This window comes from Actinophytocola sediminis, assembly GCF_054779715.1.
Window position 1 is genome coordinate 111765 of the sequence record NZ_BAAGXS010000018.1, and the last position, 113254, is coordinate 225018.

General features: G+C 71.0%; 101 protein-coding genes (2 of these 101 only partly in view). 52 read left to right on the plus strand and 49 right to left on the minus strand.

What is annotated here, in order from left to right; translation table 11 throughout:
* From ACYVIP_RS10845 to ACYVIP_RS10890, 10 genes are all read left to right on the plus strand, one after another.
* Nucleotides 1-585, plus strand: partial view of a phosphorylase family protein gene (locus tag ACYVIP_RS10845; protein WP_460394771.1) — the 3' portion only. The gene continues 147 nt to the left of window position 1, outside the view; the window shows 585 of its 732 coding nt (coding positions 148-732); the start codon falls outside the window, past its left edge; its stop codon occupies nucleotides 583-585.
* Nucleotides 582-1742 (plus strand): acyl-CoA dehydrogenase family protein, encoded by a 1161-nt coding sequence (locus ACYVIP_RS10850; protein WP_460394773.1) that lies wholly within the window; start codon nucleotides 582-584, stop codon nucleotides 1740-1742. Before ACYVIP_RS10845 ends, ACYVIP_RS10850 begins: the two co-directional genes overlap by 4 nt.
* Nucleotides 1742-2734, plus strand: coding sequence for a translation initiation factor eIF-2B alpha/beta/delta subunit family protein (locus ACYVIP_RS10855; protein ID WP_460394775.1), 993 nt, complete (start codon nucleotides 1742-1744; stop codon nucleotides 2732-2734). Before ACYVIP_RS10850 ends, ACYVIP_RS10855 begins: the two co-directional genes overlap by 1 nt.
* Nucleotides 2731-3441 carry an acireductone synthase gene (gene mtnC / locus ACYVIP_RS10860; RefSeq protein WP_460394778.1) on the plus strand — a complete coding sequence of 237 codons (711 nt, stop codon included), beginning with the start codon at nucleotides 2731-2733 and terminating at the stop codon, nucleotides 3439-3441. The genes ACYVIP_RS10855 and mtnC overlap by 4 nt, the downstream gene beginning before the upstream one ends.
* A complete protein-coding gene (gene mtnB / locus ACYVIP_RS10865) occupies nucleotides 3438-4049 on the plus strand; it encodes a methylthioribulose 1-phosphate dehydratase (protein WP_460394780.1) in 612 nt (203 codons plus the stop codon). The genes mtnC and mtnB overlap by 4 nt, the downstream gene beginning before the upstream one ends.
* 1 nt (nucleotide 4050) lies before the next feature.
* A complete protein-coding gene (locus tag ACYVIP_RS10870) occupies nucleotides 4051-4626 on the plus strand; it encodes a 1,2-dihydroxy-3-keto-5-methylthiopentene dioxygenase (protein ID WP_460394783.1) in 576 nt (191 codons plus the stop codon).
* A gap of 294 nt (nucleotides 4627-4920) precedes the next feature.
* Entirely contained in the window at nucleotides 4921-5610 is a 690-nt protein-coding gene (locus tag ACYVIP_RS10875; protein WP_460394786.1) for a lytic polysaccharide monooxygenase auxiliary activity family 9 protein, read from the plus strand.
* A 98-nt stretch (nucleotides 5611-5708) separates the two neighbouring features.
* On the plus strand, nucleotides 5709-6446 hold the full coding sequence (locus tag ACYVIP_RS10880; protein ID WP_460394789.1) for a haloacid dehalogenase-like hydrolase: 738 nt from the start codon (nucleotides 5709-5711) through the stop codon (nucleotides 6444-6446).
* A gap of 103 nt (nucleotides 6447-6549) precedes the next feature.
* Nucleotides 6550-7452, plus strand: a complete 903-nt coding sequence (locus ACYVIP_RS10885) for an ABC transporter ATP-binding protein (RefSeq protein WP_460394792.1) — start codon at nucleotides 6550-6552, stop codon at nucleotides 7450-7452.
* A complete protein-coding gene (locus ACYVIP_RS10890) occupies nucleotides 7449-8210 on the plus strand; it encodes a hypothetical protein (RefSeq protein ID WP_460394794.1) in 762 nt (253 codons plus the stop codon). The genes ACYVIP_RS10885 and ACYVIP_RS10890 overlap by 4 nt, the downstream gene beginning before the upstream one ends.
* Before the next feature lie 224 nt (nucleotides 8211-8434).
* On the opposite strand, the gene ACYVIP_RS10895 is transcribed toward ACYVIP_RS10890, so the two are convergent.
* From ACYVIP_RS10895 to ACYVIP_RS10910, 4 genes are all read right to left on the minus strand, one after another.
* Nucleotides 8435-9997: a glucuronyl esterase domain-containing protein gene (locus tag ACYVIP_RS10895; protein WP_460394796.1), complete on the minus strand. Its 1563-nt coding sequence runs from the start codon at nucleotides 9995-9997 to the stop codon at nucleotides 8435-8437.
* 180 nt (nucleotides 9998-10177) lie between these two features.
* Nucleotides 10178-11767 carry a pectate lyase family protein gene (locus tag ACYVIP_RS10900; RefSeq protein ID WP_460394799.1) on the minus strand — a complete coding sequence of 530 codons (1590 nt, stop codon included), beginning with the start codon at nucleotides 11765-11767 and terminating at the stop codon, nucleotides 10178-10180.
* Nucleotides 11768-11884: 117 nt separating this feature from the next.
* Nucleotides 11885-12199, minus strand: a complete 315-nt coding sequence (locus tag ACYVIP_RS10905; RefSeq protein ID WP_460394802.1) for a hypothetical protein — start codon at nucleotides 12197-12199, stop codon at nucleotides 11885-11887.
* 36 nt (nucleotides 12200-12235) lie between these two features.
* Entirely contained in the window at nucleotides 12236-13048 is an 813-nt protein-coding gene (locus tag ACYVIP_RS10910) for a bestrophin-like domain (RefSeq protein ID WP_460394805.1), read from the minus strand.
* A gap of 275 nt (nucleotides 13049-13323) precedes the next feature.
* Between ACYVIP_RS10910 and ACYVIP_RS10915 the strand changes: the two genes are divergently transcribed.
* From ACYVIP_RS10915 to ACYVIP_RS10925, 3 genes are read left to right on the plus strand one after another with little or no spacing between them, the layout of a single operon-like run.
* Complete coding sequence (locus ACYVIP_RS10915) at nucleotides 13324-13644, plus strand: hypothetical protein (RefSeq protein ID WP_460394808.1); 321 nt, start codon at nucleotides 13324-13326, stop codon at nucleotides 13642-13644.
* A gap of 25 nt (nucleotides 13645-13669) precedes the next feature.
* On the plus strand, nucleotides 13670-14950 hold the full coding sequence (locus ACYVIP_RS10920) for a nucleotide sugar dehydrogenase (RefSeq protein ID WP_460394811.1): 1281 nt from the start codon (nucleotides 13670-13672) through the stop codon (nucleotides 14948-14950).
* A 59-nt stretch (nucleotides 14951-15009) separates the two neighbouring features.
* Nucleotides 15010-15543 (plus strand): EF-hand domain-containing protein, encoded by a 534-nt coding sequence (locus ACYVIP_RS10925; RefSeq protein ID WP_460394814.1) that lies wholly within the window; start codon nucleotides 15010-15012, stop codon nucleotides 15541-15543.
* Between the two features lie 52 nt (nucleotides 15544-15595).
* Here the strand turns inward: ACYVIP_RS10925 and ACYVIP_RS10930 are convergent, their stop codons facing one another.
* Genes ACYVIP_RS10930 through ACYVIP_RS10955 form a run of 6 tightly spaced genes read right to left on the minus strand, consistent with a single transcriptional unit; the run spans nucleotide 15596 to nucleotide 21213 of the window.
* Nucleotides 15596-16000: a DUF6917 domain-containing protein gene (locus ACYVIP_RS10930; protein ID WP_460394817.1), complete on the minus strand. Its 405-nt coding sequence runs from the start codon at nucleotides 15998-16000 to the stop codon at nucleotides 15596-15598.
* Nucleotides 15993-16919 carry a Gfo/Idh/MocA family protein gene (locus ACYVIP_RS10935; RefSeq protein WP_460394819.1) on the minus strand — a complete coding sequence of 309 codons (927 nt, stop codon included), beginning with the start codon at nucleotides 16917-16919 and terminating at the stop codon, nucleotides 15993-15995. The genes ACYVIP_RS10930 and ACYVIP_RS10935 overlap by 8 nt, the downstream gene beginning before the upstream one ends.
* Nucleotides 16919-18040, minus strand: coding sequence for an Ldh family oxidoreductase (locus tag ACYVIP_RS10940; RefSeq protein ID WP_460394822.1), 1122 nt, complete (start codon nucleotides 18038-18040; stop codon nucleotides 16919-16921). The genes ACYVIP_RS10935 and ACYVIP_RS10940 overlap by 1 nt, the downstream gene beginning before the upstream one ends.
* Nucleotides 18037-19335: a M20/M25/M40 family metallo-hydrolase gene (locus ACYVIP_RS10945; RefSeq protein WP_460394824.1), complete on the minus strand. Its 1299-nt coding sequence runs from the start codon at nucleotides 19333-19335 to the stop codon at nucleotides 18037-18039. The genes ACYVIP_RS10940 and ACYVIP_RS10945 overlap by 4 nt, the downstream gene beginning before the upstream one ends.
* On the minus strand, nucleotides 19332-20201 hold the full coding sequence (locus ACYVIP_RS10950) for a sugar phosphate isomerase/epimerase family protein (protein WP_460394827.1): 870 nt from the start codon (nucleotides 20199-20201) through the stop codon (nucleotides 19332-19334). The genes ACYVIP_RS10945 and ACYVIP_RS10950 overlap by 4 nt, the downstream gene beginning before the upstream one ends.
* Nucleotides 20191-21213: a Gfo/Idh/MocA family oxidoreductase gene (locus tag ACYVIP_RS10955; protein ID WP_460394829.1), complete on the minus strand. Its 1023-nt coding sequence runs from the start codon at nucleotides 21211-21213 to the stop codon at nucleotides 20191-20193. The genes ACYVIP_RS10950 and ACYVIP_RS10955 overlap by 11 nt, the downstream gene beginning before the upstream one ends.
* 215 nt (nucleotides 21214-21428) lie before the next feature.
* Here ACYVIP_RS10955 and ACYVIP_RS10960 point away from each other — a divergent pair, with 215 nt between their 5' ends.
* From ACYVIP_RS10960 to ACYVIP_RS11000, 9 genes are all read left to right on the plus strand, one after another.
* Nucleotides 21429-22595 (plus strand): DegT/DnrJ/EryC1/StrS family aminotransferase, encoded by a 1167-nt coding sequence (locus tag ACYVIP_RS10960; RefSeq protein ID WP_460394831.1) that lies wholly within the window; start codon nucleotides 21429-21431, stop codon nucleotides 22593-22595.
* Nucleotides 22592-23764: a DegT/DnrJ/EryC1/StrS family aminotransferase gene (locus tag ACYVIP_RS10965; protein ID WP_460394833.1), complete on the plus strand. Its 1173-nt coding sequence runs from the start codon at nucleotides 22592-22594 to the stop codon at nucleotides 23762-23764. Before ACYVIP_RS10960 ends, ACYVIP_RS10965 begins: the two co-directional genes overlap by 4 nt.
* Before the next feature lie 31 nt (nucleotides 23765-23795).
* Complete coding sequence (locus tag ACYVIP_RS10970; protein WP_460394835.1) at nucleotides 23796-24494, plus strand: class I SAM-dependent methyltransferase; 699 nt, start codon at nucleotides 23796-23798, stop codon at nucleotides 24492-24494.
* A 106-nt stretch (nucleotides 24495-24600) separates the two neighbouring features.
* Nucleotides 24601-25536, plus strand: coding sequence for a UbiA family prenyltransferase (locus ACYVIP_RS10975; RefSeq protein ID WP_460394837.1), 936 nt, complete (start codon nucleotides 24601-24603; stop codon nucleotides 25534-25536).
* Complete coding sequence (locus ACYVIP_RS10980) at nucleotides 25536-26894, plus strand: protoporphyrinogen/coproporphyrinogen oxidase (RefSeq protein WP_460394839.1); 1359 nt, start codon at nucleotides 25536-25538, stop codon at nucleotides 26892-26894. The genes ACYVIP_RS10975 and ACYVIP_RS10980 overlap by 1 nt, the downstream gene beginning before the upstream one ends.
* Nucleotides 26891-28498 (plus strand): class I adenylate-forming enzyme family protein, encoded by a 1608-nt coding sequence (locus ACYVIP_RS10985; protein WP_460394841.1) that lies wholly within the window; start codon nucleotides 26891-26893, stop codon nucleotides 28496-28498. Before ACYVIP_RS10980 ends, ACYVIP_RS10985 begins: the two co-directional genes overlap by 4 nt.
* Nucleotides 28495-29277: a class I SAM-dependent methyltransferase gene (locus tag ACYVIP_RS10990; RefSeq protein ID WP_460394843.1), complete on the plus strand. Its 783-nt coding sequence runs from the start codon at nucleotides 28495-28497 to the stop codon at nucleotides 29275-29277. The genes ACYVIP_RS10985 and ACYVIP_RS10990 overlap by 4 nt, the downstream gene beginning before the upstream one ends.
* Nucleotides 29274-30740 carry a CoA transferase gene (locus tag ACYVIP_RS10995; RefSeq protein WP_460394845.1) on the plus strand — a complete coding sequence of 489 codons (1467 nt, stop codon included), beginning with the start codon at nucleotides 29274-29276 and terminating at the stop codon, nucleotides 30738-30740. The genes ACYVIP_RS10990 and ACYVIP_RS10995 overlap by 4 nt, the downstream gene beginning before the upstream one ends.
* Before the next feature lie 85 nt (nucleotides 30741-30825).
* Complete coding sequence (locus tag ACYVIP_RS11000) at nucleotides 30826-32409, plus strand: class I adenylate-forming enzyme family protein (protein ID WP_460394847.1); 1584 nt, start codon at nucleotides 30826-30828, stop codon at nucleotides 32407-32409.
* 39 nt (nucleotides 32410-32448) lie between these two features.
* Here ACYVIP_RS11000 and ACYVIP_RS11005 read toward each other — a convergent pair whose 3' ends face one another.
* Nucleotides 32449-33039 carry a DinB family protein gene (locus ACYVIP_RS11005; RefSeq protein WP_460394849.1) on the minus strand — a complete coding sequence of 197 codons (591 nt, stop codon included), beginning with the start codon at nucleotides 33037-33039 and terminating at the stop codon, nucleotides 32449-32451.
* Nucleotides 33040-33082: 43 nt separating this feature from the next.
* Entirely contained in the window at nucleotides 33083-33538 is a 456-nt protein-coding gene (locus tag ACYVIP_RS11010) for a class I SAM-dependent methyltransferase (RefSeq protein ID WP_460394852.1), read from the minus strand.
* Between ACYVIP_RS11010 and ACYVIP_RS11015 the strand changes: the two genes are divergently transcribed.
* On the plus strand, nucleotides 33482-34105 hold the full coding sequence (locus ACYVIP_RS11015) for a response regulator transcription factor (protein WP_460395213.1): 624 nt from the start codon (nucleotides 33482-33484) through the stop codon (nucleotides 34103-34105). The genes ACYVIP_RS11010 and ACYVIP_RS11015 overlap by 57 nt on opposite strands.
* Nucleotides 34106-34129: 24 nt before the next feature.
* Here ACYVIP_RS11015 and ACYVIP_RS11020 read toward each other — a convergent pair whose 3' ends face one another.
* Complete coding sequence (locus ACYVIP_RS11020) at nucleotides 34130-35209, minus strand: sensor histidine kinase (RefSeq protein WP_460394855.1); 1080 nt, start codon at nucleotides 35207-35209, stop codon at nucleotides 34130-34132.
* On the opposite strand from ACYVIP_RS11020, the gene ACYVIP_RS11025 reads away from it, so the two are divergent.
* Nucleotides 35193-35456, plus strand: coding sequence for a hypothetical protein (locus ACYVIP_RS11025; RefSeq protein WP_460394859.1), 264 nt, complete (start codon nucleotides 35193-35195; stop codon nucleotides 35454-35456). The two genes, ACYVIP_RS11020 and ACYVIP_RS11025, sit on opposite strands and share 17 nt — an antisense overlap.
* Here ACYVIP_RS11025 and ACYVIP_RS11030 read toward each other — a convergent pair.
* Together ACYVIP_RS11030 and ACYVIP_RS11035 are read right to left on the minus strand one after the other, a co-directional pair.
* Nucleotides 35453-36907 carry a SagB family peptide dehydrogenase gene (locus ACYVIP_RS11030; RefSeq protein ID WP_460394862.1) on the minus strand — a complete coding sequence of 485 codons (1455 nt, stop codon included), beginning with the start codon at nucleotides 36905-36907 and terminating at the stop codon, nucleotides 35453-35455. The genes ACYVIP_RS11025 and ACYVIP_RS11030 overlap by 4 nt on opposite strands.
* Before the next feature lie 102 nt (nucleotides 36908-37009).
* Nucleotides 37010-39304, minus strand: coding sequence for a TOMM precursor leader peptide-binding protein (locus ACYVIP_RS11035; RefSeq protein ID WP_460394864.1), 2295 nt, complete (start codon nucleotides 39302-39304; stop codon nucleotides 37010-37012).
* A 320-nt stretch (nucleotides 39305-39624) separates the two neighbouring features.
* Between ACYVIP_RS11035 and ACYVIP_RS11040 the strand changes: the two genes are divergently transcribed.
* Nucleotides 39625-40437 carry an AfsR/SARP family transcriptional regulator gene (locus tag ACYVIP_RS11040; RefSeq protein WP_460394866.1) on the plus strand — a complete coding sequence of 271 codons (813 nt, stop codon included), beginning with the start codon at nucleotides 39625-39627 and terminating at the stop codon, nucleotides 40435-40437.
* Between the two features lie 9 nt (nucleotides 40438-40446).
* Here the strand turns inward: ACYVIP_RS11040 and ACYVIP_RS11045 are convergent, their stop codons facing one another.
* Genes ACYVIP_RS11045 through ACYVIP_RS11100 form a run of 12 tightly spaced genes read right to left on the minus strand, consistent with a single transcriptional unit; the run spans nucleotide 40447 to nucleotide 51160 of the window.
* Nucleotides 40447-41190 carry a thioesterase II family protein gene (locus tag ACYVIP_RS11045; RefSeq protein WP_460394868.1) on the minus strand — a complete coding sequence of 248 codons (744 nt, stop codon included), beginning with the start codon at nucleotides 41188-41190 and terminating at the stop codon, nucleotides 40447-40449.
* Complete coding sequence (locus tag ACYVIP_RS11050; protein ID WP_460394870.1) at nucleotides 41187-41942, minus strand: beta/alpha barrel domain-containing protein; 756 nt, start codon at nucleotides 41940-41942, stop codon at nucleotides 41187-41189. The genes ACYVIP_RS11045 and ACYVIP_RS11050 overlap by 4 nt, the downstream gene beginning before the upstream one ends.
* The gene (gene trpF / locus ACYVIP_RS11055) at nucleotides 41939-42700 is read right to left on the minus strand and encodes a phosphoribosylanthranilate isomerase (RefSeq protein ID WP_460394872.1); all 762 of its coding nucleotides are present in this window, start codon (nucleotides 42698-42700) and stop codon (nucleotides 41939-41941) included. The genes ACYVIP_RS11050 and trpF overlap by 4 nt, the downstream gene beginning before the upstream one ends.
* Nucleotides 42697-43842, minus strand: a complete 1146-nt coding sequence (locus tag ACYVIP_RS11060) for an acyl-CoA dehydrogenase family protein (RefSeq protein ID WP_460394873.1) — start codon at nucleotides 43840-43842, stop codon at nucleotides 42697-42699. Before ACYVIP_RS11060 ends, trpF begins: the two co-directional genes overlap by 4 nt.
* Nucleotides 43843-43854: 12 nt before the next feature.
* Nucleotides 43855-44229 (minus strand): ectoine synthase, encoded by a 375-nt coding sequence (locus ACYVIP_RS11065; protein WP_460394875.1) that lies wholly within the window; start codon nucleotides 44227-44229, stop codon nucleotides 43855-43857.
* 2 nt (nucleotides 44230-44231) lie between these two features.
* Nucleotides 44232-45062, minus strand: a complete 831-nt coding sequence (gene trpA, locus ACYVIP_RS11070) for a tryptophan synthase subunit alpha (RefSeq protein ID WP_460394877.1) — start codon at nucleotides 45060-45062, stop codon at nucleotides 44232-44234.
* Nucleotides 45055-46086 (minus strand): anthranilate phosphoribosyltransferase, encoded by a 1032-nt coding sequence (locus tag ACYVIP_RS11075; RefSeq protein WP_460394879.1) that lies wholly within the window; start codon nucleotides 46084-46086, stop codon nucleotides 45055-45057. The genes trpA and ACYVIP_RS11075 overlap by 8 nt, the downstream gene beginning before the upstream one ends.
* Nucleotides 46087-46089: 3 nt before the next feature.
* On the minus strand, nucleotides 46090-46353 hold the full coding sequence (locus ACYVIP_RS11080) for an acyl carrier protein (RefSeq protein WP_460394881.1): 264 nt from the start codon (nucleotides 46351-46353) through the stop codon (nucleotides 46090-46092).
* On the minus strand, nucleotides 46350-47855 hold the full coding sequence (locus tag ACYVIP_RS11085) for an AMP-binding protein (RefSeq protein WP_460394883.1): 1506 nt from the start codon (nucleotides 47853-47855) through the stop codon (nucleotides 46350-46352). The genes ACYVIP_RS11080 and ACYVIP_RS11085 overlap by 4 nt, the downstream gene beginning before the upstream one ends.
* Complete coding sequence (locus tag ACYVIP_RS11090) at nucleotides 47855-48712, minus strand: MaoC/PaaZ C-terminal domain-containing protein (protein WP_460394885.1); 858 nt, start codon at nucleotides 48710-48712, stop codon at nucleotides 47855-47857. Before ACYVIP_RS11090 ends, ACYVIP_RS11085 begins: the two co-directional genes overlap by 1 nt.
* A complete protein-coding gene (locus tag ACYVIP_RS11095) occupies nucleotides 48709-49938 on the minus strand; it encodes a beta-ketoacyl-[acyl-carrier-protein] synthase family protein (RefSeq protein WP_460394887.1) in 1230 nt (409 codons plus the stop codon). Before ACYVIP_RS11095 ends, ACYVIP_RS11090 begins: the two co-directional genes overlap by 4 nt.
* A 4-nt stretch (nucleotides 49939-49942) precedes the next feature.
* The gene (locus tag ACYVIP_RS11100; RefSeq protein WP_460394889.1) at nucleotides 49943-51160 is read right to left on the minus strand and encodes an aminotransferase class I/II-fold pyridoxal phosphate-dependent enzyme; all 1218 of its coding nucleotides are present in this window, start codon (nucleotides 51158-51160) and stop codon (nucleotides 49943-49945) included.
* A gap of 221 nt (nucleotides 51161-51381) precedes the next feature.
* Between ACYVIP_RS11100 and ACYVIP_RS11105 the strand changes: the two genes are divergently transcribed.
* The 3 genes from ACYVIP_RS11105 to ACYVIP_RS11115 are packed head-to-tail and all read left to right on the plus strand — an operon-like array spanning nucleotide 51382 to nucleotide 57538.
* A complete protein-coding gene (locus tag ACYVIP_RS11105) occupies nucleotides 51382-54780 on the plus strand; it encodes an ATP-binding protein (protein ID WP_460394891.1) in 3399 nt (1132 codons plus the stop codon).
* A gap of 44 nt (nucleotides 54781-54824) precedes the next feature.
* Entirely contained in the window at nucleotides 54825-56873 is a 2049-nt protein-coding gene (locus ACYVIP_RS11110) for an aminotransferase class V-fold PLP-dependent enzyme (RefSeq protein WP_460394893.1), read from the plus strand.
* Nucleotides 56870-57538, plus strand: a complete 669-nt coding sequence (locus tag ACYVIP_RS11115; RefSeq protein ID WP_460394895.1) for a DUF6875 domain-containing protein — start codon at nucleotides 56870-56872, stop codon at nucleotides 57536-57538. Before ACYVIP_RS11110 ends, ACYVIP_RS11115 begins: the two co-directional genes overlap by 4 nt.
* A gap of 61 nt (nucleotides 57539-57599) precedes the next feature.
* On the opposite strand, the gene ACYVIP_RS11120 is transcribed toward ACYVIP_RS11115, so the two are convergent.
* From ACYVIP_RS11120 to ACYVIP_RS11130, 3 genes are read right to left on the minus strand one after another with little or no spacing between them, the layout of a single operon-like run.
* Nucleotides 57600-58424 carry an NAD(P)H-binding protein gene (locus tag ACYVIP_RS11120; RefSeq protein WP_460394897.1) on the minus strand — a complete coding sequence of 275 codons (825 nt, stop codon included), beginning with the start codon at nucleotides 58422-58424 and terminating at the stop codon, nucleotides 57600-57602.
* Nucleotides 58425-58436: 12 nt separating this feature from the next.
* Entirely contained in the window at nucleotides 58437-59537 is a 1101-nt protein-coding gene (locus tag ACYVIP_RS11125) for a ScyD/ScyE family protein (protein WP_460394900.1), read from the minus strand.
* Between the two features lie 54 nt (nucleotides 59538-59591).
* On the minus strand, nucleotides 59592-60296 hold the full coding sequence (locus ACYVIP_RS11130; protein WP_460394902.1) for a DUF2306 domain-containing protein: 705 nt from the start codon (nucleotides 60294-60296) through the stop codon (nucleotides 59592-59594).
* A 288-nt stretch (nucleotides 60297-60584) separates the two neighbouring features.
* Between ACYVIP_RS11130 and ACYVIP_RS11135 the strand changes: the two genes are divergently transcribed.
* Entirely contained in the window at nucleotides 60585-63827 is a 3243-nt protein-coding gene (locus ACYVIP_RS11135) for a S8 family peptidase (protein WP_460394904.1), read from the plus strand.
* 10 nt (nucleotides 63828-63837) lie between these two features.
* On the opposite strand, the gene ACYVIP_RS11140 is transcribed toward ACYVIP_RS11135, so the two are convergent.
* The 4 genes from ACYVIP_RS11140 to ACYVIP_RS11155 form a co-directional block, all read right to left on the minus strand.
* Entirely contained in the window at nucleotides 63838-64023 is a 186-nt protein-coding gene (locus ACYVIP_RS11140) for a hypothetical protein (protein ID WP_460394906.1), read from the minus strand.
* A gap of 199 nt (nucleotides 64024-64222) precedes the next feature.
* A complete protein-coding gene (locus ACYVIP_RS11145; protein WP_460394908.1) occupies nucleotides 64223-64978 on the minus strand; it encodes a 3-oxoacyl-ACP reductase family protein in 756 nt (251 codons plus the stop codon).
* Entirely contained in the window at nucleotides 64975-65955 is a 981-nt protein-coding gene (locus ACYVIP_RS11150; RefSeq protein WP_460394910.1) for a 3-oxoacyl-ACP synthase III family protein, read from the minus strand. The genes ACYVIP_RS11145 and ACYVIP_RS11150 overlap by 4 nt, the downstream gene beginning before the upstream one ends.
* A gap of 9 nt (nucleotides 65956-65964) precedes the next feature.
* Nucleotides 65965-66228, minus strand: a complete 264-nt coding sequence (locus tag ACYVIP_RS11155) for a hypothetical protein (protein WP_460394912.1) — start codon at nucleotides 66226-66228, stop codon at nucleotides 65965-65967.
* A gap of 182 nt (nucleotides 66229-66410) precedes the next feature.
* On the opposite strand from ACYVIP_RS11155, the gene ACYVIP_RS11160 reads away from it, so the two are divergent.
* The 10 genes from ACYVIP_RS11160 to ACYVIP_RS11205 all read left to right on the plus strand — a co-directional run bounded on the left by ACYVIP_RS11160 (nucleotide 66411) and on the right by ACYVIP_RS11205 (nucleotide 75314).
* Nucleotides 66411-67295, plus strand: coding sequence for a class I SAM-dependent methyltransferase (locus ACYVIP_RS11160; protein WP_460394914.1), 885 nt, complete (start codon nucleotides 66411-66413; stop codon nucleotides 67293-67295).
* Between the two features lie 11 nt (nucleotides 67296-67306).
* On the plus strand, nucleotides 67307-68857 hold the full coding sequence (locus tag ACYVIP_RS11165; protein WP_460394916.1) for a flavin-containing monooxygenase: 1551 nt from the start codon (nucleotides 67307-67309) through the stop codon (nucleotides 68855-68857).
* A gap of 13 nt (nucleotides 68858-68870) precedes the next feature.
* Complete coding sequence (locus ACYVIP_RS11170; RefSeq protein WP_460394918.1) at nucleotides 68871-70367, plus strand: FAD-binding protein; 1497 nt, start codon at nucleotides 68871-68873, stop codon at nucleotides 70365-70367.
* Nucleotides 70368-70390: 23 nt separating this feature from the next.
* A complete protein-coding gene (locus ACYVIP_RS11175; protein ID WP_460394920.1) occupies nucleotides 70391-71692 on the plus strand; it encodes an alpha/beta fold hydrolase in 1302 nt (433 codons plus the stop codon).
* A 174-nt stretch (nucleotides 71693-71866) separates the two neighbouring features.
* Nucleotides 71867-72505 carry a 4'-phosphopantetheinyl transferase family protein gene (locus ACYVIP_RS11180; protein WP_460394922.1) on the plus strand — a complete coding sequence of 213 codons (639 nt, stop codon included), beginning with the start codon at nucleotides 71867-71869 and terminating at the stop codon, nucleotides 72503-72505.
* Nucleotides 72506-72612: 107 nt separating this feature from the next.
* Nucleotides 72613-73335 (plus strand): ATP-binding cassette domain-containing protein, encoded by a 723-nt coding sequence (locus ACYVIP_RS11185; protein WP_460394924.1) that lies wholly within the window; start codon nucleotides 72613-72615, stop codon nucleotides 73333-73335.
* Between the two features lie 87 nt (nucleotides 73336-73422).
* Nucleotides 73423-74313, plus strand: coding sequence for an NAD-dependent epimerase/dehydratase family protein (locus ACYVIP_RS11190; protein ID WP_460394926.1), 891 nt, complete (start codon nucleotides 73423-73425; stop codon nucleotides 74311-74313).
* Nucleotides 74314-74334: 21 nt separating this feature from the next.
* Nucleotides 74335-74511 (plus strand): hypothetical protein, encoded by a 177-nt coding sequence (locus ACYVIP_RS11195; protein ID WP_460394928.1) that lies wholly within the window; start codon nucleotides 74335-74337, stop codon nucleotides 74509-74511.
* Nucleotides 74512-74617: 106 nt separating this feature from the next.
* Entirely contained in the window at nucleotides 74618-75082 is a 465-nt protein-coding gene (locus tag ACYVIP_RS11200; RefSeq protein ID WP_460394930.1) for a DUF5994 family protein, read from the plus strand.
* Between the two features lie 46 nt (nucleotides 75083-75128).
* A complete protein-coding gene (locus ACYVIP_RS11205; RefSeq protein ID WP_460394932.1) occupies nucleotides 75129-75314 on the plus strand; it encodes an RGCVC family protein in 186 nt (61 codons plus the stop codon).
* Here the strand turns inward: ACYVIP_RS11205 and ACYVIP_RS11210 are convergent.
* The 3 genes from ACYVIP_RS11210 to ACYVIP_RS11220 all read right to left on the minus strand — a co-directional run bounded on the left by ACYVIP_RS11210 (nucleotide 75311) and on the right by ACYVIP_RS11220 (nucleotide 78650).
* Entirely contained in the window at nucleotides 75311-76213 is a 903-nt protein-coding gene (locus ACYVIP_RS11210) for an acyl-CoA desaturase (RefSeq protein WP_460395215.1), read from the minus strand. The two genes, ACYVIP_RS11205 and ACYVIP_RS11210, sit on opposite strands and share 4 nt — an antisense overlap.
* Before the next feature lie 155 nt (nucleotides 76214-76368).
* Nucleotides 76369-77397: a fatty acid desaturase family protein gene (locus tag ACYVIP_RS11215; protein WP_460394934.1), complete on the minus strand. Its 1029-nt coding sequence runs from the start codon at nucleotides 77395-77397 to the stop codon at nucleotides 76369-76371.
* A gap of 143 nt (nucleotides 77398-77540) precedes the next feature.
* Complete coding sequence (locus tag ACYVIP_RS11220; protein ID WP_460394936.1) at nucleotides 77541-78650, minus strand: glycosyltransferase family 4 protein; 1110 nt, start codon at nucleotides 78648-78650, stop codon at nucleotides 77541-77543.
* A 325-nt stretch (nucleotides 78651-78975) separates the two neighbouring features.
* Here ACYVIP_RS11220 and ACYVIP_RS11225 point away from each other — a divergent pair, with 325 nt between their 5' ends.
* A complete protein-coding gene (locus ACYVIP_RS11225) occupies nucleotides 78976-79722 on the plus strand; it encodes an ANTAR domain-containing protein (RefSeq protein WP_460394938.1) in 747 nt (248 codons plus the stop codon).
* A 387-nt stretch (nucleotides 79723-80109) separates the two neighbouring features.
* Here the strand turns inward: ACYVIP_RS11225 and ACYVIP_RS11230 are convergent, their stop codons facing one another.
* From ACYVIP_RS11230 to ACYVIP_RS11245, 4 genes are all read right to left on the minus strand, one after another.
* Complete coding sequence (locus ACYVIP_RS11230; RefSeq protein ID WP_460394940.1) at nucleotides 80110-81303, minus strand: S8 family peptidase; 1194 nt, start codon at nucleotides 81301-81303, stop codon at nucleotides 80110-80112.
* A 97-nt stretch (nucleotides 81304-81400) separates the two neighbouring features.
* A complete protein-coding gene (locus tag ACYVIP_RS11235; protein ID WP_460394942.1) occupies nucleotides 81401-81790 on the minus strand; it encodes a nitroreductase/quinone reductase family protein in 390 nt (129 codons plus the stop codon).
* A 134-nt stretch (nucleotides 81791-81924) separates the two neighbouring features.
* Nucleotides 81925-82458: a winged helix-turn-helix domain-containing protein gene (locus tag ACYVIP_RS11240; protein WP_460394944.1), complete on the minus strand. Its 534-nt coding sequence runs from the start codon at nucleotides 82456-82458 to the stop codon at nucleotides 81925-81927.
* Nucleotides 82455-83255 (minus strand): TrmB family transcriptional regulator, encoded by an 801-nt coding sequence (locus ACYVIP_RS11245; RefSeq protein WP_460394946.1) that lies wholly within the window; start codon nucleotides 83253-83255, stop codon nucleotides 82455-82457. Before ACYVIP_RS11245 ends, ACYVIP_RS11240 begins: the two co-directional genes overlap by 4 nt.
* Before the next feature lie 223 nt (nucleotides 83256-83478).
* On the opposite strand from ACYVIP_RS11245, the gene ACYVIP_RS11250 reads away from it, so the two are divergent.
* Entirely contained in the window at nucleotides 83479-87570 is a 4092-nt protein-coding gene (locus tag ACYVIP_RS11250; RefSeq protein ID WP_460394948.1) for a S8 family serine peptidase, read from the plus strand.
* Between the two features lies 1 nt (nucleotide 87571).
* Here ACYVIP_RS11250 and ACYVIP_RS11255 read toward each other — a convergent pair whose 3' ends face one another.
* Together ACYVIP_RS11255 and ACYVIP_RS11260 are read right to left on the minus strand one after the other, a co-directional pair.
* Nucleotides 87572-89044 (minus strand): sensor histidine kinase, encoded by a 1473-nt coding sequence (locus tag ACYVIP_RS11255; protein WP_460394950.1) that lies wholly within the window; start codon nucleotides 89042-89044, stop codon nucleotides 87572-87574.
* Complete coding sequence (locus ACYVIP_RS11260; RefSeq protein ID WP_460395217.1) at nucleotides 89041-89727, minus strand: response regulator; 687 nt, start codon at nucleotides 89725-89727, stop codon at nucleotides 89041-89043. The genes ACYVIP_RS11255 and ACYVIP_RS11260 overlap by 4 nt, the downstream gene beginning before the upstream one ends.
* A gap of 203 nt (nucleotides 89728-89930) precedes the next feature.
* On the opposite strand from ACYVIP_RS11260, the gene alr reads away from it, so the two are divergent.
* Both alr and ACYVIP_RS11270 read left to right on the plus strand, forming a co-directional pair.
* Nucleotides 89931-91091: an alanine racemase gene (gene alr / locus ACYVIP_RS11265; protein ID WP_460394952.1), complete on the plus strand. Its 1161-nt coding sequence runs from the start codon at nucleotides 89931-89933 to the stop codon at nucleotides 91089-91091.
* Nucleotides 91084-92109 (plus strand): D-alanine--D-alanine ligase family protein, encoded by a 1026-nt coding sequence (locus ACYVIP_RS11270; RefSeq protein ID WP_460394954.1) that lies wholly within the window; start codon nucleotides 91084-91086, stop codon nucleotides 92107-92109. Before alr ends, ACYVIP_RS11270 begins: the two co-directional genes overlap by 8 nt.
* On the opposite strand, the gene ACYVIP_RS11275 is transcribed toward ACYVIP_RS11270, so the two are convergent.
* Entirely contained in the window at nucleotides 92106-93275 is a 1170-nt protein-coding gene (locus ACYVIP_RS11275) for a PQQ-dependent sugar dehydrogenase (protein WP_460394956.1), read from the minus strand. The two genes, ACYVIP_RS11270 and ACYVIP_RS11275, sit on opposite strands and share 4 nt — an antisense overlap.
* An 82-nt stretch (nucleotides 93276-93357) precedes the next feature.
* Complete coding sequence (locus ACYVIP_RS11280; protein WP_460394958.1) at nucleotides 93358-94995, minus strand: helix-turn-helix domain-containing protein; 1638 nt, start codon at nucleotides 94993-94995, stop codon at nucleotides 93358-93360.
* 285 nt (nucleotides 94996-95280) lie between these two features.
* On the opposite strand from ACYVIP_RS11280, the gene ACYVIP_RS11285 reads away from it, so the two are divergent.
* From ACYVIP_RS11285 to ACYVIP_RS11295, 3 genes are all read left to right on the plus strand, one after another.
* On the plus strand, nucleotides 95281-95958 hold the full coding sequence (locus ACYVIP_RS11285) for a vWA domain-containing protein (protein WP_460394960.1): 678 nt from the start codon (nucleotides 95281-95283) through the stop codon (nucleotides 95956-95958).
* Nucleotide 95959: 1 nt separating this feature from the next.
* Nucleotides 95960-96862, plus strand: a complete 903-nt coding sequence (locus ACYVIP_RS11290; protein WP_460394962.1) for a protein phosphatase 2C domain-containing protein — start codon at nucleotides 95960-95962, stop codon at nucleotides 96860-96862.
* Nucleotides 96863-96992: 130 nt separating this feature from the next.
* Nucleotides 96993-98468, plus strand: coding sequence for a protein kinase family protein (locus tag ACYVIP_RS11295; protein ID WP_460394964.1), 1476 nt, complete (start codon nucleotides 96993-96995; stop codon nucleotides 98466-98468).
* On the opposite strand, the gene ACYVIP_RS11300 is transcribed toward ACYVIP_RS11295, so the two are convergent.
* Nucleotides 98426-99301, minus strand: coding sequence for a hypothetical protein (locus ACYVIP_RS11300; protein ID WP_460394966.1), 876 nt, complete (start codon nucleotides 99299-99301; stop codon nucleotides 98426-98428). The genes ACYVIP_RS11295 and ACYVIP_RS11300 overlap by 43 nt on opposite strands.
* A 9-nt stretch (nucleotides 99302-99310) precedes the next feature.
* Nucleotides 99311-99700: a hypothetical protein gene (locus tag ACYVIP_RS11305; RefSeq protein WP_460394968.1), complete on the minus strand. Its 390-nt coding sequence runs from the start codon at nucleotides 99698-99700 to the stop codon at nucleotides 99311-99313.
* 44 nt (nucleotides 99701-99744) lie between these two features.
* Here ACYVIP_RS11305 and ACYVIP_RS11310 point away from each other — a divergent pair, with 44 nt between their 5' ends.
* Nucleotides 99745-102843 (plus strand): CHAT domain-containing protein, encoded by a 3099-nt coding sequence (locus ACYVIP_RS11310; protein WP_460394970.1) that lies wholly within the window; start codon nucleotides 99745-99747, stop codon nucleotides 102841-102843.
* Here ACYVIP_RS11310 and ACYVIP_RS11315 read toward each other — a convergent pair.
* Nucleotides 102812-103720: an ornithine cyclodeaminase family protein gene (locus ACYVIP_RS11315; protein ID WP_460394972.1), complete on the minus strand. Its 909-nt coding sequence runs from the start codon at nucleotides 103718-103720 to the stop codon at nucleotides 102812-102814. The two genes, ACYVIP_RS11310 and ACYVIP_RS11315, sit on opposite strands and share 32 nt — an antisense overlap.
* A gap of 1189 nt (nucleotides 103721-104909) precedes the next feature.
* Here ACYVIP_RS11315 and ACYVIP_RS11320 point away from each other — a divergent pair.
* The 4 genes from ACYVIP_RS11320 (at nucleotide 104910) to ACYVIP_RS11335 (ending at nucleotide 108820) form a co-directional block, all read left to right on the plus strand.
* Nucleotides 104910-105536, plus strand: coding sequence for an LUD domain-containing protein (locus ACYVIP_RS11320; RefSeq protein ID WP_460394974.1), 627 nt, complete (start codon nucleotides 104910-104912; stop codon nucleotides 105534-105536).
* A 67-nt stretch (nucleotides 105537-105603) separates the two neighbouring features.
* Nucleotides 105604-106851 carry an APC family permease gene (locus ACYVIP_RS11325; protein WP_460394976.1) on the plus strand — a complete coding sequence of 416 codons (1248 nt, stop codon included), beginning with the start codon at nucleotides 105604-105606 and terminating at the stop codon, nucleotides 106849-106851.
* 42 nt (nucleotides 106852-106893) lie between these two features.
* Nucleotides 106894-107844 (plus strand): VWA domain-containing protein, encoded by a 951-nt coding sequence (locus ACYVIP_RS11330; protein ID WP_460394978.1) that lies wholly within the window; start codon nucleotides 106894-106896, stop codon nucleotides 107842-107844.
* A gap of 16 nt (nucleotides 107845-107860) precedes the next feature.
* Nucleotides 107861-108820 carry a VWA domain-containing protein gene (locus ACYVIP_RS11335; RefSeq protein WP_460394980.1) on the plus strand — a complete coding sequence of 320 codons (960 nt, stop codon included), beginning with the start codon at nucleotides 107861-107863 and terminating at the stop codon, nucleotides 108818-108820.
* A 160-nt stretch (nucleotides 108821-108980) separates the two neighbouring features.
* Here the strand turns inward: ACYVIP_RS11335 and ACYVIP_RS11340 are convergent, their stop codons facing one another.
* Nucleotides 108981-110141 (minus strand): alpha/beta hydrolase family protein, encoded by a 1161-nt coding sequence (locus ACYVIP_RS11340; RefSeq protein WP_460394982.1) that lies wholly within the window; start codon nucleotides 110139-110141, stop codon nucleotides 108981-108983.
* Nucleotides 110142-110510: 369 nt separating this feature from the next.
* On the opposite strand from ACYVIP_RS11340, the gene ACYVIP_RS11345 reads away from it, so the two are divergent.
* Nucleotides 110511-113254 carry the 5' portion of an AfsR/SARP family transcriptional regulator gene (locus tag ACYVIP_RS11345; RefSeq protein ID WP_460394984.1) on the plus strand. The gene runs 400 nt beyond the window's last position, so the window shows 2744 of its 3144 coding nt (coding positions 1-2744); it begins with the start codon at nucleotides 110511-110513; the stop codon falls past the right edge of the window.

Sequence of the window (113254 nt, forward strand, 5' to 3'; positions counted from 1 at the left end):
TTCACCGGGTCCTGGCGCGGGGTGCCGGTCGTGGTGTCCTCACACGGGGTCGGCGGGCCGGGCGCGCTCTGCCAGTTCGGCGAGCTGGCCGAGGCCGGGGTGCGCACGTTCCTGCGGTTCGGCACGGCGGGTGCGCTGCGGGCGGATATCGCCGACGGCGACCTGGTGATCGCCGAGGCCGCAGTGCGCGACGACGGCGTCACTCACCAGCTCATCCACCCCGAGTACCCGGCGTTCACCACCCCGGAGGCGGTGCTCGCGCTCGACCGGGCGGCGGCGGCCAACGCGGTACGGGCACACCGGGGCGTGGTGTGGACCAGGGCGGCGTTCAGCCCGATGGTGCTCGAGCTGCCGATGCGCGACTACCTGGCCGCGCGGGTGATCGCCATCGAGATGGAGCTGGCGACGCTGCTGGTGTTCGCCGGGCTGCGCGGGCTGACCGCGGGTGGTGTGCTGGTGATCGACGGCAACGCCACAGTGGACAACGACGACCCGACCAGCTACGACCCGCACCGCCAGGTGGTGACCGACGCGGTCGCGGCCGGCAGCCGAGTGGCCCTGGACGCATTGGTGGTACTCACATGACCAACGACTGGCTCGCCGTCGCCCGCGAGCTCGCCGCGACGCTGCGCGCGGACGCGGCGCAGCGGGAGCGGGACGCCGCCGAACCACACGCCGAGGTCGCGCTGCTGCGCGCCTCCGGCCTGCTGACCCTGCTGGTCCCGTTGGCCGGTGGCGGGCGCGGGGCCGGCTGGCGAACGGCCAACGAGGTCACCAGGATCGTGGCCGCGGCCGACGCCTCGGTCGGGCACCTGCTCGGCTACCACTACCTGCAGCTGTGGCGCACCGAGCTGTTCGAGCGCCCCGACCTGGTCGACCGGCTGCACCGGGAGACCTCGGCCGGCGACTGGTTCTGGGCCGGGGTGAGCAATCCGCTGGACGCCGCGCTGCGGTTCACACCGGTCGACGGCGGCTTCCTGGTCGACGGGCGCAAGACCTTCGCCACCGGCGCCAGCGTGGCGGATCGGCTCGTGGTCAGCGCCACCCACACCGACACCGGGGAGAAGATCACGTTCGTCGTGGACGCCGGCGCCGATGGCGTGCGCTACCTGCGGGACTGGGACAACCTCGGCCAGCGGCTGACGGCCAGCGGCGGCGTGGTGTTCGAGAACGTCCACGTGCCGGCGGCCGACGTGCTCGGCGTGCACGACGAGTCCGCGGTCCGCGCCTCGCTGGCCGCGCTCGGCTTCCAGCTGATGCTCACCCAGATCTACGTCGGGATCGCCGACGGCGCGCTGACCGAGGCCGCCGAGTACACCAGGACCAGCTCCCGGGCGTGGACGCTGTCCGATGTGGACGAAGCGGTCGCCGACCCGTACATCCTCGCCGGCTACGGCGAACTGGCCGCCAGGACCAGGGCCGCCGCCGCGCTCACCGACCTCGCGGCGGCCGCCATCGGCGAGGCGTTCGACCGGGGCGACGCGTTGACCGCCAGGGAACGCGGCGAGGCCGCGGTCGCGATCTCGGCGGCCAAGGTGGTGGCCACCGGCGTCGCCAACGACGCGAGCTCGAAGGTGTTCGAGTTCACCGGCGCCAGGGCGAGCGCGAACAAGTACGGCCTCGACCGGTTCTGGCGCAACGCCCGCACGCTGACCCTGCACGATCCGGTGGCCTACAAGGCCCGAGAGGTCGGCGCGCACCTGCTCACCGGTGAGCTGCCGCGACCGTCCGGGTACAGCTGATGACCATCCAGCCGATCCTGGCCGACAGCGTCCGGCTGGCCGACGACGGCGTGTACATTCTGGACCGCCGGGTCTTCCCCGCCCGCCGGGAGTGGGTGCGCTGCGCCACCGTCGAGGACGTGGCGGTGGCCATCGAGGACATGGTCACCCAGTCCTCCGGCCCCTACTTCGCCGCGCTGTGGGCGATGGTGCTCGCCGCTCGCGAGGCAGCGGACCTGCCCGACCCGGTGGCCCACCTGGAGGCCGCCGGAGCGCGGCTGGTGGCCACCCGGCGCACGAACAACCACCTGCGCAAGGCGGTCCACGCCGTGCTGTCCGCTGTGGACACCACCGACATCGTCGGGTCGGCAACCGAGGGCGCGCTGGCGGGCGACCAGCGGTACCGCGCGCGCAGCCGCGCGCTCGGCGAGCACACCGCGAAGCTGTTGCCGGACAACGCGTCCCTGCTCACCCACTGCTGGGCCGACCTCTATCTCGTCGAGCTGGTGCACGCCGCGCGCGCGGCCGGCAAGTCGTTCTCCTTCCACTGCACCGAAACCCGCCCCTATCTCCAGGGCGCCCGGCTGACCGCGACCACCCTGGCGGAAATGGGCGTGCCCACCACGCTGATCACCGACGGTATGGGCGCGGCCGTGCTCGCCGACGGCCGGATCGACGCCCTGGTGACCGCCGCCGACCGGGTCACCATGGACGGCCACGTGGTGAACAAGATCGGCACCCTCGGGCTGGCGGTCGCCGCACACGCCTACGAGGTGCCGTTCCTGGCGATGGTCCAGGCGCCCGACCAGCACGCCCCGACCGCCGCGGACGTGCCGATCGAGTACCGCGACGGTGCCGAGGTGCTCGCCTCGGCCGGCGTCACCGAGCCGGGAATCCAGGGCCTGTACCCGGCCTTCGACATCACCCCACCCCGGTTCGTGTCCACTGTGGTCACCGACCGGGGAGCATTCGACCCCGCCGAACTCGCCGGCTATCACCAGGAGGAACCGTGACGCTCGCGCTCGACTGGGTGGTCCTCGACATCGAGGGCACGCTCACCGCGACCAGCCAGGTGCACGTGGTGCTCTACGACTACGCGCGGCCACGGCTTGGCCCGTGGATCGACGAGCACGACGACGACCCGGTGGTCGCCGACGCGGTCGCGCGGACCCGCGACCTTGGCGGACTGCCGGCCACCGCCACCACCGCCGAGGTGGTGGCGGTGCTGCACGAGTGGATGTCCGCTGACCAGAAGATCGCGCCGCTGAAGACGTTGCAGGGACTCATCTGGCAGCGCGGCTACGCCGACGGCGACCTGACCACCGAGTTCTTCCCGGACGTGGCGCCCGCGCTGCGGCTCTGGCACGGCGCCGGGCTGCGGCTCGCGGTGTTCTCCTCCGGCTCGATCGCCGGCCAGGTGGCCTCCTTCTCGCGCACCACCGACGGCGACGTGACCGGCCTGTTCGACCAGCACTTCGACACGGTCAACGCCGGCCCGAAACGCGAAGCGCCCTCCTACCACGCGATCGCCACGGCCCTCGGCGCCGAACCCCAGCGGATCGTGTTCCTGTCCGACGTGCCGGCCGAGCTGCACGCCGCCGCGGCGGCCGGCTGGCAGGCCATCGGTGTCGCCCGCCCCGGCGAGCCCTTCGGCGACGCCGACTTCGGTCCACACCGGACAACCGCGTCCTTCTCCGGCCTGCTCCTGGACCAACCATGACGGCGGCCGCCGGCCGCGCCCTGGCCGAGGAAGCCGCGCGGTACGCCGCGATGGGCTGGATGCGGGGCACCGCAGGCAACCTGTCGGTGGTGCTGTCCCGCGACCCGCTGCGCCTAGCGGTCACCGCGAGCGGGCTGGACAAGGGCGAGCTGACCGAGCACGACGTGGTGGAGGTGGACGCGCGGGGTGTGGCCGTCGCCGGTGGCGTGCCGTCCGCGGAGGCCGGTCTGCACGCGCGGATCGCCAGGGTGGCCGGCGCGGACGCGGTGGTGCACGTGCACGCGCTCGCCCCGGTGCTGGCCGCGCAGCGCTGGCCGGGCGGGGTGGCGCTGCGGGACCTGGAGATGCTCAAGGGCTTCGGCCGGGAGGCCGAGGACGACCTGGTCACCGTGCCGGTAGTGGCCAACAGCCAGGACATGCGCGTGCTCGGCGACGGCTTCGAACGCGGATACCGGTCCGACACCCCGGCGCTGATCGTCGCCCGGCACGGGATCTACGTGTGGGGCGCGGACCTGCGCCAGGCGCGCTACCGGCTGGAATGCCTCGAGTGGTTGCTCAGGTTCGTTCTCGAGGCGACCCTGGACGACAGTGGAGAGAGAGGGATCTGACATGACGCTGCTCACCGTGTGGGACGACACCGACCCGGGCACGACCTTGCTGCGTACCGAGGACGGCGAGGAGATCGCCACCGAGCTCAAGCAGCTCGGCGTCCGGTTCGAGCGCTGGCCGCTGGTGGCCGGCCTGTCGCCGGAGCCGACCTCCGAGGAGGTGCTCGCCGCCTACGCCGACCAGATCGCCCGAGTGGTGGACACCGAGGGCTACATCATGGTCGACGCACTGCACATGACGCCGAGGGACACCGAGGAGTGGGCCGAGCACGCGCGCACCGCGCGGCAGAAGTTCCTCGCCGAGCACACCCACGACGACGACGAGGACCGCTTCTTCGCCCGTGGCGCCGGGGTGTTCTACCTGCACACGCATGGCCGGGTCTACGGCGTGCTGTGCGAGGCCGGCGACCTGCTCAGCGTGCCGGCGAACACCACCCACTGGTTCGACATGGGCACCCGGCCCGACTACGTGTCGGTCAGGTTCTTCCACGACGACGACGGGTGGGTCGGCAACTTCACCGGCAACCGGCTGGCCGAGGACTTCCCCGACTTCGACACGCTCATCGCGGCACGCTGACCAGGAACAGCGACAGCCCCTGATCGGTCAACGAGGCGTCCACCCCGCCGCCGCCGGCTGTGCCAACGGCACCCCAGCGGTCTCCGCGGGCTCCGCCGAACACAGCTCCGTAGCGCCGCGGTAGCGCCGCCTCGGTGGGGTCCGGATAAACCGTTCCGTTCGACTGTCGCTTCGACACATTTCGTCGGCAATTCGAAGCGCTTCGACGATATTCACCGGGTCGCTTGCATACGTTCCGATTATCCGGTATCACTGTGCGTAAAGACTATTTCCACAGAGTCGTGGAGGCCTGAAATGCGTTCCCTGCGCACAGTTTTTCGAGTATTCATCGTTGGCATTGCCGCGGTGCTCATACTTCCCCTGCTACCGGCCGGCGTCGCGTTCGGCCACGGGTCGGCGATCGGCCCGGCGTCGCGCCACTACGGATGTTGGGACCGGTGGGGAAGCGACTTCCAGAACCCGCAGATGGCCACCGAGGACCCGATGTGCTGGCAGGCATGGCAGCACGACTCCAACGCGATGTGGAACTGGAACGGCCTGTACCGCGAGCAGGTCGGCGGCAACCACCAGGCGGCCATCCCGGATGGTCAACTGTGCAGTGCCGGGCGGACCGGCGGCACTCGCTATGCCGCACTCGACACGCGCGGGGCCTGGCAGACGACGCAGGTGAGCAACCGGTTCACCTTCCGCACACATGACCAGGCACGCCACGGCGCGGACTACTACCGCATCTATGTCACCAAGCAGGGATTCAATCCGCTGACCGAGGAATTGGGCTGGAGTGATCTGGAACTGGTGGCCGACACCGGGGTCATCGCGCCGGGCGTCGGCACCCCGGAAAACGATCCCGTGCTGAACGGCGTCACCGTGTCAATCGACGTCAACGCGCCCGGGCGGTCCGGCCGACACATTGTCTACATGATCTGGCAGGCGAGCCATTTCGACCAGACCTTCTACTCGTGCAGCGACGTGATCTTCGGCTGACCGACAACCGCGTCCGGTAGCCGGGCGGCCAGGTGTGTACTGGCCGCCCGGCGTACGCGTCTATAGAGTGAGTCCGCTCGTCCGCATCCGCCGAAGGGATGTGTCGGAACCATCAACGAAAGCGCGCTGACCTCGCCGGCACGGCCGATGGCGTTGGTGGACTGGGACAACACGCTGCGGCCAGGGTTCACCATTCTGGACTGGTCCCGACATCTCGCTGCCGAGAACCTGTTCGACGCGAGCACGCTGCGGGAGTTGATCGAGGTGGTGGACGACTACCTGGTCGGCGCGGTGGCCTATCAGGATCTCGCCGCACGTGCGCCAGAACTGTACGCCGCCGGTCTGCGCGGGTCCCGGTCGGCGCGGTGACCGAGTGCGCGGCGGATTTCGTCGCGCGGGACCGGGTTTCGCTGTTCGGCTTCGTCGACGGCCTCCACCGGTTCCTGCGACAGCACGACGTCGAGATCGTGGTGATATCGGGCGCGCCGGCCGAGGTGCTGGCCGCCTATCGCGAGATATTCGGCTGGCGCGCGGCCTTCGGCGTGGTCATCGGCGAGCGCGGGGGCGCCTACACCGGGAAACTGGCCAGAAATCCCGCTGGCGCGGGGGAGAAGAAGCGGTTGGTGCGACAGGTGTCGGCCGCCAACGCGCTGCTCGCGATCGGCGACTCGGAGTCCGACGTACCCCTGTTCGACGCGGCGACCTGCAAGATCGTCGTGGACAGTGCCGGGGTGATCGCCGACGCCCCGAACGTCGTGCGCGTCAGGTCCGACATGTCCACGGCGGAGTTCCTGACGTCGTTGACCGCGGTCATCTCGGTCGAGAGGGCTCGATGACCGGTCTGGACCTGCCCAGCGCGCCCGGTACCCGCCCGTGTGGCAGAAGGAGCCGCCGCCGCGATCTCCTGACTAGGATGTGGCGTGCTCACAATCCCAGGGGGTGCCCGTGTCGGCCGAGGCGATCGAGGTCCGTGACCTGCGCAAGACGTTCGGCCCGGTGAAGGCGGTCGACAACCTCACCTTCACCGTGCCCGCCGGCACGATCACCGGGTTCCTCGGACCCAACGGCGCCGGCAAGACCACCACCCTGCGCTGCCTGCTCGGCCTCGTCGGCCCGACGAGTGGCACCGCGACCATCGGCGGCCTGGCCTACGCCGACCTGCCCCAACCGGCGGCCACCGTCGGCGCGATGCTCGAGGCGTCGAGCTTCCACCCGGCCCGCAGCGGCCGCAACCACCTGCTGGTCTACTGCACGGTCAACGGCTTTCCGGACCAGCGGGCGGACGAGGTGCTCGAGCAGGTCGGGCTCACCAAGGCGGGCGGGCAGAAGGTCCGCGGGTACTCCATGGGCATGCGCCAGCGGCTCGGCCTGGCCGCCGCGCTGCTCGGCGACCCCAAGGTGCTGATCCTGGACGAGCCGGCCAACGGGCTCGACCCGGAGGGCATCGCGTGGCTGCGGGCGTTCCTGCGCCGCATGGCCGACGACGGCCGCACGATCCTGGTCTCCAGCCACGTACTGAGCGAGGTCGAGCAGACCGTCGACAACGTGGTGATCATCAACCGGGGCACCCTGGTCCGCCAGGGCACGATCGCCGAGCTGGCCGAGCACGCCGGCCAGACCGTACTGGTCCGCGGGCCCGATCTGGACCGGCTCATCTCCGCGTTGCCCGAGCAGGCGAGCGCCACCCGCCAGGACGGCGCCCTGCGGGTCACCGGCCTGACCACCGACGAGGTCGGCCACCTCGCCTTCACCGAGCGCGTCGAGCTGCACGAGTTGACCGCCGAGCGCAGCGACCTCGAGCAGATCTTCTTCGCGCTGACCAGCGAGGGAGACCCGCGATGATCCGGCTGATCCGCGGCGAGGCCCGCAAGCTGTTCACCACCAAGCTGTGGCTGTGGATGACGCTCGGCGCGCTCGCGATGACCGCGATGTTCTTCGGCTTCACGATCGCGTTCGACGGCGCGGAAGGCAACCCGCAGCCCCCACTGTCCACACCGGAGGGACAGCGCAACCTGTTCGGCTCGGCCTCCGGGGCGGGCGTGCTCGCGCTGATCCTCGGCATCATCGCGGTCACCGGCGAGTTCCGCCACCAGACGGTGACGCCGACCTTCCTCGCCACCCCCCACCGCGGCCGGGTGGTGATCGCGAAGCTGCTCACCTACGCGCTCGCCGGCATCGCCTACGGCGCGGTGGTGCTGCTGTTCGCGATCGCGCTGGCGCTGCCGTGGCTGGCCGCCAAGGACATCGACGTCTCCTTGTCCGCCAACGGGATCCCGGGCGCGCTGGCCGGCACCGTCGCCGGTATCGCGGTCTACGCGGTGCTCGGTGTCGGCATCGGCGCCCTGGTACGCAACCAGATCGCCGCGATCGTCGGCTCGCTGGTCTACCTGTTCGTTCTCGAGTCGTTCGTGGCCGCGCTGCCCACGATCCGCGACTACTACAAGTTCTTCCCCGGCGGCGCGAACGCGGCGCTGACCGGCACCTCCCAACCGGGCGTCGACCTGCTCGCGCCCTGGCAGGGCGGCGTGCTGCTGGTGGCCTACGGCCTGGTGTTCGCGATCGCCGGCACCAGGCTCGCGGTTCGGCGCGACGTGTCCTGATCGGACACTGATGTGTCTACAGTGGACGAATTGGCCGCCCCCGCCTGAACAGCATGTCGGCGAGGTCGACCGGTCGTCGGTCGGCAGGAACTCACCGTCGGTGTTGCGATAGCCCCTGGTGCGGCACCGCCGTTCTCGCAGGCGCATTCGCGTGGCCGATGGGGCGGCCCGATGCGCGCGGATCGGGGTCGCGCGCGCACCGGGCCGAGAGGGTGGGGCAACTGCTACCCGGCAGCACAGGTCGGGGTCGGCCCGGCGCCGGTACCGGTGCCCTGGAAGCCGAACTCGGTCCACTGCCCGGCGGCGAGCGCGCCGTTGTCGGCGGTGTTGGTGAACTGGATCGCGCCGCTGCTCGCACTGCGGTTGGTGTTCCAGGCGTTGACCACCGTCGCGCCGGAGGGCAGCGTCAGGTCCACCCGCCAGGAGCCGATCGCCGTGTCGCCAGCGGTGACCCGGACCGTGGAGACGAACCCGCCCGGCCACTGGTTGGTCGAGACCGTCGCCGCGCAGCCATCGGCGGGCGGATCGGTCGGCGGCGGCTCCTGCGGTTCGCCATCCGACAGCGTCGGCGTGGTCCAGGTCCGCCATTCGGCCAGGTTGGCCGGTTTCCTGCTGGAGATCCGGATCACCCCGGGAGCGCTGCCCGAGTTCTGCAGGAACCGTTGGATGCTCTGCTGGATGGGCGTACGCCAGTCGGCCCGGACCGCGCAGTGGTTGCCGTCCTGGACATCGGACCAGTAGCTGATGTTGCCGCCGGCGCCGAGTGCCTTGTAGACCTCGGCGCCGCCGAGCGCGGACACCGCGCCCGAGCGCGCGCCAAGCCAGTCGATGTGCGGGTTCTCCATGATGAACAGCCCTCGGGGCGCGATCATCCCGACCACTTCGTGCATGTCGACCGGCAGGTTGGCCGGGTTGCCGGTGAACGAGCTGAACGCGTCGCCAAGCCACGGCTGCTCACCGTAGGCGCTGCTCAACGGTTGGGCGCCGGACTCGGTGGCGACCCCGCGCAGGATCGGCGCGCCGGCGCTGCCGGACTCGATCGGCATGGTCAACCCGATGCGCTGGTCGAACGCGCCGACCGCGAAGGCGCCCTTGCCGTACCGCGAACAGCCGGTGACGCCGATGTCCGCGCGCAGCACGGTGCCGCCGGACTGTTCGATGACGTCGATGATCCGGCTGGCGCCCCAGGCCCAGGCGGCCAACAGCCCGGTACTGCTGGTGTTGCCGTAGATGCTGTAAAACGCGCCCTGCTTGTTGTTGCGGGGCGTGCCTTCCCGGCCGACCGCGAGCGGGTCGTAGTTGATGACCGCGGCGCCCGCGTTGCGGATGGTGGTCGTGTCCGCGCCGAATCCGCCGAGCACGATGACCGCCGGGAACGGGCCGGTGCCGCTCGGCAGCTGCACGCTCGCGGAGAAGCTGGCACTACGGCCGTTGTGCGACACGTTCACCGTGATGTTGCTGCTGGACACCGTTCCGGTGACGCTGGTCGGCTTGGCCGGCTTCTCGCCGAAGACCGTGCGCTCGGCCAGTCGCTTGATCTCCGCGCGCCGGCATCGCCAGTCGGACTTGGCGGTGATGCGTTCGCCGTTCAGTTTCGTGAAGGGGTCGGGTAGCCGGGAGTTCGCCGGGAACGATCCTGGCAGGGTCACCTGGCAGTCCGCGCCGTCGTCCTCGACCCCGGCGGCGAGCGGGGCGGGTGCGACGGTTTCCGCGGCCACCGTGACGTTTCCGACCAGGGCGAGTGCCGCGGCCAGCACGGCGACCACACATCTGCTACCGATCGACATTTCGCTGCCTCCATCTCCGATGATGGGACCGAAATTCTCGGAAATATACCGGAAATAGCATATGGCGGAAAACCACTTCTGGTCAACAGTCCTACCAGTGTGCGGTTAATTACCGAAAATGAACCGAAAGCCAGTGCGGCCGCGACCCGTGGTCGCGGCCGCGCCGGCCTGTTCCCCCGGTCAGCCGGAGATCCGGCCGACTCCCGCGCCCGCGGTCACGGACGACTTGACCGCGCTCGCGCTCTGCGGGGTGTACGGGTAGGGCACCCCGCCGACCGAGCCGCCGGTCTGGCACGACCCGGAGCTGACGAACTGGTTGTTGAGCGACCGCAGCGATCCCTCCGACGAGTCGCCCTGGCCGAGCTCGCACGGGGAGTCGGTGTTCTCGAAGGAGTTGCCCTCCACCAGCACCGCGGCGTCCTCTGTGGACGCGACACCGTAGTCGTCGACCGAGGAGTAGTAGTTGTTCAGCACGTGCACCACGTTGCCGAACCGCACACGCGGGTTGCGCTGGCCCGTGTTGTCGAACCAGTTGTTGTGGTAGGTCACCCGAAGCCGGCCGACGTCCTGCGCGCTGTTGTCGTCGTCGTGACCGAGCAGCATCGTCTTGTCGGTGCTGGCGAACCGGTTCCAGGACACCGTCACGTAGTCCGAGCCGCGCTTGATGTCCAGCGACCCGTCGTAGGCCGGCCGGAACTCGTTGTGGTCAAGCCAGATGTGGTGGCTGAACATCTGCACGTTGACCGAGTCGTCGTCGGCGTTCTGGAAGATCAGGTTCCGCACGATGACGTTGTGCACCGCGTTGGCCGGCGGCGAGGTGATGCTGTCGGACAACGGCAGCCCGATGTTCAGCCCACCGCCGCTGATGCCGGAGTTCGAGCCGACACCCACGATCGTCTTGTCCGAGGACACGTCGTGCATGCCGTCTGGCACCGTGATCATGCCCTGCACCTGGATGATCCGCGCGCCGGACGCGGCGATCTCACTGAGCAGCGCCGAGGAGCTGGTCACGGTGACCGTCTGGCCGCCGGCGCCGCCGGTGGTGCCGCTCTGACCGAGCCCGTCGAGTGTGGCGTAGCCAAGCTGGCCGGCGGGCGGGTCGGTCGGGTCGTCCGGCGGGTCGCCGCCGTCGACGGACTCGACGCTCACGTCGTCGAAGGACGCGGTGGCGTTGAAGGTGGCCAGGCCGGTCTGCCCGGAGGAGAACTGGCTGTCGGTCGCGGTGGCGACCAGGTTCCCGTCCACGTAACCGCGCAGCGTGCTGCCGGACACCTCGATCCGCAACGTGTACCAGCTGTTCGTGCTCACCGTGAGCGCGGCGCTGGCCAGTGTGCTTCCCCTGCCGTCGACCAGTTTCTTGAGCTGGACGGTGTTTCCGCTGCGCACCGAGAGGTAGTAGTAGCTGGTCGCGCTCTGTGCCCTGGCGAGCAACGCGACGAACCGGTCGGAACCGTTGAAGGACAACGCCTTCACCCGGGCCTGGACGGCGTAGTCGGTCCAGCTCGACGACCCGGCCAGCGCTCTGGCGTCGCCGCTGTTCCCGCTCTGTCGCGCCGACGGGGTGCCGTCGGTGGCCACCGACCAGCTGCCGCCGGAGGTGGTCCAGCCGGCCAGGTCACCGTCCTCGAAGGTGTCGGTGAACAGCGTCTCGGCTTGCGCGCTCGGCGCGGGTGCGACGAGTGCGAGCACGACCGCGCCGAGTGCGCCGAGCACAGTGAGAATCGTGCTGGTGCGCCTGGTAGTTCGTCGTGGATGGGCTGTCTCCAACATGGCGAGTCTCCGTGTCGTTCCGTCCTCTGTGGACCTGGTAGTCCGCTCAACCACAGGCTATGGACGGCCGAATGGAGAATCGCGGCCAATACGTGGACTTTGCCGCGACCGGTGTGGTCAGGCGCGGAACGCGCCGACCGAGGAGACGTGCATGGAGGTCCCCGGCGCCAGCTGGGCCAGCGGCTCGAGCGGGATGAGGCACCACGGGTCGGCGAACGCCTCGATCACCCGGTCGGTCTCGTTGAACAGGACGTGCGTGCCGAGCGGAAGCCTGTTGCAGCCGCTCGGGTTCTCCCACACCCGTACCGGGAGCAGGTCGCCGACGAAGGCCACGACCCGGCCGGTGGCCTGCGCGGTGGCCGACGGCGCGGCGAGGGTGGTCAACAGGACGGCGGCGGTGACGGCGAGGGTGACGCTGCGGCGGATCGACATCGGTGCTCCTTGGGTGATAACGGTTTCCGGTCAGGCTCAGATACGGTTGCCGTGCTCGTCGCATGGCAGGCGGTCCGATCCGTACTCCTCGGCGAAGTCCTCGCTGATGTCCGCCTCGGTGAAGGTCATCTCGGTCGGGCCGATGCTGATGGGTCCGGCGAAGGGGGTGTCGACGTCGCGGATCAGCAGCATCGAGGCGACGAACAGCGCCGTGAGCACGGCGACGGCGAAGATGTGTACCTGGCTCTCGCGCAGCCGGATCGAGTAGGCGTAGCCGGCCACGGTGAGTGCGAGCGTGAGCGCCATGAACCAGTACACGATCTCGGGAATGGCGGGGGTGGACTCGCTCACCCTGGACTGTCTGGCCTCCGACCGGTCCCGGTCGGTGTTGACCAGGATCTCGAACACCGAGCCCTGGTCGGTCGCGGCCATCTGCTTGAGGTAGGTGCGCAGCTGGGTCGTCCAGACGCTCGGCGCGGACGACTCGCCACCGCCGGCCATCGCGGGCCACGAATGGTGCCGGACCGCTTTGGCGTAGCAGACGGTGACCGCCTGCAGGGGTTCTCGGTACTCGGCGGGGGCGTAGTCGGCGGTCTCGAACATGTGGTCGATGGTGGACGCCTCGCGCGCGGCCGCGTCCTCGGCGCCGCTGTAGGACTCGGCCGCACCGACGAGGACGAAGGCGAGCACGAGCACCGCGAGGGTCTCCAACGGGCTGACGAGGTCGGTGACCGATGGGCAGTCGTCGTTGTCGCGCCTGCGCAGGAGCCGGTTGCCGAGCAGGCCGGCGACGAGCGCGAGCACGATGATTATCGAGGCGACCACCACGGGACGGAAGTATTCAGACATTGCCGATAGGCTTCCAAACGTTCGCCAGTCGGGTTACCCGCCGAGGTGACCGAGCGTGCGTGCTGACCGCGATTTCTCACTCCAACGCGTAGCGAAACTCCCGTCCGGCGCACGATTCCACGAGCCCTCCGGTGGTCGGATTTACCGACCGAACGACGAAGCGCTCCGATAGTGCACACCATTAGGTGTTGTGCTGGTCGGGGTAAACCCGGTACCGGCCCCGCGCTGGTAATTTCGTAACCGCCATGAGGACAAACCGAAATCGGGAGACCTGCATGAGGCACGTTCGATCGATCCTCGGGGCGGCGGCGGTCGCCGCTCTCCTCACCGGCGGCGCCGGGATGGCGCGGGCCGAGTCGGACGACGCCAGGGCGACCGGCTCGGTGCTGGTCTTCGAACACGAGCTCGCCTCGACGACCCGGTTCGACGACCCGACGGGCTGTGTCAAGCTGCCCCCGACGGCCCACCTGCTCACCAACCTGACCGACGCCGACATCCGGGTCTACGCCGACCCGTTCTGCCTGACCCCGAGCCTGGTCGTGCCGCCGGGCACCGGCGCGCACCTGGCCCCGCTGTCCGCGAGCTTCTCCGCTTGATCGCGCTCGTCGCGAGGAGCCGTCGATGACGAGCCCATCCCTCGAGTCGTCGTTCGACGTGGTCGTCGTCGGGTTGGGCTACGTCGGGCTGCCACTGGCCAGCCACGCGAGCCAGGCCGGGCTCACGGTCGCCGGGCTAGACGTCCGCGCCGAGGTGGTCGCGGGCCTGGCCGCCGGCCGCTCGCACATCGCCGACGTGCCGGCCGCCGACGTGCTGCTGATGGCCGACAACGGCTTCGTGGCGACCACCGACCCCGCCGTCATCGCCGGCGCGGACGTCGTGGTGATCTGCGTGCCGACCGGGCTGGACCAGGCCGGCCGGCCCGATCTGGGCGCCGTGCGCGCCGCCACCGCGACGGTCGCCGCGCACCTGCGGGTCGGCGCGCTGGTGGTGCTCGAGTCGACCAGCTACCCCGGGACCACCGACGAGGTGGTCCGCCCGATCCTGGAGCGGCACACCGGCTGGACCGCCGGCGAGGAGTTCCACCTCGCGTTCTCCCCGGAGCGCATCGACCCCGGCAACGCGCGCTTCGGCGTGCGGAACACACCGAAGATCGTCAGCGGGCACACGCCCCTGTGCGCCAAGCACTGCGCGACCTTCTACGGCCAGTTCGTGGACACGCTGGTGATCGCGCGCGGCACCCGCGAGGCCGAGCTGGCCAAGCTGCTGGAGAACGCCTACCGGTATGTGAACATCGCGCTGGTCAACGAGCTGGCCATGTTCTGCCACCGGCTCGACATCGACGTGTGGGACGTCCTGCACTGCGCCGGCACCAAGCCCTTCGGGTTCGCCCCGTTCTCGCCGGGACCCGGCGTCGGCGGGCACTGCATCCCGGTCGACCCGAGGTACCTGGCCGCCAAGGCGGCCGCCGAGGGCTTCTCGTTCGGCCTGCTGGACGCCGCGAGCAGGGTCAACACCGGCATGCCCGCCTACGTCGCCGGGCGGGCGGCCGGGCTGCTCGCCGCGCACGGCCGGCCGGTCGGCCAGGCGCGGGTGCTGCTGCTCGGTCTGACCTACAAGCCCGACGTCGCCGACCCGCGCGAGTCGCCGGCCGTCGGCGTGGCCGAGGAGCTGACCCGGCTCGGCGCACGAGTGCTCGGCCACGATCCGCACGACGCGGCGCCCGTCGGCTTACCGGCGGGCGCGGAACGGATCGATGATCTGTGGCCAGCGGTCCGCGCGGCCGATCTGACAATTCTGTTGCAGGATCACCAGACCTATGACCTCGGTCGTTTGGCCGTGGAGGCGACACTGCTGCTCGATACTCGTGGAAAAGCATTCGGCGAGCGGGTGTGGCGTCTTTGATTCACAATTGAACAGTCCACACGTGGGTCCTTGTTTCGAAACCATCCAGGAGGATATTCATGTCTACGGCCGTGCGGAACGAGCGCCTCAGGCAGCGCTTCCAGAAATGGGACGTCAACAACAACGGCTACATCGAGCGCTCGGACTACGAGGCGGAGGCACAGCGCATCATCAAGGCTTTCGGTGAGGCGCCGTCCTCGCCGAAGGCCAGGGCGCTGCTGGATGCCTACCTCGGAATGTACGACCAGCTGGCGCGCAAGGTCGGCGCGCGCCAGGGCGTCACCGAGGACCAGTTCATCCAGTACGTGGAAAGCCAGATGTTCGAGCAGGGCGACGCCGGCTTCAACCGGGTGCTCCGGCCGACCATCACCGCGATCGTGAACCTGTGCGACACCGACGGCGACGGCAAGGTCAGCCCGGCGGAGTTCAAGCGCTGGCTCGGCGCGGTCGGCGTGCCGCCCACCGAGGCGGACACCGCGTTCCGCAAGCTCGACAAGGACAGCGACGGCCAGCTGAGCGTGGACGAGCTCACCCAGGCCGTGCGCGACTTCCACGCGGGCACCAGTGATGTCTCGCTGCTCGGCGGTCGTTGAGTACCACCGCGCGAAGAAGGGCCGGTCGCCGCGTGGCGGCCGGCCCTTCTCGCTACCCGGTCGCCTGCCGGAACGCGATCCGCTGCTCGGGCACCAGGCCCAGCTCGGGGCCGGTGCGTGGCACGGGAGTGCGGACCAGGATGTTGTAGTGGTTGGGCAGGTGGCAGGCGTCGAAGCCGAGCACGGTGCCGACCGGCTCGCCCTCGATGTACAGCTCGTCGCCGCGGTCGATCACCCCGGCGGCGGTCACCTCGAGGAAGCCGAGGAAGCCCACGCGGTCGATCCGGGCGCCGGGCGAGGTCTCGTCGTGGTCGGTGGTGACCAGTTCGTGCACCTCGCCTCGGCGGACACAGCGGCTGGCGAACGGCTCCAGGCGCATGCCCCGGTCGTCGCGCCGGTGGACCAACACCTTCACCAGCAGCCCGGTGACCGTTCGCTTCTGGCCGTTCTCACGCATCGAGCGCGACCTCCTCGGCCGCCATCCGGTAGCAGCTGTCCACAAGCGACAGTTCGGCGAGACCGGTCGGCTGACACGGCCGTCGCCCGGCGACGATGGCCAGGAAGTCGTCGAGCACCCCGGCGTACTCGTGCCACAGTGAGCCCTTGAACCGTTGGTGTCCGGCCAGCATGTCCGCGCCGAGCACCGTGCCGTCGGCCAGCCGCACCTCGAGATCCTTCACCTCGCCCGGATACGACCAGTCCAGCTCGACGGTGACCGGGACGCCCGCTGTCGACTGGAGCCCGATCCGCGCCTGCCGGTCGACGCCATGGTCGTCCCTGGTGATCTCGGCGGAGACGGGCGTCAGCGGACCGAGCAGGTGCCTGGCCAGGTCGAAGGCGTTCGGCCCGTTGTCGGCCAGACAGCCGCCGCCGCACCGGGCGGGGTCCAGGTACCAGCGGTCGTCCCCGGTGTGCTCCTCGATGAGCTCCAGGTAGCGGATCCGCACCGACTCGACCGGCGCGCGGCCGGCCAGCCCGCGCACCAGGTCGGCCACGTTGTCGTTGTACCGCCGGTGGAACGCGCAGAACAGCGGCAACTCCCGCGCACCGGCGAACCGGACCAGGTGCTCGCCCTGCTCGACGGTCAGCGCCAGCGGCTTCTCCACACACACCGGCAGACCGGCGTTCAGCGCGTCGTGGCAGACCACGAGGTGCGCGTCGTTGGGCACCGCGACGATCACCGCGTCCAGCGCGGTGCCGGCGAGCATCGACCGGTGGTCGCGGTAGCAGGCGACGTTGCCGCGATGGGGCGACAGCGCGGCCTCGTTCTGGTCACACACCGACGTCAGCCGCACCGAGGACTGTCCCTGGATCGCGGACAGGTAGAACCGGGAGATCACCCCGAGGCCGATCAGCCCCAACCTCAGCGGGCGCATCAGGCCACCTCCACGGGTGCCGGTACGCCGGTGTCGGCGGCCACCGCGCACAGCTCGTCGAACAGCTCAACAGCCAGCGGAACGCCCTGTCGCCGGTACTGTTCGGCGCGTTCGGCCTCCGGCCAGCCGGGGTAGCTCACCGGCCTGTTGTCCTCAGTGGAGGGACAGTCGGCCAGCGTGCCGAACAGCACGGCGGCATCCCTGGCGAACCCGCCGTCCGGCCGGAGCAGGTCGGGGGCGATCGCCAGCAGGAACAGCCCGATGTCGTCGTCGCGGCCGGTCGGCCCGCCGTCGCCGAGCAGCGCGTCCCGGCTGGGGCCGAACGCCGCGCCCGACAGCAGCGCGGCGAGCACCTCGACCACCACACCGAGCCCGAAACCCTTGTACACCCCGGTTTCCGGGGATCCGCCGAGCCAGCGCAGGTGGGCATCGCCCCGGTCGAACGCGCTCGGATCGGTCACCGGGCGCCCGCTGTCGTCGGCCAGCCAGCCGGGCGGGATGTCCTGTCCGGCGCGGGCGGCCTCGCGGACCCGGCCGGTCGGCACCACGGTGGTGCTCATGTCCAACACGAACGGTGGGCCCGCGGTTACCGGCACCGCGACGCTCAGCGGGTTCGTGCCGAGCATCGCCAGCCGCCCGCCGGGTGGCCTGGCGATCCGCTGCCCGCCGCAGTTGGCCGCCACCACGCCGACCATGCCCCGCTCGACCGCGCGGGCGGCGTGGTGGCCAGCACACCCGATGTGGGTGAGGTCGCGGACGCTGACCAGCCCGATGCCGTACGCGCTCGCCCGGTCGACCGCGAGGTCCATGGCCGCACCGGCGGCCCACAGCCCGAGCGCGCGGTTGGCGTCGACCATCACGCACGCCCCGAGATCGCGGGTGACCGCCAACTCCGCCCGGGGGTCCACTCTGGACTCGGCGAACAGCGGCAGGTACAGCCGGGTGAGGTTGGCCAGGCCGTGTGAGCGCACGCCGGTGAGGTCGCCGTGGCACAGGGCGGCCGCGGCGGCGGCCGCCCTCGGTCCCGGCAGGCCGTGGCTGGCGAACACCGCCGTGGTGAAGTCGACCAGGTCCGGGTACCCGACCCGGATCGTGGTGGCGCGTGTTGTTGACCGCGTCATCGTGCTCCTCTTCCCTGTACGTTTCGGTCGTTGGCGAAGCAGCGCAGAATGTTGGCCACCGCGGCGGCGAACCGCTCGAGGTCGGCGAGGTCGGCGTACTCGCCGCTCGCGTGCGCGTTGTTGGTGGTCAGTGAGCCGGGTCCGAGGACCACTGTGGACACTCCGGGCAGCCCGTGCAGCCAGATGGCGTCACAGGTGAACGCCGGTTCGGCCGCCGGCCACGGCGCCACCCCGGCGCGGTCGAGCAGCCCGGCGCACCACGGGTCGGCGCCGTCGAGCGCGGGCAGCCCGCGCTTGTGCCATTCCAGGGTGGTGACCTCGGCCGCGTCCGCCGCGGTGCGCGCGAACGCCTCGAGCCCGCCGAACCTGGCGGTGAAGCTCGCCAGCCCGTCGCGCAGCGCGGTGTGCACCGCGGACTCCAGCCGCGCGCCCGCGGCGGTGGTGGCGTAGGCGAGGTTGAGCAGCAGTTGGCCACTGCCGTAGACCCGGTTGTGCATCAGTCCGGTGTGCAGGCCGGCGACGCACACCTGGTCCTCGCCGAGCGCGAGGGCGAGGTGTTGGGCGAGGAATCCGAGCAGCACGGTGGCGTTGTGGCCGGCGCCGGGGCGGTCGTCGACGGCGTCCGCGCCGCTGGTGCGCACGCAGGCGGTCATCGCCGAGGTGGCGCGGGTGAGGTAGCGCAGGCCGGTCGGTTCGCAGAACACGTTGAGCCGCCCGTAGTGACCGGCCTCGACCAGCGGCCGGGTGCCGATGGTGCCCATCGCGCCGCCCTCCTCGCCGGATACCACCTGGACGAGCACGCCGATCTCCCGGCCGAGTGCCGGCTCGGTGGCCACCGCGGCGCGGATGCCGGCCAGCAGGGCGACGGCGGGGCCCTTCGCGTCGATGGCGCCCCGGCCGGTGAACCGCACGCCGTCGAACCCGACCGGTTCGAGGCCGGCCACGGTGTCGAGGTGGACGTTGAACATCACCGTCGACGCGACCGGGGTCCGCCCGAGCGCCAGCACCAGGTTCGGCTGGGTGTCCAGGAAGTCGGCGGTCTCGGCGGCCGCGCGGCGCACCGCGAGCGGCACGTCCTCACCGGTGGCGCACGCCGGCCTTGCCGGGGCGTGGTGCACCGGGACCAGCCCGGTCGCCGCCGCGGCCGCCGCGTAGGCGCGTTGGGCCTGCCACATGCGTGCCGGTGGCCCGTCCTGGCCGTGCTCCAGCGGGTTGACGGTGGGTAGCGTCAGCAGACGCAGCAGCAGGTCCCGTTCGTGGTCGAGCAGCGGGACACTCGCGGCCGCACCGGTCATCTGCCGCGCTCCACGAGCTCACTCGGCCGGACCTCGGCGCGGACCAGCGCCTCCAGCGCCCAGCCGGCCGCGACGAACCGGGCGGGTGCGTCGGGCGTGGTCCGCGAGCCGTCGTGCGGCACGGTCGCCAGGTGCGGCTCGATGGACACCGCGCCGTGGTAGCCGTGGTCGAGCAGCAGGCGAAGGCAGTCGGCCACCCGCGCGTCGCCGGCGCCGGGCAGCGTGTAGCTGGTGTGCGCGCCGCCGCCGGTCGCGTCCTTCACGTGCACGTGGGCGACGTGTTCGACCACCTCGGCGAGCAGGTCGAGCGCCGAGTAGCCGTGCGCGATCCCGTTGCCGGTGTCGAACAGCAGCGCGAGCGCCGGGTTGTCGACCGCGTCGAGCAGGTCGAGCACGCGCTCGGCGTCCTTGGCCGCCCAGCCGGCACAGTTCTCGTGCACCAGGACGACCCCGGCCCGCGCCGCCAGGTCGGCCAGCGTCCGGATCCGGTCGACGACCCGGCGGCGCCATTCGCGCTCGCCGAGGCCGGCGTTGGGGTAGGACATGATCCGCAGGTACCGGCAGCGCATCGTCGCGCACCGACGCAGCAGGACGTCGAGCTCACGCAGGTCGGCGTCGAACGGGTCGGCGACCGTGCGGGCCCAGTTGCCGATGCGCGAGTCGACACAGACCACCGACAGGCCGGCGGCGGCCACCGCGTCCGCGACGATCGCGAAGTCCTCGTCGGCGAGGTCGGCCAGCGCGACCCCGTCCACGGTGCGCAGCTCGATCCCCGGCCAGTCCAAGGTGGACAGCGCGGCCAGCTGGTCGGCCAGCGCGGGCCCGGCCTCGTCGCCGATGCCGGCGAAGGTGAGTTCAGTCCACATGGGACGCCACCAGCGGTCGCTCTGGGGTGATCTCCGGGCGGTCCTTGGCCGCCGCGAGCAGTCGCACCACGTCCACGGCCAGCTCGAAGTCGGCCGGCCGGACCTCGCCGGGACCGGCGAAGCCGCGGTAGGCGTCGAGCAGGTACGCGCCGAGCGAGTCGTCCTGGAACACGTTGTGCTCGTGCCGGCCACCGGCCGCGACCATCAGCTGGGCGTGGTCGTCGTCCGCGCCGATCGCGTAGTTGCCGATCGCCGTGCCGTGGTCGAAGCGCAGCGTGATCCGGCGCTCCCTGACCGGTGCGGCCAGGTTGGACATCAGGTGGGTGCGTACGCCGCCGGCGTGCCGCAGCCGCAGCCCGGCGCCGCCGAGGCGCGGCACCCGCCGGTCGGCCAGCACCAGGTCGGCGCAGCTGGCGGCGGTGATCTCGGCCGGACCGGCCAGCGACAGCACCACCCCGACGGCGTGCGGCAGTTCGACGTCGAAGGCCGTCGGATGGCCGGTGGTGGCCAGCGAGCGGCGGAACCGGGGTTTGTTCTGCACGACCGACACCGAGCGCAGCCGGCCGAGCCGCGCGTCGGCGACCAGGGTGCCGAGGCGCCGGGTGAGCTCGCTGGTCAGCCACGGGGCGACCACCGCCAGCCGCAGCCCACGACGGGCGCGCAGGCGCAGGATCTCGTCGAGGTCGGCCTCGTTCGCCGCCAGCGGTTTCTCGACGATGATGTTGCGGAAGCCGTGCCGGGCGAGGTCGGTCAGCACCGGCAGCCGGACCGTCGGCGGGGTGCACACGTGGGCGACGGTGTCCTCCGGGTCAAGCAGCCGGGCGGCCTGGTCGACCGACCCGGTCCAGACCGGCTCGGTGGCCTCGGCCGCACCGTCCGGTCCGGCCGGATCACAGCCGACGACGGGCGCGGCGGTGAACGGCGAGTGCTCGGCGGTGGCGCGCAGGCGGCGCAGTACCGGCAGGTGCAGGCCCGCACCCGACCTGCCAAGGCCGATCACGAGCGACCGCATGTGTCTCCCCCTGATTAGTCGAATGACCGCGCAATTGCGTCCGGCCGTCGACATTTCCGCGCCTGGTGCGGAGTGTCAAGGCCCCGGCTCGCGGCCGTCGCTGAAAAGAGTGAACTCTGCCGCCGCCGTCCCTGGTAGGCGCGATTCCGCTACTGATCATGTTTAGTATCGGGGCCGACCGATGCGAGACGCGGGAGTGGGGAGCGGCAGCGTTGTTGTCCGAAAACAAGACGGTCCCCTTCTTCTCGCAATCCGCTACCTTCGCCGAGCTGTGGCCCGACATTTATCGCCAGGTCGACGACGTTATTCGGGTCGGCAAATACTCACACGGTCACAAGGTCGCCGAGTTCGAGGCCGCGCTGGCCGCCTACACCGGCGCGCGGCACGTGGTCGCGGTGAACAGCGGCACCGACGCGCTGGTGCTCGCCCTGCGCGCGGCCGGCCTGCGCGCTGGCGACGAGGTGATCGTGCCGGCGTTCAGCTTCGTGGCCTCCGCCTCGTCGGTGGTGCTGGCCGGCGGGCGCCCGGTGTTCGCCGACATCGAGCCCGACAGCTACGGCCTCGACCCGGCCGCTGTGGCCGCCGCGATCACTCCGACCAGCGGTTTCGTCATGCCCGCGCACCTGTTCTGTCAGCTCGCCGACCTCGGCGCGATCGGCGAGGTCGCCGGCCGGCACGGGCTGGCGATCATCGAGGACAGCGCAGAGGCGATCGGCATGCGGTGGGACGGGCGGCACGCCGGGCTGTTCGGCCGCGCCGGGGTGCTGTCGTTCTTCCCGACCAAGACCCTCGGCGCGATCGGCGACGCCGGCGCGCTGCTCACCGACGACCGCCAGCTGGCCGAAACCGCGGCCGCGCTGCGCCACCACGGCCGTTTCGGGGCCACCGTCAACAATTTCCCCGGCATTTCCAACGCCACCGGGATCAGTGGCGTGAACAGCAAGATGGACGATATCCAGGCGGCGGTTCTGCTGGCCAAGCTCGATCGGCTCGACCGGGACATAAAACGACGGTCGATGTTGGCCGATGCCTACCGGGAACGATTGAGCGCGATACCCGGAGTGCTTCGGGTGCCCACTGTGGTGGCGCGGGGCGTGCCGACCGCCGACGTTTTCTATGTCTACGTCATCGAGACCGACCGGCGAGACGAGCTGGCCGATTACCTGGCCGCGGCCGGAATCGGGACGGAAACGTACTATCCCGTGCCGCTGCATCTGCAGCCGTGTTTCACCGACCTCGGCTACCGGCCGGGCGCGTTCCCGGTCGCCGAGCGCACCTGCCGGCACACGCTGGCCCTGCCGCTGTACCCGGACCTCGACCTCGACGGCGTGGACGTCGTGTGCGACGCGGTCGCGCGCTTCTACACCGGGCGGGCGGCGTGAGTGGCGCGGTCAGTGCGCCCGCCGCCCCACCGCACCTGCCGTTCTTCCCCCCGGACCTGTTCGACGCCGACCGCGCGGTGCTGCTCGACATCGTGCGCGACGTCGGGCTCGCGCCCGCCCAGCGGTTCATCCTCGGCGAGTACACCGCCCGGTTCGAGGCGGCGCTCACCGGCTGGCTGGCCGGCGTCGGCGACCTCGACGGTCCGATCGAGACAGTCGCATGTGGAAGCGGGACCGCCGCGCTCAGCATGGTGCTGCACTCGATGGGCGTGCGCGCCGGCGTGGAGGTGATCGTGCCGGCGTTCGGTTGCGCGCCGCTGGCCGCGACCGTGGTCAACCTCGGCGCGACCCCGGTGTTCGCCGACATCGACCCGTACACGATGGTGGTCGATCCCGACGAGGTCGAGCGGGCGGTCACCGGGCGCACCGTGGCCATCGTGGCGGCGCACATGTTCTCCGTGATGGCCGACATGCCCCGGTTCCGGCAGCTCGCCGCCCGCCACGGCCTGCGGCTGGTCGAGGACGCCGCGGTGGCCCAGGGCGCGGTGCTCGCCGGCCGCCCAGCCGGGCTGTGGGGTGACGCGGGCCTGTTCTCCTTCGTCCAGGTCAAGACGTTCGGCATGCCGGGCGAGGGTGGGGTCGTGCTCACCGGGGACGCCGAGCTCGGCGCGGCGGTCCGGATGTTGCGCAACCACGGCCAGGACGGCGTGCGCCGGTTCGTGCACCACCTCATCGGCTACAACAGCCGTTTCGACGAGATCCAGGCGGCCTTCCAGCTCTACCGGCTGCCGGCGCTGGCCGCCAGGCTCGACCGCCGCGCGCGCATCGCCGAGTACTACACGTCGCGGTTCGAGGCGCTCGCCGACCAGGGGATCTCGCCCCCGCCGCCCGGCCGGGACGGGCGCAGCTACTACGTGTACTCCCTGCTCGCGACCCGCCGCGACGAACTGCGCGACCACCTCGCCGCGCGCGGGATCGGCGCGCACGTCTACTACCCGACGCCGCTGCCCTACCAGCCGGCCTTCGCCGGGCACGCCCCACCCGACGGGCGCTGGCCCAACGCCGAGCACGCCGCCGCGCACACCCTGGCCATCCCGGTCTACCCGCATCTGAGCGACGCCCAGGTCGAGTACGTCGCGGACGCGGTGGCGGAGTTCGCGCGCCACTGATCGACCAGCCCCCACCCGAGAGGAGAACTACGTGCGGCCACGCACAGAACCGGCCATCGAGCCGGTCCAGCGATCCATTCCAGAACCGAGGCACCGCGTCCCCGGCCCGGCCGAGATCGTCGAGGAGTGGCGGCGGCGCGCCGCCCGGCCAGGTCTGGCCAGGGTGATGCGCGCCTCCCAACCGGTGGAGCTGGCCGCCGGGGTCACCGAACAGACCCGGATGCTGGTCGCCGACCACCTGCTGGCCGGCGCGTCGATGCTCGGCCGGCCGGTGCGCACGGCGCTGGAGATCGGCTGTGGCATCGGCAGGCTCACGCCGACCATCGCCGCGCACGCCAAGCACGTCCTGGCCCTCGACCTGACCGACGAGATGATCGCCCAGGCCAGGGCGGCCTGCGCCGGCCTGCCGAACGTCGAGTTCCTGCAGCGCCCGGTCCAGCGCCTGCCGATCGGCCCTCGGATGGATGTCGCGGTGTGCGTGTGGGTGCTCATGCACGTGCTCGACGACAACCTGCTCGCCGCCGCCTGCCAGGGCATCGCCCGGTCCGCGCGGTATCTGACGCTGGTCGAGTACGAGCACGCCGCGGTGCCGGTCGGCCCGTTCTCCCGGCTGCGGACCGTCGGGGAGTACCTGGCGCTGCTGCCCGGCGCGGAGTTGGTCGACTGCCGCGAGCTCGGCTATGGCGGCGACCGTTCGTTCGCCGCGTTGATCGCGTTGGACCGGTCGTGACGGCCGTCCAGTCGCCACCGGTCGCCGGTGGCTGGTGGGCGTACGCCCGCCTGGCCAAGGCCGTGCTGGTCTGGGGCGCCCGCTCGTTCACCGCGTTGGACCGGTCGTGACGGCCGTCCAGTCGCCACCGGTCGCCGGTGGCTGGCGGGCCTACGCCCACCTGGCCAAGCTGGACGTCTTCGACTACTACCTGAGCGCCTTGCTGGTCTGGACCATGTTGCTGCCCGCGCTGCGGCTGGACGGCCAGGTGCTCTGGGTGCTCGCCGTGTTCCTGGCCGGCGAGGTGCTGCTGATGGCCGCGCTGGTCGCGCTGGACGACCTGACCGGCTACCGCGACGGCAGCGACCTGGTGAACTACGCCCCGGACGCGCCCGCGCGCCGCGCGGTCCGCAAGCCGCTGGTCGCCGGCACGCTGACCGAGGCGCAGGTGGTGCGCTTCGCCGTGGTGACCACGGTTCTCGGTGTTCTACTGTGGACGGTCGCGGTGCTGGCCGCGCCGGAATGGCCGGCATGGGCGCTGGTGCTCACCGCGGTCACGCTCGTGCTGTACCCGCAGTACTCCTGGGCGCTCAAGCTGAGCTACCGAGGGTTCCAGGAGCTGTACATCGCCGCGCTCGGCTGGGCGCTGGTGCTCGCCCCCTACGGGCTGCTCGCCGGCGACGCGTCCGGCTTCGTCGTGGTGCAGGCGCTGCTGTTCGGTCTCGGTCCGCTGCTGTTCGGGGTGTACTCCAACACCAACGACATCGCGGGCGACCGCCGGGTCGGCCGGCCGACGGTCGCCGTGCGCACCTCGCCGCGCGGCAACGCCAGGTTCATCGCCGCGGTGTCCCTTGTGGAGTACGTGCTGATCCTCGGCGCACCGGCGTTCGGCGCGCCGTGGTGGTTCCCGCTGGCGATGCTGCCGACGATGTTGTTGCGTGCCAACCAGTACGCCCTCGGCTTCCGCCGCCGCGACATCCTGCGCGCCCGGCGGCTGGGGATCTGGATCCACCGGGTCACCGTTGGCTGTCTGCTGGCCGTGAACCTGTTGGGAGGCAGCTGATGGAGCCGGATCTGGACGTCGCGGTGGTGGGCGCCGGGGTGGCCGGGCTCTCGTTGGCCTACCGGCTGCGGCACACCGGCCTGACCGTGCGGGTCTTCGAGGCGGCCGGCCACGTCGGCGGCCGGATGGCCAGCTTCCGGCACAACGGGTACACAGTGGACACCGGCGCGGAGCAGGTGCCGGCCCATGGCTACGAGCAGACCTGGCGGCTGCTGCGGGAGTTGGGCATGTCGCCGGCCGAGGCGCCGAGGGTCGGTGGGCCGATCGCGGTGTGGCGCGACGGCAGGCCCCGGCCCGGGGTGGCGCACCCGCTCGGCCTGCTGACCGGCGCCGGGCTGTCCCCGCGCGGCCGGCTGGACCTGGCGCGGTTTCTGGCCAGCACGGCCAGGCGGCGCGCGCTGTTCGATCCGGACCGGCCGGAGGACACCCCGCTCGGCCTGGACACCGTCGCCCAACTCGCCGCCCGCTACCACCCCGACGTCGGCGCCTACCAACTCGCGCCGGTGGTGTCGAGCTTCTTCGGCTGGGATCCCGCCCGGTCGGCGGCGGCGCCGTTCGTCAGCCTGATGCTGGCGGCCGGGCCGGCGTCGACCTGGCGCACCTACGCCGGCGGCATGGACACCCTCGCCCGCAGGCTGGCCGACCAGGTGGACGTGCGCACCGGCGTGGCCGTGCACGAGGTGCTGGCCGGAACGGACTCCGCGCTGGTGCGCACCGATCGGGCCACACTCACCGCCAGGTCGGTGGTGTTGTGCGTGCCCGCCCCGGTGGCCGCGCAGCTGTATGTGAACCCACCCGACCAGGAGCGGGAGTTCCTGGCCGCCTGCGGCTTCACCCCGATGCTGAAGGTGAGCTGCCTGCTCGACCGGCCGCTGGCGCCGGCGGCCCGGCGCGCGGTGTACGCGCTGCTGGTCCCGGCCGTCGAGCGGACCGGGACCGACCCGGTCGGCGCGATCCTCGCCGACCACGTCAAGTACCCCGGCCGCGCGCCGGCGGGCCGAGGGCTGCTCACCGTGCTGGCCGCCCCGTCGGCCATGCCGAGGCTGTTCGACGCGCCGGACGAGGAGGTCGTGGCCGCCATGACCACGGCGGCGCAACGCTACGTGCCGGGGTTGGTCGACGCCACGGTGACGAACTTCGTGCACCGCTTCCGGTATGGCCTGCCGGAGGCCACCCCGGCCGCGCTCGCGCTGCGCCGAGGCTTCCAGTCCCGCCCGCCGCGCCCGGTGGACTACGCGGGCGACTGGCTGATGCTGCGACCGAGCAGTGAGGGCGCGATCCGCTCGGCCGCGATGACCGCGGCCAGAGTCGCCCGCATCGCCGCCCCCACGCGCCCGACCGCGAAGGAGCCAGCATGAAACCGACCGATATGGGCATGTTGTTCGAGCGGTGTGCCGGGGAGGGTGTGCGGACCACGGTGCATCTGGACCGACCGTTCGACATCGCGCCGGACGAGGGTGTGGACTACGACCTGCCCCGGCTGGCCGTGCTCGTCCGGTCGGCCGCCGGGTGGCTCGCCGCGGCGGGCGCGTCGGCCGGTGACCGGGTGGCGATCGTCAAGGCCAACCACTGGGACAGCGTGCTGCTCGCGTGCGCGGCGGTCCGGCTCGGCGCGCTGCCCGCGCTGGTCTCCGCCGACCTGCCGGCCGAGACCACCCAGCTGCTGCTCAAACGGCTCGACCCGGCCGTGTTGGTCACCGACGCCGCCACCCTGGAAAGCGCAAGGGACGCCGAGACCGACCTCACCGGGCTGGCCGGCCGGACCCTGTGCCTTGACCGGCCGGACGCCGGCCCGGCGGCGAACATCCTGACCCTCGCGGACGTCCGGGGGCAGGACGCGCCGCCGCCCTACCGCCGGCACGACGACGAGCCCATGGTGGTCACGCACACCTCGGGCACCACCGGGGTACCCAAGCTCGTCGTGCACTCCACCGAGACGCTCGTGCGCAGGCTGGCCAGGTTCGAGGCCATCCGCTGGCCGCTGCTCGGCGTGCGGCGCGGCGACACGGTGGTGCAGGCCGCCTCGTTCGCGCACGGGCGGGCCTTCTGCTGGACGGCCAGCGCGCTGTGCCGGGCGCCGAGGAAGATCGGCATCGTCACCGACTTCGCGCCGGCGATGGCCGAGCCGTTCCTGCGGGCGCATCCGCCGACCACGCTGGAGGCGCTGCCGTCGGTGTTCGTCGGCTGGCGGGCGCTGACCGACGGCCAGGCCAACCCGTTCCGCGAGGTCCGGCTGTTCGCGAGTACCTACGACGCGATCCACCCGCCGGTGGTGCGGGCCTTCCTCGGCGCGTCGGCCACCCGGCTGCCGGTGTGGCTACAGGGCTGGGGGCAGACCGAGACGGGTCCGCTGTCGTTCCGGCTCCTCACCCGGCGTGCGGTCGCGCGGGTGGGGCAGCGGCAGCCGACCACCCGCGACCTCGGTCGCCCGGTGCCGGGGAAGGTCTCGCTGCGGGTGGTCGACCGGGACACGTTCCGGCCGGTCGGTCGTGGCCAGACCGGCATCCTGTTGGCCAGGACGAAGTCCCGGTGCCTTGGCTACCTCGGGGAGCAGGAGCGGTGGACGGCGAAGGTGCGCGGTGGCTGGTGGAACACCGGCGACCTCGGCTCGATCAGTGACAGCGGTGCGGTGCGGCTGGTGGACCGGGAGGTCGACGCGGTCCCCGAGCTGAGCTGTCTCGAGCTGGAGGACGTGCTCGAGGACCGGCTGCCGCAGGTGGTCGAGTGCCTGATCATCGGCGCACCGGGACGCCGGCCGCTGCCGGTCGTGGTCACCGGGGACGGGCGGCTGGACCGGCCGACGTGGCACGCGGCGGTGGCCGACCTGCCGCCGCTCGCCGACCCGGTCACGCTCTCGTGGGCCGACGTGCCGCGAACCGGCACCGGCAAGGCCCGCCGGCACGAGTTGGCGCAACGGTTGCTGGACGGTGCGGACACGCCTGGTTCTGGCAGGTGGACATGAACCTCGCCGCGCCGTCGACGTATGTCTTCGGCCAGGGAGACGCCCGCGAGCAGCACCGCCTGCTGGCCGCCGAGTACGACCCGCTGACCCTGCGCCGGCTGGCGGAGATCGGGGTGGCCGTCGGCTGGCGGTGCCTGGAGGTCGGCACCGGCGGCGGTACCGTCGCGGCCTGGCTCGCCGAGCGGGCCGGGCGGTCGGGGTTGGTGCTGGCGACCGACCTCGCGCCGAGCGCCGAGCCGCCGGGAGTGGCCGTGGTGCGGCACGACATCACCTGCGATCCCTTGCCGGACAACGCGTTCGACCTGATCGTGGCCCGGCTGGTTTTGCGGCACCTGCCGGGTAGGGCGCGGGTGCTCGGCCGGCTGGTGCGGGCGCTGCGGCCGGGCGGCTGGTTGCAGATCGACGAGACCGACACCACTTACCAGCCATGCGTTTTCGCGCCCGACGCGCATACAACCGCGTTGTACCAACGGTTTCTGGTCGCGCGGGACGCGGTGATGGCCGGCGCCGGAGTGGACTGTGCCTACGGGCGGCAGGTCACCTCGGCCATGTTGTCGGTCGGGCTGGTGGAGTTGGACCCGGTCAGCAGTGTGCAGGTCTGGCGCGCGGGGTCGCCAGGGCTCATCCTGCTGGCCTACACCACCGTGCGGCTGCGGGACGAGCTGGTGGCCGAGGGGATGACCGACCGCCAGCTCGCCGAGCTGCGCGATCTGTTCGCCAGACCGGATTTCCGCGCGTCGTCGAGTGTCTGTTACTCGGTGCGCGGTCGCCGGCCGTGACCATCCTCGCGCCGCCGGCGGCCGAGGTGGCCGGCGCGGTCGCGGCCAGGCTGTTGCGTTCGGTGCTGGCCGATGTGTCCGAAGTGGACTATGAGATCGGGTGGGCAGGCCCGGTCCGGTTGCCGCTGCGGGGCGAGGGTGACGTGCAGGCCGCGTGCGGGATCAGCCACGTGCACGGGCGGCGGTACGGCAGGCCGACGGCGCTGGCCGTCGACTACGCCTCGGTGGCCGCCGGAGTGCTTGCCGCCCAAGGGGTGTTGGCCGCGACGCTGGCCGGGTTCCGCCGGGTGTCGACCTCGGTGGCCCAGGCGGCGTTGTTGTCGGTGTCGCAGTATCTTGCCGCGGCGGGTGCCGGGGAGCGGCCGGGTGGGCCAGGTGGTCCGCCGTTCAGCTCGGCCGACGGTGTTCGGTTCGAACTGGAGACCCTCGATGCCGAGTCCTGGCAACGGTTCTGGGCCGGCATCGGCGCGCCGGTTGCCGCGATCCGCGACGGCTGGCGGCCCTTCCAGCAGCGGTTCGCCACCGCCACCTGCCCGCTGCCCGAGGCGTTGCACCGCGCCACCGAGGCGTGCGACTACGCCGTGCTCGGCGCGGCGGCGCGGGTGGCGCCGGTCAGCGTCGTGCCGGTGGCCGGTGAGCCGGCGGCGGACGTGCCGCCGTGGCGGGTGGTCCCGCTGCCGGGCGGTCGCGGGCCTGTCGCGTGCCGCCGGGAGGCGCATCCGTTGGCGGGCCTGGTGGTCGTCGAGTCGTGCCGGCGGGTGCAGGGGCCGCTCGCCGGTCAGCTGTTGGCACTGCTGGGTGCGACGGTGATCCGGATCGAGCCGCCGGGCGGCGACCCGGCGCGGGGCGTGCCGCCGATGGCCGGGGAGGTCTCCGCGCGGTTCGTCGCGCTCAACCGGGGCAAACGGGTCGTGGAGTTGGACATCACCACGGCGGCCGGTCGGCGAGGGGTGCACGAGCTGGTCGCCGGCGCGGACGTGTTCCTGCACAACTGGGCGCCCGGCAAGGCCGACGCGCTCGCGCTGGACGCCACCCGGCTCGCCGCGACCCGCCCGGGCCTGGTCTACGCCTGGGCGTCGGGGTGGGGCGACGCGCTGGGACCACGGCCGCCGCTGGGCACGGACTATCTGGTGCAGGCCCACAGTGGACTCGCCGCGCTCGTCGGGGACCGGGCGACGCCGTCGCTGATGACGTTGACCGACGTGCTCGGCGGGCTGGTGTCGGCGACCGGGGTGCTGGCCGGCCTGCTGGCCGGGGCGCGTACCGGCGATGGCCAGCGGGTCGACTCCTCGCTGCTGTCCTCGGCACTGCTCTGTTGCGCGGCACCGGTCGCGGCCCGCGCCGCACCGACGGTCCCCACCCGCACCAACCTCGCCGCGCTGGCCACCGACCCAGCCTTCGCCGACGCCCTGGACTGGGACACCTGCCCGGTGGTCCGCGCCCCGTGGCAGTTCAGCCGGTGAGCCGGTTTTCAACGCAGCGAAGGGTCCCTTCACTGCACTGGACGCAGCGAAGGGACCCTTCGCTGCGGGTGACGGGAGGCTGTGGGTGAGCGGGATCTGGGTGTCTGGGGAGGGGGTGGTGGTACGGGATCTGGTGCCGGGGTATCTGCGGCGGCGGTGGGTTCGTCAGGGGCACTGCCCGGATCTTGACCTGTACTCGATGTTCCGGCGGCGGGTCGCGGACCAGCCGGAGCGGGTCGCGGTGGTCGACGGGACCGGGGCGCTGACCTACGGCGAGCTCGACGCGCGGGCGCGGGGGCTCGCCGAGGTGCTCGCCGGGGCGGGTCTGGGGCCGCGGGACGTGATCGCGCTCCAGGCGCCCAACAGCCGGGGCGCCGTGGTCGCCGAGCTGGCGGTCGCCGCGCTCGGGGCGCTCGCCCTGCCCTACCCGCCGGCCAGGGGGACCAGGGACACCGTGAGCCTGCTCGGCCGGGCGCGGGCACGGGCCGTCATCACCGGCACCGCCGAGCTGGCGGCCGCGGTGCGGTCGGTGCGCCACGAGCTGCCCCGGCTGCGGACCGTGCTGGAACTGGGCCCGGCGCTGGCCGGACTACCGGCCGACCCGAGCTTCCAGCCGACGCCGGTCGACCCGGAGGCGCCGGCTCGGATACTGGTCTCCTCCGGCTCGGAGGCCGAGCCGAAGATGGTCGCCTACTCGCACAACGCGCTGGTCGGCGGGCGGGCCAACTACCTGCGCGCGGTCCGCGGCACCGACCCGGTCGACCTGGTGCTGGTGCCGCTGGCCTCGGCGTTCGGCTCCTTCGGCGTGCCGGCGACCATCGCCGCGCACGGCGGGACGCTGGTCCTGGCCGGCGCGTTCGACCAGGACGAGGCGCTGCGGGCGATCACCCGGCACCGGCCGGCGCACGTGTTTGGCGTGCCGACGATGCTGCGCCGGATGGCGCACGCGGCCAGTGCGCCCGGCGAGGACCTGTCGTCCCTGTGCGGCCTGGTGGCCAGTGGCGCGGAGCTGCCCGCCGGCACCGTCGAGGACTGCCGGCGCCGGTTCGGCTGCCAGGTGATCAACGTGTACGGCTCGTCGGATGGGGTCAACTGCCACACCAGCACCCCCGGCGCGGGCGTCGGCGTGCCGGACCAGGCGGTGGTCGACATCCGGGTGGTGGCCGGGGAGATCCAGGCACTCGGCCCGATGACCCCGCTGTGCCACGTCGGCTCGATCGAGCTCGACGGCCGCTACCGGCTGCCGGGCGGCTGGGTGCGCACCGGGGACCGGGGGGTGCTCGACGAGACCGGCACCCTGCACGTGGTCGGCCGGCTGCGGCAGGTGGCCGTGCGGGGCGGGCAGAACATCAGCCTGGCCGAGGTCGAGCGGCACCTGGGCGCGCACCCGGCGGTGGCGGACGTGGCGTGCCTGCCGGTCGCCGACGACGACCTCGGCGAGCGGGTGTGCGCGTATGTCCAACCGCGACCGTCGCTGCCGGCGCCGACGTTGGCCGAGCTGACCGGTTTCCTCGAGCGGGAACGTGGTCTGGAACGCGGGAAGCTGCCGGAGCGCCTGGTGCTGCTGGCCGAACTACCGTTGGGCCCCACCGGAAAGGTGTGCCGGCGGACGCTGGCGGCTCATTCGGCCGACGCCGCCTGTGCGGATTCCTCCACTCGGTCGCGGTAGTCCGCCCCCTGCTGAAAGTGTGCCGGCGAACGTTGCCGCTTACTCGGCCGACGCCGCCTGCGCGGATTTCTCCACCCGGTCGCGGTAGTCGGCCCACCACTGCCGGTCGCCCGCCGGCAGGTTGTCCTTGCCCGCCAGCATCCCGGCCGCGCCGTCGACCAGCTCCCGGACGATGTCGGCGTGCCCCGCGTGCCGGTGGGTCTCGACGATCATGTGTGTCAGCGCGCGGTGCAGGGTGATCCGCTGGCGTTCGGCCGGCCAGTGCGGCACCCGGCCGACGGCCTCCAGCGCGGTGGTCCGGATGGTCTCGTCCGAGTTCGCCCACACCTGCCGGTACAGCCCGACGATGTCCGCGCGGGACTCCGCCGCGGTTGCCCACATGTCCGCGTTGGGCTCCGCGTCCGGCGCGAACCAGGGCAGGTCCTGCCCGAACGGGCGGTCGAAGGTGTCGCCGAGGTACCCGGCCTCGCAGCTGGCGACGTGTTTGACCAGACCGAGCAGGTTGGTTCCGGTCGGGGTCAGCGGGCGACGGATGTCGTACTCGGAGAGCCCGTCGAGCTTCCACAGCAGGGCATCCCGCCCCTCCTGCAGGTAGCTGTGCAGGTCCGTCTTCGGGTCAGAAACAGTCATGCCCACGAATCCTGGCACTCACCCACCCACACCGCCGAACGCATTAACGCGTCGTCATGCCGAGCACGTGGCTGGAGGCGGGGGTGCGTACCGGGGGGAACTGGAAGCGGTCGAGGCGGTCGAGGGTGAACCCGGCCTGTTCCACGGCCGCGACGGTGTCCCGGCCGGTGTGGCAGCCGCCGACCACCAGCGGCCAGAGCGTGGCGTCCAGGAACCGTTGCAAGCGGATCATGCCCGCGGTGTCCGCCCGGACGTGCTCGAGGAACCGGAACCGCCCGCTGGGGCGCAGGATCCGGCGGATCTCGGCCAGCGCGGCCGCCTGGTCGGGCACCGAGCAGAGCACCAGCGCGCACACCACCGTGTCGGCGGTGGCGTCCTCGACGGGCAGCCGCTGCGCCAGCCCGTCGACCACCTCGACCGGGACCGGGGCGGCGCGTGCGGCCTGCTCGGCGAGCGCGCGCAGCCGGGGTTCCGGCTCCACCGCCAGGACGCGGGTCACCGTGGCCGGGTAGTAGGCGAAGTTCGCGCCGGTGCCGGCACCGACGTCGTCTCCGAGGTGGCCTTCGGCACCGGGATCCTGCCGGCCGCCCTCGAGTTCAAGCCCGACGTGGCGGTCATCGACATCGACCTGCCCGGCAAGGACGGGCTCTCCGCGGCGATGGAGCTGCACGAGCAGCTGCCGAGCTGCCGCACCCTCATCCTGACCAGTCTCGGCCGTCCCGGCACGTTACGGCGCGCGCTGTCGGCCAGGGTCAACGGCTTCATCCTCAAGGACGCGCCGGCCGAGAAGCTCGCCAACGCCATTCGCGAGGTCTCCGTCGGCAGGCGGGTCATCGACAGCGAGCTCGCGCTGGCCGCCTGGGACTCCGAGGAGTGCCCGCTCACCAGCCGCGAGCTCGAGGTGCTGCGGATGACCGAGGGCGGTGCCAACGCCGTGGACATCGCCGCCAGGCTGTTCCTGTCCGCGGGCACCGTGCGCAACTACATGACGACCGTGGTGACCAAGCTCAACGCGCGCAACCGGGTCGACGCCATCCGCATCGCCAAGGACGCCGGCTGGTTGTGATCGGGTGATTTGTGGCCGGGTGCGCTAGCCGAGGCGCCAAGGACGCCGGCTGGTGGTGACCGAGCCGCCGGCTGAGGCGTCGGACTTGAGCAGGGGAATCGTTGCCACGAGCCGGAACCGGTCCTCGTCGAGCTGTTCGGTGAGCAGCTCGCCGCAGGCCGCCGCCAGGCGTTCGGACAGGTTGCGCAACCCGCTGCCCCCCGCGCCGTAGTAGGCGGACTCCTGGTCGGGTTCCCGCTGGGCGCCGTCGTTGATCATCTCGATCCGCACCGCGTCCGCCTCCTGGCGGATCGCGATGTCGCACTGCTCGGCCTTGCTGTGGCGCAGGATGTTGGTGACCCCTTCGCGCAGCACCGTGGCCAGCAGGGTGCTGACGTTGGCCGGCAGCTCGCCGTAGTCGCGGACCAGCGTGACCTCGACGTCCGCGGTGACCAGTACCGACTCCGCGGAGTCGCACTCCTCGTTGAGCGAGAGCCGGTGGTAGCCGCTGGCCACCGATCGGACGTCGGCCAGCGCCTGGCGCGACACCGTCAGGATCGCGGCGAGCTCCTCGCTGGCCTTGGTCGGGTGGTCGGCGATCAGCCTGCTGGTGAGCTCGCTCTTGAGGGTGATCGCCGACAGGCTCATGCCGAGCAGGTCGTGCAGGTCCCTGGCGAAGCGCAGCCGCTCCTTGGCCACCGCCAGCTGCGCGAGCTCGTTGCGCGCCACGTGTAACTCGTGCACCAGCTTGGTGAGCCTGCTCAGGCCGAACACCACCAGCCCGGTGATCACCGTGGAGACCGTGGTGTAGGCGATGTCGACGCCGGAGCCGGTCAGCTCACCCTGCACCACACCCATGCTGGCGACCACCACGATGAACAGCGGCACCGCGGCGGGCGGGCTCAGTGCCAGTAGGACACTCCCGGCCAGGAAGCCGGGGCGGGACAGCCAGGCCTCGCCGTACTGCAGCAGCGGCAGGTAGACCAGGCATGCCTGCGCGAACAGCGCGAGATAGACGACAGGTGAACGAAAGCGATTCGTCGCCCTGCTGAAATAGGCCAGTTGCAACGCCAGCAGGGCGACTGTGTACACGAAGGACAGTACGATCGTGATCGTGCTGCGCATGGTGCTGACAATGCCGATGGAGGAGACCACGCAAAAACCGATAAACACCGTTACCAGAACGGTGTTGGCCAGGACCGGCGCCATATTGGATCGGTTACGTGCGGGTGAACTGTCGTCGACTTTCGACGACATTAAGTCGTCCTCCATGACGGTTCCCCTGTCGTGGCGCGCCGGTAGCGCAGTAACGTTCGTTACCACAGTATACGGAAGTTATCCGAAATTGATACCGCGCCCGGTTGCCAATTAAGGCTGATCCCGGTGCCCGATGATGCATTCGCCGATGCCGACCTCCGTCGGCCAGTCGAGTCGAAGCGCCCGATCGGTGGAGTCGCTGGTGTCCAGCGAAAGAGGGCAGGAGGCCAGACCGGCCACAGTCGCCACCAGATGCAATGTCTGTTGCAGCGCCCCGAGATGCATCAGCGTTGTCGCATAACCGGCGCCGCTGGCCAGCGACAGCAGCCGGTCGGCCCTGGCGGTGACCGTGATCAGCGCCGAGGGTCGCTCGTCGCGGCGCGCGGCAATCTTCGCACTGTCCAACAACCGCTCCAGATCGGTCTCGGAATCGTTGATCAGCGTCAGGAAGTGACCGGTGGGATCGTAGTGGTAGATCCCGCGCGGCAACTCGGCGCACCGGTTGATGGTCAGGTACAGCTCCAACTCGTACAGCCCGGCGATGCTCAGGTACGGCCGCTCCGAGGTCTCGTAGGTCACCCCGGAGACCGGCGAGGCGGACACCGACCTGACCCGCGCGGCCCGGTAGAGCAGCTCGCCGAGCTGGCGCCGCTCGAGCGGCCGGTCGGAGACCTTCGGGCACACCTGGTCGGCCTCGATGACCTCGGTCAGCGACGGCTCGTGGTCGGCCAGCTCGCCCGGCTGCGGGCGGTAGAGGGAGAAGCGCGGGCCGGCCGGCACCGGCTTGGTCACCGGCGGCGGTGGATCGCCTCCGGCGGCCGGCGGCCTGGCCTGCGGGTCGTGGCCGTTCCTGGTGCGCGCGTGGAACATCAGGTCGTGGTGGGACCACTTGGCCAGCGTCGGGTCGATGTCCTCGCCGAAGGTCGCGCCGGGCGGGGAGCCGGCCGGCAGCCAGCTGCCCAGCAGCACCACCCCGGCGGCGACCAGGTAGCCGACCAGGTCGGTGACCACCGGCAGCGGCACCCGCAGCGTGCTGGCGAGCTCGGTGACCGAGGTGGCGATGCCCAGCGAGATCACCACCCGGTAGGCCAGCGCCCGGTGCAGCGCGACCTGGAACGGCGCGACCGAGGACTCCAGCACCAGCTCGTCACGCCCGGTGCGGATCGCCGCGAACCGGGACAGCCGCAGCGGTTGGCCGTGGTCGACGGTGACCATCCGGAACCGCGCGCGCTCGGCCGTTGGCACCACCGACAGCAACTCGCCGCCGCCGTCGTCCAGATGCAGGGTGTGCACCACCGAGCCGCTCAGGGTGTCCAGGATCCGGGTGAGCCTGGCCCGCTCGTCCGGGGTCGGCGGCTCGATGTTGGTCACCGAGTTGGGGCCCATGCTCATCCGCTCGAGTGCGTCGCGGATCGGGGCGGTCACCTCGTCGATGACGAACTCGCCCCACCTGGTCACCGCGCGCAGCCGCGACTCCCCCTGATCCGGCTGCTCGATCAGGACGTCCTCGCTCAGCGACCGCAGATGGACTCGGGCGGGAACTGGCTGATCGGCCTCGGTGGGCATGGCGGTGTGCTCCTTGGCGGTTTCACCGGCACCGACGCTGGTACCGGCGCGCGCATGACATGGCACCCGGCGACACCGCCGGGTGCCATGTACGGCGAGAGATCACATGAACAGCGGGAACGGGTTGAGCTCCTCGTAGGTCGTCGGCTCGGTGAGTCGGCCGAGCTGGACGGGGACGTCGTAGAGGCGGCCGGGGCCGAACCGGGCCCAGAAGTGCCGCAGGCCGGGCACGATGACCTTGACCACCGGCATGCCGACGTCGGGCCGGCTCTGGTCGAGCACCAGGACCTCCATGTCCCTGGCCACCAGCAGCGCGTGGATCCGCTTGACGTCCTCGTTGAGGTCGGCGGTCGGCTCGTAGGCGTAGTCGCCCGGCCCTCGGCCCGCGACGCCCTGGTCGGGCGCGAGGTAGGGCTGGTTGGCCACCGTCGCCTCGCGCCACCAGCGCAGGGCGTCGGGATCGTCGCACTCGTACCGGTCACCGTCTCCCTTCGCGATCATCGCCGGCATCAGCTGGTTGAGCTCGGTCAGCGCACGGCGCAGGGCGACCCTCGGGTCCAGATGGGCGCCGAAGCCGAACATGATGTCCTCGCGGTCGGCGCCGGTGCGCCGCGTCACCGCGGCCATCGCCGGAATGCCCAGGTCGGAGGTGACGTCGAGCACCCAGACCTCGCGGCCCAGATCGGCGTAGGCGCGTCGCACCTCGTCCACCCACGGATCGCCGAACGCGTCGAGGTCGACGCCGGGCATCGCGGTCCTGTTGTACCACCACAGGGCGACCGCGTCGCGTTCGATCAGCTCGAGCAGCGCCTGCAGCACGGCGTCCTCGACGCTGCTGCCGGCCGCGTTGCCGTTGGAGTCGGCCTGCACGAAACGCGGGCCCTGCTCGACCGGGGCGCCGAAGTAGAGCATCCCGGTCGGCAGCAGCCGGTGGGTCTGCGCGGTCATCGACCACACCGGCGACCAGTCCAGCTCGGCGTCGTTCTCGAACGGGTCGCAGACGTGCTGGAACGGCGAGTGGCTCGCGTTCCAGCCGGTCCGGTCGCGGAACTGGCGGTCGTGGAACCCCTGGCAGGTACGCGGGTCGACGGCGCTCTCGCCGAGCGAGTCCAGGCTGCCCCGGATGCGGGTCTCGTCGCCCTGGAAAGTGCCGCAGTAGCGCTCCACCGCCTCGCACAGCGCGCCGACCTCGGCCTCCAGCGCGGTGACGCCCTTGCCGCCGTTCTCCATCCGCAGCGTCGCGCGCAGCACGTCCAGCGACCGGACGCCCTGCGCGGAGTTCTGCCCGGAGCGGTAGGACTGGAACAGCGCCGGTCCACGCCGGTCGCGGTGGATCTCCTTGATCACGCCGGTGACCGGGCTGACCAGGTGCTGGTAGCGCGCCAGGGTCTGCTCCGGGGTCAGCGCGCGGTGCCCGCCGCCGGGCGCCTTTGGCCGGGGACCGAGGACCACCGGCCGGGCGGCCTGGTCGCGCATCAGGTCCGGGTCGCCGCAGTGCTGGCACTGGGGGCGGCCGCGCATCTCGTGGTGGCGGGTGGCCAGGTTGACGCTGTCCATGACCCACACGGCGCGCTGGCCGGGGTAGCGCTGGCCGGCCAGCCACTTGGTGGCCTCCAGGGCGACCAGGTCCATGGCCGCGCTGGACAGCGGGGTCACCGAGGCCATCGGCGGCGAGATCGGGCCGGCGCGGCCGAGCTCGTCGACCGCGCAGGTCTCGGCCAGCCGGTGCTGCTGGAGCCGGTTGGCCAGGCAGTACCAGCAACTGGCCGTCGCGGTCCCCGGCTCGAAGAACGGGCCGATCCACAGCTGCGCGCCCGCGGGTTTGGCCAGCAGCCACGGGATGCCGACGACCTGCATCGCCTCGGACATCTCGCCGAGGCAGGGGTTGAGGTAGTCGTCGCAGAGCACGATCGGCAGGTCGACGTCCAGGTGCGCCGGGTCCAGCGGCAGTCCGGCGGTCACCGCGAGCCCGGCCGCGCGGAACGCCGACCAGGCCGCGACCGTGTCGACCTCGCCGACGGTGAACAACGCGATCGACTTGGTGATCGTGCCGGCGACCGCCTCGTCGGCGTTGAGGCCGACGGTGTCCCAGTAGGCCAGTGTCGGCTCGTCGGCGTTGAGGTTGGTGTCCGGTCGGCGCACCGAGATCAGCCCGGCCTCGCTGAGCTGGTTGACCACGGCCTCGACCTTCTCCCTCGGCATGTCCTGCGGGGTGTCGTCGAGGAGCTCGTCCAGGCTGCGGGTGCCGTCGAGCAGGGGGGTGATGGTCGAGATGTCCGCGCCCCGCAAGGTGGTCATGCCGCGCTCGGAGAACAGGTAGGTGATCCCGTTGCCGACCTCGGCCCGGAGGTGCCGCTTGAAGCCGACGAGTTCGGAGCCGACCTCGGTGCCGGTCATGCCACACGCCCCACGTAGGTGATCCCGGCCAACCGGAGGATGATGTGCGAAGCTGCGGGGGCGGACATAGTTGCTCCCTCATGGACTCGAGTGTTTACGACCGCACGGTCATGTCTGAAAGTGTCGGGCCAGCCGGGGACCCCAGCCAGTGTCCCGATCATGGGCCGGGTATGTATTCCTCATACCCGGTCGGCGGAGTTTTCACATCGGCCTTCGTGCCCTGCTCACTGCCGGCCGCTCGACCATTCTGCGAGCGTTACCCCAGTGCTTCGGCCAGTCGCCCGACATCCCAACCCGGCCGAGCTTGGGAGGTAATGGCCATGCAGATCAACGTGCTTGGGCCGCTGGAGACCTACGTGAACGGCGACTCGATCACCCCGAGCGCGGCCAAACACCGGCAGGTGCTCGCGTTACTCGCGCTGCACGCCGGCGAGATCGTGTCGGTGCGCGTGCTGCTGGAGGAGCTGTGGGGCGACGAGCCTCCGGAAACCTCGCAACAGACGTTACAGACCTACATCCTGCACCTGCGGCAACGCATCGGGGACGCGCTCGGCATGAGCAAGTCCGACGTCGGCAAGACCTTGCTGGTCACCAGGCACACCGGGTACTCGCTGCGGATCGACCGCCGGGACCTGGACGCCGGCCACTACGAGGTGTTGGCGCGCAAGGGTTTGCAGGAGATGGCGCGCGACGACTACCAGGCGGCGTCGGACTCCATGCGCCGGGCGTTGGCCATGTGGCGCGGGCCGGCGCTGGTCGACGTGGCGGCCGGGCATCCGCTCAGCGTGCACGTGAATCGCCTTGAGGAGAGCAGGCTCGGCGTGCTGGAGGACACAATGGACGCTGACCTGTGGCTCGGCCGCCATCACCTGCTGCTCAGTGAGCTGGCCGAGTTGACCGCGCGGTATCCGATGAACGAGCGGCTCTGCGCGCAGTACATGATCGCGCAGTACCGGTCCGGCCGGCAGTGGCGGGCGTTGGAGATCTTCCGGAAGCTGCGCGCGACGATGGTGGACGAGCTCGGGCTGGAGCCATCGGTGTGGATCCAGCGGCTGCAGCGGGCGGTGCTCAACTCCGACCCGGTGCTGCACCGCCAGCACACCAGCGGGCAGGTGCTGACCACCGCGTCCTGAACCGTGGCCTCAGGTTCCGGTTGCCAGGTGTTCGGCGAGCAGGTCGACGATGGGGGCCCGGTGCTCATCGAGATAGAAGTGACCGCCGCCGAACACCCGCAACCGGAACCGGCCGGTGGTGTGGTCGCGCCAGGACGCGACCTCCTCGACGGCGGCCAGTGGGTCGGCGTCGCCGGTGAGCGCGGTGAGTGGGCAGGAAAGCGGCGGCCCGGGGACGTACTGGTAGGTCTCCGCGGCCCGGTAGTCGACACGGATCAGCGGCAGGGCGTTGCGGGCGAAGGTGTCGAAGCCGGGGAGCCGGGCGCTGACCCCGGCCAGCCGCCGCACCGAGTCGAGCAGTCGCTGGTCGTCGAGCAGGTGGGTGCGCTCGAAGCGATGGTGCGACGGCGCGCGTCTGCCGGAGACGAACAGCCCGGCGAGCACCACGCCCTTGCCCTCCAGCTGCCTGGCGACCTCGAAGGCGAGCGCGGCGCCCATGCTGTGGCCGAAGAAGGTCACCGGCCGGTCGGTCAGCGGCAGCACCGCGTCCACGACCTGCCGGGTCAGCTCGTCGAGGTCGTCGATCGGGGGCTCGTCGCGGCGTTCCTGGCGGCCGGGGTACTGGATGGCGAGCACCTGCGCGTCGGCGGCCAGTGAGCGGGCGTAGGGCAGGTAGTACTTGGCCGTGCCGCCCGCGTAGGGGAAGCACACCAGCCGGTGGGCGTCGGGTCCGGCGCCGAGCCGGCGGACCCAGGGCGTGGTCGGGTGTGTCATCGCGTGCCCTCCTCGGCCAGCTGGCTGTCCAATGTGGACAGGTAGGTGTCGAGATCGCCGGTGCGCAACAGGGTGGTGCCGACCAGCAGGCCGGCGTAGCCGGCGCGCAGCAGCCCGGCCGCGACCTCGGGGCCGCCGATGCCGCTCGCGCTGACCGGGCACGGGGTGCCGGTGCGGACCAGTGCCGGCAGCAGTCGCAGGCTGCGTCCCAGGTCGCCTGGCTCGCGTTCCCTGGTCTTGATGTCCTTGTTGTTCACCGCGAGCACGCACTGGTCGGGGTGGGGGACCGCGGCGATCTCGGCCTCGGTGGTCACCTCGACGAACGGGGTGATCCCGGTGTCCAGGCAGGTGTCGACCAGCATGGCGAGGCTCGTTCTGGCCAGCAGGCCCGCGGTGAGCAGAACCGCGGACGCGCCGAGCTCCCGTGCCCTGGCCACCTGTGCCCGCCTGGTGATGAAGTCCTTCTGCAGGATCGGCAGGTCGGTGTGTTCGGCCACCTCGGTCAGCATCGACTCCGTGCCGCCGAACCAGTGTCCGGTCACCACGGAGACACAGGGCGCCCCCACCGCGGTGAACTTGGCGACGATCTCGCCGATCCCCCGGCCGCCCAACAGCTCGGCCCCACTGCCGTCCCGCCGCTTGACCTCCATGATCAACGGCCGCCTGGCCGCGAGCAGCGCCGCGATGAAGGACGCCTTCGGCGCACTCGACGCGATGAAGGCGTCCTTCATCGCGTGCTCGCTCTCGGTCATGCGGCCTCCTTGGCGTGCCGGGTGGTGTGCCAGGCCTGGGCGATGGCCTGGACGGCCGGTGCGGTGAGCTGGCCGGCGCTGTTCCTGGCCGCGGTGTCCACGTCGATACCGGCGTAGCGGGGATGGGCGACCACGGCGTCGTAGTCGGCGCGGTTGGCCGGGGACAGCCCGCCGGCCAACAGGAACGGCCGGTTGATCCGGTCGGCGACCGCGAGCGCGTCCTCGGGGGCCAGCGCCCGGCCGGTGCTGCCGACCCGGCCGTCGTCGGTGAGGGTGTCGAGCAGGAACAGGTCGGTGCCGGCGCGCTCGTAGGCCGCGATCAGCGGGCGCTCCAGGCAGGTTCCCGACCGGATGTGCAGCACCTTGACCACGGTCAGCTTGTCCGGCATGGCCGCGTGCAGGGCCACCACGGTCGCCGGCAGCTGGTAGGCGTGCAGCTGCACCCAGCGGATCCCGGTATGCCACAACACCGTCCGCAGCAGCGCGACGTCCTTGGTGAAGGTCACCAGCACCGGCTCCAGCCCGGCGTCACGCGCCGCACCGGCCAACGACACGGCCACCGGCAACGGCAACTCCGCATGCCCGTCGGCCACCCCGTGCCACAACCCCACCAGATCCGCCCCACCCCGAGAAAGCACCCCCACATCCGCCCCCGACGTGGCCCCACACACCTTCAGCAGTCCCCCGACCGCAGCGAAGGGTCCCTTCGCTGCGGTGGGCGCAGTGAAGGGACCCTTCGCCGCGTTGTGGCCGGTCACTTGCCCAGCCCCAACATCGACGCGATGCGGTTGTACTGGATCTCCGTGGTGCCGGAGTAGATCGTGCCGGCCACCGAGTTGCGCACGTCCTTCTCCAGTCCGTGTTCTGCCATGTAGCCGTGCCCGCCGAAGATCTGCACCGCGGACAGGCTCGACTCCAGGTTGCTCTCGCTGGTCAACAGCTTGGCGATGGCGAGGTCGACGGTGACGTTCTCGCCTGCCATGAGTCGCTCGCCGGTGTCGTACAACCACTTGCGGGCGGTCTCCAGCTTGATCTTCATCTCCACGATCCGGTTCGCGACCGACTGGTGGGCGCCGATCGGCTTGCCGAACTGCACCCTGGTCTTCGCGTACTCGATGCAGCGGTCGAGCCGGTGCTGCATCTCGCCGACGTTGACGATGAACGAGAACAGGATCTCCCGTTTCATCACGTAGTCCAGCACCATGAACCCGCCGCCGACCCGACCGAGCACATTGGACTTCGGCACCCGGACGTCGTCGAAGAACAACTCCGACAACGGCGAGGTCCGCAGCCCCATCTTCTTGAGGGGATTGCCGATCGACAGCCCAGGAGTGTCCCGGTCGACGAGGAAGGCGGTGATGCCGAGCGCGCCGGCATCCGGACGGGTCTTGGCGTACACCACGAACACGTCCGCGACGGGAGCGTTGCTGACGAAGGTCTTGCTTCCGTTCAGCACGAACTCGTCACCGTCCCGCTCGGCCTTGGTCAGCATGCGCATGGCATCCGAGCCGCCGCTCGCCTCGGTGATGGCATGCGCGCCGATCGCCTCGCCGGAACAGATCAGCGACAGGTACCGCTGCTTCTGTTCATCGGTACCGAACTGTTCGAGTGGAACGCCGGTGCTGCAGATGGTGGTGGTCAACGAGAAGCTCAGACCACCGTCGCGGCAGCCCTCACCGAGACCCTCCAGGACGTACATCATCGTCAGGATGTCCTGACCGAGTCCGCCCCACCGCTCGTCGAACGGCAGGCCGAGGATGCCGGTCTCCCGGATCAGTTTCCACTTGTCCCAGGAGAACCCGCCTTCCTCGTCCCGCTCGACGTGACCATCGCTCAGGTCCTCGTACCACCGGGCCAGCCCCTCGCGCAGCGCGCGCTGGTCCGCGTTCCATCGGGTCACGGCAACCGCCTTCTAGTATGCCGAGGAGACGTGCTCGTCGAGGCTGTGCACCTCGTCTCCGCGCAGCGCGGGGGTGAACACACACACCAGCCGCATGTCCTCGTGCGGGGACGCCACCAGGTAGTGCGCGTCGTGTTCGTTGAGGGAGTACAACGTGCCGGGCACCATCGGGTGGGAGGTGCCGTCGAGCTCGATCACCTCGCCGGAACCCTCGATGCAGTAACAGGTCTCGAGGTGGTTGCGGTACTCCAGCCGGGACTTGGTGCCGGCGCGGACGAGGGTGTCGGTCACGCTGTAGCCGACCCCGTCCTCGGCGACGAGGAAGCGCCGGCTCAGGCCGTTGCCCCACTCCACGGTCGGCACGTTGTCGATGTTGCGGACGATCATGGTCAACCTCCGGTCGTGATGGTTGTGATTTCCTCGTCGGGCGCGGCGATGGACCGGACGAAGTTCCTGAACTCGGCGACGACGTCGTCGCCGGCGGCGAGTGCGCTCTCCACCCGCGCGACCCCGGCCGACCCGACGATCACCGCGTCGGCGCCGCACGCGGCGACCGCCTCGGCGCCCTGCCGGTCCCGTACCCCGAACCCGACGGCGATCGGTGCACGGGTGCGCGGGCGAAGGGACGCGACGGTGGCCGCGAGCGCCGGGTGGTCGGTGGCCGCGGTGGTGCCGCTCTTGCCGTAGTGCGCCACCAGGTACAGGTAGGCCGACGCGTTGGCGGCCGCGGTGTCCATCACCTGTGGCGAGGACACCCCGTGGTAGCAGGTGGTGACGATCGGCAGCCCGGCCTCGGCGGTCACCGCGTGGTACTCGGTGCGCAGCTTCGGCGGCAGGGCGTGCAGCAGCAGACCGTCCACACCGGACTCGGCGATGTCGGCGACGACCGCGCGCAGTGGCCGGTGCTTGATCGAGTAGCTCCAGTCGGCCAGCAGCGCGATCCGCAGCCGGCGCAGGCGCGGCCGCACCCGCGCGACGAACTCGAGCACCTCGGCCAGCCCGACGCCGCCGGCCAGCGCGCGGTCGGCCGACCGGCGGATGGTCGGACCGTCGGTGACCGAGTCGGGGAACGGCACCGCGAGTTCCAGACAGTCCACACCGGACTCGTCGAGCATCGACACCAGGTCCTCGAGCACCGGCAGCGGCGGGTCGCCCGCGTTGAGGAACAACGCGAGACCGTACCCGCCGGCGTGCCGGCGGCCGGGGAAGAACTCAGCCATGCGCCACCGCCCTCGGTCGCCGCCCGGCCGAGCGCATGCGCTCGGCCAGGTCCCGTGCCAGGCCGTCGCGCACGGCCAGCTTGGCCGCGGCCACGGCCGGCGCCCAGTCGGTGAACTGTCCACTGGCGACGGCCAGCGCCGCGGCGTTCAGGCAGACCGTCTCGGTCGGGATGTCCCCGGCCATGCCGGACAGCACGTCCAGGAACTGCGCCAGGGTGTCTTCCAGGTCCTCGGCGGGCGCCACCGAGGCCAGCGTGCCGGCACCGGAGGTGAACTTCCCCCTTGGCACCGCGTGCTCGCCGCCGGGGGTGTAGATGATGTTCTGCGCGAACCCGAGCAGCTCGTCGGCGCCGGCGTCGTTGGTGCACAACCAGATCGTCCGGTCCTCGACCGCGCCGGCGAGCTGGCGCAGCCTCGGCAGCGGGCTGGCCGCCGACACCCCGGTGAGCTGCGCGGTCACCGGCAGCCCGGCGATGAACGGCCCGACGGTGTTGAGGAAGCGGCCGAACCACCGCATGCTGGTCGGCACGATGACCCTGGCCAACCGGGTGAGCACGCTGGGGTAGACGAACTGGCCGGCGAACGCGAGCCCGAAGCGGTCCAACGACTCCTCGGTGTCCACATGCGACTTCGTGAGCCCGATACCGAGCTTCTCCAGCAGGTCGACCGAGCCGAGCTTGCTGGTGTATGCGCGGGAACCGGTCTTCACCACCGGCACGCCCATCGCCGCGGCGACGAACGCCGACGCGGTGGAGATGTTGAACGTGCGCGGGCCGCCGCCGGTGCCGACGATGTTGACCGCCCCCGGCCAGCGTGCCGGCGCGGGCGGGCGCCGTTCGTCGAACGACGCCAGCAGGCCGCACAGCGTCTCGTGGTCCGGGAGCCGGGTGGCCAGTGAGGACAGCACGGCGACCGCCTCGCCGCGCTCGACCTCACCGGCCTCCAGCCGGTCCCAGAAGGACCGCCAGTCGTCGAGCCCGACGTCGGCGCGCTGGTTGACCAGTCCGTCGAGTACCCCACTCATTGCTCAGCTCCTGGCCGCAGTCGACTTTCCGGAGTCCGCGATGAACCGCTCGATCGCCGCGATACTGCGGAAGTTGTCCGGGTCGAGCTCGGCGTCGCCGATGGTCAGGCCGAACCTGTCCTCCAGCCAGGTGATCAGCTTCAGCACGCCGAGGCTGTCGATGAGCCCGTCGCCGAGCAGGTCGAGCTCGACGTCCAGCTCGCTGGCGTTGACGTCCGGGAGGAACTCGTCGATCAGGAACTTCTTGATAGCGTCGGTGTTACTCATGACACCCTTCCTCGAGCGGTCGGCGATACATCCGGAAAACTGATGGCGTTGCGGTCGACCTTGCCGGTGGAGGTCTTCGGCAGTGGCTCGTCGACGATCCGCATCACCGAGGGGATCGCGGCCCGTGGCAGCCGGCGCGCGCAGTGCTTGCGCAGCCCGAGGATGTTCAGGCCGCTGTCGGGTGCGCGCCGCACCGCACACAGCAACTCGTTGCCGGTGAGGTCGTCGTGCCGGGTGATGACCGCGACCTCCAGCACGTCGGGGTGGTCGACCAGCGCCCGCTCGACCTCCGCGGTGTTGATCGCCACCCCGCGCACCTTGACCTGGAAGTCGCTGCGCCCCACCAGGAAGACCTCGCCGGCCGCGTTGCGCCGGACCAGGTCGCCGGTGCGGAAGTAGCGCAGCTCGTCCCAGCCGCTCGGGTGGCCGCCGAAGCGGTGGTCCTGATCGGCCCGGTTGAGGTAACCGGTGGTCTGGAACGGCGTGGACACGTACAGCTCGCCCATCCCGGACCCGGTCAGCGTCTCGCCGTCCGCGCCGACGATCGCGGCCGTCGCCCCTGGCAACGGGTTGCCGATGGGCAGCGCCCCGGTCGTGCCGGCGGTCTCCCGCTCGACCTCGTGGATGAAGCTGTCGTTGGTCTCGGTGCAGCCGTAGATGTTGTACAGCCGGGCGGCGGGGAACACCGGTGGCAGCTGCTCGAGCGTGCAGTCGGGCATGGCGTCACCGGTGAACATCACGTGCTCGACGGTGGGGAAGGTGCGCTCGGGGTCCCTGGCCATCACCGCGTAGAGCAGCAGCCCGTAGAACATCGGCACCGCCTGCACGACATGCACTTCCTCCCGGGACAGCAGGTCGAGCAGGTGGTAGCCGTTGGCCGCGAGCGCGGGATCCACCAGCACCACCCGGCCGCCGTGCGCCAGCGTCGCCCAGATGTCGAGCAGGCACAGGTCGAAGTTGAGCGGGGCGTAGTTGAGCACCGACCTGCCGGGGCCGATCTGGAAGGTCTCCGCCGCCCACCCGATGAACCTGTCCACACCGGACTGACTGAGCGGCACGACCTTGGGCAGCCCGGTGGAGCCGGAGGTGGTCAGCATGAACGAGACGTTGGTCTGGTCCACCACGCGCAGCGGCGGCGGCCCGTCGGCCGGGGGGATGACCAGCGGGTCGCTGTCGGGCACCAGCGCGTAGCGACAGCCCCCTCTGGCGAACAGCGCGGTCAGCGTCCGCTCGGCGAACGCGGGTGAGGGCAACAGGAATCGCCGGCCGGCCAGCACACACGCCAGTACCAGCGCGATGGCGGCCGGGGACTTCTTGGCCAGCACGCCGACCGGTTCGTCCTGCGCGAGGTCGAGGCCGACCAGCTGGGCGCCGGCCTTGGTCGCCATCTCGTAGAGTTCGCGGTAGGTGGTCTCCTCCCCGTGCCAGACCAGCGCCGGGGCGTTCGGCCGGGTGTCGACCTGGGTGAGGAACGCTTCGTGGAAACCGGGGACCTCTGCCATCAGATACTCGCAATCGTGCCTTCGGTCGCGGTCAGCAGGGGCGGCTCGCCGAGCGTCACCCAGCCACCCTTCAATGCCAGCCCCTGCGGGGTCCGGCAGCTGAAGCAGACGGTGTTCCCGTCCGGCTGCAGCGTGATGTCGATGGGCTCGTCCGGCCGGACCGGCGAGGAGAACCGGACACCGACGCCGCGCACCCTGGCCGCGTCCCCGCCGGCGTGCCGGTCGACGATCTCCTCACACACCACCGCGAGCAGGCTCATGCCGTGCGCGATGACCCCGTCGAACCCGGCCGCCCGCGCGGCCGTGTCGTCGAGGTGGATCGGGTTCTCGTCGCCGGCGGCCACCGCGTAGCGCCGCACCTGGTCCACTCCGAACTGTCGAGTGTGGACAGTCGGGGCGGCCTTGGTGCGGTGCGCGGGGAACGGCGGTAGCTCACCGAAGGGCTCCGGGGTGACCGCGCCGCCGAGCAGGGCCCCGGTGACCAGCTCGGCGAAGGTCGCCCCGTCGGCGCCGACGAGTACCGCGCGCATGGCCACCCGCACGCCGCCCGCCTCCCGGCGGGCACCGAGCAGGTCGACCTCGATGGTGACCACCTCGCCCGGCACCAGCAGCCGGTCGGCGCGGATCTCCTGGCTCAGGTGGACCCTGGTCGGCTCCTCGCCGTTGGGACCGGCTGCGTCGATCTTGCCGAAGGCCAGGTCGAACGCCTGGTGGGCCAGGACGAACGTGTGCACGGGGGATGCCTTGGGGCTCGCGCCGTCGGGTGCCGGTGAGCCGAGCACCGAGCGCACCGCGTCCCGGTAGGCGGCCAGCTCGCCGACCGTGATGGTGCGCACCAGCGTGGCGACCGGGGTCATGGGGTCACCACCAGACAGGCGTTGTGGCCGCCGAAGCCGAAGGAGTTCGACAGCGCGGGGCCGGGCGTGAACGACCGGGGAGCGCCGTGCACCACATCGATCTCCAGCCCCGGCTCCAGCCGTTCGTGGTTGGCTGTCGGTGGCACCACGGCGTGCTGGTTGGTCAACGTGGCCGCGATCGCCTCCACCGCGCCGGCCGCGCCGATCAGGTGGCCGATCACGCTCTTGGTCGCGGTCACCGGCGGGCCGCCGGGGCCGAAGACCTTGGCCAGCGCGGTGGCCTCGGCGCGGTCGTTCTGCTGGGTGGAGGTGCCGTGCGCGTTCACGTGCGCGATGTCGCTCGTGCCCAGCCCGGCGTCGGCGATCGCCGCCTCCATCGCGCTGATCGCCGCGGAGCCGTCCGGCAGCGGCATCGCCAGGTGGTAGGCGTCGGCGGTGCTGCCGTAGCCGGCCACCAGCCCGTAGGTACGCGCGCCCCTGGCGATGGCGTCCTCCTGCCGCTCCAGCACGACGAAACCGGCGCCCTCACCCATCACGAACCCGTCCCGGTCGGCGTCGAACGGCCTGCTGGCCAGCTCCGGCGCGTCGTTGCGGGCCGACACCGCGTTGAGATTGCTGAACGCGGCCAGGGTCACCGGGCTCAGCGTCGACTCCGCGCCGCCGGCGATCACGATGTCCGCGCGGTGGTCGCGCAGCATCAGCAGCGCGTGCCCGATGGCGTCCACGCCGCTGGCGCAGGTGGTGGCGATGGTGAGCGCCGGCCCGTGCCAGCCGAGGCGCATCGCCAGCAGCGCCGCGGCCGCGTTGGGCATGCTCACCAGTGGCAGCAACGGGTTCACCCGGTGCGGCCCGTGCAGGAAGTAGTTGCCGACCTCGGCGTCGGTGGTCTGCCGGCCGCCGACCGCGTTGCCGACCACGATCGCCGTCCGCTGTGGATCGACGGTCGGTGAACCGGCGTCGCGGAAGGCGCTCAGCGCGGCGGTGACGCCGAACCTGGCGAACGGGTCCATCCGCCGGGACTCCTTGGCGGTGAGCAGCCCGACGTCCTCGAGACCGCGCACCGCGCAGCCGAAGCGGACCCCGTGGTCGCTCATGTCCACGTCGGTCTTCAGCGTCGCCGCCGTGGACTTCCCGGCGAGCAGCGTCGCCCAGAACTCGTCCACTGTGGAGCCTGCGGGCGTCACCACGCCGAGGCCGGTGATCGCGATTGCTGGTTTCGTTGCCATGGCGTCATTCCCCGATCAACCGGCATTGGCGGGCGGCGGTCAGGAAGGCGTCGACCGCGAAGTCGATCTCCTCGCGGGTGTGCTTGGCGGTGATCGCGATCCGCAGCCTGGCCAGGCCAGGCGGCACCGCCGGGGTCATCACCGGCAGCCCGATCACGCCCGCCTTGCGGCACGCGGTCGCGAAGTCCCACGCGTTCTCGTCCGAGCCGACGATCAGCGGCACGACCGCCGTCTGGCTCTCGCCGGTGTTCATGCCCGCGTCGGACATGATCTGGCGGAACCGCGCCGACTCCTGCTGCGCGCGGGTCACCCGCTCCGGCTCGCGGTCCAGGATCCGCAGCGACTCCAGCGCGGCGCCGACCTGGGCAGGGGCCAGCGCGGCGGAGAACAGGAACGGCCGCGCGAGCCGCTTGAGGTACTGCAGGAAGTCCTCGGTGCCCACGATGTAGCCGCCGTTGGACGGCACCGCCTTGGACAGCGTGCCGACCTTGATGTCGGCCTTCACCTCGTTGCCGAAGTGCTCCTCGATGCCCCGGCCGGTGGCGCCGATGACGCCGAGCGAGTGCGCCTCGTCGACCATCAGCAGCGCGCCGTGCTTGTCGCACACCTCGCGCAGCTCCGGCAGCGGCGCGATGTCACCGTCCATTGAGTACACGCTGTCCACGACGACCAGCCTGGTCGAGGACGCGTCGGTGGCCGCCAGCCTGCGGTCGAGGTGGCGGGGATCGTTGTGCCGGAAGCGGGTGACCGTCGCCCCACTGAGCTGGGCGCCGTCCACGATGCTCGCGTGGTCGAGCTTGTCGAGCAGGATCGTGTCCCCGGCCCCGCACAGCGCGCCGACCGTGCCGACGTTGGCCGCGTAGCCGGAGCTGAACACCAGCGAGCTCTCCCGCCCGGTGAACCTGGCCACCTCGGCCTCGAGCTCCTCGTGCAGCGGGATGGTGCCCGCCAGCGCACGGACGCCGGGGGTGCCGGTGCCGTACTCGTCGACGGCGGCCTTCGCGGCGGCGACCACGCGCTCGTCGCCGTTGAGCCCGATGTAGCCGTAGCCGGACATCATCAGCAGCCGCTCGCCGTCGACCTCCACATAGGAGCTGTCGCGCTCCGGCCGGTAGGCCACGAAGTTGTTGCGGCGACTGGGTTCCCATTCGAGCTCGGCGATTCGCCGGTTGATCGCCACAACCTTCGGCTCTAGGTGTTGCCAGGCAGCTGAAGCGTTCACATGCGTCTCCTCACCCATTTACCACAGTCACGGCGATTCCGATTTCTACGTGGGAGCGCGCAAGTCGGGCGCAACATCATCATGGCGTCCTGGTGTGGTGAATTTTTCATGCTCGCTGCTCAAGCCATACGCAACCGCAGCGCGAACGGCTGCTCGCAGGGTTTATGGCGAGAGGAGGGAATGATGCTGCCCGGATTACCGAACTCCCAGCGGCCGCCGGCGTGCTGATCCGGCTGGCCGGCCTCGTGTCGATCGAGGAGGCCGGCGCCGAACCACGTCTCCTGTCCAGCGCACAGGCCCAGGTCGCGTTCGCCAGGATGACCCTGGAGCGCGCAGGCGGCACCAGCCGTGACCAACTCGCCGACACCGTCTGGCCAGACGGGCTGCCCGACACCTGGGCCTCGGCCCTGCGCAGCGTGGTGAGCCGGGTGCGCACCTTCGTCGCGGGCACCGGCGACGCGGTGGTCGCCAGGGGCGGGCGCTACCTGCTGCGGCTGCCGGCCGACGCCGTGGTCGACCTCGAACACGCCGAGCGCGAGGTGGCCGCCGCGGTCGCGGCGCACGCGTCCGGCGCGCACGACGAGGCCTCCCGGCTGGCCGAGTCGGCCGTGGCCTGCCTGCGCCGGCCGCTGCTGCCCAACCACGACGGCGAGTGGGTCAACGAGGTGCGCGCGCGGCTGGCCGAGCTGCTGGTCACGGGGCTGGAGACGGCGAGCCTGGCCGCCTCGGCCATCGGCGACGCGGCCGGGGCGCTGCGGTTCGCCGACGAGGCGGTGCGCCGGGCGCCGCTGCGGGAGAGCACCCACCGGGCCCGGATGACCGCGCACGTGGCCGCCGGCAACCGCGCCGAGGCGATGCGCTGCTACCACGACCTGCGCGGCACCCTGGCCGACGAACTGGGGATCGACCCGTCGCCGGAGAGCCAGCAGGCCTACGTCGCGCTGCTTGGCGGCCCGGCCGAACAGGCACCGCTGCCCGAGGAGGGGTCCCGGCCGGGGCCCCGCGCGCCCGCGCCGTTCACCGGCCGCCGCGGCGAGCTCAACGCGCTGGCGCAGGCCTGGTCCAGGGTCGAGCGCGGCCCCAGCCACATGGTGCTGGTGACCGGTGAGCCGGGGGTCGGCAAGAGCCGCCTGGTGACCGAGGCCGCCCACCGGATCAGCCTGGCCGGCGGCCTGGTGGCCACCGGCCGCTGCGACCTCGCACCCGCCGGGCCCTACCAACCCGTCATCGAGGCCATCTGCGGCCTGCTCGCCGCCGGGCTGCCCGACCCGGTCGCCGACCAGGCACGGCGGCTGCGCGACACCCTGGCCACCGAGCCCGAGGCCGCCGCCCGGCCCGCCGAGCACGCGGTCGCCGCCGCCGCGCTGCTGGTGCGCGTCGCCCGTGACCGCCCGGTGCTGCTGTTCCTGGACGACCTCGACCTCGCCGGCGACGACACGCTCGCCGTGCTGCGTCACGTGTTCCGCCGCCGCGCCGACGGCCCGCTGCTGGTCGTGGCGACCGCGGGCCTGCCGGCCAGGCGCCAGGAGCGGCTGACCGCTCTGGTCCAACAGGTCGACCAGGACGGCTGGCTGTACCGCCTGACCCTGCCCGGCCTGGTCGAGCCGGACGTGGACGTGCTGGTGGAGGAGGTCGTGCCCGGCCAGTTCGTCCCCGAGGTCCCGCCGGCCAGCAGGCTGGTCGCCGACACCGGCGGAAACGCCTACCTGCTGATGGAGATGCTGCAGTGGCCGTGTGAGCGGGGCGGTGTCGGCTCACACGCCGAGCTGTCCCCGGCCATCCACGAGTACGCGACCATCCAGCTGGCCGCGCTGACCGCCGTGCCCCGCCGCCTGCTGCGCACCGCCGTGGTCGCCGGCCGGATCTTCGAGCTGGACCTGGTCGTCGAGGCGGCCGGGCTGGACCTGGACCGGGCGATGGACGCGCTGGACCTGTTGCTGGCGGCCGGAATCCTGTCCGAGGCCGGCAGCGGGCGCTACCGGTTCACCCACGACGTGCTGCGCCGGGCGACCTACACCCAGTTCAGCGCGGCCAGGCGACGCGGCCTGCACGCCAGGTACGCCGAGGTGATCGAGCGCCGCCGCACCGGCGCGCTCGGCCGCTACACCAGGGCACTGGCCCACCACCGCACGGCCGGCGCGGTCGAGGGCGGCGACCAGCACGCGGTGCGCTGGGTGTGGCGGGCCGCGGCCCAGGCCGGCGGGGACGGGGCGCTGGAGGAGGCGGTCCGGCTGCACCGCGAGGCGCTGCGGCACGTGCCGCGCACCGACGACGGCCTGCGCGCCGAGGCGGTCACCAACCTCGGCCTGGCCCAGCTCGCCGCCGGCCACCAGGAATGCGCGCAGACCCTGCTCGACGGCGCGCTGCACGCCATGCACAGCGAACGCCTGCCGGTGGCCGCCAGGGCCGCGCTCGGCCTGGCCGACGCGGTCGACACCCGTCCGGAGCTGCGCAGTGAGGCCGCCGCACTGATCGAGGTGTTGGTACAGGAGGACGCCAGCAGGTCGGGGCAGCGCGGCACCGACCGGATCGACGGGGTCACCCTCGGCCGGATGCTGGCCAGACAGGTGCGCCTCGGCGCGCCGGTCGCGCCCTGCCCGGCCATCGATACCGCGCTCACCGAGCTGACCAGGGAGCTTGGCCTGTTGGAGGGCCCGGAGATGGTCGCCCGCCGGCGCACCCTGGCCGGGGAGCTGCTCACCGTGGCCACCGCGGTGAACGACGCCGACGCCCGCATCGTCGCCGCCCACCACCAGGCCATGGCCGCCGAGCTGCGTGGTGACCTCGTCGCCCGCCAGGCCGCGATGACGGTGATGGCCGCCGCCGCGCACCAAGCCGCCCCGCACGACCCCAGGATGGTGGCTGCCACCGCCAACGCGCTCGGGGACGCCCTGCTGCTGGAACACGCGGTGGCGGTGGCGGTCACCCAGGGCAGGTTCACCGACGCGGCGATCACGGCTCGGCTGGCCGGGACAATCACCGGCACCGGTGCGGGCTGGGCCGCGGTGTCACCGGCGCCGGGGACCCTGGCCGAACGCCAGCTGCTGGTCGCCGGACTGCTGCGGACCGGGCTGTGGCCACCGGCCGGTGCGGCGCCCCGGACCGGCCCGGAAGCGGCCGAACAGTCGCTGCGGGCGTTGGCCGGCGGGGTCCGCGGCCGGCCGCACCTCACCGTGCGGGCGTTCGCCACCGGCGCCGAACCGCTGCCCTCCGGCGACGAGTGGGCCCACCTCATGGGCGTGCTCGCGCTCGGCGCGGTCGAGCTCGGCGACCCGACCACCGCCGAGGCGCTGCGCACCCGGCTCGCGCCCTACGGCGGCCTGGTCTGTGGCGTCGGCTACCGGACCTTCGCCGGCCCGGTGTCCTTCCACCTCGGCCAGCTCGCCGTGGTCATCGGCGACTGGGACGAGGCGGACAGCCAACTGACCGAGGCGATCACCTGGCTCACCGCGCGGGGCGCCCGGCCGTGGGTGGCGTTGGCCAAACAGGCGCTCGCCAGGGCGCTGGCCGGCCGGGCCAGGGTCGGCGACCGCGGCTCGGCCCGCGCGCTGCTGGCCGAGGCCAACACCGCGCTCGTGGCCGCCGGCCTGCGCCACCGCGTTTGCGCGCCTGTTGCGTAGCCACCCGTATACCTGAGGTGACCAGGACACGAAGGGGGCGCTCGATGGACCTGCGGCACTGGCTGTCCCGTGCGGTCGATGTGGTCGAGCAGTGGGGGGAGCGCTTCGGCCCGTACACCCGGCATCCGTCACAACTGTTGTCCGAGGCCGAGTTCGCTCCCGCGTTCGATCGCTTCGCCGCCAGGATGGCGAACAACTACCCGTTCTTCCACCCGCGCTACGCCGGGCAGATGGTCAAACCACCACACCCGGCGGCCGTGGTCGGCTATCTGACCGCGATGTTGTACAACCCCAACAACCACGCCGCCGAGGGCGGGCCGGCGACCACCGAGATGGAACGGGAATGCGTTGCCGCGCTTGGTGAGATGTTCGGGCTGCGGTCGGTGCTCGGGCACCTGACGACCAGCGGCACCATCGCCAACCTCGAGGCGCTCTACGTCGCCCGTCAGACACATCCGGGGCTCGGCGTCGCGTACAGCACCGAGAGCCACTACACCCACCAGCGGATGTGTCACGTGCTCGGCGTGGCGACCCACCCGGTGCCCGTCGACGCCGCCGGCCGGCTCGAACTCGGTGCCCTGGAACGGGAACTGGCCACCGGGAAGGTCGGCACGGTCGTGGTCACCGCGGGCACCACCGGCCTCGGCGCGGTCGACCCGGTACACGAGGTGCTGCCGCTGGCCCGCCGCTACGGCGCGCGGGTGCACGTGGACGCCGCCTACGGCGGGTTCTTCTCGCTGCTCGCCAGGCCGGACGCCGAGCAGCCGATCGACCCCCGGCCATGGCGGGCGATCGCCGACTGCGACTCGGTCGTGGTCGACCCGCACAAGCACGGGCTCCAGCCCTTCGGCTGCGGCGCGGTGCTGTTCAACGATCCCCGGGTCGGGCGGTTCTTCGCCCACGACTCGCCCTACACCTACTTCACCGACGCCGAGCTGCACCTCGGGGAGATCAGCCTGGAGTGCTCCCGGCCGGGTGCCGCGGCCGCCGCATTGTGGCTGACGCTGCAGCTGGTTCCGTTGACCACCACCGGTTTGGGCGCCACGCTGGCGGCCAGCAGGCGGGCCGCGCTGCGCTGGGCCGACCTGATCGAGGACGCCCCGGCGCTGCGGCTCTACCAGCGACCGGAGCTGGACATCGTCACCTACTTCCCCGCCACCGGGGAACCGACGCTGAGCGCCGTCGACGCGGCATCGAACCGGTTGCTGCGCACCGGGATGACCGCGCCGACCGAACCGGTGTTCCTGAGCGTCGTGCGGGCCGACGCGGCCGCGTTCGCCGGCCGCCATCCCGACCTGCGCGCGGACGCCGAGACCGCGCACGTCATGCGCAGCGTGCTGATCAAGCCGGACGCCGAGGACTACCTCGACCACCTGCACGACCGGGTGCACCAACTCGCCGCCGGCGCCGACCTGCCGGCGGAACACCGCAGCGAACCCACGGCGGATGGAGAGGCTTTGCGATCCGACGGCATTCCCGACGGCATTTCCCAGGCGTCCACGACCGGCACTTCCGTGCTGGGTACCGTCGCCGACACCGACCGGCTGATCGAGGTGCTCGTCGCCTCGTTCTTCACCGATCCGCTCATGCGCTGGGCGTTTCCCGACGAGACAAGGCGGGCGGCGATCGTCCCCGAGTTCTTCCGGGCACAGCTGGATATCTCGTTCGACTACGACGGCGTGTTCACCGATCCACGGCGCCAGGCGGCGTTGCTGTTCCTGCCGCCGGGCGCGTGGGACAAGCTGGCGGCCCGCGACGACGAGCTGGTCACGCGCTTCGGTGAGCTGGCAGGCGAGTACCGCCAGGCGCTGCTGACCATCATGGGACTGCAGGCCCACCACCACCCGGCCGAGCCGCACTACTACGTGGCGTTCACCGGTGTCGTGCCGAACGCCCAGCGTCAGGGCACCATGTCCGTCCTCAGTAGAGAGTTGATCGAGCGCGCGGACCGCGAGCGGGTGGGGATGTACGTCGAGGCCAGTTCGGACGCCGGCTTCGCGCTGTGCGGCAAGCATGGCTTCGTGTCGACGGGAACGGAGATCGTGCTGCCGGACGGGCCATCGCTGCGTCCCATGTGGAGGGAGCCGCGATGAGTGCGGCGCTCGGTGACGACCGACTTCTGCTCTGGCAGGCGAGTCAGGTCAGGCAGGGCGAGGTGCCAGCGGAGCACCGCGAGCCGCTGACCGAGATCCTGGCCTGGAGCGAGGAGTTCCTGGTGACCTCGCATGCCGACCTCGGCCGGACCGGACCGGTCTGCCCCTACACTGCGCCGTCGCTGCGCAAGGACCTGTACTACCTCGGTGTGCCGGTCGACGACGGCGGCGGACTGGACATGCCGACGGTGATCTCCCGGTTGCGGGACTGGCACGCCAGGCTCAGCGCGGAGCTGAGCGAGTCCGACCGGGAGCTGCTGGCGTTGCTGGTGGTGTTGCCCCACCTCGACCACGAGGACTCGACCGAGCTGGACGAGTTGCAGCGCAAGGCGAAGGACGAGTTCATCGCCGACGGGCTGATGATCGGGCAGTTCCACCCGGTCTGCCCGGAGCCGGGCCTGTGGAGCAGGAACTTCCGCCCGCTGCGCTCGCCGATCCCGCTGCTGGCGGTCCGGCAGCTGCTGGTGTTCGACCTGCCCTTCCTCGCCTCGGAAGTCCACCTCGAGCGTTACCTGGCCCGGTTCGCCGACACCATCCCCGCCAGGATGCGCAACCAGATCATCGCCAGAATGACCAACAACCACCTCGGCCTGGACGCCGCCTGAATGCGATGAAGGCGCCCTTCGTCGCGTTGAACGCGAGAAAGGACGCCTTCATCGCTTTTCCTCAGGCCGGGGTCCAGACTCCGGTGGTGGCGGTGGCTTTCACGTAGTCGGTGAATTCTCTCGGGGGGCGGTCGAGGGCGTCGGAGATGCCGGTGGTGAGGTAGGCGTTGTTGCCGTCGAGGGTCTCGGTGAACAGGCCGATCAGCAGGTCGGCGTATTCCGGCGGCAGGCCGTGCTCGATGGCGCCTTCGCGGTACTGGGCCATGGTGACCGGCAGGTACTGGATGTCCCTGCCGGTCGCCTCGGCGATTTCCCTTGCGGCGTCGGCGAAGGTGAGTAGCCGAGGGCCGGTCACCTCGTAGAGCTTGCCGATGTGCCGGTCGTCGCTGAGCGCGGCGACCACCACGTCGGCGATGTCGTCGACGTCCACGAACGCCTCGGGGACCTCGCCGGCCGGCATCGCGATGACGCCCCCGAGCACCGCGTCGAGCAGGAAACCCTCACTGAAGTTCTGCGTGAACCAGGACGCCCGCACGATGGTCCAGTCGGCGCCGCTGTCCCGCAGGATCCGTTCCGAGCGCTCGGCTTCGTGCTCGCCGCGGCCCGACAGCAGCACCAGCCGGCGAACCCCGGTGCGCACCGCGAGCTCGGTGAACTCGGCGATGGTGTCGGCCGCGCCGGGAAAGGCGATGTCGGGGGAGTAGACCACGTAGGCCGCGTCCGCGCCGGCGAGCGCACTGTGCCAGGTGTTCGGCGCACCCCAGTCGAACGGCGGCGTGCTGGTGCGCGAGGCGCCGCGCACCGCGAAGTCGCGGACCCGCAGCCGCGGCACAATTCGACGGCCGGTCTTTCCGTTGGGCTGGAGTACCAGGATTTCCGGTGTCATGACTCCACCTTGTCAGCGAAGCGGGATGCGCAGCACGCGGCCGGCATCCGGGCAGACACCACAGTCGGCGACATAGGCATTGTCGCCCCTGATCAGCAGGCCACCGGGCCCGGTGAGATCGGTGGTAACAATCTGGTGCGCGCCGTCGCGGCCGACCTTGATCAGCGCGCCGGTGAGATCACCGGAGAGCAGACCGGCGTGCGAGATCTCCAGGACGTACAGCGTGCCGTTCCGGTCGAAGGCAAGGTCGCCGATATTGGTGAAACCACTGGCCACCACCGTCGGCTGCTGGCCGGGAACCACCCGGTACACCCGAGCCTGGCCGGCGGGGTAGGGAAACCCGGTCAGCTCGCTGACGTAGTACGCGCCGTCGGGACCGGTCACGACCGAGGTCGGCACGGACTGCGCGGGGATCTGCGTGCCCTCCGGCAGGCCGAGGAACGGCGGCGCGTCGGCGAGTTGCTCGGGGAACGTGGCCACCGTGGTCGGCCGGCCGTCCCAGCCGACGCTGACCAGCGAGTTGCCGGCGGAGTCGACGACCGCGGCGCCCCTTGCGGTGACCGTGACCGAGTTCGGGTTGCCGCCGTCGGGGTCGGTGGCGGTGGAGTGACCGGTGATGTCGGCCAGCCGGACGAGGTTGCCGCGCACGGAGGCCAGCAGCCAGCCCGCGTTCTGGCCGGCGGCGGGCAACTCGTCGCGCTTGTCGCCGGTGATGGCCAGCCCCGCGGTGAACACCGGGATGCCGCCGACGATCGCCACGTCGGACGGGCCCATGGCCTGGGTGCCGTCGGTCAGTGCCAGGGACGGCAGCCCGGTCACCACGCGCCGTTGCCGGCCGTCGCTGATCCTGGTGATCGCGCCCGAGGCGCCGAAGCACACGTCGCCGCCCTCAGGGCCGGGGAAGCACGGCGCGGCGCCACCGCTGCCCGCCTCGGCGACATACAGCGCGCCGTCGGGCCCGAAGGCCAGGCCGCGCGGGTTGTCCAGCCCGGTGGCGATCGTGGCGACGCCCCGGTGCGCGGCGGTGGCCACCGGGGCGAGGGTGAACAGGGAGAGCAGGGGGACGAGGAACGCCGCGGTGACGGCCTGTCTCGTTCTGGTTCGCGTGAACATCGGGATCCTTCCCAAGCATCGTCGTCCACACAGGACGGTCAGCGGTGAGGTTGATCAGGTTGCTCGTGCGCTCTTCTTGGCCCGGCTCCGTGCCGGTTTGCGGTGTAGCCACCAGTAGGCGATCGCGAGGTTCACCATCCAGCCGAGCCAGAAGCCCCCCAGCGGAAAGAAGACCTCCGGCGATTCCGGCACGCCCGGGATCGCCGGCACGCCGAGGGCGATCACCCGCCCGGTCGCGAGACCCATCGCCGTGGCGAAGCTGTAGATCATCCAGCGGCGGTGCTCGCGGGTGTTGCGTGCGCGGCCGGCGACGTACCCGCGCAGGGTGGTGACCAGCCCGATCACCGACCACACGGTCGCGCCGCTGGCGCCGATCAGGTTCAGCTCACCCATCGGCACGACGGCCAGCGCGAGCACACAGGTGGGCAGCATGCCGGCGAACACGTAGGTCCGGCCACTGATCCGGTGGACCTTCGGGTGGGTGCGCCGTAGCCACGGCCACAGCTGCAGGCACACGGTGAACAGCGTGATCGTGCCGAACAGGATGTGCGCCAACAACATCGGGTAGTGCAGGGCGAGCTGGGTGTTGATCGGGATCACCGAGTCCGCCGGGTCGAGCGTGAGGTACGGCGGCAGTGACACCGCGAGGAAGGCCACGACCAGCACGATGAGCGCGATCAGGCCACGGGGACGCTTGCGCCCGCGGGCGGGCCGAGGCGGGCGAACCTGCGGCTGCCGGTGGTCCAGGGTGTTCGACACGGTTGGCTCCTCTGGCATGGATCAGGCTGCGCACTGCGATCTGCGCTTTCCAGACTTTCAGGAACGCCTGGGGTGAACCAGGGACGGCGACATCCACCGGGTATGAAAAATTCATGGGTTCGTCCCGTGGATGAATCGCCCGCGTGGCACAACATTCTGTTGCCGCCGTCCGTGGTTGCCGGTAGATTCCCTGTCGCGCAGGAAGGCCTGGGGGCTGCCCCGCAGATGTCGCGTGCGATCGCTTTTGCGTCGTCGGCTCCGCCATCACTGGACCGACGGAGGTTTCAGGTGCGTATCGGCGGAAAGATCGGAACCGGATTCGCGGTGCTCGCGCTGGCGATCGGCACTGCCGCGCCCGCGGGCGCCAGCCCGCGTTCGCCCGGGGGTGCCGGCACTGAGACGATCACCCTGATCAGCGGCGACCAGGTTGTCGTTCACCGAGGCACGGCACGGTCGATCCGGCCGGGCGCCGGACGCGAGTCGATGACGTTCTCCAGGTTCGCCGCGGCCGGGCACTCCTATGTCATCCCGGCGGACGCCATGCGGCTGGTCGCCGCCGGGCGGCTCGACCGCCGGCTGTTCGACATCACCACGCTCATCGAGTACGGCTACGACGACGCGCGGCGGGACACCCTGCCGTTGATCGTCACCCGCCCGGCCGGCCAGGCGGCGCCCCGGGTCGCGAACACCGAGGTCTCCCAGGACCTTCCCAGTGTCAACGGCACCGCGCTGGCGGTCGACAAGGCGGGCGCGGGCGCGGCCTGGGGCGCGCTGACCGACGGCGGCGCGGTGGCCACCCTGGCCGCCGGGGTGGACCAGATCTGGCTGGACGGCAAGCGAAAGTCCACTTTGGATAGAAGTACGGCGCAGATCGGCGCGCCGGCGGCCTGGGAGGCGGGCTACACCGGCGAGGGCGTCACGGTCGCGGTGCTCGACACCGGCGTGGACCAGACCCACCCCGACCTCGCCGACCGGGAGATCGCCGAGCAGAACTTCAGCGACGCCGAGGACAACGTCGACCATGTCGGCCACGGCACGCACGTCGCGTCGACCGTCGCCGGTACCGGCGCGCGATCGGCCGGCCGGTTCCGGGGCGTCGCCCCCGGCGCGTCGATCCTGGATGGCAAGGTGCTCAACGACTTCGGCGGTGGCCAGGAGTCGTGGATCATCGCCGGCATGGAGTGGGCAGCACAGCAGGGCGCCGACGTCGCGAACCTGAGTCTCGGCGGATACGACACCGCGGTGGTCGACCCGCTCGAACAGGCGGTCAGCACGCTGACCGAGCAGTACGACACGCTGTTCGTGGTCGCCGCCGGCAACTCCGGCCCCGGTGAGCACACGATCGGCTCGCCGGGCAGCGCACCGGAGGCGCTCACCGTGGGCGCGGTGGAACGTACCGACGCGCTGGCCCCCTTCTCCAGCAGGGGACCGACCGAGCAGGGCGGGGTCATCAAGCCCGACGTCACCGCGCCCGGCGTCGACATCGTCGCCGCCCTGCACGCCGACGGCACCATCGCCCCGCCCGCCGCGCCGGGCTACGCCGCGCTGAGCGGCACGTCGATGGCCACCCCGCACGTCGCGGGTGCCGTCGCACTGCTCGCCCAGCAGCACCCGGACCGGACCGCGGCGCAGCTCAAGGCCGCGCTGTCGGCGTCGGCCGAACCCACCCCGGGCGCCAAGGTGTTCGACCAGGGCGCCGGCCGGGTGGACGTCGAACGCGCACTCGGCCAGACGGTCGTGACCGAACCCGCGTCCGTGCACGTCGGCACGGTCGCCTGGCCGCACGATGACGATGAGGAGCCGGTGAGCCGGACCGTCACCTACCACAACCTGGGCGACACGGAGGTGACGCTGGAGCTCGCCGTCGAGGCCGTCGGGCCGGACGGCGACGCGACCGACGTGTTCTCGCTGAGCGCCGACCGGCTCACCGTTCCGGCCGACGACGCGGCGACGGTGACCATCACCGGGGACACCCGCCTGGGCACCGTCGACGGCCACTACACCGGCGCCATCACGGCCACCGCAGGCGGCCTGACGACCAGGACCCCGGTCGTGGTCACCCGTGAGGTCGAGAGCTACGACCTCACGGTGAACGTCACCGGCGAGGACGGCCTGCCGACCGGTGACTACGGCTCGTTCCTGTTCAGTCTGGACCGCAATCGGATCCTGATGCCCTACGACGCCGACGGCTCGGCGACCGTTCGCCTGCCCCGCGGGCGCTACCTGGCGTTGCACACCGTGTACACCGATCAGGGCCGGCACGCCAACGCCATCCTGCAACCGAGCATCGACCTGGACCAGGACAGCACGGTCGAGGTAAGTCCCGCCATCGCCAAACCGGTCAAGGTCACCCCGCCAGTAGCGGCGACCCTGGAACTCGGTGACATCGGCTTCCAGCTGACGACCGACAGCTACTCGATCGCCGCCGGCCCGATCACCACCGACCTCAGCACGGTGTCCACCGGGCGGCTCGGTGAGGCGTTCCCGGACACCGTGGTGACCCACTGGGTCAGCACCCAGTGGTCCGGCACGGACGGGGCGTTCTACGGCTTCGCGTGGTTCCCGGACACCTTCCCGGACGGGTTCGACAAGACGGTGAGCCGGCGCGAGCTGGCGACGGTGCGTGCCACGATCGGCGACGGCGGGATGGCCGCGCGGGCGATCCGCGGACTGGTCCCGCAGCCACTCTCCGGCAGCGCGGCCGTCTTCACCGCCGAGATCCCGGTACCGACGCCGGGGACGAGCGTCGAACACGTCAACACCGACGGCGTGCGTTGGCGGTCCGTCCTGAACCAGTTCGCCGACAACGGTTCGATACTCGCCGTCCTCCAGTCACCGCCGCGCGACCACGTCGCTGGCCGCACCTACCGCGAGCGGATGAACCACGCGGTGTTCGGCCCGGACCTGACGCCCGTGGACGCCCCGGCGGCCTCGCGCGACGCCAGCGGGATCTTCGTCAACGTCCCCATGTTCTCCGACGCCGACGGGAACGCCGGCTTTTCGGTGACCGGCCCGGCGGAGACCAGGCTGTACCTGGGTGAGGAGTTGGTGGGTTCGCACCCCGACTACGCTTTTGGCCATTTCACCGGCCTGCCGGCGGAGTCGAGGACCTATCGTCTGGCCACCGAGGCGGTGCGCCTGCCGCCGTTCGCCCTGACCACGGCCATCAGTGCCGAGTGGACGTTCACATCATCCCATGTGGACGGTTCGGCGGTTGAGCCGATCGACCTGAACGTGGTGCGGTTCCTGCCGAAGTTGGACGAGAGCGGGAACGCCCCGGCGGGCCGTCGCCAGCTCGTCCCGCTGCGGCTGCAGGACGAGACCGGCGCGACGGTCACCCCGCGCCGATTGACCGTCGAGGCCTCCTACGACGAGGGCGCCTCCTGGCGGCGGGTCCCGGTTTCCTCCGGTCTGGTCGCCACGCTCCACCACCCGGCCGGCGCGGCCTCGGTGTCACTGCGCGCGTCGGCGACCGACAGGGAGGGAAACACGGTCAAGCAGACGGTGATCCGGGCGTACACGCTGCGGTGAGCGGGCAGCGTCAACCGTGCGGCGGGAGACCGATTCGGTACGCCAGGCCGCGCAGGTCGGCGCCGCCGGCCTCGCGGCGTGCCGTGCGCAACGCGTCTCCGACCGCCTCCCGCGTGAACAGGAGCGTGCGGTTCTGCGACTGGCGAAGTTCGCGCAACAGGGCGCCGAGCGAGCCAGTACGGGGATTCCTGGACATAGCGGCGATGCGCCCTTCTCCGCGCCTGGTCAGATCCTCCCGCCAGCGTAGTTGGCCTTGGCGCAAGTCACATCTTGGCGGTTTGGCCCGCGACCCGCTTCGGAGTGCCATCCTGACTGACCGGATCCACCCCACAACACCCGAAGGCGGGTCCGCGTACCCCGCTGTACGCGAACCCGCCTTTTCGGAAAGGTGGCGCTCAGGTTATCGAAACGCCACCGTCGACACTGACGACCTGACCGGTAATACAGTCGCCGTCAAGGAACAGCCGCACGCTCCTGGCCACCTCCTCGGTGGTCGGGAACCGCGGAATCGGCGACTTCTCCAGGATATTGGCCGTCACCGCGTCGGAGAGCCCGCTGGTCATGGCCGTCTCCATGAATCCCGGCGACAGCGCGTTGACCGTGACCCCCCGGCGCCCGACCTCGGCGGCCAGCGACCTGGTGAAGCCGATGATCCCCGCCTTGGACGCCGAGTACGCGGTCTGCCCGGACGACGCGATCAACCCCGACGGGGACACGATGTTGATGATGCGGCCCCACCGCTTGCGCAGCATGCCCCCGACCGCGGCCCGCGACGTGTGGAACGTGCCGAGCAGGTTCGTCTGGATCACGTCCTGCCAGTCCTGCGGTGACTGCATGGCCATCAGCGCGTCCTTGCGGATCCCGCCGTTGTTCACCAGCACGTCGATCGACCCGAGCTTCTCGGTGATCTCCGCGTTCAGTGCCACGACGGCGTCCCACGAGCCGACGTCGCCGGTGACCACGATCGAGGTGTTCTCCAGTTTGTCGGCCACGGCCCGCGCCGCGTCGACCGACCGGTTGTAGTGCACCGCGACCCGACAGCCGAGCGCGTCCAGCTCCATCGCCAGCGACTGGCCGAGCCCGCCGGAGGCACCCGTGACTAGTGCTACCGGCTGTTCCGGCCGAATGCCGACACGATTTTTGCCACTCATTCGCCACCCCATTTCAGGAGCACGGATCCCCACGTCATGCCCGCGCCGAAACCGGCGAGCAACAACAGGTCACCGTCGTTGATCCGGTCGGCTTCCAGTGCCTCGGTCAGTGCGATCGGCATGGACGCCGACGCGGTGTTCCCGTACTTCTCGAGGTTGGTGATCAGCCGGTCGGGCCGCAGCCCAGTGTGGTTGAGGATCGAGTTGATGATGCGGATATTGGCCTGGTGCGGGAGGATGTGGTCGATCTCGTCCGGCTCGAGCTTGGCCGCCTCCAACGTGGCCCGCACCGACCGAACCGTGAACCGCACCGCGTTCAGGTAGATCTCGTTGCCCTTGATCTCCGAGTAGTGCAGTCCTTTTCGGACAGTCTCCTCGGTGGTCGGCATCCGGCTCCCGCCCGCCTGGATCTTCAGGCTGCCGGCGCACTTGCCGTCCGCCCCGAGGTTCCAGGCCACGAGCCACTTGTCCGGAGTCGGCGTGAGGACGACCGCCCCGGCCCCGTCCCCGGCGAGAATGCCGAGGTCGCGGTCCTCCGGGTTGATCGTCAGCGAATGGGTGTCCGAGCCGATCAACAGGATCGGCCTCGGGTCGAGGGTCATCAGGCCGGCGGCCGTGATGAGCCCGTACACGAACCCCGAGCACTCCGCGTTCACGTCGTGCGCGCTCCCCGCGACGCCGAGGTCGTGTTGCACGAACGCCGACGTCGCGGGGGAGAGCTGCTCGGGGGTGGCCGACGCGACGATGAGGTGCGCGATGTCGTCGCCGGTCAGCCCTGCCTTCTCGAGTGCGCGGCGGCCGGCTTCCACCGCGAGGCTGGCGGTGGTCTCTCCCGGGGAGACGAACCGCCGCTCACGGATCCCGCACCTGCTGACGATCCAGTCCTCGTCGACACCGAACCGCTCGGCGATCTCGACGCTGGTCACCACGCGCTCGGGCAGGGCCTTGCCCCAACCGGCGATCTGGAAGCCAGTCACGGCCGTCCTCTAGTTCTGCGCCGGCGTCTGCGGCACCAGCGCCACGATGCGACCGTGCACGACACGCAGGGTCGTCGTGTCGTCCATGTCGCTGAACAGCGACTCGTCCGCGGGGATGTGCGGGTAGTTGGACTGGAAGCTGTACAGCCACTCCATCAGGTCGAGCGAGTCGACGTCCGAGATCTTCTGCAGCGCCGCGTCGACGTCGATCTCCTCCGCCCCCGAGACATCCTGCAACTGGGTCGCCAGTTCCTCGACGGTGGGCAGTTCCATGAGCGTGGCTCCTCTCGACTGTGAATCCGCATGTCGTGGTTGCCAGGAAATCCGACCGGCGCAACGCGAGCGCAACGAGCCGAACGGCCGGGTTGTTCTTGCGGACCTGTTGCGGCCAACGCGATTACCTCGTCCGGGTCAGGTGAGGTAGGCCCCGGAGCATGAGGAGAAATGAGGCGAGAATGACCACGCTCGATCACAAGCCGGTGAACCCCGAGGTCGACGCCATCCGCCACCACTACGAGGTGAGCAACGACTTCTACCGCCTCCTGCTGGGGCCGGCCATGATGTACTCCGGTGGCTACTGGAACGAAGGCGAGGACCTCCGCGAGGCGCACGACGAAGCCCAGTACCGCAAGCTCGACGCGTTCATCACCAACGCCAACGCGGTCGGCGCGAACAAGGTGCTGGACATCGGCAGCGGCTGGGGCACCATGCTCGACCGCGCCACCACCGTGCACGGCGTCGGGCAGGCCGTCGGGGTCACGCTGAGCCGTACGCAGAAGGAGTTCGTCGACTCGCTCGGCAACTCCAAGATCGAGATCAAGGTGGAGAGCTGGGAGGACCACCGCACCGACGAGCCGTACGACGCCGCGTTCTGCGTCAACGCGCTGGAGCACTTCGTGCTGGCCTCGTTGCCGCCCAAGGAGCGGGTCGGCCGGTTCCGCGCGTTCTTCAAGCAGTGCCACTCGCTGATCAAGGTCGACGGCCGCCTGGTGCTGCACATGATGACCATCGAGCAGCCGAAGCTGAGCCGCCGGCTCATCGACGACCTGAAGTTCCTGCAGCGCGAGGAGTTCCAGGGCTGCTACATCCCGCACACCAACGAGCTCGTGCAGGCCGCCGAGAGCCTGTTCGAGATCATCGAGATCCGCAACGAGCGGGAGACCTTCAGCCGGGCCTGCCGGGCGTGGCTGGCCAACCTCGCCGACCGCCGCGACGAGGCCGTCGCCCTGGCCAGCGAAGAGGTCGTGCAGCGGTTCGAGCGCTACCTGGACATCTTCGCGTACACCCTCGAGGACAAGATCTTCAACAACTTCCGCATCGTGCTGTCGCGGAACGCCTGAGGAGGCTCCCCATGACGATCACCGATCCAACACTGGGCGACGTGCGCCAGGCCGGCGGTGGCGGGAACCGTGTCCCGCACGTCCGGGTGGCCATCATCGGCGCCGGATTCTCCGGCCTCGGCATGGCCATCCGCCTCCTCAAGTCCAAAGAGGATGACTTCCTGATCTTCGAGCGGGCCGGCCAGGTCGGCGGAACCTGGCGCGACAACACCTATCCCGGCGCCGAGTGCGACGTGGCCGCCCTGCTCTACTCCTACACCTTCGCGCAGCGCACCGACTGGCAGAGCACCTACGGCAAGCAGCCGGAGCTCTACGCCTACCTCAACGACTGCGCGGACAAGTTCGGTGTGCGGCCCTACATCCGGTTCCACCACGAGCTGATCTCCGCGCGCTGGGACGAGAACGTGCGGCGCTGGAACATCGAGACCAGCCAGGGTGCCTACACCGCACAGGTCCTGGTGACCGGCAGCGGCTACCTGAGCGACCCGGTGGTGCCCGACATCAAGGGCCTGCCCGGTTTCCAGGGCAAGGTGTTCCACTCGTCCACCTGGGACCACGACTACGACCTGACCGGAAAGCGGGTCGCGGTCATCGGCAACGGCGCGTCCGCGCTGCAGTTCGTGCCCAAGATCCAGCCCAAGGTCGGCCAGCTCGACCTGTACCAGCGCACGCCGGCGTGGATCGCGCCGAAGAACGACAAGCCCAACGGCAAGTTCCGGCAGTGGCTGTTCCGCAACGTCCCCGGTTTCCAGGGCTTCCGCCGCGGGTTCAACCAGTGGGGCCGGGAGGCGCTCGCCTTCCTGCTCGGCAAGCCGGACATCGCGGCCAAGACCGTGGGCGGCATGTTCATCAAGCACCTCAACAAGAGCGTGCCGGACCCGGAGCTGCGGGCCAAGCTCACCCCGGACTTCACCATCGGGTGCAAGCGGATGCTGTTCTCCAACACCTACTACCCGGCGATCCAGCAGCCCAACGTGGAGCTGGTCACCGACGGCATCAGCGAGGTGCGGGCGAACTCCATCGTGACCGCCGACGGCCAGGAGCGGGAGGTCGACGCGATCATCCTGGGCACCGGCTTCGCGGCCACCGACCGGCCGATCGCGCGCCGGGTGTGGAACGAGCAGAACACCTCGCTCGCGCAGACCTGGGCCACCGGCGGCATGGCCGCCTACCGCGGCACCACGGTCGCCGGCTTCCCCAACCTGTTCATGCTGCTCGGTCCGAACACGACCCTCGGGCACTCCTCGCAGACGGTGATGATCGAGGCCCAGGTCGCCTATGTCACCGACGCGCTGAAGAACATGGACAAGCGCGGACTGTCCAGTGTGTCCGTTCACCAGGACGCGCAGGTCGCCTACAACGAGTCGGTCCAGCAACAGCTGAAGACCACCGTGTGGAACGCCGGCCAGTGCGCCAGCTGGTACCTCGACGAGCACGGCCGCAACCCGTCGATCTGGCCGAGCTTCACCTGGAAGTTCCGCAAGCAGCTCAAGCGATTCGACCAGTCCGCCTACCAGGTGACCGCGCTCTCCGGCGCCGAGTACGCCAGCCGGTCGCGGTGAACGGAGCGCAGTGATGACCAAGCAGACAAACGTCACCCTGACCAGACGCAACATCCTCAAGCGGATCACCGTCGGCGCCGCGGTCGTCGGCTGGAGCACCGCGAGCGGCTCGTGGGCGGTCGCCGGCGCGGACACCACCGGCGTGGCCCGCCTGCCCCGGCTGGACGGCACCCTGGTGACCGCGCCGGAGGTGCTGGCCAGGTTCGGCAAGGACTTCGGCAACCTGGTCGGCGGCCCGCCGCAGGCCGTGCTGCGCCCCGGTTCGGTCGGCGACATCGTGGAGATGGTCCGCTACGCCAGGGTCAACGGCCTGAAGATCGCGGTGAACGGCCAGGGCGGCGGCGACCAGAACGACCGGGAGTCGCACTCCAACTACGGCCAGGCCTCGGTGCCCGGCGGGATCTCGGTGGACGCCAAGAGCCTGTCCACGATCCACAGCATCGACGCGCACAGCGCGTGGGTGGACGCCGGCGTGACCTGGGCGCAGCTGACCGACGCCGCGCTGGCGCAGGGCAAGATGCCGCCATCGCAGACCGACTACCAGCACCTGTCGATCGGCGGCACGCTGAGCGTCGGCGGGGTCGGCGGCCAGGTGCAGAAGTACGGCCTGCAGGTCGACACGGTCTCCGAGATCGAGATCGTCACCGGCCGGGGCTACCTGGTCCGGGCGTCGGCCACCGAGCGGGCCGACCTGTTCAACGCCGCGCTCGGCGGCGGCGGCCAGGTCGGGATCATCACCAAGGCCAGGGTCAAGCTGGTCGCGGCGCCGACCAGGGTCGCGCTGTTCAGCCTGTACTACGACGACCCCGCGGTCTTCTTCGCCGACCAGGAGACGTTGCTGCGCGACGGCCGGTTCGACTACCAGGCCGGCGGTCCGGTGCGCAACGCCGACGACACCGCGTGGCGGTACCTGATCGACGGGGTCGCCTACCACGACGGCACCCCGCCGGACCCCGCGCGGCTGCTCGCCGGGCTGCGTGACGACCGCGCGTCGGCCGCCTTCGACGACCTGCCGGTGCGGGACTGGATCTTCCGGCTCGACCCGCTCGAGGCGGCGATGCGGGAGGGCGGGTTCTGGCACCAGCCGCACCCGTGGTTCTCCGTGGTGATCCCGCGCTCGACCGTCGCGGAGTTCACCCGGCGGGTGATGGCCGAGCTGACCTCGGCCGACCTCGGTGTCGGGTTCTCCTTCCTGTACCCGTTCAGCACCGCGAAGCTGACCAAGCCGCTGTTCAAGGTCCCCGGGGAACCGGTGGTCTACCTGTTCGACCTGCTGCGGCTGCCCTTCCCCGACGACCCGGGGGTGGCCGGCATGCTGGCCCAGAACCGGCGGTTCTACGACCTCGCGGTCGCGCTGGGCGGCAAGCGGTACCTGATCGGCGCGATCCCCGACATGACCCGCCAGGAGTGGCGGGCCCACTTCGGCGCGGACTGGCAGCGGCTGGTCGCGGCGAAGGAGCGGTACGACCCCGACCACGTGTTGACGCCCGGCCAGGGCTTCTTCGGCTAGCGAGATGTGAGAGGAGCAGCCCGATGGGGTACGACATCATCAACACGGTGTTCGTCGACACGTCGCCGGACGTCGTGTGGAAGGAGCTGGTCGCCGAGCTCAGCGGCGGCGCCAGCTGGTGGGTGCCGGACAACACCTTCGCCCCCGGCGCGGTCTCGCCGGACGAGCCGGGCGGGGAGACCGAGGTGACCGTGCACCCCAAGGGGGTGGACAAGGGCGGTCCGAAGCTGAAGTTCGTCGCGCGCACCACCGAGGTCGAGCCGGGGCGCCGGCTCGCGGCCGACTACGTCTCCGGCGCCTTCGTCGGCTCGTGCGAGTTCCTGCTCGAGCCGGCCGCCGGCGGGCGGCGGACCAGGCTGTCCATGCACTTCAAGGCCGAGCCGAAGGGCATCGCCACGGTGCTCGGCAAGCTCGCCGACATCGGCCAGCAGCACCTGCAGAACACCCAGGCCGCTTTCGGCCGGCTCAACCAGCTGGTCGGCGCGGGTGAGCCGGCGGGCGAGGACGGCACCCTGCGCACCGTGCGGACCAGCGACGGTGCCCGGCTGGCGGTCTCGGTGTTCGGCCCGCCGGCGGGCGAGGGCGCCGGCACGGTCGTGCTCTCGCACGGCTGGGCGGCCGGGCGCAAGGCGTGGCTCGGGGTCGCCGGCCGGCTGGCCGGGCTCGGCTACACCGTCTTCACCTACGACCAGCGCGGCCACGGCGACTCGACGCTGGGCACCGAGCCGATCGGCATCGACCGGCTCGGCGACGACCTGGCCACCGTGCTGGCCGCGGTGGACGCGCGGGACGCGGTCATCGCCGGGCACTCCGGTGGTGGCTTCGCCGCGCTGTCCTACCTGATCAACCACCGCGCGGACGCGGCGGAGCGGGTGCGCGGGCTGGCGTTGCTGGCCACCGCCGCGCACGACCAGGAGACGCCGGACGGCGAGGTGCGGCTGATGGGCAACCCGGTGTTCAGCTGGGCGGTGGCCCGTGGCCCGCTCGGTCGGCGGATGTTGCGCCAGACCATGGGTGCCAGCCCGGAGCCGTCGGCGCTGGAGACCAACCGGCGGCTGTTCGCCGCGACGCCCCGCCAGGTGCGCGCGGACTTCTTCCGGTCATCGCGCGGGATGGACCTGCGCGCCGGCCTCGGCTCGGTGGACGTGCCGGCGGTCGTGCTGGCCGGCACCGCCGACACGGTGATCGACCCCGAGCTGGGCCGGGTGGTGGCCGACGGGCTGCCCAACGCCAGCTACGAGCAGTTGGCCGACAAGGGCCACATGCTCCCACTGGAAGCTCCTGACCGCGTTGCCAAGGCCATCGCCGACCTCGTCACCGCGTAGGCACGCAGCCACCTGGGAGCGGATGCCGTCCGCGGCAGGCTGTCAGGGCACCAGTGGGCACGAGACCTCCGCCCGCGTCCCCGTGACGCGGCCGGAGGTCTCGTCATGAGAGTCCCCCCACCGCAGCGAAGGGTCCCTTCGCTGCGGTCCCGACGTCTGGAGGCGGTGGTTGCGGTGATCGCGCAGGTTTTGCCGGGGGTGGTGTGTTCGGCTGAGGCTTTCGACGACGCGGCGCCGGCGCCGTTGTTCGCGGTGGAGGAGGAGTTGCTCGCCGGCGCCGGGCCCAAACGGCGGCGGGAGTTCGCGACCGTGCGCCGGTGCGCCAGGAAAGCCATGGGAGAGCTGGGAATCGCGCCGGCGCCGCTGCTGCGCGGGGTCGGTGGCGCACCGGTCTGGCCGCCCGGCGTGCGCGGCAGCATGACCCACTGCGCCGGCTACCGGGCGGCCGCGGTGGCCGGCTCGGCGGCGGTGACCGCGATCGGGATCGACGCCGAGCCGGCGAAACCGTTGCCAGCTGGCGTACTCGGGCTGATCGCCGCGCCGGGTGAGCGCGCCGCGTTGACGGCGCTCGCCGCCGCGGCACCAGACCTGTGCTGGGACCGGTTGCTGTTCTGCGCCAAGGAAGCCGTCTACAAAGCCTGGTTCCCGCTTACCGCGACCTGGTTGGGTTTCCGTGATGCCACAGTGGACCTCGAGGTCGACGGCACCTTTCACGCGCGGCTGCACCCCGCCTCCCGCGCGTCCGGCCCCGACCGGTTCACCGGTCGCTGGCTCGCGCGCGACGGCGTGCTGATCGCCGCGATCGCGACATGACGATTTCACATCCATGACCGTGTCCTGATCCCTGGTCCGGCGCCCGCGAACCTGTGATTCTGTGCACAGCAAAGACTTGTGACAGCGCGGAACACGGGAGGTCTCCCATGACACCGCATGCGGTGGTCGACGCGGCCGAGGCCGGCTCCAGGTCCAGATCGGACTCGCCGGCCTCGGCCATTCTGCTTTCCTGCCAGGGGATGCGCGTATCGGTCGACGGCACGGTCCTGGTCGACGACGTCTGGTTCGACATCCGAGCCGGTGAGGTCTACGGCCTGCTCGGCGCGGAGGGCGCCGGCAAGAGCACCGTGCTGCTCGCCGTGTGCGGCCTGCTGCCCACCGACGCCGGGATGGTGCTGCTGGACGGACACCGGCTCGACTCGATGATGTCGACCGGCCGTACGGCCCTGGTGGGGCACACCATGCAGGAGGCGGCGGTGTTGCCGGCGGACAGTGTGCTGGCGAACCTGCGGTTCTGGGCACGGGTGTACGGCAGCGATCGGGTCGCCGAGGTCATGTCGGTGACCAGCTTGCACGAGCACGCGGAAACGGCGATGGACCAGGTTTCGCCGGGAGTGCGGCGCGCGCTCGGGATCGCGGTCGCGCTGCTGCCGGCACCCCGGCTGATCGTGCTCGACGAGCCGACCAGAGGGATGGACCGCGCGGATGCCGAGCGGCTGCTGGGCATCGTCGGCCGGATCCGCGAACAGGGGACGTCCGTGCTCTGTTCCGGCCGCCGGCCAGACGACGTGCGGTCGGTGTGCGACCGGGTCGGCGTGCTCGACCACGGCCGGCTGACCGCAGGCGGCGCCCACCGCCCCGCCGCGTGAGACCGATGCCCTGAATGCCTCATTCAGGACGTTGAGCGTCGTCAATGCCCCATTCAGGGCATCCACAGTAGACGGAGAGGTGACGGCATGCGGGTGTTGCTGATCGGCGCGACCGGTGTGCTCGGCCGTGAGGTGGTTGGCCACCTGCTGGCCGACGGCCATCACGTGACCGGGCTCGCCAGCGGTGCCGGCCGGCTCGGCGCGGTCGGCGCGCTGGGCATCGAGCCGGTGACCGCCGACGTGTTCGATGTGGACGCATTGCTGCCGGTGTTTCGCGAGCACGACGCGGTGATCAACGTGGCGACCAGGATCCCGGTCGGCCGGCGGATGCTGCGCAACCGCAACTGGGCGGCCAACGACCGGCTGCGCGCCGATGCCAGCCGGGCGGTCGCGCACGCCGCGCTGGCGGCCGGGGTCGGGGTGCTGGTGCAGGAAGGCGTGTCCCTGGTCTACGCCGACGGCGGCGACACCGTGCTCACCGAGTGGTCGCCGATCGACCCGGTCGGGCCGACCCGCGCGGCCGTGGCGGCCCACGTCAACGCCGAGTCCTTCGCCGGCGAGGGCCGCGCGGCCGTGCGGCTGCGGATCGCGACCCTGCACGGCGACGACGGCATCAGCCGGTGGATGCTGGCCGGCGCCCGGCGCGGTGGCCCGGCGTACTTCGGTGACCCGGACGGGTGGCTGACCGCCATCCACCCGGGTGACGCCGCGGCCGGGGTCGCCGCCGCGCTCACCGCGCCCAGTGGCGTGTACAACCTCGGCGCGTCCCCGATTCGCAAGCGGGACTTCGGCCAGGTGATCGCCGACGCGGCCGGCGCGCGCCGGGCGAAGACCCTGCCCAGGGTGCTCACCCAGGGGTTCCTGGCGATTCTGGGCCGGTCCCAGCGCCTGAGCTCGGACAAGTTCACCGAGCTGACCGGCTGGCAGCCCAAGCGCACCGAGCCGGCCGTCGACTGGTTCCCGGCCGAGCAGCAGTGATCAGGAAGAGAGTGAGCTGACATGCGACGTGCCAACCGGCATCCGGCCAGCGGCCACGTCCGCCGCCCCCGGCTACGGGGCGCACCCGGCACGTCCGGCGTGCGCGGTGCGCGGGGGCGGTGCCGGGAGTGCGTGCGACGTGCGGGTCTGCTGGCCCGCGCGCGGCGCGCCGGACCCGCGCGGGTCACCAGCGGGTAGAGTGGGGCCTGTCGAGGTCATTTCGTACGTGAGTGGCCAAGCCCGCGTCGCCCTCGACGGAACGCCCAGTCCGGCCGCCATCGTGGTCGGGGACGGGAGCACCGGCATGACGTCGGGCCCGCATCTTCGTGTCGTTCCAGCCGCCGCGGCCACCGAGCTTCGGTTGACCTTGAAGCCCGAGGCGCCCGCCACGGGCTTCGTCGACGGCGTGTGGTGGCCGCGATCGCGCGACCTGACCACCGAGTTGCCGGCGCTGCTCACGGAACTGTCGGCTCGCCTGGGGCAGATCCAGGCGGTGAGCTACAACCTCGACACCTGGGACCCCGCGCCGCGCCGGCTGTTGGTCAATGGCCAACGGGTGCGGCTGGGCGGATACATGACCCAGCATCCGCACGGTGTGGACGTGGTCGGGCTGAACGGCTCGCGCCTGGTCCTGCTTGCGCTGTCGCCGGAGACCGATCCGCGGACCGCGCGGCAGACGATGGCGGCCACCGAGCCGGGAGATCTCTCCGAGGACGTCGCCGTGCAGCGCTGGGAACTCGACGGCGGGCGCGTCCATCGGTGGGCCTGACTCCCGACCGTCCATTCACGACTTGAAGACAGGAAGTGGTTCAGCCATGCCAGAAGTCACGATCGCCCCGCAGACCGTCGACAGTGTCCCGACCGACATGCCGGCTGCCGAACCCGTCGACAAGTGCGCCGCGTGCCCGCACCCCCGGTCCGAGCACGACCGGATCGCCGCGCGGTTCTGCTCGGCCACCGTCGCCGGCGACTTCAGCCGAGGGTGCGTCTGCTCGTCCTAGGCGGCGGCCCGCTTGAGCTTGCTGGCCAGGCGTGCCGGCTTCGGCCAGCGGACGTTGGTCGCCCAGCCGAGCTTCTCGAACACCCAGATGACCCTGGCGGAGATGTCGATTTGCCCCCGGCGCACGCCATGGCGGGCGCAGGTGGGGTCGGCGTGGTGGGAGTTGTGCCAGGACTCGCCCATGGACGCGATCGCCAGCGGCCAGAAGTTGGCCGACTTGTCCCTGGCCTCGAACGGCCGGTCGCCGATCAGGTGGCAGATGGAGTTCACCGACCACGTCACGTGGTGCAGCAGCGCGACCCGGACCAGACTGGCCCAGAAGAACGCCGTCAGCGCGCCCCACAGCGACATGGTGATCAGCCCACCGAGCACCGCCGGGGCGAGCAACGTGATCACGGTCAGCGCGGGGAAGAGCCGGTTGATCCGCTGGATGTCCTTGTCGGCCAACAGGTCCGGGGCGAACCGGCGGGCATTGGTCTGCGCGCGGTCGAACAACCAGCCCATGTGCGCGTGCCAGAAACCCTTGGCCAGCGCGGCCGCCGAGGTGCCGAACAGCCACGGTGAGTGCGGGTCGCCCTCCTTGTCGGCGTAGGCGTGGTGGCGGCGGTGGTCGGCCACCCAGCCGATGACCGGCCCCTGCATCGCCATACTGCCCAGGGCGGCGAGCGCGATCCGCAGGCCACGCCGGGCCTTGAACGCCCCGTGGGTGAAGTAGCGGTGGAAGCCGACCGTGACGCCAAGGCAGGTCAGCGTGTAGAAGAACAGGGCGAGTCCGATGTCGACGATGCCGAGTCCCCATCCCCAGGCGAACGGGATGGCGGCGACCAGCGCCAGCAGGGGCACGACCGCGAAGAGCTTGACCAGGGCCAGCTGTCCTCGGGTCTTCTCACCCGCGACCATGGGTTGCGCGCCGCCTCGCGGCGTCGCGGGTTCTGTTGTCGGTTCGATTGTCGCGGTCACGATGGGTGCCCTCCCGCATGATGGCGTGGTACGCGATCACCGGGGTCCGGGGTGTCTTCCCGAGAGGGATAGCCACCCCGGCGGGGACGAAACGGTCAGCGGTCAGCGAGCCGCAGCGGTGCGCCGACCGAGTGCAGGTGTTGCAGCACGTAACCGTAGGTGCGGAGCCAGCCACACTGCGAGTACTCGATGTTCTTCTGCTCGCAGAACGCCCGGACGATCGGCTGTGCCCGGCGGAGGTTCGGCCGCGGCATGGTGGGGAACAGGTGGTGCTCGACCTGGTAGTTCAGCGCGCCGAGGGCGAAGTCGACCATCCGGCCGCCGCGGACGTTACGCGACGTGAGCACCTGGCGGCGCAGGAAGTCCAGTTTGTGGCCGGCGGGCAGGGTCGGCATGCCCTTGTGGCCGGGGGCGAACGAGCATCCCATGTAGACACCCCAGAGGCACTGGTGCACCAGGATGAACACGATGCCGGTCAGCGGCGAGAGCACCAGGAAGACCGCGGTCAGATAGGCGGCGAAATGCCCGACGAGCAGGGCGATCTCAATGCGACGCGCCTTCAGGTCCTTGCGCATCACGGATTTGATGCTGGAGACGTGCAGGCTGAAGCCTTCCAGCAGTAGCAACGGGAAGAAGAAGAACGCCTGATATTTGGCCATCCACCGGAAGAAACCCCGTCGCTGCGCGGCCTGCTCGGTGGTGAAGGCGATCGCCGGGATGTGGATGTCCGGGTCGTCGTCCTCGTGGTTGGGGTTGGCGTGATGGGCGGTGTGCTGCTCCATCCACGAGGAGTAGCTGAGACCGACCATCCCGCCGTGCCAGCGGCCGACGACGTCGTTGGCCCGCCCGTTGCGGAAGATCTGCTTGTGTCCGGCGTCGTGGCCGATGAAGGCGAACTGGCCGAACATCACCGCGAAGAACACGGCGATGAACAACTGCCACCAGGAGTCGCCGACCTGCACGAACGCCACCCAGCCGGCGGCGAACGCGAGTGTGTTGAGCGCGATCTTCACCCCGTAGTAGCCATACCGTCGCCGCAGCAGACCGTGCCGATGGATGGTGCGGGAGAGTTCGACGTAGTCATGGCTGCCGACCGATGTGGACGGCGTGTCTAGTGACGTCATCGAGGCCACCACTTCCTGGGTGTTGTTCGCAGCACCGGGGTCCCGGGTGGCGTGGCGTCACGTCGCGGTGGTAGCCGCGACGCGCTACCAGCGTCGCACGAGATCAGTGGATCGGCAACCAAACAGGCGACAACCCGCGCGTTTCAGGCCAGTTCGGCCGCGGTTCGCCGGTCAACCGCCGACGGCGCCCGGACCAGCTCCTCGAGCTGGCGGACGATGATCGCGGGGGGAATGACCTGTGGCTGATCGAGGACGTGGACCAGGGTGTCCACGGACTGTCCGACGGTGAACCGGGTGCCGGCGAGCAGGCGGCGGGGAGGCGGCAGCGGCCCGTGGTCGATGGCCGCGCGGATGCCCCACGCGAGGGCCTCGGCGTTGTCCGGTTGGACCAGCACCACGCCGCCGCAGTCGGTCTCCGGGAGCCCGCCGTCGTCGGCGGCGACCACCCGGCAGCCGGAGTGCTGCGCCTCGATCGAGACGATGCCGAAGGTCTCGTGCCAGTACTGGCTGTTGGACGGCATCACCACGATGTCGTGCGCGGCCATCAGGGCCGCCATCGTGGCCGGTGTCCGACACGCGGTGACCACCGAGATGCCGGGGTGCTCGCCGAGCAGCCGTTCGATGATCTTCCCCTGTGGCTTGTCCGCGCCCGCGGTCGTCGCGGTGAACGTGAGGTCGGCGTCCTGGTCGATGATGTCGATGTGCAGGGTCTCGAGCAGGGTGTAGATGCCCTTTTCCGGGCTCAGCCTGCCGGCGAACAGGATCCGGGTCTTGCCGGCCGGTCTGCCCGGCCGGGCCTGGGTGGCGAAGCACGGCTCGGCGAACGGGTACACCACGTTGATCGTGGCGACGTCGACGTCGAGGTAGTCCGCCCACAGCGCGGCGGCGTAGCGGCTGGTGGCGATGAGCGCGAGCAGCCGGCTGCCGTGCACGACGAACGCCTTCTCCCTGGCCCGGATGGGTGGCGGGTTGTGCAGGATCAGGAACGCCGGGTTCCTGGTGGTCACCGGGTGCGGTTCGTTGACGAACACGACCGTGCCGTCGAGGTCGCCGATGTCGGCCAGGGTGGGCAGGGAGGTGAACGGGATGCCGGTGAACTCGTGCCTGCCGTCGTCGGTGCCGAGGCCGACGGTGACAACCTGTGCCGGGACGCCGCGTCGGGTCAGTTCCCGGACCTGACCGATGGTGTAATTCTCCGAGCCGCCGGTGCCGGCGGGCAGGGGATTTCCAGGTGACCAGACAAACGATATCAACTTGTGCTTCCCACAATCCACAAAGGACGGTTACGAGGTCTGGTCAGGTTGGGCGCGCAACGGCTGAGACACGGAGACCGCCCGAGTTTTCATTGTACGCCTGCAGGTTTCTCCGCACATTTCCAGCGGAGGGCGTATGGTCCATCACAGAACCCGACCAAAGGGCCCTGCCCAGTGTCCGTGTTGGACAGTTCGTCGATCCGGCAGGCCGCCGGCGGGCTTGCCGCTGTTCGGCGCTGGAAATCTCGCCGAGATGCTGCTGTCACCGCGCGGGGCCGCGTACGCTACTGGGAATCCGGCACGCGAGATAAGGGGTGGTGGGCCCATGTCGAGCCGGGAACAACTGCTTGCCACGACGTTCGTGGAACTGGCCGACACGTTGGTGGCCGACTTCGATGTCATCGACTTCCTGCACACGCTGGCCACCCGCAGCGTCGAGCTGATCGACGCGGACGCCGCCGGCATCATGCTGACCGACCAGCGCGGCCGGCTGCACCTCATGGCTTCCTCCGCCGAGCGGGCCCGCCTGCTCGGGCTGTACGAGCTGCAACACGACGAGGGCCCCGGCCTCGACTGTTTCCGAGCGGGGCAGCCGGTGTCCAGGGAGGATCTGGCCGCGATGGCCGCGTCCTGGCCGGCGTTCACCGAGCGGCTGCGCGCGCTGCGGTTCCACTCGGCGCACGCGCTGCCGATGCGTCTGCGGACCGAGACCATCGGCGCGCTGACCCTGTTCCGGACCACCCCCGGCCGGCCGAGCGCCGCGGAGCTGGGGATCGGCCAGGCGATGGCCGACGTGGCCACCGTCGGGCTGATCCAGGAGCGGGCGATCGCCGCCGGCGAGCTGCTCGCCACCCAGCTGCAGACCGCCCTCACCAGCCGGGTCCAGCTCGAGCAGGCCAAGGGGATGCTCGCCCAGCGCACCGGGCTGGCCATCGACCAGGCGTTCCAGCTGATGCGCGACTACGCGCGCAGCCGAAGCCGTAAGCTCGGTGAGGTGGCGGTGCGGGTCATCGACGGATCGCTCGACGAGGACCTGCTCAGGAGTGCTCCGCGCGGACGCGGCCAGTCATGACCGTGGGGGCGGTCAATGTCACACTACGCCGCACGGCGGCTGACGCGGTGTAGTATGCGGGGCACCGGGGTTCTTTATCAGGTGCGACGACGAAATCCCGCGCCGCCTCCGAGACTACTTTCTTTCACTGTCCTGAAAGGACATCATCATCAGCGACACACCGCCTAGGGGCGTCCAGTTCAGCCATACCCTGGCTGAGGAAACACAGCGCGACACCCCGGTGCGCCAACAGTCCGTCCAGAACCTGTTCCACGAGCCGGAGTTCGCTCCGGGAACGCGTCCGGAGCCGGTGGAGTCGACCCAGGACGCGGAGTACACGACACCTCGTCCGCGCGTCTCCCGTCGACCCCCGCGCACGTCCAACCGCTCAACCCGCTGAGCCTGGCGTCAACCCACGTGGAGCAGCCGGTTCGGTGAACCGGGGCCGACGTGGGGCATCCGATCGGGTGTCGCGTCGGCGACGATGGCGTCGGCCACCTGAGCGGGCGTCAGCGTCGGGTCGGCCGACAGCAGGATCGCCGCCGCGCCCGCGGTCTGCGGGGTGGCCATCGACGTGCCGCTCCAGGTCTCGGTGGCGGTGTCGCCGGCGATGCCCGCCGAGGTGATCGAGTCGCCGGGCGCGAAGAGATCGACACACGTGCCGTAGTTGGAGTAATAGGCGATGTGGTCGTTGTCGCTCGACGCGCCGGCCGTGATCGCCGCCGGCAGCCGCGCTGGCGACCGGAGACAGGCGTCGACACCGCCGTTGAAGTTCCCGTTCCCGGCGGCGACCACATAGGTCACGCCGTCGGCGATCGAGGCCTGGGTGGCGTCGTCCATCACTGGCGAGCCACCGACCGACAGGCTCATGTTCGCGACCGCCGGCCCGCCGGTGTGATGTCCGGTGACCCAGTCGACCCCGGCGACCATGCCGGCCAGGGTGCCGTTGCCGTCGCAGTCGAACACCTTCACCGCGACCAGCCGCACCTGCTTGGCCACCCCGTAGGTGGCGCCGCCGAGGCTGCCGGCGACGTGGGTGCCGTGCCCGTCACAGTCGGTGTCGTTGTCGTCCACGGTGTTGGTGCCCCAGGTCACCCGGCCGCCGAAGTCCTGATGGGCGCCGAAGATGCCGGAGTCGATGACGTAGGCGGTCACGTTCGCCGCGGTGTTCTGGTAGCTGAAGCTGTTGTCCAGCGGCAGGTCGCGCTGGTCGATCCGGTCAAGGCCCCACGACGGCGGGTCGGGCTGGGTACCGGCGGCGGTGACCACCGAGTCCTGCTCGACGTAGGCCACCGCGGGGTCGGCGGCCAACCGGCGCGCCGCCCGCTCGGTGAGCGTGCCGGCGAACCCGTGCAGCGCGTGCCGGTAGGTGTGCTCGACGGTCGCGTCGTAGTCGGCGGCCAGCCGGTCGGTGAGCGGGTCCACGTCCTGAGTGGCCAGCGCGGCGTCCGCGTAGACCACCAGGTAGCTGTCCCGGATCGCGGCCGGGCCGGCCGTGCCGATGACCGTTCCCTCGGCGACCGCGGGAACGGCGGTGGTGACCAGCACTGCCGTGATCACTGCCACGATCACTGCCGCGATCGGGCCACGCGCGCGCTTCATGGATTCCTTCTCTCGTCAGGGAACACTCGCCAAGAGGTACCGGGTTCCCTGACGGGCACGGGTTTTTCTCGAGCCGGCCGTGAGCCGGTCCCGAGGGTCACCGGGCGGTGAGGCGGATGACCGGGTACTCCCGGTCGTTCTTCTGTTGGTACTTCGCGTATCGGGGCTGGGCCGCGACGATGCGCTCCCAGGCCAGCGCGCGGTCGGCGCCGTCGAGCAGCCGCGGGACCACCGGCTCGGCGTCCTGGCCGTGCAGCTCGATCGCGGCCTGATCGGGGTGGGCCATCAGGTTGACATACCAGTCCGGGTGCCGGCGCCCACCGCCGGACGCGATGACCAGTCGGGAGCTCTCGCTCTCGGCGAACCAGGACAGCGGCGACTGCCGAGGCGCTCCGCTGCGGCGACCCGTGGTGTGCAGGATCAGCAGGTCCATGCCCATCAGCCGGCCGCCCTTGCGGCGGATCCGGTTGTTGGTCCGAGTGTTCATCCGCCGCTGGAACCACTGGGAAAAGCCGCTGCGCCTGGCCGCCATCTCGTCACCCGTCCGGTCGATTCGTCCGATGTCGACGCGACGTTAGCCGCGGCGGGTCGACCGGTGCTTCTCGATTCCTGACCGATGCATCAGGCCTGTGTGGACACCAGGTGGAGATCATTTCCCTTGGTGAGGCGGAATCCCAGGCCGCGGGCGGTCTCGATGCGCAGCGGCAGCTCCCACTGCCGCAGCTTGGCCCGCAGTCGTTTGATCACCGACCGCACGGCCGCCGGCCCGGTGAAGTACGCCTGGTCCCAGGCGTGATCGTGCAGCTGCCGGTAGGTCAGGACCCGCCCCGGTCGCCGGGCGAGGCAGGTGAGCACCTTCAGCTCGTGCTGGGTCAGCGACAGCCGCCGGTGGTGCCAGGTCGCCTCGTGGTGCTCGACGTCCAGCCGCAGCCCGCCGACCCGCACCACCTCGGGGGTCGGTTCGTCCTCGACCCGGCCGGTCTCCCGCAGCTGCCCAAGGAACGCCCTGGCGCTGGCCGCGTCCGCGGCCATCACCAGCACCCCGACACCGTCGAACAGGCCGGCGAGCCGCGCGCGTTCCGCCGCGGTGTCGCTGATGCACAGCACCACCGGCGGCGATCCGGTCGCCGGTGGCTCGGGTCTGGCGACCGTCATCCGCCCTCCGGCCCGCTCGGCTGGTAGGTGTCCACCGGCTCGGCGCGCTCCCACAGCGTGGCGAACAGGAACTCCAGCCCCGCGGCCAGCTCGCGGTGCCGCACGACGATCGCGGCGACGCCCTGCACGGTCGGCGCCACCAGCGGCATCAGCACGGTGTGCGAGTCGAACACGGCGAACTTCATCGGCAGGTCCTCGGCGTACCACCTGGCCTGCTCGCCCTCGGCGGTCCAGACGTCCAGGTAGCCGTTGACCGCCGGGTTGTCCAGCGCGCTGCGGTCGTAGATGGCCCGGGTGCGCACCCCCCGCCGCATGGCGGCCAGCTCCTCGTCGTTGCGGCCACCGATCTGGATGGGGCCGCGCACCGCGATGTCGATCGTGTGCCGGGCCTCGACCTGGAGCCGGTCGAAGCGCTCGCCGACCACCTTGGGGGTGCGCAGCAGCTCCAGGATCTCGCCGGCGTCGTCGGCCTGGTTGCCGAACAACGCGGTCAGCTGCGGCAACACCTGGTCGACGTGCTCCTCCCGCGCCCGCAGCTCGGCCCGTTCCCGTTCCAGCAGCGCGGGTAGCGCCTGCTGGGGTGGCGCCGCGTGGTAGCGGCTGCTGTAGCCGGCCCCGGCCTCGATCAGGCCCTTGTCGGCCAGCGAGCGCAGCACCGTGTAGACGCTGCTGCGCGAGGTTCTGGTGAGGTCGGCGATGGTCGCGGCCGGCAGGGCGGACTCGCCGAGCAGGCACCGGTACACCTTGGCCTCGGTCTTGGACAGCCCGAGCAACTCGAGCACCGGCTCGACGTCCATGCATGTTCTCCCAACCTTGGACGACATCCTTCGCCTCGGTGATCGCGCCTGTCAAGACGTCTTCCGGAAACTGGACGACATCCGCCGAACTGCCCAGCAGCTGCCCGGAAAGTGCTCGGCGGCTGCCCCGGTTTCCCGCGTCCTGGCGACATACGGTCGCCGGACATCCCTTTGTGCGGACGGGCGTCGATCTTGTCCGCGGAGCGCCGTGGAGGCGTCAGACATGAGTGCTAACGCACGTCAGAGCCGGGGTAGACGGATCGCGCAGGTGGTCGGCGGCGGCCTCACCATGGTCGTGCTGGCCGCCGGCGTGAGCTCGGCCAGCGCCGCGCCACCGACCGCCGCGCCGCCTCCCGAGGCGAACGGCAAGATCGTGCCGGCGTTGGCCAGGCAACTGGACGTGTCCGGCGACACCGACTTCTGGGTCCGGTTCGCCGACCAGGCAGACGTGTCGGCGGCGAGCCAGGACGAGACCTGGGCCGAGCGCGGCACCAGGGTGGCCCGCGCGCTGCGCACGACCGCGACCGCCAGTCAGGCCCAGGCGCGCGCCGAGCTCGACCGCGCTGGCGTGGCGTACACCGCGTTCTGGGCCACCAACGCCATCCACGTCCGCGCCGGCTCCGCGTCGCTCGCGAACGCCATGGCCGCTCGGTCCGAAGTGGACTCGGTGCACCCGGAGACCCAGTACACGCTGCCCAAGCCGGACAAGGGCGCGGCGGTGCGCGCGGCGAACGCGGTGGAGTGGGGCATCGCCAACATCAACGCGGACGACGTGTGGGCGCAGTACGACGTCCGGGGCGCCGGCATCACCGTGGCCAACATCGACACCGGCGTGCAGTACGACCATCCCGCGCTGGTGAACCAGTACCGGGGCAACCTCGGCGACGGCACCTTCGACCACGACTACAACTGGTTCGACGCCGCGGGGGAGTGCGCCGGCGCGCCGTGTGACTGGAACGGGCACGGCACGCACACGATGGGCACGATGGCCGGCGACGACGGCGCGGACAACCACATCGGGGTCGCGCCCGGCGTGCGCTGGATCGCCACCAACGGGTGCTGCCCGAGCGACGAGTCCCTCGTCGAGTCCGCACAGTGGCTGCTCGAGCCGACCGACCTCAATGGACAGCACCCGGACGCCGGCAAGCGCCCGCACATCGTGAACAATTCCTGGGGCACCGGAATCCCGTCGACCGACCCGTTCATGGAGGACGTGTCGGCGGCGTGGAGCGCGTCGGGCATCTTCGCGGTCTGGTCCAACGGGAACAACGCGCCGGGTTGCCGGACCGCCGGCAGCCCGGGCAGCCGGATCATCAACTACTCCGTCGGCGCCTACGACGAGCACGCCACGATCGCCAGGTTCTCCAGCCGGGGCACCGGCCAGGACGGCGAGCTCAAGCCCAACATCGCCGCGCCGGGAGTGAACGTGCGCTCCGCGGTCCCCGGCAGCGGTTACGACTCCCTCAACGGCACGTCGATGGCCGCTCCGCACGTCGCCGGCACGGTGGCGTTGCTGTGGTCGGGCGCGCCGGCGATGATCGGCGACCTGGCCGGCACCCGGGACCTGCTGGACGGCACCGCGGTGGACACCGCCAACGACGAGTGTGGCGGCACCGCGGCGGACAACAACGTCTTCGGCGAGGGCAGGCTGGACGCGTTGGCGCTGCTGGACACCGCGCCGGTCGGCGAGGCCGGCACGTTGCGGGCGACGGTCACCGCGAACGGCAGGCCGGTCGCCGGCGCCACGGTCACCCTGACCGGGCCCAACGAGCGCGAGCGGGTCACCGGCGAGGACGGCACGCTCGCGCTGCCGCTCAAGGTCGGCGACTACACGATGACGGTCACCGCCTTCGGCTACGCCGAACGGACAACGACGTTCACCGTGACCACCGGCAAACAGTCCGCAGTAGACATATCGCTGCGGGCGCTGCGCACGGCCACGCTCTCCGGCCAGGTGCTCGACGGCTCCGGCCAGGGTTGGCCGTTGTACGCGAAGATCACCGTGGCCGGGATGCCGAACGGCACGTTCCACACCAACCCGCGCGACGGCCGCTACCGGATCACCCTGCCGGCCGAGGACACCTACACGCTGACCATCGAGTCCCACTACGGCGGGTACCAGGTCCGCACCGAGGAGGTGACGCTCGGCCGCCGCGACGCGCGCCGCGACGTCCGGGTGCCGGTGGACGTCGCCAGCTGCACCGCGCCCGGGTACCGGGTGGACCAGGACGGCCTGGTGGCCGCCTTCGACGACGTCACCGACTGGTCCATTGTGGACAACCTGGGCAACGGTGAGGTGTGGCGGTTCGACGACCCGGGCGCACGTACCAACAAGACCGGCAGCGACGGCGCCTTCGCGGTCATCGACAGCCGGTTCTACGGTTTCGGGCACCGGCAGGACACCGCGATCGTCAGCCCGGCGACCGACCTGTCCGGCCAGCACGCACCGACGATCACCTTCTGGCAGGACTACGACGACCGGATCAACGACGTCGCCTCGGTCGACCTGAGCGTCGACGACGGCGCCACCTGGGAGACGGTGCTCAGGCAGACCGACCGGGTGTTCGGACCCCGGCAGGCCTCGATCGCGATTCCCCAGGCGGCCAACCAGTCCGCGGTACGGGTCCGCTTCCACTACACCGCCGACTACGGCGACTGGTGGCAGGTCGACGACGTGCGCGTCGGCACCCGGCTGTGCCTGCCGGTGGCCGGTGGGCTGGTGGTCGGGCACGTGACCGACGACAACACCCGCCAGGTGGTGAACGGCGCGCGGGTCAGCAACAAGGCCAGGCCGGCGGAGACCACCGAGTCCATCCCCACCCCGGCGGACCCCGCGGTCGCCGACGGCTTCTACTCGCTGTTCACCAGCGGGCTCGGCCGCCAGCAGTTCACCGCGAGCCACGACGGCTATCAGACCGCGACCGAGCGGCCGCACGTCGCCGCCGGGAAGGCCGCCTGGGCCGACTTCGCGCTGCCGGCCGGCCGACTGTCCATCCGGCACGATGACGTCTCCGCCACCGTCCCGATCGGACGCTCGGCCGAGCGCACGGTGACCGTGACCAACACCGGGTCCGCACCGGCCACAGTGGAGTTCAGTGAGCGCGCGGACGGCGGCCAGATGACCGAGGAGCGGATCGCCGCCAGCGAGGGCGCGCCGGTGCGACGGATCGCCGGCGAGTACTCGCCGCTGGCGCTTGGCGCCACGCGGGGAGCCGCGCGGGCGAAGGCGGACGGGGGCCGGTACGGGCCGCCCGCCGCGCCCTGGGTCGACCTGCCGAGCTATCCGATCTCCATCATGGACAACACGGTGGCCGACCATGAGGGGAGCGTCTACTCGGTCGGCGGGGTCGACGGGCAGACCATCACGAACAAGGGTTACGTGCTGAAGCCGGGATCCTCGACGTGGACGCCGATCGCCGACCTGCCCGCGGCACGCGAGTCCGCGATGGGCGCGTTCATCGACGGCCAGCTCTACGTTTCCGGCGGGTGGGCCGCGGACATGCCGGCGGTGAGGACGACCTACGCCTACGACCCGGCGACCAACACCTGGCGCTCGGTCGCGGACGGCCCGGTGACCGGCGCCGCGGCCGGCCGGGCGGTGCACGACGGGAAGCTGTACCTGGTCGGCGGCTGCACGAACGCCTGCGACTCGACCGCCGTCCGGCGCTACGACCCGGTGGCCGACAGCTGGGAGGTGCTCGCGGACTACCCGATGTCCGCGGCACACCTGGCCTGCGCGCCACTGAAGGGTCAGATCTACTGCGCCGGCGGGGTTCGGCGGGCGGGGATCTCGTGGAAGGCCACCTACGCCTACGATCCGGCGGCCGACACGTGGACGAAGAAGGCGGACCTGCCGATCGAGCTGTGGGGGATGGCCTACACCGGCTCCCACGACCGGCTGCTCGTCTCCGGCGGCATCACCGGTGGCGCCCTGACCAACGAGGGCTTCGCCTACGACCCGGACACCGACGCGTGGACCAGGTTGCCTGCGGCCAACAACGTCACCTACCGGGGTGGCAGCACCTGTGGTCTGGTCAAGGTCGGCGGGTCGGACGGCGTCGGGTTCAACCCGGTGACCGACAGCGAGTCGCTGCCGACCTACGGCGCGTGCGCGCCGGCCGACGTCTCCTGGCTGTCGCTGGACACCGACCGCGTGACGCTGGCCCCCGGCCAGCGGGTCCGGGTGACGGTCCGGTTGTCCGGCACGGTGTCCCAGCCGGGGACCTACACCGCGGGGATCTGGGTGAAGGAGGACACGCCCTATCTCGTGGAGCCGATCGACGTGCGCATGCGGGTCAGGTCCGGCCGCCCGTAGGTCAGTCGCCCAGTGCGGTGTGGGGCCTGCCCCACACCGCACTGGTGGGTTCCTGGTCACGCGGCAGGATGAGGGTGAACACGGCGCCGTCGTGGTTGGTGACCTCGATCCGGCCGCCGTGCAGCGCGGCGTTCTCGTGCGCGATGGCCAGGCCGAGGCCGCTGCCCTCGGTGTGTTGGCGGGCGTGGTCGCCGCGGACGAACCGGTCGAAGATGTACGGGGCCAGCTCGGCGGGCAGCCCGGGGCCGGAATCGGCGACGGTGACGGTGATCCGGGTGGCCGCGCGGCGGTCGACGGTCACCGTGATCGGCGACGCGCCGTGGCGCACGGCGTTGGTCACCAGGTTGCGGACGATGGTGTGCAGCCGGCGCGGATCGCCGACCATGGTGGGATCGTCCCCGGCGTGGTCGACCTGGACGGCTGTCTGTGGCGCGCTGATCGCGACCGCGTCGGTGGTGAGGGCGTGCAGGTCGAGGTGTTCTGGCCGGAGCTCGGCCGCGCCCGCGTCGAACCGGGACATCTCCAGCAGGTCCTCGACCAGGGTGCTCAGCCGCCGGACCTGGGTGCCGAGCAGTTCCGCGGAGCGCGTTCGGTCCCATTCGTCGGCACTGTGCAGGCCGTCCGTGGCGGCGATCATGGAGGCGAGCGGGGTGCGCAGGTCGTGCGCGACGTCGGCGATGAACCGTTGCTGCTGCTGGTCCTTGGCGCGTAGTTGGGCGATCGACTCGCTCAGCCGCTGGGCCATGGTGTTGAACGAGCCGGCCAGGTCGGCGAGCTCGTCGCGGCCGTGCACCAGCAGTCGGGTGTCCAGGGCACCGGCGCCGAGGTCCCTGGCCGCCGCGGCCGCGGTGCGCACCGGTCGTTGGATGCGGCGCGCGGCCAGCACGCCGATCACCGCGCCGAACAGGGTGACCGCCACCGCGACCGCGCCGAGTTGCAGGCGCAGCGCGGCGAGTTCGTGGTCCAGCTTCTCGGTGCTGTAGTACTCGGCGAGCAGCAGGTCCGGGCTGACCTGGCCGATGATGATCAGTCGCTGGCCCGTTTCGGTGTCCGCGGTGTAGGGCACCGGCCGCGTCGCCGTTCGTGCTTTGTCCACTGTGGAGATCGGGAGTTGCCCGTGATCCCACCGTTCGGTGGTCGCGCCGACGGTGTATCTCCCGTCACGCACGGTGGAGACCTGGCCGGAGGTTGGTCTGAAGTTGAACAGTGCCCAGGTGACCCCGAGCCGCCCGCGCATGTAGTCGGCGACGTGGTCCACTTTGGAGGCGTCGACCCGCGCCGGATCGGTTGAGCGGTGTTTGCGCGCCTGTTGGGCATCGGAGACGAACCCGGCCATGGCGGCGGTGGTGAACCGGGCCCTGGCGGCGTTGGCCTGTAGTTGGTAGGGGACCAGCGCCATCACCGCGGTCGCGGTGAGCGTGACCGCGGCGATGGTCAGCGCGATGCTGGTGCGCAGGCCGAGACGCCACCTCACGGCTTGGCCAGGCGGTAGCCGAGCCCCCGGATGGTGCGCAGCAGGGTGGGGTTGCCGGGGTCCGGTTCGATCTTCGCGCGGAGCCGGGCCACCGCGGCGTCGACCAGCCGGGAGTCGCCGGCATAGCCGTAGTCCCACACGCGCCGGAGCAGGTTCTGCCGGGTCAGGACCTGTCCGGGGTGGTCGGCGAACTCCAGCAGCAGGCGCAGCTCGGTCGAGGTGAGGTGCAGCTCGACCCCGCCCTTGGCCACCGCCATGGCCGTGCTGTCGATCTCCAGCTCGCCCAGGGTGAGCACGGCCCGCTGCGGCTGCGCGGAGGTGACCCGGCGCAGGATCGTCTTGACCCGCGCGTCCAGCACGCGTGGCTCGGCTGGTTTGACCACGTAGTCGTCCGCGCCACCCTCGAGCCCGACGACCATGTCCACCGGGTCGCCGCGGGCGGTCAGCAGGATCACCGGAACCGTGTCCCGCGCCCGGATCCGCCGGCAGACCTCGAAGCCGTCGATGCCCGGCAGCATCACGTCCAGCAGTACCAGGTCGACCGGTGTCTGCCGGCCGAACAACGTCTCCATGGCCTGCTCGCCGGTGCCGGCCACGTCGAGTTCGTAGCCAAGTGCCCGCAATGCCCGGGACAGGGTCTCGGCCAACACGGCGTCATCCTCGACCAGCAGCAGCCGGGGCACGGTGAAGCTCCCTCGCTGGTTGACGGCAGGTCGAGCCACGACCATATACCACATCCCCCAGATCCGGACCAGATCGCGAACCGTGGCCACCGGGTTCTGTCGAGGAACGGTCACATTACGCGCACTCGCCGACGACATTCGTGGCGCAGGATCGACGCCAATGACCATGATCACCCGTACCTAGGATCGGTTTGACAGTCCACATGCGATACACCGGCGGGTACGCGGAGCTCGTGGTCGACCTCGATGCCATCGCGCACAACACCGCGTTGATCGCGGGCACCGCCGGCACGCCCGTGCTGGCGGTGGTGAAGGCCGACGCGTTCGGCCACGGGCTGCTGGAGGTGGCCCGTACCGTGCTGGCGCACGGGGCGGACTGGCTCGGGGTCACCACCTGTGCGGAGGCGCTTCGACTGCGCCGGGCCGGGATCACCGCGCCAGTGCTGAGCTGGCTGCACCCCCACGACACGGACTTCGCGGCCGCCATCGAGGCCGGCATCGATCTGTCGGCCAGCTCCACCCGGCATCTGCGGCACATCGCCAGCTGCGCGGCCGGCACCGCCGGCACGGCGTCCGTGCACCTCAAGATCGACACCGGGCTGCGCCGCAACGGCGCGCCGGCCGAGGAATGGCCGGCGTTGGTCGCCCTCGCGCGCAGGCTGGAACGCGCGGGACTCGTGCGGGTGCGCGGTGTCTGGTCGCATCTGGTGCATGCCGGCGACCCCGGGGGAGCCTACGTTCGGCGGCAGGTCGAGTGGTTCGACCAGGCGGTCGCCGTCGCCCGCGCGGCCGGGCTGGAGCCGGAGCTCAGACACCTCGCCAACTCCGCGGCGGCGTTGGCCGCGCCGCACTGCCGCTACGACCTCGTCCGGCCGGGCATCGGGCTCTACGGCGTGGAACCCGTGGCGGGCCGGGTTTTCGGCCTGCGTGGCGCGATGACCTTGTCCACGCGCAACATCCTGGTCAAGCGGGTGCCCGCCGGTTCCGGGGTGTCCTACGACCACGACTACGTCACCACCCGGGACAGCACGCTCGCGCTGGTGCCCATCGGCTACGCCGACGGTGTGCCCCGAGCCGCGGGTGGGCGGGCGCAGGTGTGGAGCCGGCACCGCCGGCACCCGCTGGCCGGCCGGATCGCGATGGACCAGTTCGTGGTGGACCTCGGCGACCACCCGGCCGAGCTCGGCGACGAGATCGTGGTGTTCGGTCCGGGGGATCGGGGCGAACCGACGGTGGTCCAGTGGGCGGACTGGGCCGGCACCATTCCCCACGAGATCCTCACCAGTCTCGGCAACCGGATCCCGCGCCGTTACCTCGGCCTGTCGCCGGTGGCGGGCCAACTCCAGGAGGCAACCCATGAGTGACTCGCCGACCAGGGTCGCCGTCGTCTTCGGCGGCCAGAGCGGCGAACACGACGTGTCGTGCGCCTCGGCCGCGAGCATCCTCAGCCACCTCGACCGCAGTCGGTACCGGGTGAGCACGGTGAAGATCACCCAGGACGGTCACTGGGCCGTCAGCGCCGCCGGTTCGACCGACGTCCCGCGACCGGCCAAGGGCGACCAGCTGCACAGTATCTGCGACGCGTTGGCCTACCTGCGTGGTGTCGATGTCGTGTTCCCCGCGCTGCACGGCCCCTACGGTGAGGACGGCACCATCCAGTCGGTGCTCGAGCTGGCGGGGATTCCCTATGTCGGCAACGGTGTGCTGGCGAGCGCGGTCGGGATGGACAAGGAGCACACCAAGAAGCTCCTCGTCGCCGCGGGCATTCCGGTCGCGGACGGGGTTGTCCTGCGCGTGCACCAGCAGACCGTGTCCTCTGTGGACCGGGACCGGCTCGGGTTACCGGTGTTCGTCAAACCCGCGCGGGCCGGTTCAAGTCTCGGCGTGTCCAGAGTGGACTCATGGGATCAGCTGGCCGCCGCCGTCGGCGTCGCCAGGCGCAGCGACCCGAAGGTCCTGGTGGAGCAGGCGATCCACGGTCGGGAGATCGACATCGGCGTGCTCGAGATGCCGGACGGGGAGCTCCGGGTCAGCCCGTCACTGGAGATCCAGGCGCCGGCGGATCGACCGTTCTTCGACTACGAGGCCAAATACCACGACTCGACCACGGCCTTCCAGATCCCCGCACCCCTCGACCAGGACACCCGCGCTCGCCTGGAAGACGTCGCCCGCCGGGCATTCACCGCGCTGGACTGCGCGGGACTCCTCCGTGTCGACTGCTTCGTCGACGACGAGGGCACCCCACTCGTCAACGAGGTGAACACCTTTCCCGGCTTCACCGCCGCGTCGCAGTATCCGAGAATGTGGCACGCCACGGGCCTGCGGTACCCACACCTGCTGGACACCCTGATCACCACCGCGCTCGCGGCGCGGCTGAACTAGGGCGCGCGGGTGAACGTGACCTCGTACAGGCTGCCGAACTCGTCGATCGCGTACGGTTCGCCGCAGGCGTCGGTGGCCAGGGAGGTGAGCCACTCGGGGAACACGCCGATGGCGCCGCTGGTGTACGTGCCGTCGGGGTTGGCGCGCACCGCCCAGGCCGACTGGCAGTAGTCGCCCGCGATGTAGGTGTCGGCGACCAGGTCCGCGTATTTCTGTCCGCTGTAGACGAAACCGCCGATCACCGCGCAGCCCTCGGTTCCCGAGCGGTAGTGGAACACCGGCGCGGTGTACTCGGCCGCCGGGTCGCACCGGGTCTCGTCGAACACGTGTGGGCCCTCCATGCACGACCAGCCGAAGTTCACTCCGCCAGCACCGGCCGCGATGTGGTTCACCTCCTCCGCCCTGCCCTGGCCGACGTCGGCGATCCACAGTGAACCGTCGGCCTGGTCGAAGGAGAACTTCCACGGGTTGCGCAGTCCCCACGACCAGATCTCCGGCCGTGCCCCGGAGACCCCGACGAACGGGTTGTCCGCCGGCACGCAGTACGGCAGCTCACCGCACGCGGCCCGCACGTCGATCCGGATGATCTTGCCGAGCAGGGTGTCCAGGTTCTGGCCGCTGCCGAAGGGATCGCCGCCGCTGCCACCGTCACCGATGCCCAGGTACAGGTAGCCGTCCGGCCCGAAGCTCAGATGGCCACCGTTGTGGTTGGCGAACTCGGCATGCTCCTGGGTCAGCAACACCTGCTCGGCACCGGTCCCCAGGTCGATCCGCGACAGGGTCACCGCACCGTCGGGCAGTGCCGTGTAGGCCACATAGACCGTCTTGCTGCGCGCGAAGTCCGGCGCGGTCGCCAGCCCGAGCAGTCCACGCTCCTGTTCGGACTCGTTGATCCGGTCGGTGATGTCGAGCACCGGCTGGGGATCGAGCCCCGTGCTGGGATGGAAAGCCCGTACCCGCCCCGGTTTCTCGGTGATCAGCAATCGCCCGTCGGCCAGCCCCACGACGGAGGTCGGCTGCTCGAGTCCGGTCGCGACCTCGACTGTGCCCACCCGTATCTGGTCGATCGGCACCTGGTCGGCCGGCGCCGCGCCCGCGGCACCGCCGAGGCCGAGCACCGCCGCCGCGGTGACTGTGGTGATCGCCAGCAAACCTCGGCGTGCCATCCCCGACCTCCTAGGTCAATGGTCTAGACAACCATTGACTGATTGAACCAGGTCGGCGGCGCGCGCGGTAGACCCCGACGGCTCAGCCGAGCCGGAGCAGGATCGGGCTACCGGTCACGGTGACGGTGTCCTCGACCGCCGCCCGGTGCCCGTCGAGGTCCTCGACCGACGTGGTGCCCGGCGCGGCCGCGACCTGGAGTCGCCGGTCGATCGCCCACCAGATAAGGAACATCTCGCCGTCGCGGTCGAACCGGCACTGCCACAGGTTGTCCGGCAACCCGGCCTCGCGGCCGTGCCCGCAGGAGTGGATCCGGCTGTCGGCCAGCCATCGCTGCAGACGCTCCACGTGCTCGGCCGCCTTCGTCCGCGGCCCGCCGACCGGCTGGAGCACGATCGGGATCTTGGCGCTGCCCCAGTTGTAGAAGTACATGCGGCGGTACTGCGCGTAGAGCCCGGACAGGTAGAACCGCACCGCGTGCTGGGCGCTGCGGTCGGCGTCCAGCGTCGGCTGGGTGTTCACGTCGTAGGCCGAGCCGGTGCTCCACATGTCGATCCCGGCGTTCGCCCGGTGCAGGACCTTCTCGATCTCCTGGGCCAGCGGCAGCATGGTCTCCGGCGGGTCGATGTCGGCGCGCGCGGACAGCTTCACCGCGGCGGCGTCACAGTGGTCGTAGCCGCCGAGCTCGGCGAACCGCCGCAGCTCCTCGAGCGCGGCCGGGTCCCACAGCTCACCCATCGACGGGCACACCACGGTCGCGGCCGGGTCCACCGACCGGATCACCGCGCTCGCCCTGCGGGTCAGCTCCACCAGCTCGGCCACCGACCCGCTGAAGAACGACGGGTGGTTGGCCAGGTCCCACAGCTCGTAGGCGTCGATCCGGCCGCGGTAGCGCACCACGACGGCGCGCACGAACCGGTCCCAGTCGGCGAGGTCGTCCGGTGGGCTGGCGCGGGAGTCGTCGGTGTACACCGACTTGGGGCCGTTCGGGCTGGCCCAGGACGGGGTGCCGGCGAAGGTCAGCACGATCGGCAGGTCGGCGGCGCGCGCGCCGTTCACCAGCCGTTCGAGGGTCCTCCAGTCGTACTGCCCGCGTGCCGGCTCCAGGTTCTGCCACCGGGTGCGCGAGTTCCACAAGCGCACCGACCCGACCAGGAAGGTCGGCATCTTCCCGGTGTTGGAGTTCGCCGTCACCCCGACGAACTCCGGTTCGAGCCGCCGAGGCGCGTTGGTCCACATCGGTGCCCGGATCCCGTCCGACTCGGCCGGCGGCGGCCCGGTCGGCGGGGAGGCGAGGCTGCCACTGGAGATCAGCACGGCCACCAGCACCACGACGAGGCTCACGGTGGTCAGCACCCGCCCGCGGGAGTACCACGGCCGGCCGGCGTCGGGCGGCTCATCGGCGTCGGCCGGGACGTCGGCCGGGATCGTGGCCGGCGCGTCGACCGGGATCAGCGCGTCCGCGGTGGTGTCCCGGTCGAGGTCGGCGCGCTCCCACAGCCGGTACAGCTTCGCCAGGTCCTCCCGGTCGGCCTGGCACGCGGTGGCGATCGCCTCGATCGGTGCGAAGGTCGTCGGCACACTCAGCCCGGTGCAGTAGCGGTGCACGGTCGAGCGGCTCAGATGGGCCTTGCGGCCCAGCTGTTCGTAGCTCAACCCGCTGCGCCGCTTCAGCTCGGTGAGCGCCGCGGTCAACGCGGCCGCCGTCCTGTCAGTCGCCATACCCCTCGCCTGCCCTCCTCCCAGAGTGCGGGTCAGTGTCCCATCGATGGTCTACCGCTCGGCGCGATATCCATGATCACGTCCCATGACCCGGTGTTCAAGCAGGTCAAATGGGGTGGGATCGTCCCGTCGTCCCATCATGGACGGTGTCGGTTGCATGGGAGTGTCATGGTTCCCGTCCGTGAACCGTGACCCCATAACCGTCAAGAAAGTCCTCAACTGGTGGTAGATAGAGGTTGTGGCGTGCGGGAGTGCGTCGCGTGACCACTAGCAGAGGGACTGAGCGTGACGGAGAACCTGGGGAACGTCCTGCCGGTGTACGTGGTGGCCGACGAGTCCCTGTCGATGAGTCCGGTGGTCGACGAGCTCAACGCGGGGCTCGCGGCACTGCATCGAGCGTTGCTGCGGGAACCGATGGCCGCCGCCAAGGTGCGGTTCACCATTCTCGGCTTCTCCGAGGATGTGCAGGTCCGGCTTTCCCTCGCCGACCTGCGTACCGAGGAGGCGCTGCCGACGCTCACCACCAGGACCAGGACCAACTACGGCGCCGCGTTCCAGGCGCTGAGCGACCAACTGCCCAAGGACATCAACGATCTGAAGGCGGCCGGCTACGCGGTGTACCGGCCGGCGGTCTTCTTCCTCACCGACGGCCAGCCGAGCGACGAGCCGGCATGGCGCACGTCGTATGCGACGTTGACCGACCGGGCGATCACCAAGGCCGCGCCGAACATCATCGCCTGCGGGATCGGTGAGGCGCAGGCACACACGATCGTCGACATCGCCACCCGGCCGGAGTTCGCGTTCGTGGCCACGCCCGGCACCGAGCTCGGCCTGGCCATCGCGGAGTTCAGCGTGGCGCTGACCAAGAGCATCGTCGCCTCGGCCAGGGCGGCCGTCGACGGGCAGACCGAGCTGGTCGTCGAGCGGCCGAACAACTTCGTGATGGCGATCGACGTTGTCTGATGTGCCAACGGACCTCGGCTGGTCGCCACTGGTGATCGGCACGCCGGTCGCCCGGTTCGAGCCGAGGCCGCCGCGGTCGCGCACCTACCGCCCGGACACCGTCGTCGACGGCTGGTCGACCGGCGGGCTGGTGGTGCGCGGCGGTTCGGTGCGCGGCTACCAGCATCGCCACGACGGCACCCCCCGCCAGGACGACTTCGCGATCGCCTGGCACGAGGGGACGGGCGCGGTGGTGGTCGCGGTCGCCGACGGCGTCTCGGAGGCCGAGCTCGCCCACGTCGGCGCCACCCTGGCCTGCCGGACCGCGATCGACCAGCTGCTGCGATGGCTCGACGGCGGCGGCGATCCCGGCGCCCCCGACTGGCAGGACGTGCTGCGCTGCGCGAGCTGGGCGCTGGTCGAGTTCGCCGCCGGCCAGCCGGCCGCCGGACCGGACGAGCAGGACGCCGAACGTGCCGAACGGCTGCTGGCGACCACGCTGGTGGCGGCGGTGGTGCTGGCCAACGAGGACGGGTCGGCCACGGTCACCGCCGCGCGGGCGGGCGACTCGACCGCGTGGCTGCTGCGCGGGCAGGACTGGACCGAACTGTTCGCCGCGGGCGACGCGGACGCCAACGGCGAACTGCTCGCCACGTCGGTCACCGCGCTGCCTCGGCTGTCGGCGGAGGTGGCCACCGCCACGGTGACCCTGCCCGCCGACGGCGTGCTGCTGATCGGCACGGACGGCGTCGGCGTCCCGGTCGGCGACGGTCGTGGCCTGGTCGGCACCGCGCTCGCGACCGGGGTCGCGTCCCCGCCGCCGCCGCTGGACTTCGGCTACCTGCTCGACTTCTCCCGCGAGACCTTCGATGACGACCGCACCCTGGTCGCGGTGTGGCCACCGGGCAACCCCGAGCCGACATGACCCCTCGTGCGTCGACCCCGAACTCACATCAACCCGAGTGCTTCTCATCCGCACCTCAGGGGAACGTGATGCGACTCAGCCACAAGTACGTGCCCCAACAGAACTGTTCGTTCCCAACGCGACCAACACCATGAATCCCGGGGAGGCGGTACAGGAGATCGATGTCGCCGCGCTCGGACCGTTGGAGCGGATCGCCGGGGGTGGGCAGGGGCTGGTGTACCGGCAGCGGGACGCCCCGGACGGCCCGGTGTACAAGGAATACCTGCCGCGCGTCGTGGACGACCTTGATGTGACGGCGTTGCGCGCGTTCGTGCGGTTCGCCGCCGAGCTGGACGACGACGACCGGGGTGCGCTGCTTGGCCGGGTGGCCTGGCCGGAGGTGGTGGTGCGCCGCGACGGGGTGGTGCGCGGTTTCCTGATGCGCCAGGTGCCTCCCGAGTTCCGCACCGAGCTGCGCTTCGCCGGCACCCGTAGCGAGGAGCTGGCCACCGCCCAGTTCCTGCTGAACCCGCAGGAATACCTGGACAAGGTCGGCCTGCGGGTGACCGAACGGTTCCAGGTGGAGTTCCTCGCCGACACCGCGGCCGCGCTCGCGTTGCTGCACCGGCTGGACATCGCGGTCGGTGACCTGTCGCCGAACAACCTGCTCTTCAGCCTCACCACCCAACCCCGGTGCTTCTTCGTCGACTCCGACAGCATGCGCCTCGGCGAGCATTCCGTGCTGCCGCAAGGGGAGACGCCGGACTGGCGGGTCGGCGACCTTGGCGACGAGGAGCTGGGCACCGAGGCGAGCGACGTCTACAAGTTCGGGCTGCTCACCGCCCGGCTGTTCGCTGGCGACCAGCACACCACCGATCCCGCGCGGATCCCGGTCCGGCTGCGCAGACACGTGAAGTGGTGCCTGGCAACCGATCCCGGGCGTCGGCCGGGAGCGGCGGAGTTGCTCGAGCCGCTCGGCCGCGCGCTGGCGCGGGTGCGCGACACCCCGCCACCGGACCAGCGGTCCGAACCGATCCCCGAACAGCGGGGCGCGCGCCAACCTCGGCCGGCACCGGCGGCGACCCGGTCATGGGGCGGCGGCGCGATCGCCTTCGTGTTCGGTGCCCTGGCGTTGGTCGGCATTGTGGTCGCCGGGGTGTTCAACGACTCGGGCGGCGGCGGGACGACGACCGGGGGCGTTGGCGCGCTGCCACAGATCTCCTCGATCCCGTACCCGTACCCGACCTTCGACACCTATCCGACCTACAACGTCCCGCTGCCGACCTACTCGTTCCCGGACCTGGTGCCCGTGCCGCCCGCGCCGTTGCTGGTCTGCCTGGCCGACACCAGCAGTGGCAGCGGCGTCGCCGGCGGACCAGGTCTGGAGTCGGCGCGCGACGCCGTCGGGAGCCTGTGCACGACCTCGGCGGCCGACCAGTGGCCGTCGCTGCGTCCGCACACGCCCTACTCGGCGGTGACGATCGTGGGCTTCTTCGGCGAGGGCACCGCGTCCCCGACCGCGACGGTCGACCTGACCAGTGAGGACAGTCGTTGCTGGCGAACGAAAGTCGGGTTCGACGCCGGCTACCGGGTGCTGTCGGTCGGCCCGCTGTCGGCCTGCGGTTGAGGAGTGGCGCCCTTGTGCAGCTGGTCGTTGATCGCGTCGGCAACCCTCGGCGGCAGCGGGCTGCCCTCCTCGACCGGGTGGCCGAGAGCCGTTGCGAGCGCCCGATGTTGAAGGTCCACAGTGGATTCGATGGTGTCGCAGAACACCGCGACCGCGACCCGGCCCCGCCGCCAGCCCGCGAGCGCGGACAACAGCGCCAACACCACCGCCGGCCACCAGATCGCCGCGAGCACCAGATAGGTCGCCGACCAGCCGACCAGCGTGCTCGCCACGTCGTAGCGTGCCCGCGCCTGCTGCACCAGCGTTCTGGTGTCCGCGTCGATCAGCTGCCAGATCCTCGGCCACACCAGGCCGAGCGACAGTCCGTACTGGGCGAAGACCCGGGCGTCGGTCAACTGCAGCCGATCGCCGATCCAGGTCGGGGTCGACGGCAGGAACGCGGCCGGCAGCCTGGTGCCCGCACTGGCCAGCGCGGCGACCCGCCGCTCCCGCCGCCGCGCGGTACGCGTCCGCGCGACCCGGTCGAACCGGGAACCCCAACGGCCGGACCACAACCGGCGCACCGCCGCACCGGCCGCCTGCGCGCAGGCGCTCGCGCCGATCGCACCGGCGACCGCCAACGCCCCGTACACCAGCGCCTCGGCCGGCCGGTCGGCCAGCGCCGCGCCGGTCTCGCGCACGGTGGTGGCCAGCCCGAGCACGCCGAGCGCCTTGGCGTGTCCGAAGTGGACGGCCAGTGCGGCGGTCAGCAGCCACAGCGCGCCCGGCCCGAGCGTGGTCGTCAGCCACCGGTCCGGCAGCCGCCTGGTGATCTCGCCGATCAGCGCGGTCATCGCGATGACCTACGAATCCCTGCTGGTGAACGACATCTGCTCGCCGGTCAGCCAGCAGCGCGGCGGCCGGCCGTTGTCGTCCCGGCCGGCGCGACGCCGGCAGCGGCGCAGCGGGCAGTGGTAGTCGCCGACCAGCGAGGGCACCGGCCACAGGTCGGCGACCGCGTCCCCCGGGTGCACGCCCCTGGCGTCGGTGCCGGCCGGCCTGTCGAAGGTCAGGTCGAGCCGCGCGCAGACGACCACCGCGGACTCGCCGGCGAGCAGGTCGGCCAGGTGCATGTCCAGGGTGTCGACCCAGAAACCGGCCTCCGCCCGCTCGCGCAACGCGGGCAACGCCGCGCACAGCGCCGCGAGCAGCTCGCGTTCCGGTGTGGTCGGTCCCGGCCGTTCAGCGGTCACCGTGCGACTGTACTGGCCGCCACCGCGACGAACACGCCGATCGGATGAGCGGCACCCCGGCGGAGGTCCTGGCCGACCTGTCGGCCAGGCTGCGCAGCCACGACCAGGACGGTCAGCGAGGGGTGTTGCTCGACCAGCCGGCCAACGAGCGGGCCGTCGCGTTGTGCGCGACGGTACTGGCCAGTCGGGAACACCGCGCGGACGCGACCACGCTGCGGGTGCTCGGCGAGTGGTTCCGGCGCCGCTACGCGGTGTTGCCGGCGGGGGCCGGGCAGGCCGACCTGCGTTCGGCGCGGCTGTGCGCCGGGCTGCTGCGCGATCTCGGGGACCCGGTGCTCACCGAGCGGCTGGCCGACTTCGACGGCGACCAGCAGCTCGCGATCCGCACCAGCGAGACGGCGATGGCGCTGCTGGACGACTTCGACCTCTCCGGCGACGTGCGGCAGGTAGCCTCCGCCGGCTCGCTGATCAGTGAGCTGAAGGGGATGCTGGCCCCGGACCACCCGTTGCGCGGTGAGCTGCTCGTCGTCGGCGGTCAGCTCGCCGCGGCCATGTTCACCATCCACGGCGACCCCGCCCACCGGGACGACGCGGTGCGCGCCGCGCGGGCCGCCGTGGCCGGCGCGGACCCCGACGATCCGCGCACCGTCGACAAGATCGTCCTGCTCACCCACACGTTGCTGACCCGCTACGACGACAGCGCCGCGCTGGCCGACCTGGACGAGGCGCAGGCGTTGGTCGAGCGGCTGGTGGCCGAGCACGATGATCCGCCGCCGCCCAACGCGGTCGCGATCCTCGCCATGGTGCTGCGCACGCGGTTCGACCGCACCCGGCGAGTGTCCGATGTGGACCGGGCGATCGTGGTGTGCCGGGACGCGATCGCCACCACCCCGTCCGGCCATCCGTCGCTGGTGTTGTTGCAGCAGAGCCTGTTGGTCTGTCTGTTGCGGCGCGCCGAGCACCTCGGCCAGGAGGCCGATCTGAACTCGGCGATCGACATCGCCAAACGTATCCGGTCGGAACTGGGGCCGGCGGGCCCGATCCGCTGCGCCACGCTCACCAGCCTCGCGGTGCTGCTGGTGTGGCGCTACGCGCGCACCCAGGCACGGGCGGATCTGGCGGAGGCGGCCGCGCTGAGCGAGGAGGCCGTCGCGCTGTCGGCGAACCTGCGCGGCATGCGGCACGTCGCGCTGGCCAACCACGTCATCGTGCTGTGGTTGCGGTTCATGGACGAGGGCAGACACCAGGACCTGACCGACGCGATCGAGCTCTGCCGGGAGGCGTTGGCGGCGAGCACGCGCAGTGTGGTGCAGGTCGGGGTGAACCAGTCGATGCTGACCCGGCTGCTCACGCTCCAGGCGAGCGTCAGCGGCCAGACCACGCGGCTGGCCGAGGCGCTCGAGGTCGGCCGGATGTCGGCCGCGCGGTTCAGCCCTGGTCATCCGCTGCGGGCGATGGCGTTGGCCGACCTGGCCGGGGTGTACCGGCAGCGGCATCGGTTGGCCGGCGACCGGGCCGACCTCGACGCGGCCGTCGGGTTGTGGCGGGCCGCCGTGCACTCGCCCGCCGGCAAGCCCGGGGTGCGCATGCAGGTCGCTGGCGCGTGGCTGGACGCCATGTTCGGCGCGGGTGACCTGGCGGCGGCGGCCGAGCCGGCCAAGGCGCGGGTCGACCTGCTGCCGGTGGTGGCCTGGCGGGGGCTCGACCGCACCGGCCGCGAGCAACGACTGGCCGGGCTGGGTGAGGTGGCGTCGGTCGCGGCGGCGCTGGCCATCGAGCTCGGCCGCCCGGAGCAGGCAGTGGAACTGTTGGAGCAGGGCCGGTCGGTGCTGTGGGCCCAGGCGATCCAGACCAGAAGCGACCTCTCGGCGCTGCACGCCGCCGCGCCCGCGCTCGCCGCCGAACTCGACGACACCCGCAGGGCACTCGACCGGATGAGCGCGCTCGCCGAGGCGGGCGGCGCCACCGACCGGACGGCGCACGCCTACCGTGAACTGGTCGAGCGGTGGGAGACGCTGCTCGCCGATGCCCGCGCGGTCCCCGGCTTCACGGATTTCCTTGGCACCGCGCCGTTCGAGACCCTCCGCACGGCGGCGGCCGGCGGCGCGGTGGTGATCGTGAACGTGGCCAGGCCCCGGTGCGACGCGCTGATCGTGCGGGGTGACGGGGTGCGCGCGATCGCCCTGCCGTGGCTCACCCTGGACAGCGTGCGCCGCCGGGCGGCCGGGCTCCTCGGCGCGATCACCGAGCTGGAGACCGGTGCCGGCCCGGCGACCACGAACCTGCGCCAGACCCTGGGTGCGATGGCGCGCTGGCTGTGGGACACGGTGGCCGCGCCGGTGTTGGACGTGCTCGACGCCGACGACCCGGACCGGGCGGCGCCGCACCGGGTGTGGTGGTGTCCGACCGGCCCGCTGACCCTGCTGCCGTTGCACGCGGCCGGCCGCTATGGCACGCGTATCCGCCAGACTGTGCCCGATCGCACCGTTTCCTCGTACACGACAAGCCTTTCCGCGCTGCTGCGGGCCAGTCGCCACGCGGCGCCGGGCAACGCGGCGACCATGGTGACCGTCGGCATGCCACACACGGAGGGCAAGGCCGACCTGCCCGCGGTGGCGCGGGAACTCGACCACATCGGCGCGACGGTGCCGGGCACGCGGTCGCTGGTGGGTGCCGCCGCGACACCGGACGCGGTGCTCGCCGAACTCCGCCGGCACCGGTCGGCCCATTTCGCGTGCCACGCGACCCAGGATGTCGCGGAACCGAGCCGCGGCGCGCTGCATCTTGCCGGCGGTGACCTGTCGGTGCGGCAACTCGCCACCCTTGACCTGACGGACGCCGAGCTGGCCTATCTGTCCGCCTGCCGCACCGCTGGCGGCTCGATGGACCTTGCCGACGAGGCGATCAACCTGGCCGCCGCACTACAGTTGGCGGGCTACCGCAACGTGATCGGGACTTTGTGGTCGGTCGCCGACCAACACGCGGCGGCGGTGGCCAACAGTGTTTATCGCGCGCTCGGCGGCGCGACGGGCGACCACGCCGCGGCACTCGCCGCCGCCACCGCCGAACTGCGCGCCCGATTTCCCGACCGACCGGACATCTGGGCACCGTTCATCCATCTGGGCGGGTCCCGTCCCGAGTAAGGACCGCCTCGGCGATGACCAGGTCCTGCCAGGACATGCCCACGCTTTTGAATACCACTGGGCGGTCGCCGGGCACGGAGACCGCGCCGGTGACGACCTCGCGCATCGCCACCAGGTCAGCCGATTCCAGTTGGCCGTCGGCGATCGCGAGTACCACGTCGCCGGCTTCGCGCAGGGCCGTGGGAATGTCCTCGACGACGACGGTCGCGCGACCGAGCAGCGGTCCGTCGAGTTCCCTGGCGTCTGGCTCGTGCGAGCCGACGGCGATCACCACGACGTCCTCGCGCAGCAGCGCCGAGTCGAACACCGGCGATCGGGCGGAGGTCGCGCAGACGACGACGTCGGCCGACCGCAGCGACGCGTCGGCCGGTGGGGACCCGAGTACGACAGCGGGCAGCGGTGTCCTGGCCGGGTCGCGGACCAGGTAGGCGAGCGTGTCGAGCGGGCGCAGGGCGGCCAGTGTGGCGGCGTGCCCCGTGGCCTGCGGACCGGTGCCGACGATCGCGACCCGCAGTGGACGCTCCGGGAGTCGCTCGAGCACGGCGGCGACCGACACCGCCGGGGTGCGCAGTGTGGTCAGCGCGGTGCCGTCAAGGACCGCGCGCAGTTCCAGGGTCTGCCGGTCGAAGAGCAGATAAGTGGCCTGGATGCGCGGCAGCCCGGCCGCCGGGTTGTCCGGGGCGACGGTCACCACCTTCACTCCGGCCCCGGTCGGGGTCTCCGCCGGCATCAGCAGGAACTGGCCGCGCGACAATCCGGTCGACGTGCGCGACGGGCTGGCGGCCGGGTCCAGTCCGCCCAGCAGGGCATTGGTGATGGCCCGGACGGCTTCGGCCGGTCCGAGCGCGGCGACTTGAGCCGTGTCGAGGTATCGCATGGGGGATTTGGCCACTGTGCCAGTACACCGGATCGCGGCACCATCTCCGAAAGGGAGGTTTCCCGATCCGCGACGGGTGGATGGTCGCACTGAGAAAGTTCTCGAAATTTTCTGTCCCTCGCCATCTCCAATGTTTAGGATAGAATATCCATCAGCTGCTTATGGGGGCGAGTGTGTCGTGTTCAAGAGTTTTATCGCGTGGCTCGACTCTTATGTCTCAGGCGAAGAACCGTCCGCGGTGTTCAAGACACTGGTAAGCTTAATGACCTTCACTGGCTTGTTGGGGACTATTTTTGGTAATCAAGCGATTCGACTTGGCGCGTTTATTGTTTGGTCTTGTTTGTTGCCTCGATTATGATCATGTTCCTTGTTGATCGTCGTCGCCTTCTGCGTGAATCGTCAACATACTTGGATTTGCTGACTCGTTATTGTAATTTTATGATTGAGCATCGCGTCAGGCCGGCCATTCGGGTGGATGAATGGAAGGAGGTTGTCTATGTGCAACCTAACGGCGATGTGCGGGAGGTGGCAAGATTGCGTGTGGTTGCCTTGCAGGAAGAGGTCTGTTCGATTAAATTAAGATCCGGTAGTGGATGGGCTCAACCGGAGAGATACCTGCGAAGAGTGCGATTGGTGGCTCGTGGTGTGGCTCCGAATGGTACCGGTGGGCCGCGATTGAATGTTACCAGGTCCTGGGTGTCGAGTAGTGCCATGTTGTACATTCTTCATCTCCATGAGCCAATCCGAAGGGGTGAGGAAGTTTGCTTTGAGGTCGTAAGAATGTGGCCGGCCAAGTGTCAGCCGCTTATGCGCTTGAATAAGGCTGAGAGTTTCACTTGTCGAGTGAGTGAGCGCCTGGATATTAGATCTGTAAAATATCGGGTTGTCTTGCCGTCTGGGGTTGAGGCGGTGCACGAGCCGATAGGGTTTGCGGAGGCGGGTCAGCAAAGTTCAATCGCCGTATCATTCGATGAAGAAATGCGACAGGTGTTCACTTGGTGTGCTAATAATATGCCGGCGCACAGGACGCTTGGAATGAGATTAGAGCTCAAGTAGCCGCGTTCTGTGCGTCGAGTGCAGTTGTTGGTGACATTGGGTGCGCGCTGCCGTATGGACCGCGGCACTGGCCGCCTGACATCTCACGGTGCTGATTCGTCGGGCTGGCAGTAGCGAACTCAAGGAGGTCCATGTGACAACCCACGTTCCATCAGCGCTGTTCACCCATCCGGCGTCGGCCGAGCAGGTGGCGCGCGCGGCCACCGCGCTGGCCGAGCACGGCTTCGTCGTCGAGGTCCTTGATGACGTGGCCGCCGCGCGGGTCAGGGTGGGGGACCTGATCCCCCAGGGTGCCAGCGTGCTCACCGCGGCCAGCGAGACCCTTCGGCTGTCGGGCATCGACGAGGACATCAACGCCAGTGGGCGGTACCAGGCGGTCAAGCCACGGGTGTTCGGCATGGACCGTGTGGTCTGTGCCGACGACATCCGGCGGCTGGCGGCCTGTCCGGACGTGGTCGTCGGCAGTGTCGCCGCGGTCACCGAGACCGGGTCCATTGTGGTCGCTTCGGCCAGTGGGAGCCAGATCCCCGCCTATGGCGGCGGGTCCCGGGCCATCTGGGTCGTCGGCGCGCAGAAGGTGGTGCCCGACCTGGAAACCGCGCTGCGGCGCGTCGACGAGCACGCGCTTCCACTGGAGACCGAGCGGGCCAGGGCGGCCTACGGCCAGCCGAGCGCGGTCAACCGGCTGCTCGTGCTCAACGCGGAACACCTGCCCGGCCGCGCCACCGTCCTGCTGCTCCGCGAGGCCATCGGGTTCTGACGGGAGCATCCGCGGCGACCACGGTACGGTCACCTCGCCGAAGTACCTGCGCGCGCGGGAGCGACCGATGACCGAACGTCCCGACGAGCTGCGCAGGCGTCTCGGGCTGCTGGACGCGGTCGTGATCGGGCTCGGGGCGATGATCGGCGCCGGGATCTTCGCCGCGTTGGCCCCCGCCGCCATGGCCGCCGGGTCCGGGTTGCTGGTCGGCCTGGCGATAGCCGCGGTGATCGCCTACTGCAACGCCACCTCCTCCGCCCGGCTCGCGGCCAGGTACCCGGCCTCCGGCGGCACCTACGTCTACGGCCGCGAACGGCTCGGTGAGTTCTGGGGTTACCTGGCCGGCTGGAGCTTCGTGGTCGGCAAGACCGCCTCCTGCGCGGCCATGGCGCTGACCGTCGGCGCCTACGTCTGGCCGGCACACGCGAACGCCGTCGCGGTCGCCTCGGTGGTCGCGCTGACGGCGGTCAACTACGGCGGGGTACGCAAGTCGGCCGTGGTGACCCGGGTGCTCGTCGCGGTCGTGCTCGCCGTGCTCGCGGCGGTCGTGGTGGTCGCCTTCGCGTCCGGGCGGACGTCCATCGCGCATCTCGGTATCGGGGGTGAGGTCACGGTCTTCGGGGTGTTGCAGGCGGCTGGGCTGTTGTTCTTCGCGTTCGCGGGGTATGCGCGGATCGCCACCCTGGGGGAGGAGGTGCGTGATCCGGCCAGGACGATTCCGTTGGCGATTCCGGTGGCCTTGGGGATCACGCTGGTCGGGTACGTGGTGGTCGCGGTCGCCGCGCTGGGGGTGCTTGGGCCGGAGCGGTTGGCGTTGGCGGGCGCTCCGCTGTCCGACCTGGTGCTGGTTGCCGGTGTGCCGTGGCTGGAGCCGGTGGTGCGGGTCGGCGCCGCCTGTGCGGCGCTCGGCGCGTTGCTGGCGTTGATTCTCGGGGTGTCGCGGACGACCATGGCGATGGCCAGGGACCGGCACCTGCCGGCCGCGCTCTCGGCGGTGCACCCTCGGTTCGGGGTGCCGCATCGGGCCGAGGTCGCGGTCGGGGCGCTCGTCGCGGTGGTCGCGGCGGTGGCGGATGTGCGGGCGGCGATCGGGTTCTCGTCCTTCGGGGTGCTGGTCTACTACGCCGTGGCCAATGCCTCGGCCTGGACGCTCTCCCTGGCCGAACGACGGCCGCCCCGGGTGGTCTGCGTGGTCGGGTTCGGCGGCTGTCTGCTGTTGGCCGCGACGCTGCCGTGGACCTCGGTCGTGGCGGGCGCCGGGGTGGTGGGCCTCGGCGCGGCCGCCTACGCGGTGCGGGTGCGATCGGGTCACTGAACGTTCACGCCGAGTCGACACTCCCGCGGTTACGTTGACCGCATGCGAGATCTCGCCTCGCCCGGCGCCTTCTGGTTGGTGGCCGTGGTGGTCGCGGTGGCGGCGGGCTACGCCGTGGCGCTTCGGCGGCAACGGACCTCGCTGTCCCGGTTCGTGCGCCCGGAACTGCGGGACACGGTGGTACGCGGGACATCCCGGTGGCGTCACCTGTCCTCGGCGCTGGTGCTGGTGGCGATGTTGCTGTTGATCGTGGGACTGGCCGGGCCGACGGCCACCCAGCGGGTGCCGCGCAACCGGGCGGTGGTCATGGTGATCGTGGACACCTCGCCGTCGATGGCGGCCACCGACGTGGCGCCGAGCAGGCTGGCGGCGGCCAGGGAGGCGGCCGAGGCGTTCGTGCGGCGGCTGCCCAAGGGGGTGAACGTCGGGTTGGTGACCTTCGCCGGCGCGGCCACCGTCGACCTCACCCCGACCACCCGCCACGACACCGTGATCAAGCGAATCCGGGCCGCCGCCGTACACCGCGGCACCGCGAGCGGGGACGCGCTGGCCGCGGCGCTGACCACGGTCACCCAGGTCGGCCAGCTGCTCGCCGACGACCAGGGCCCCGCCCCGGCCAGGGTGATCATGCTGACCGACGGCAAGGAGACCTCCGGGCGGCCGATGGCCGACGTCGCGGTCGAGGCGGGCCGGACCGTGCCGGTCGACACGATCTCCTACGGCACCGCCACCGGTGAGGTCGAGATCGACGGCCAGCGGATCGCGGTGCCCCCGGACGACACCCTGCTGCGGGCCGTCGCCGAGGCGACCGGCGGCCGGTTCCACCAGGCGGTCACCGCGCCGGAGCTGGCCGAGGTCCACCGCGAGCTCGGCGAGCAGGTTGGTTACGAGAACCGGCGCGGGGACGCGAGCAAGCCGTGGTTCCTGGCCGGCACCGGCACCCTCATGTTGGCCGCGGCCAGCGGACTTCTGCTGACCAGGCGGGTGCCATGAGCCGGCGGAGGTCACGATGATCGACGGTTTCGCCGCGCCGGGGTTCTTCGCGTTGCTGGCGTTGGTCGGCGCGCTCGCGGCCGGGTACTGGCTGGCCCATCGCCGAAAGCACCGAGCGGTGCTGCGGTTCGCGAACCTCGCGGCGCTGGACCGGGTGGCGCCCAGGATGCCGTGGTGGCGCCGGCACGGGTCGGCCGCGCTGGTCGCGGTCGGGATGCTGCTGTTGATCGTCGGGCTGGCCGGGCCGACGGCCGCCGAACGGGTGCCGCGGGGGCGGGGCGTGGTGGTGCTGATCCTGGACGTCTCGCCGTCGATGCGCGCCACCGACGTCGAGCCGAGCCGGTTGGTCGCCGCCCAGGACGCGGCGGTCTCGTTCGTGCGGAACCTGCCCGGTGGCATCAACCTCGGGTTGGTGACCTTCGCCGGGACCGCGACCGTGGAGGCCACCCCGACCACCCGGCACGAACTGGTCGTCGACCGGATCCGTGCGGTGCGGGTGCACCACAGCACGGCCACCGGCGACGCGCTGACCGCCGCGCTGGCCACGATCCGGCAGTTCGCCGACCTGCTGGCCGACGAGAGCGGCCCGCCGCCCGCGCGGGTGATCCTGCTCAGCGACGGCGCGCAGAACATCGGCCGCGATGCCGAACAGGTCGCCGGTGAGGTCGCGGCGGCGGAGGTGCCGGTGGACACCATCTCCTACGGCACCAACCACGGCCAGGTCGAGCTCGAGGGCGACCGGGTGCAGGTGCCGCCCAACGACGAGCTGATGTGGCGGATCGCGGACATCACCGGCGGCCAGTACCACAAGGCGACCACCGCCGAGCTGCTCGAACAGGTCTACGCCCAACTCGGCGAGAACGTCGGTTACGAAACCCGGCAGGGTGACGCGAGCAGACCATGGTTCCTGGCCGGCACCACCGCCGTCATGGCCGCCGCGGCGACCGGCCTGGTCCTGACCCGCCGCACCCCCTGACCAGTGCGATGAAGGACGCCTTCATCGCACTGGACGCAGTGAAGGGCTCCTTCGCTGCGGTGGATGCAGTGAAGGGCTCCTTCGCTGCACTGGGCGCAGTGATGGGTCCCTTCGCTGCACTGGGCGCAGTGATGGGACCCTTCGCTGCGGTGGGGGCGTGTCAGCCGATGAAGGTCACTTCTGGGTAGGTGGGGGATGGGGTGGTGAGGAGGGGTTGGGGGATGTCGCGCAGGTGTAGGTCGAAGAACGCTCGGACGTAGGCCCTGGTGATGGCCTGGCCGCGGTCTGCCGGGGTCTCCGCGCCGGTGTCGAGGCCGAGTTGCTCCATCACCAGCCCGATGTCGGTGAACGACGGGTGCACCATGCCCTCCACCACCAGCCACCGCCGCCAGCCGGTCAGCAGCTCCCAGTCCCGCTCCCAGGACTCGGCCGCGCCGCCGGTACCGGGGGTGTAGGCGTCGGCCCGGCCGAGGAACAGGAACGGCTTGGCCAGTCCGGCCTCGGGCAGCGGCACGAGCGTCGAGCCGTCGATGTCGACACCGGCCAGGACCCGATGGTCGGTGGCCAGGGTCACCAAGGACGCCGCGCCACCGACGGAGTGACCGCCCATGGCGATCCGCGACGGGTCGATCATGGCGGCACCGCGCCACTTCGGGTGCCGGCCGGTCAGCTCGTCCAGCACGAACGACACGTCGGTCGCCCGGCCCCGCTCCAGCTTCAGCCAGAACGCCTCGTCGTAGGACCCGCAGGCGGTGCACGGGGTGACTCGCCCGTCGGGGAAGGTGGTGGCCACGTTCTCGTAGGTGTGGTCGACCACCACGACGATGTTGCCGTGGCTGGCCAGGTCCTCGGCCAGCGCGCTGAGCGTGTGGCGCGGCCGCTTGAAGCCCGGCGACAGCACGATCAGCGGCCGGCTGTGCGCCCGCCCGACCGGGCGCGCGTCGACCACGGCGTTGGTGCGGGTCGCGGCGAGCAGTTCGGCCGGCACCGTGGTGATCTCGGCCTCCTCGAGCACCGCTCGCGCCTCGGCGACGGTCAGGTGCTGCTTGGTCTGCCCGTGCGCGTCGGCCGTCGGGTAGAAGAGCTGGACCATGAGTTCCCGATAGGCCACCGACGGCACCCACGGGTCGGGGCGCGAGGTGTCCTTCAGGTACAGCGCCGTGGTGCCGACCGGGTGGCTGCCGGTCGGGGCGGGGAGCTGAGCTGGCTGGGTCACGGTGTCCTTCGCCGGGTCCTCGGCGCTCGACGCCGTGGACTGGACGGCCAGCAACGCCAGGGTGAGTGTGACGGTCAGTGCGGTTCCGATGGTGCGGCCGCGCATGGTTCCCCCATTTCCGGGATGGAATGTCAGTGGTCGGCAGGAACCTAGAAGCCGACGACCGGACACCACGTCCGTCCCGGTATGCAGTTTGGGCGAAGCCGTCATCCCGTGGATGTACGCGGAGCCGCGATTAGCCCACGCGATAAACTCGGCATGAATTCCGCGACAATTGTCTCCCGTTTCCTCTTGGAGATTAGAGCCGTCCACCGTAGGCCCAATTGATGATCATGTCCAGACGTACCACAGTCCGGCGTGCATGAGCAAATTTTGCCGATCATAGTCCCAGATCGCATAGCGTTGTTGTGCCCGGTTCGGGGGCGTCCGATAGGCTTCACCGCCGAGCAGGGGCCTGCGTTTGGGAGATGAAGTTTGGTCCAGAACACGGTGCGCCTTCGACTGCTTGGGCCGCTGGCCCTCTCCCGCGGTCGGCAGTCGATCAACATCGGTGGCGCCCGCCAGCGGATCGTGCTGTCCATGCTCGCGCTCAATCCCGGCCGGGTCATGTCCACCGGGCTGCTCGTCGACGCGGTGTGGAACACCGCGCCCCCGTCCACCGCCCGTGGTCAGGTCCAGTTCTGTATCTCGGCGCTGCGCAAGCGGTTCGCCGAGGCCGGCGAGCCGAAGGCGATCATGACCGACCCGGCGGGCTACCGGTTGGCGACCGGGTCGATCGTGCTGGACAGCGTGCTGTTCGCCGAGCAGGTCGCGGTCGCGCGCCGGCAGGAGACCCAGGGCCGGCTCGCCGAGGCCGAGGGCACTCTCCGCGCGGCACTCGGGCTGTGGCACGGTGTCGCGCTCGCCGGCATCGAGAGCGACCTGGTCCGCCGGGGCGCCGCGGCGCTGGAGAACGCCCGGCTCTCGTGCGTCGAGGAGCAGGTTCGGCTCAACCTCGCCCTCGGCAGACACGAGGAGATCATCGACCTGTTGTTCGCGCTGGTGGACGAGGAACCGTTGCGGGAGCGGCGTTACGGGTTCCTCGTCGTCGCGCTGTACCGCGCGGGGCGCCAGGCCGAGGCGCTCGAGGTCGTGCGCCGCGCACGGGCCGTGCTGGTCGAGGAGCTCGGTGTCGAGCCGGGCCCGGAGCTGCAGAGTCTCGAGGCGGCGGTCCTCAACCAGGCACCCTCCCTCATGCTGGCCGAGGAACGCCAGGAGGACGCCGGTCCCCGGGTGGCCCTGGCCGGGCCGGACCAGCCTGCCCGGCTGGTGCCACGGCAACTGCCCGCGAGCACCGCCGACTTCACCGGGCGGGAGGAACAGCTCGCCGAGATCCGTGACCTGCTGCTCGGCGGCGGCGACCAGGACCGGGGACAATACGCGATGCGGATCGTGGAGATCGCCGGTAAGGGCGGCGTCGGCAAATCGGCGCTGGCCATCCGGGTGGCCCACGAGCTCACCGACGCCTTTCCCGACGGCCAGCTCTACGGCGAGTTCCACGGCTCCGGTGACGACCATGCCGGCAAGCTGTTGACCCGGTTTCTCGGCGCGCTCGGCGTCAGCGGATCGGCCATTCCGGACGACCCGCAGGAACAGTCCAAGCTGTATCGCACGCTGCTCGCCGACAAGCGGGTGCTCGTGGTGCTCGACGACGTGACCCGCGACGAGCAGCTGCGGCTGCTGGTGCCGGGAAGTCCCACCTGCGCGGTGATCACCACCAGCCGGATCCGGATCGGCATGCCGTCCGGCGCGCACGGCATCGAGGTCGAGTCGCTGGACACCGACCGCTCGATGGACCTGCTCGCCAAGATCATCGGACGCCAGCGGGTCGAGTCCGAGCACGACGCGGCGGCCAAGCTGGTGAGCTTCTGCGGCGGGCTGCCGCTCGCGCTGCGCATCGCGGGCGCGCGGCTGATGTCCAAACCGTCCTGGCCGATCGCGGCCCTGGTGCGCAGGCTCGAGGACGAGACCAGCCGGCTCGACGAGTTCAGCTATCGCGGCTTCGAACTGCGGTTCAACATCGGGCTCAGCTACGAGGAGCTCAGCGACCGGGCCAAGCGGCTGTTCCGGCTCTTCGCGCTGGTGCGCGCGCCCAACTTCCCCGGCTGGATCGCCGCGGCGCTGCTGGACACCGACCTGTTCGACGCGGAGAACGTGCTGGAGAGCCTGGTCGACGCCAAACTGTTGGACACCACCGAGTATCAGGGCCAGCACGTCCGGTACCGCTTCCACAACCTGATCCGGGTGTACGCGCTGGACCGGCTCACCACCACCGAGTCCCGGGCGGAACGCGACGCCGCGCTGCGCCGATTACTCAGCGCCTGGCTCGCGCTCGCCGAGCAGGCCCACCGGGACGAGTACGGCGGTGACTTCACCATCCTGCACAGCGCCGCGCCCCGCTGGCGGCCACCGGGAACCGGCCAACGGGCCGACCTGCTCGCCGAGCTGCGCGTGCCGGGCAACTGGTGGGAGATCGAGCGACACGCGCTGGTGGACGCGGTCCGGCAGGCGGCGGCGGCCGGGTTCGACGACCTGTGCTGGGACCTCGCGCTCACCGAGGTGACGCTGTTCGAGGCGAAGGGCTACTTCGACGACTGGCAGGAGACCACCCATCTCGGGCTGGAGCTGGTCGAGCGGGCGGGCAACCGCGACGGCGAGGCGGCGATGCTCTACTCGCTCGGCACGCTGCGGATGTTCCAGAAGCGGCTGGTCGAGGCCAGGCAGTTCCTCGGCTCCGCGATGACGATCTTCACCGAGACCGGCAACGTGCACGGCCGCGCGCTGGTCACGCGCAACGAGGCGATCGTGGACGGCATGGTCGGCGACGTCGCCGCCATGCACGACAAGTACATCGACGCGCTGGCGCTGATGCGCTCGGTCGGCGACCGGATGGGGGAGGCGCAGATCCTGCGCAGCCTCGCGCGGTTCCGTATCGACGAGGGGGACACCGAGGACGGCAGGCGGATGTTGGGCACGGCCCTGACCATCTGCCGGCAGGTGCGGTGTGTGCGGGGCGAGGCGCAGGTGCTGTACCAGTTCGCCCACCTGCACCTCGGCGTCGAGGAGTTCGCGGCCGCCGGCGGCAAGTTCACCGCGGTGCTGGGGATCGTGCGCGAGATCGGCGACCGGATCGGGGAGACCTACGCCCTGCACGGGCTGGGGATCACCCGCTACCGGCA

Coding starts and splice junctions, on each gene's coding strand:
- ACYVIP_RS10850 (WP_460394773.1), top strand. CDS start 582: ATGACCAACGACTGGCTCGCCGTCGCCCGCGAGCTCGCCGCGACGCTG.
- ACYVIP_RS10855 (WP_460394775.1), top strand. CDS start 1,742: ATGACCATCCAGCCGATCCTGGCCGACAGCGTCCGGCTGGCCGACGAC.
- mtnB (WP_460394780.1), top strand. CDS start 3,438: ATGACGGCGGCCGCCGGCCGCGCCCTGGCCGAGGAAGCCGCGCGGTAC.
- ACYVIP_RS10870 (WP_460394783.1), top strand. CDS start 4,051: ATGACGCTGCTCACCGTGTGGGACGACACCGACCCGGGCACGACCTTG.
- ACYVIP_RS10875 (WP_460394786.1), top strand. CDS start 4,921: ATGCGTTCCCTGCGCACAGTTTTTCGAGTATTCATCGTTGGCATTGCC.
- ACYVIP_RS10880 (WP_460394789.1), top strand. CDS start 5,709: ATGTGTCGGAACCATCAACGAAAGCGCGCTGACCTCGCCGGCACGGCC.
- ACYVIP_RS10890 (WP_460394794.1), top strand. CDS start 7,449: ATGATCCGGCTGATCCGCGGCGAGGCCCGCAAGCTGTTCACCACCAAG.
- ACYVIP_RS10895 (WP_460394796.1), bottom strand. CDS start 9,997: ATGTCGATCGGTAGCAGATGTGTGGTCGCCGTGCTGGCCGCGGCACTC.
- ACYVIP_RS10900 (WP_460394799.1), bottom strand. CDS start 11,767: ATGTTGGAGACAGCCCATCCACGACGAACTACCAGGCGCACCAGCACG.
- ACYVIP_RS10905 (WP_460394802.1), bottom strand. CDS start 12,199: ATGTCGATCCGCCGCAGCGTCACCCTCGCCGTCACCGCCGCCGTCCTG.
- ACYVIP_RS10910 (WP_460394805.1), bottom strand. CDS start 13,048: ATGTCTGAATACTTCCGTCCCGTGGTGGTCGCCTCGATAATCATCGTG.
- ACYVIP_RS10915 (WP_460394808.1), top strand. CDS start 13,324: ATGAGGCACGTTCGATCGATCCTCGGGGCGGCGGCGGTCGCCGCTCTC.
- ACYVIP_RS10920 (WP_460394811.1), top strand. CDS start 13,670: ATGACGAGCCCATCCCTCGAGTCGTCGTTCGACGTGGTCGTCGTCGGG.
- ACYVIP_RS10925 (WP_460394814.1), top strand. CDS start 15,010: ATGTCTACGGCCGTGCGGAACGAGCGCCTCAGGCAGCGCTTCCAGAAA.
- ACYVIP_RS10930 (WP_460394817.1), bottom strand. CDS start 16,000: ATGCGTGAGAACGGCCAGAAGCGAACGGTCACCGGGCTGCTGGTGAAG.
- ACYVIP_RS10935 (WP_460394819.1), bottom strand. CDS start 16,919: ATGCGCCCGCTGAGGTTGGGGCTGATCGGCCTCGGGGTGATCTCCCGG.
- ACYVIP_RS10940 (WP_460394822.1), bottom strand. CDS start 18,040: ATGACGCGGTCAACAACACGCGCCACCACGATCCGGGTCGGGTACCCG.
- ACYVIP_RS10945 (WP_460394824.1), bottom strand. CDS start 19,335: ATGACCGGTGCGGCCGCGAGTGTCCCGCTGCTCGACCACGAACGGGAC.
- ACYVIP_RS10950 (WP_460394827.1), bottom strand. CDS start 20,201: ATGTGGACTGAACTCACCTTCGCCGGCATCGGCGACGAGGCCGGGCCC.
- ACYVIP_RS10955 (WP_460394829.1), bottom strand. CDS start 21,213: ATGCGGTCGCTCGTGATCGGCCTTGGCAGGTCGGGTGCGGGCCTGCAC.
- ACYVIP_RS10980 (WP_460394839.1), top strand. CDS start 25,536: ATGGAGCCGGATCTGGACGTCGCGGTGGTGGGCGCCGGGGTGGCCGGG.
- ACYVIP_RS10985 (WP_460394841.1), top strand. CDS start 26,891: ATGAAACCGACCGATATGGGCATGTTGTTCGAGCGGTGTGCCGGGGAG.
- ACYVIP_RS10990 (WP_460394843.1), top strand. CDS start 28,495: ATGAACCTCGCCGCGCCGTCGACGTATGTCTTCGGCCAGGGAGACGCC.
- ACYVIP_RS11005 (WP_460394849.1), bottom strand. CDS start 33,039: ATGACTGTTTCTGACCCGAAGACGGACCTGCACAGCTACCTGCAGGAG.
- ACYVIP_RS11020 (WP_460394855.1), bottom strand. CDS start 35,209: ATGCGCAGCACGATCACGATCGTACTGTCCTTCGTGTACACAGTCGCC.
- ACYVIP_RS11030 (WP_460394862.1), bottom strand. CDS start 36,907: ATGCCCACCGAGGCCGATCAGCCAGTTCCCGCCCGAGTCCATCTGCGG.
- ACYVIP_RS11035 (WP_460394864.1), bottom strand. CDS start 39,304: ATGACCGGCACCGAGGTCGGCTCCGAACTCGTCGGCTTCAAGCGGCAC.
- ACYVIP_RS11040 (WP_460394866.1), top strand. CDS start 39,625: ATGCAGATCAACGTGCTTGGGCCGCTGGAGACCTACGTGAACGGCGAC.
- ACYVIP_RS11045 (WP_460394868.1), bottom strand. CDS start 41,190: ATGACACACCCGACCACGCCCTGGGTCCGCCGGCTCGGCGCCGGACCC.
- ACYVIP_RS11050 (WP_460394870.1), bottom strand. CDS start 41,942: ATGACCGAGAGCGAGCACGCGATGAAGGACGCCTTCATCGCGTCGAGT.
- ACYVIP_RS11065 (WP_460394875.1), bottom strand. CDS start 44,229: ATGATCGTCCGCAACATCGACAACGTGCCGACCGTGGAGTGGGGCAAC.
- trpA (WP_460394877.1), bottom strand. CDS start 45,062: ATGGCTGAGTTCTTCCCCGGCCGCCGGCACGCCGGCGGGTACGGTCTC.
- ACYVIP_RS11075 (WP_460394879.1), bottom strand. CDS start 46,086: ATGAGTGGGGTACTCGACGGACTGGTCAACCAGCGCGCCGACGTCGGG.
- ACYVIP_RS11080 (WP_460394881.1), bottom strand. CDS start 46,353: ATGAGTAACACCGACGCTATCAAGAAGTTCCTGATCGACGAGTTCCTC.
- ACYVIP_RS11085 (WP_460394883.1), bottom strand. CDS start 47,855: ATGGCAGAGGTCCCCGGTTTCCACGAAGCGTTCCTCACCCAGGTCGAC.
- ACYVIP_RS11090 (WP_460394885.1), bottom strand. CDS start 48,712: ATGACCCCGGTCGCCACGCTGGTGCGCACCATCACGGTCGGCGAGCTG.
- ACYVIP_RS11095 (WP_460394887.1), bottom strand. CDS start 49,938: ATGGCAACGAAACCAGCAATCGCGATCACCGGCCTCGGCGTGGTGACG.
- ACYVIP_RS11110 (WP_460394893.1), top strand. CDS start 54,825: ATGGACCTGCGGCACTGGCTGTCCCGTGCGGTCGATGTGGTCGAGCAG.
- ACYVIP_RS11115 (WP_460394895.1), top strand. CDS start 56,870: ATGAGTGCGGCGCTCGGTGACGACCGACTTCTGCTCTGGCAGGCGAGT.
- ACYVIP_RS11120 (WP_460394897.1), bottom strand. CDS start 58,424: ATGACACCGGAAATCCTGGTACTCCAGCCCAACGGAAAGACCGGCCGT.
- ACYVIP_RS11125 (WP_460394900.1), bottom strand. CDS start 59,537: ATGTTCACGCGAACCAGAACGAGACAGGCCGTCACCGCGGCGTTCCTC.
- ACYVIP_RS11140 (WP_460394906.1), bottom strand. CDS start 64,023: ATGTCCAGGAATCCCCGTACTGGCTCGCTCGGCGCCCTGTTGCGCGAA.
- ACYVIP_RS11145 (WP_460394908.1), bottom strand. CDS start 64,978: ATGAGTGGCAAAAATCGTGTCGGCATTCGGCCGGAACAGCCGGTAGCA.
- ACYVIP_RS11155 (WP_460394912.1), bottom strand. CDS start 66,228: ATGGAACTGCCCACCGTCGAGGAACTGGCGACCCAGTTGCAGGATGTC.
- ACYVIP_RS11160 (WP_460394914.1), top strand. CDS start 66,411: ATGACCACGCTCGATCACAAGCCGGTGAACCCCGAGGTCGACGCCATC.
- ACYVIP_RS11165 (WP_460394916.1), top strand. CDS start 67,307: ATGACGATCACCGATCCAACACTGGGCGACGTGCGCCAGGCCGGCGGT.
- ACYVIP_RS11170 (WP_460394918.1), top strand. CDS start 68,871: ATGACCAAGCAGACAAACGTCACCCTGACCAGACGCAACATCCTCAAG.
- ACYVIP_RS11175 (WP_460394920.1), top strand. CDS start 70,391: ATGGGGTACGACATCATCAACACGGTGTTCGTCGACACGTCGCCGGAC.
- ACYVIP_RS11185 (WP_460394924.1), top strand. CDS start 72,613: ATGACACCGCATGCGGTGGTCGACGCGGCCGAGGCCGGCTCCAGGTCC.
- ACYVIP_RS11190 (WP_460394926.1), top strand. CDS start 73,423: ATGCGGGTGTTGCTGATCGGCGCGACCGGTGTGCTCGGCCGTGAGGTG.
- ACYVIP_RS11195 (WP_460394928.1), top strand. CDS start 74,335: ATGCGACGTGCCAACCGGCATCCGGCCAGCGGCCACGTCCGCCGCCCC.
- ACYVIP_RS11200 (WP_460394930.1), top strand. CDS start 74,618: ATGACGTCGGGCCCGCATCTTCGTGTCGTTCCAGCCGCCGCGGCCACC.
- ACYVIP_RS11205 (WP_460394932.1), top strand. CDS start 75,129: ATGCCAGAAGTCACGATCGCCCCGCAGACCGTCGACAGTGTCCCGACC.
- ACYVIP_RS11210 (WP_460395215.1), bottom strand. CDS start 76,213: ATGGTCGCGGGTGAGAAGACCCGAGGACAGCTGGCCCTGGTCAAGCTC.
- ACYVIP_RS11215 (WP_460394934.1), bottom strand. CDS start 77,397: ATGACGTCACTAGACACGCCGTCCACATCGGTCGGCAGCCATGACTAC.
- ACYVIP_RS11225 (WP_460394938.1), top strand. CDS start 78,976: ATGTCGAGCCGGGAACAACTGCTTGCCACGACGTTCGTGGAACTGGCC.
- ACYVIP_RS11230 (WP_460394940.1), bottom strand. CDS start 81,303: ATGAAGCGCGCGCGTGGCCCGATCGCGGCAGTGATCGTGGCAGTGATC.
- ACYVIP_RS11235 (WP_460394942.1), bottom strand. CDS start 81,790: ATGAACACTCGGACCAACAACCGGATCCGCCGCAAGGGCGGCCGGCTG.
- ACYVIP_RS11240 (WP_460394944.1), bottom strand. CDS start 82,458: ATGACGGTCGCCAGACCCGAGCCACCGGCGACCGGATCGCCGCCGGTG.
- ACYVIP_RS11245 (WP_460394946.1), bottom strand. CDS start 83,255: ATGGACGTCGAGCCGGTGCTCGAGTTGCTCGGGCTGTCCAAGACCGAG.
- ACYVIP_RS11250 (WP_460394948.1), top strand. CDS start 83,479: ATGAGTGCTAACGCACGTCAGAGCCGGGGTAGACGGATCGCGCAGGTG.
- alr (WP_460394952.1), top strand. CDS start 89,931: ATGCGATACACCGGCGGGTACGCGGAGCTCGTGGTCGACCTCGATGCC.
- ACYVIP_RS11270 (WP_460394954.1), top strand. CDS start 91,084: ATGAGTGACTCGCCGACCAGGGTCGCCGTCGTCTTCGGCGGCCAGAGC.
- ACYVIP_RS11275 (WP_460394956.1), bottom strand. CDS start 93,275: ATGGCACGCCGAGGTTTGCTGGCGATCACCACAGTCACCGCGGCGGCG.
- ACYVIP_RS11280 (WP_460394958.1), bottom strand. CDS start 94,995: ATGGCGACTGACAGGACGGCGGCCGCGTTGACCGCGGCGCTCACCGAG.
- ACYVIP_RS11295 (WP_460394964.1), top strand. CDS start 96,993: ATGAATCCCGGGGAGGCGGTACAGGAGATCGATGTCGCCGCGCTCGGA.
- ACYVIP_RS11300 (WP_460394966.1), bottom strand. CDS start 99,301: ATGACCGCGCTGATCGGCGAGATCACCAGGCGGCTGCCGGACCGGTGG.
- ACYVIP_RS11310 (WP_460394970.1), top strand. CDS start 99,745: ATGAGCGGCACCCCGGCGGAGGTCCTGGCCGACCTGTCGGCCAGGCTG.
- ACYVIP_RS11315 (WP_460394972.1), bottom strand. CDS start 103,720: ATGCGATACCTCGACACGGCTCAAGTCGCCGCGCTCGGACCGGCCGAA.
- ACYVIP_RS11325 (WP_460394976.1), top strand. CDS start 105,604: ATGACCGAACGTCCCGACGAGCTGCGCAGGCGTCTCGGGCTGCTGGAC.
- ACYVIP_RS11330 (WP_460394978.1), top strand. CDS start 106,894: ATGCGAGATCTCGCCTCGCCCGGCGCCTTCTGGTTGGTGGCCGTGGTG.
- ACYVIP_RS11335 (WP_460394980.1), top strand. CDS start 107,861: ATGATCGACGGTTTCGCCGCGCCGGGGTTCTTCGCGTTGCTGGCGTTG.
- ACYVIP_RS11340 (WP_460394982.1), bottom strand. CDS start 110,141: ATGCGCGGCCGCACCATCGGAACCGCACTGACCGTCACACTCACCCTG.